The sequence below is a fragment of the Caulobacter sp. X genome, from assembly GCF_002742635.1.
In the GTDB taxonomy this organism is placed as follows: domain Bacteria; phylum Pseudomonadota; class Alphaproteobacteria; order Caulobacterales; family Caulobacteraceae; genus Caulobacter.
The window spans coordinates 115,344-230,686 of record NZ_PEGF01000001.1 but is presented as its reverse complement, the minus strand read 5'-3'; the positions used below and the strand labels follow the sequence as shown (position 1 = coordinate 230,686).

The window sequence follows — 115,343 nt, the reverse complement described above, 5'->3', positions numbered from 1 at the left end:
CCTTCAAAGCGCTAGCCCTGACCATCATCGACGAGCAGCACCGCTTCGGCGTCAACGAACGTCGCCGGCTGCAGGACAAAGGGCCGCCCAACGTCGACTGGGGTGTTCACCTGCTGGCGATGTCGGCCACCCCCATTCCGCGCACCTTGGAGCTGACCGTGTTCGGCGACCTCGATGTCTCGCGCATCGACGAGAAGCCGCCCGGGCGCACGCCGGTCGCCACTCGCGCCGCGCCGACGCCGCGCGTGCCCGAGATCGTCGAGCGCCTGCGCGCGGCGATCGCCGGCGGCGCCCAGGCCTACTGGATCTGCCCGCTGGTCTCGGAGTCGGACAAGGTTGACCTGCGCGCCGCCGAGGACCGCGCCGCCGACCTGGCCCGCCACCTGCCGGGTGTCGGCCTGGTCCACGGCCAGATGCCGCCCGCCGAAAAGGACGCGGTCATGCAACGCTTCGTTGATGGCGAGGTCAGCGTGCTGGTCGCCACCACGGTGGTCGAGGTCGGGGTCAATGTCCCCAACGCCAGCATCATGGTCATCGAGCACGCCGACCGCTTCGGCCTGGCCCAGCTGCATCAGCTGCGCGGCCGGGTCGGCCGGGGGACGCGCGAGAGCTCGTGCGTGCTGCTCTACGACCCGCCGCTGTCCGAGGTCGCCCAGAAGCGCCTCGACATCCTGCGCCGCAGCGACGACGGCTTCGAGATCGCCGAGAAGGACCTTGAGCTGCGCGGCGGCGGCGATCCTCTGGGCCTGAAGCAGAGCGGCTTCCCGGCCTATCGCCTGGCCGATCCGGTCGCGCACCGCGACTTGATCGCCGTGGCCGCCGACGACGCGCGTTTGATCCTGGCGCGTGACCCGGAGCTCACCTCGCCGCGCGGTCAGGCGCTGCGGATGCTCCAAGAGCTATTCGACTGGAAGCCCGTCTCGTCCTTGAACGAAGCGGGTTAGTGCGACGCCGCGCCCTTGCGGTGACGCCAAAGGTGCATCACACCCGCCAGGACGCCGCCGACCGCGAGACCCACCACGGCCGAGCCCAGCGCAAAGGCCAGCCAGCCGGTCACCGCGCCGACTCCCGGCGCCTGGCCCGCCCAGTGCGAGAAACCCTCGACCCAGTGCGGCACGGGTGTCAGGTGGAATCTCTCCAGCCCGTGGACGATGATGCCGCCGCCGACCCACAGCATGGCGGCGGTGCCGATCACGGTCAGGGCCTCCATGGTCCAGGGCATGGCCTTGACCAGCCCCCTCCCGAAGCCGCGCAGGCTCTGGACCTTGCCGCGAGACAAGTGCAGGCCGATGTCGTCCATCTTCACGATCAGGGCGACGGCGCCATAGACGCCGATGGTCAGCAGCACGCCGACCACGGTCAGCGCGGCGGCTTGGATCGCGAGCGGCTGCGCGGTCACATCGGCCAAGGCGATGGCCATGATCTCGGCCGACAGGATGAGGTCGGTGCGGATGGCGCCGGCCACCTTCTGCTTCTCCAGCTCCGGCGCGCTCATGGCGAGCGCCTCGGGAGCTTCGCCCTCGCTCTCGGGCGTGAAGGCCTCCACCACCTTCTCGGTCGCCTCGAAGGCCAGATAGGCGCCGCCGCACATCAGGATCGGCGTGACGGCCCAGGGCGCGAAGGCCGACAGCAGCATGGCGCCGGGCAGCAGGAACAAGAGCTTGTTGCGCAACGAGCCCAGCGCGATTTTCCACACGATCGGCAGCTCACGGTCGGGCGTGAAGCCCATGGCGTAGCCGGGCGTCACGGCGGTGTCGTCGACCACCACGCCCACGGCCTTGGACCCCGCCTTGCCGGCCGCGCCGGTCACGTCGTCCAGCGAGGCGGCGGCCAGCTTGGTGATGCCGGCGACGTCATCGAGCAGCGCGGCGAGACCGGAAGGCATCGGAAATCCTGTACAGCGAAACGGGTGGAGTCCTGCCTAAGGCGCGCCGGCCTCGCCGTAAAGATGAGGGCCTCTTGCCTGACGCCGGGTCAAGGCTGGAAGCTTCCCTTCCATGGATGTCGCCGCCGCCCTGGACCGCCTCGCCCCGCGCCTGTCGCCCGCCGCGACAGGCGCTCGCAACGCTCGCCGACTGTCAGGCGGGGCCAGCCTCGAAACCTGGGCCTTCGATCTCGACGATGGCGCGCCGCTGATCCTGCGCCGACGGCCAGACGGCGCCTTGCCGCGCGACACCGCCCTGCCTCTGGCCAGCGAAGCGGCTCTGATCCGCGCCGCCGACATAGCCGGCGCGCCCGCGCCCAGCGTGGTCCACGTCTGTGAACCCGACGATGGTCTCGGCGAGGCCTATGTCATGCGTCGCCTTGAGGGCGAGACCCTGGGGAGACGGATCGTCCGCGACGAGGCCTTCGCCGGCGTCCGTCCTGGCCTGGCCCGCCGCTGCGGCGAGGTCCTGGCTCGCATTCACGCCATCCCAATCGAAGGCCTGCCGCCGCTGACCACATCGGACGCTCGAGGCGAGCTGGCGCGCTACGAAGACCTCTATCGCCAGATGAAGGCCCCGCGGCCGATCCTGGAGGCCGCCTTCCGCTGGCTGGAGGCCATCGCGCCGCCGCCGCCCGACAAGCCGGTGCTGGTCCACGGCGACTTCCGGAATGGCAATCTGATGATCCATCCCGAGCAAGGCCTGGTCGGCGTGCTCGACTGGGAGCTGGCGCATCTGGGCGATCCGGCCGAGGACCTCGGCTGGATGTGCGTCAATTCCTGGCGCTTCGGCGAGTGGCGAAAGCCGGTCGGCGGCTTTGGGGACTATGCGGAGCTGCTAGCCGGCCACGGCGGCGACATCCCATTGGAGCGTGTGAAGTTCTGGCAGGCCCTGGGCTCGCTGAAATGGGGGGTTATGTGCCTGATGATGTACCAGAGCTTCGCCGCCGGCGCGGACCGCTCGATCGAGCGCGCCATGATCGGCCGCCGCACCAGCGAAACCGAGATCGACCTCGTCGCCCTGATGGAGGCCGCATGATCAGCCATCCAACCGCCGCCGAGCTGTCCGAGGCGATCGCCGCCTTCGACGCCCAGCCCGCCACGCCAGGCGACGCCCGCCACGCTTTTCTCTCGCGCGTGACCGACAACGCCCGCGCCACCGCGGCGCGCGAGGCCGAGCTTGGCGCGACGCTGGAGGCGGAGGCGGTCGGGCGCCTGAGGGCGCTGCTGGACCGAGACGGCGATTTCGCGACCTTGAACGCCGCGCTTTGCGAAGCCCTGCGCGAGGGCCGGATCGCACCGCGTGACCCGGCGCTGCTGTCCCACCTCCGCGCGACGGCGATCGGCCAGATCCGGATCGACCAGCCGAGCTACGGCGGACTGGAGGCTTTGCTCGCCGGCGGCTGAGCCGCCCGGCTGCGCTCCAGGGCGTCGGCTTCGAGGTCGGCGTAGAACAGGTTGAAGGCGTCGACCTTGCGCCGGTCGGCCCAGGAGCCGCTGTCGCGCAACGAGTTCGACTTCGGCTTGCTGGTGCGCAGGATCCCGTTCTCGCAGCGCGCCGACACCTGGCGCTGGAGGAACGGCGGACGGGCGCCCCAGTCCAGGCCGGTGGCGTTGGCCGCGCCCAGGTTCAGACGAGCGGGCGCGCGCTCCACCGAGGTTCCGCCGAGCAGCGGGTTGAAGCACAGCGGTGGGCGGCCTTCGAGGTTCACCAGTTGGTCCGACGGATCCCAAACCAGCGAGCGGCCAATCAGCTCCTGCACCCGCTGGAAGTCGCCTTCCGGCGCCGAGATCCAGGCGGCGACGCATCCCGCCTGAGCCTTGCGCTCGCAGGCCGGCAGCGGCGCGGCGAGCGTATATTCATCGGCCGGAACGGGGGTCTCGATCAGATAGGCCGCGACGAGGCGGCTCTTGAGATCGGGCTTGGCGGCGATCTCCTCGCTCAGCAGGCGCGCGGCAAGGGAGCCGCCCTGCTCCACCCCGACGATGATGAACGGCCGGTCCTGGCCGTAGCGGACGCGATAGGCCCGAAACGCCTGCAACACGTCGCCATAGGCGAAGCGCCGCGCCTCGCGGGCGTCGTCGCGCAGGGTCAGGTAGGTGTAGAGGCTGGCCTGACGATAGCGCGGCGCGAAGATGCGCCCCACACGATCGAAGGGTCCGGCATAGTTGGGCAGCACCACCCGCGACAGGAACCGCGCGGCCTTGGGCTGGTCGATGCCGCCGTTCCAGTCCCGCCCGCCGTCAAAGGTGGTCGGATGGACAAAGAAAATGTCCACGAGGCGGTCGGCCGGCGGTACGGCCTCGGGATTTCGCGGCAGCAGGGCCCACGACGCCCGCTTGCCGTAGTCCGGCGCGGGCGGCGGGTGATAGGTCAGGAACGGGACCTTGGGGTCCAGCGCGTTGCTGAGGATGTCGTAGCGCCAGATGAAGGCCGCCGACAGGATCAGCGCCAGGAACAGGACGACGCCCGCGAAAATCCAGCGCTTGAAGCCTTTGAGAGCCATGCCCCTCGGTACATCAAGCGCTGGACGGAATTAAGCCCCTTTCCTACGCGCCCTCTTGGCCGATGATCGCCACCGAGCAGACATTGCTGGCCGGCGCGCCGCCCAGGTTGTGGGTCATGCCGAAAACGGGATTGGCCAGCTGCCGCTCGCCGGCGCGGCCCTGGAGCTGCAGGTACATCTCGTATAGCATCCGCAGACCCGAGACGCCGATCGGGTGGCCAAAGCACTTCAGCCCGCCGTCGATCTGGCACGGCACCCCGCCGTCGGCGTCGTAGAAGCCGTCCAGCACGTCCTTCCAGCCCTGTCCCTCGGGCGAGATGAAGAGGTCCTCCATCGTCACCAGCTCGGTGACCGAGAAGCAGTCGTGCACCTCCATCATCGAGATTTGCTCGCGCGGACGCTCGATGCCAGCCTCCTTGTAGGCCTTGCCGGCGGCGATGCGGGCGGTGTGGAAGTGGCTGCCATCCCAGCCGTTGTACTGGCTCTCGTAGCCGTTCGAGACCGACAGCTGCAGCGCCTTGACCGTGACGAGGTCGTGCTTGCCCAGGGCGCGGGCGATCTCGGGCGTGGTGACGATCGCCGCCGCCGCGCCGTCCGAGACGCCGCAGCAGTCGAACAGGCCTAGCGGCTCGGCGATCATTGGGGCGTTCAGCGCCTGCTCCTCGGTGATCGGCTTCCTCAGGTGGGCCTTAGGGTTCTTGGCGCCGTTGGCGTGGCTCTTGACCGACACGTGGGCGATGGCGCGCTTCAGGTCGTCCTTGGAGACGCCGTGCTTGGCGCGGTAGGCGCTGGCGAGTTGGGCGAAGTTGCCGGGCGCCGAGCCGTTCGGCATCACCTGCGGGTTCAGCGTCCCAGGATTGGCGACCGGCAGGCCGCCATAGCCGGTGTCCTTCAGCTTCTCGACGCCGACCGCCAGGGCGATGTCGGCCGCCCCCGCCGCCACGGCGTAGACCGCGCCCCGGAACGCCTCGGAGCCCGAGGCGCAGAAGTTCTCGACCCGGGTGACGGCGATGTTGGGCAGGCGCAGGGCGATCGACAGCGGCGTGCCGCCCTTGCCCGAGCCGATCTCGTCGATGTGCGTCGAGAACCAGGCCGCATCCAGCTGCGTCGGCTCGATGCCGGCGTCCTGCATGGCCTCTAGATAGGCCTCGACCATCAGATCGTCGGGGCCGGCGTCCCAACGCTCACCGAACTTGCTGCAGCCCATCCCGAGGATGGCGACCTTGTCGCGGATACCCTGTGGCATCTTCGCCTCCTATTCCGCCGCCTGGGCGGTCGCGTTGGCCAGGGCGGCGCGATCGGGCGTCGCCTTCCAGAAATAGCGGACGAAGCCGCGCTTCTCGTCGACCTCCTTGACGCGGAAGACCATCCGCACCGGCAGGCCGGTCTCGACATCGCCCGGCGCGACATCCGTGATGTCCATCATGATCCGCCCGCCGCCCTCGAAGACGACCATGCCGTAGTGGTTCGGCGGGGCCATGGAAAAGGTCAGATAATCAGCCGAGTAGCTGAGAATGCTCGCGCGCCGGTCGGCGAACTTGTACGGCTCCTGGGTGTCGACCGCCGGGTTGTTCGGCGCGACCGAGATGCGGGTGCGCGGGAACTGAACGACTCCGGTCTCGCGGCAGCGGCCGCCGACCAGGCCCAGGATCATGTCCTCATTGCGGTATAGGGTCGTCAGCGCGGTCTTGTTGTCCTTCTCGGCCCGCATGCCCTTGTCCCATTCGACGAGGCCGTTGAAGGTCAGGAATTTCAGATAGTTGGTCTCTTCTTTTCGATCGGCGAGCGAACCCGTGACGCCGCGCGCGGGACGCTGTCCCTGGCCCGTAGCGCGGAACACCAGGGCCTCGGCGCCCTGACCGAACTGCGCCACGAGGATCACCTCGTTTTCACGAGCGTTTTCAAGCGCGTGCGCCAACATGATCGGCCCATGCGCGCAGCCCGCCTCGCCCATCACGGCGGCGAGGTTGTCGCGCACGGCCTCCGGCTTGATCCCGGCCGCCTTCGCCACCGTGGCGGCCATGCCGGCGAAGGTGGACGGGAAGCAGAAATGATCGACATCGGAAGTACTTAGGCCGGCAACCTCAAGCGCCTTTCGGATCGCCGGTGGGACCAGCTTGACGATGCCCTCGTCGCGGATCCAGCGCTCCTCCCAGTAGTAGTCGAAGCCGCCGTCGTCGCCGCGGAAGTGGTCCACGAAATCGTCGGTGACGCTGCCGCGGCCCAGCAGTTCGGCCGCCCCCGGTCCGTCGGTGACCACGAAGGCCGCCGCGCCGTCGCCGAAGTCCAGCTCCTGGGCGGAGGCGGCGCGCGCCTTGCGGTGCTCGCCCGCCGCGACCAGGGCGGCCTTGGCCCCGCAGCCGGCGACGGCGGACAGCGCCTGGGCCAGGGCCGTCAGGCCGCAGCGCTGGGATCCCGTCACGTCGGTCGCCGCGATCGACTTCTCCAGGGTGAGCGCCGCCGACACCACACCGGCGTTCAGCCGGTCGGCGAAGGGCGCCGTGGTCGAGGCGAAATAGAGGGCGTCGATGTGGGAGCGGTCGTCGTCAGGGCCCAACGCGTCGCGCGCGGCCTCGACGGCCATGGTCAGGGCGTCCTCGTCCCAATTGGCCATGGACCGTTCGCCCTTGCCCTTGGCCTTGAGGTTCGGCGCGACCCAGGCGTTGGCCTCGGTCACCGCCTTGCGGCTCAGACGAAGACGCGGCGCATAAGCGCCCCAGGCGGCGATGCCGACCATTTCTCACTCCCTGCCGGTCGAGTTGATCTCGACTTATCGACGTTCAGCTTACGCTCGCGTCAGGCAGGGACAAGTGTTCCCCGGCGGCAGGGAAACACGTCTCAGCGATAGGGGTCGTCGGTGTTCAGATAGCCCGCCACATAGTCGGCGACGCCGTCCTCCAGCGAGGTCATCGGCGCGTCGTAGCCGGCCGCGCGCAGGCGGCTCATGTCAGCCTGGGTGTAGTACTGGTACTTGCCGCGCAGCACCTCGGGCATGTCGATATAGGTGATGTCCGGCTGGCGGCCGACCGCCTCGAACGTCGCCACCGCCAGATCGCGGAACGAGCGCGCCTGGCCCGAGCCCAGATTGAACACGCCGTTCACCGCCGGGCTCTTGGCCAACCAGGCGACCACATCGACCACGTCGCGGACATAGACAAAGTCGCGCAGCTGGCCGCCGTCCTCGTAGTCCGGATTGTGCGACTTGAAGAGCTTGACCCCTTCGCCCGCGGCGATGCGCGGCCAGATCTGGGCCACGACCGACTTCATGCCGCCCTTGTGGTCCTCGTTGGGGCCATAGACGTTGAAGAACTTGAGGCCCACCCACTGGGTCGGCGCGCGGCCGCGGGCGGCCTCGCGGGCGGCGTGGATGTCGAACAGCGCCTTGGACCAGCCATAGGCGTTCAGCGGGCGCAGGGCCCTCAGGGAGGCCAGGTCATCCTTGCCGTCGAAGCCCAGCTTGCCGTCGCCATAGGTCGCCGCCGACGAGGCGTAGATCAAGCGCTTGCCGTGCTCTGCGCACCAGTCCCACAGGTCGCGCGACAGCACGAAGTTCGACTGCACGATCTTGTCGGCGTCGGTCTCGGTGGTCGACGAGACCGCGCCCATGTGGACGATCAGCTCAACCTCGGAACCGTGCTTGGCCAGCCAATCGAACAACTGCTCGGGGGCGACGAAGTCGGCGATCGGGTGCTTGGCGATGTTGCGCCACTTGCCGCTGGCCGCGTCGCGCAGGCGATCGCAGACCACGACGTCCAGCGCCGGATCCTCGCAGAGCTTGGCGACGATGTTGGAGCCGATGAAGCCGGCGCCGCCGGTGACGAGGACGATACGACGGCTCACGGCTTAGGCCGCGCGCTTGGTCAGGGCGTCGTATTCGAGCAGGTTGGCGACCAGCGCCTCGAACTGGCTCATCGGCACCATGTTGGGACCGTCCGACGGCGCCTTGTCCGGATCAGGGTGCGTCTCCATGAAGACGCAGGCGACGCCGACGGCCACGGCGGCGCGGGCCAGGACCGGCACGAACTCACGCTGGCCGCCGGAAGAGGTTCCCTGCCCGCCCGGCTGCTGGACGCTGTGGGTGGCGTCGAACACCACCGGGCAGCCGATCTCCTTCATGATCGGCAAGCTGCGCATGTCGCTGACCAGGGTGTTGTAGCCGAACGAGACGCCGCGCTCGCAGGCCATGACGTTGGGATTGCCCGCGCCGGTGACCTTGGCGATCACGTTCTTCATGTCCCAGGGGGCCAGGAACTGACCCTTCTTGATGTTGATCGCCCGGCCGGTCGCGGCGGCCGCCAGCAAGAGGTCGGTCTGGCGGCACAGGAAGGCCGGGATCTGGATCACGTCGACCGCCTCGGCCACGATCGGACAGTGGCTGGTCTCGTGCACGTCGGTCAGGGTCGGCAGGCCGGTGGCCTCGCGGATCTCCTGGAAGATCGGCAGGCTGTCCTTCAGGCCGATGCCGCGCTGGGCGTTGGCCGAGGTGCGGTTGGCCTTGTCGTACGAGGTCTTGTAGATCATCCCCACGCCAAGACGTTGCGCCATCTCCTTGAGCGCATGGGCGGTTTCCAGGGCGTGCTGACGGCTCTCCATCTGGCACGGTCCGGCGATGATCGAGAGCCGCTCGCCATTGCCGATACGAACGGGCGCGCCGGTCGGGGTCTTGATCTCGACGACGGCGTTGGGGGCGACGGCTTGCGGCTGATCCAAGGCGATACTTCCGACGTATTAGAGGCTTTGGGCGCCCAAGAGGTGACCCTTCGGGCGGGACGGTGCAAGTGCGGAAAGACTCTGGCGACAGCGAGGCGAACCCCGGCGCCATCATCGTTTGGTTCCGCAAGGACCTGCGCATAGCCGACAATCCGGCGCTGCGCCATGCCGGCGACAGTGGTCGCCCGGTGGTGTGCCTGTACACCCTGGACGAGACGCCCGGCGTGCGGCCGATGGGCGCCGCCTCGCTGTGGTGGCTGGACAAGTCGCTGAAGAGCCTGGCCCAAGAGCTTGAGAAGCTTGGCAATAGGCTCGTGCTCCGCAAGGGCGTCGCCGCCGAGGTTCTGGACGCCCTGATCGCCGAGACGGGCGCGACCTGCGTGTTGTGGAACCGGCTCTACGACAAGGCCAGCATCGATCGCGACGCGGCGATCAAGGCCCGCCTGAAGGACGCTGGCGTCGACGTCCAGAGCTTCAATGCTGGCCTGCTGAACGAGCCCTGGACGGTCCAGAACGGTTCGGGCCTGCCCTACAAGGTCTTCACGCCCTACTGGCGCGCGGCGCGGGAGCATCTGAACGATGTCGTCGTAGAAGCCGCGCCCAAGGTCTTGAGATGCCTGGACAAGGCGACGTCCAGCGACAGGCTTTCCGACTGGGCGCTTCACCCAACCAAGCCCGATTGGTCCAAGGGTTTCGACATTTGGACGCCGGGCGAGGCTGGCGCGCGGACGCGGCTGGATGCGTTCCTGTCCGGCCCGATCAAGGGCTATGGCGAGAAGCGCGATATCCCCTCGGCGCCCGCCACCTCGCGCCTGTCGCCGCACCTGCACTTTGGCGAAATCGGTCCGCGCCAAGTCTGGATCGCCGCCCGCAACGCCGCCGAGGCCGGCGACATCCCTGCCGCGGAAGCCGACAAGTTCCTGTCCGAGATCGGCTGGCGCGAGTTCAACCACTCGATCCTGTTTCACTGGCCCGAGCTGCCCAGCCGCAATTTCAAGCCGGAGTTCGACGGCTTTCCCTGGGCCAGGGACCGCGCCGCCTTCGAGGCCTGGACCAAGGGTGAGACCGGCTATCCGATCGTCGACGCCGGCATGCACGAGCTGTGGGTCACCGGCTTCATGCACAATCGCGTGCGGATGATCGTGGCCTCGTTCCTGATCAAGCACCTGATGATCGATTGGCGCGAGGGCGAGGCCTGGTTCTGGGACACGCTGGTCGACGCCGATCTCGCCAATAATGTCGGCAATTGGCAATGGACCGCCGGCAGCGGCGCCGACGCCGCGCCGTATTTCCGGATCTTCAATCCGATCAGTCAGGGCGAGAAGTTCGACCCACGCGGCGACTATGTTCGACGCTGGGTTCCAGAACTCAAGACTGTTCCTGACAATGTTATCCACAAGCCATGGGAGCAACCGCTCCATCTGTCTCCGGCGGCGCGGCGTATCTATGCCAAACCGATCGTTGACCACGCCAAGGCGCGCGAGCGCGCCCTGGAGGCCTATCACAGCCTCTAGATCAGCGAGGGCTTTACGAGACGGTGGTTAACGGCGTTTAATCAACGCGTCACCGGAAGCGAGGCCCTGCCTTGGAAAACGCGCTCTGGACTGATCCCGACCTTAGGGTCGCCCCAACCGCCTTTCGTTCCGCCGTGCGCATCGCGGCCGAGAATTGGGAGGCCGGGTCGCTGACCTTCATCCTGCCGACCGGCAAGGCGCTGACGGTAAAGGGCCGCAAGGACGGGCCCGACGCGACCATCCGCATCCGCGACTACAACTTTGTCCGCCGCGCCCTGCTGTCGGGCGACATCGGTTTCGCGGAAGGCTTCATGGCCGGCGAGTGGGACACGCCCGATTTGTCGGCCGTTCTCGAGGCCTTCTCGCTGAACTTCGACCGCCTGGCGGGGCTGCACGCGGGCAACCCGATCATGCGGGCGCTGAACGCGATCTACCATCTGTTCAACCGCAACAGCCGCTCAGGCTCGAAGCGGAACATCCACGCCCACTACGACCTCGGCAACGCCTTCTACTCCCGCTGGCTGGACCCGACGATGACCTATTCGTCGGCCCTATACGAGCACCCGAACCAGCCGCTGCCCGACGCCCAACGCGCCAAGTACGCCGCGCTCGCCAAGACCATCGGCCTGGCGCCCGGCAAGCATGTGCTGGAGATCGGCTGCGGCTGGGGCGGCTTCGCTGAGTTCGCCGCCAAGGAGGTCGGGGCCAAGGTCACCGGCATCACCATCTCCCAGGCGCAGTACGATTTCGCCCGCAAGCGCCTGTTCGATCAGGGTCTTTCCGAAAAGGCCGACATCCGCCTAGTCGACTACCGCGATGTCGAGGGCCGCTTCGACGCCGTGGCCTCGATCGAGATGTTCGAGGCGGTGGGCGAGGAATATTGGCCCGCCTATTTCGGTAAGATCCGCGAGGTGCTGGTCCCCGGCGGCCGCGCCGGCCTGCAGATCATCACCATCCGCGACGAGCTGTTCAGCGACTATCGCAGCCGCACCGACTTCATCCAGCGCTACATCTTCCCGGGCGGCATGCTGCCCAGCGAGGCGCGGCTTAAGGAAGAAACCGAACGCGCCGGGCTGGAATGGAGCGATCTCAAGCGCTTCGGCCAGAATTATGCGGACACGCTGGCCGAATGGGGCCGGCAGTTCGAAGCCGCCTGGCATGAGATCCGCAAGGATGGCTTCGACGAGCGCTTCCGTCGCCTGTGGCGGTTCTATCTCAGCTATTGCGAGGCGGGGTTCCGCACTGAGCGGACCAACGTCATCCAGCTGGGCCTCAGCCGCGGCTAGACGCCCATCTGAGTTCTGAGCGCCGCCGCCTTCTCGCGGAAGGCGCGGCGCTCGGTCTCATCCATGCCGTTCAGCGTCTTCAGCGGCATCAGCATGCGGCCGTTGCCGGCCAGGCGCTCAGCGTGGCGGTCGATGAAGTCCCAGTAGAGGGCGTTGAACGGACAGGCGTCGTCGCCCAGCCGCTGCTTGACGTCATAGCGACAGCCTTTGCAGTAGTCGCTCATCCGATCGATATAGGCGCCGCTGGCGGCGTAAGGCTTGGAGCCGACGATGCCGCCGTCGGCGAAGGTCGCCATGCCGCGCGTGTTCGGCATCTCAACCCACTCATAGGCGTCGGCGAACACTACCATGTACCAGTCGTCGACCGCGTCGGGATGCACGCCCAGCAGCATGGCGAGATTGCCGGTGACCATCAGTCTCTGGATGTGATGGGCGTAGGCGTGGTCGCGGGCTGAGCGCACCGCGTCGGCGACGCAGGCCATGTCGGTCTCGCCCGACCAGAAGAACCACGGCAGCTTGCCCTCGGCCTCAAGTGCATTGCGGCGGCCGTATTCCGGCATCTTCAGCCAATAGACGCCGCGCACGAACTCGCGCCAGCCGATGATCTGGCGGATGAAGCCCTCGACCGCGTTCAGCGGCGCCCGCCCCTCGCGCCAGACCGCCTCGGCCCGTCGGCAAATGTCCAGCGGGTCCAGCAGGCCGATGTTCAGGGCCGGCGAGATCAGGCCATGCCACAGGAACGGCTGCTCCCAGGCCATGGCGTCCTGCCAGTCGCCGAACTCCGGCAACATGTGGTCCAGGAAGTGCTGCAGCGCTGCTTCAGCCTCCTCGCGATTGGTCGGCCAACCGAACGCGTCGAGCGTTCCGAAGTGGTCCTCGAAGCCCTTCGAGACCATGTCGATGACGGCCTGGGTGGTTGCGTTCGACGGAGTCCGCAGGCGCTTGGGCGGCCGCACGCCCTTCGGCAGCTTCTTGCGGTTCTCCGGGTCGAAGTTCCAGCGCCCGCCGGCCGGCTTGTCGGCGTCCATCAGGAGGCCGGTGCGCCGGCGCATCTCGCGGTAGAAGAACTCCATCCGTAGCTCGCGTCGCCCCTCGGCCCAGCCCGCGAATTCGGCGCGAGAGCACAGAAACCGATCGTCCTCGCGCGTCTCGACCGGAACGCCGACCTCCAGCGACAGCAGCGCCTGTTCCAGACTCCACTTGCCGCAGACGGTGCGGACCAGGCGGTCGAAAGCGCCCTCGCCCAGCGCGCGGGTCACCTCTCCGGCGATGGTGCGGGTGTTGGCGGGATCGTCGAGCGTGACATACCGGACGCTCAGGCCCTTCGCGCGCAGCCGCTCGGCGAACTGGCGCATGGCCGACCAGACCAGGACCAGCTTCTGCTTGTGATGCTTCCAGGCGGTGGCCTCGGCGACGCTCTCGACCATCAGCACGACGTCGCGCGCGGGATCGATATCGTTCAGCGCCGACAGGCTTTCCGACAGCTGGTCGCCCAGGACCAGTCGCAGAGCGCCTTTCGAATTGCTCACCGCGAACCTCTCGCCTTCAGGAAAACTGGGCTTGCGTGACGCGGCCCGCGCACGATCTACCATGCCAGCCCGGCCACGCAGGTGAAATCATGCCCTTCCTCCCCAGCGTTCTCGACGCCATCGGAAACACGCCGCTGATCCGCCTGCGCCGCGCCAGCGAGGCGACCGGCTGCGAGATTCTGGGCAAGGCCGAGTTCATGAACCCAGGCCAGTCGGTCAAGGACCGCGCCGCCCTGGGGATCATCCGCGATGCGGAGGCCAAGGGTCTGCTGAAGCCCGGCGGCCGCATCGTCGAGGGCACCGCTGGCAACACCGGCATCGGCCTGGCCATGGTCGCCTCGGCCCTGGGCTACAAGACCACCATCGTCATTCCCCGCACCCAGAGCCAGGAGAAGAAGGACGCCATCCGCCTGCTGGGCGCCGAGTTGGTCGAGGTCGATGCGGTTCCATATTCGAACCCGGGCAATTATGTCCGCTATTCCGGACGCTTGGCCGAGGAACTTGCCAAGACCGAGCCCAATGGCGTGATCTGGGCCAACCAGTTCGACAATGTCGCCAACCGCGAAGCCCACTACCTTGGGACGGGCCCGGAAATCTTCGAGCAAACAGAGGGCAAGGTCGACGGCTTCATCTGCGCTGTCGGCTCGGGCGGCACCCTGGCCGGCGTCGCGGCGGCCCTTCGCGAACGCAAGCCCGACGTGAAGATCGGCCTCGCCGACCCGCACGGCGCGGCGCTCTACAGCTGGTACAAGGACGGCGAGCTGAAGTCCGAGGGCAGTTCGATCAGCGAGGGCATCGGCCAGGGCCGCGTGACCGCCAATCTGGAAGGCCTGACTATCGACCATCCCTTCCGCGTGTCCGACGAGGAAATGCTGAAGGTGCTCTACGACCTCGTCATGCACGAGGGTCTATGCCTGGGCGGCTCGGCGGGGATCAACATCGCCGGAGCCGTGAAGCTGGCCAAGGAACTCGGGCCCGGCCACACGATCGTGACCGTGCTGTGCGACCACGGCTCGCGCTACCAGTCCAAGCTGTTCAACCCCGACTTCCTTAAGGAAAAGGGCCTGCCGACGCCGCCCTGGATGTAGCTTGCGACGAAGCGCGTCGGCGGCGATGTTGCCGGCGTCTCGAAACGGGGGCGAGTCAGCCCCCAGAAAGGCGTCGACATGAGCACTCCGTCCGATCCGCTGGTCTCCACCGCCTGGCTGGCCGAACATCTCGACGCGCCGGACGTGCGGGTCGTCGACGCTTCGTGGCACATGCCGGCCGCCCAGCGCGAGCCGTACAAGGAGTTCCTGGCCGCCCACATTCCGGGCGCGGTGTTCTTCGACATCGACGACATCGCCGACGAGACCACCGACCTGCCGCACATGATCCCGACGCCGGTGAAGTTCGCCTCGCGGGTCAGGAAGCTGGGCCTGGGCGACGGCTCACGGATCGTCGTTTACGACAGCATCGGCATTCTGCCGGCCGCGCGCGCCTGGTGGCACTTCCGGGCCATGGGCCACGAGGACGTCGTGGTGCTGGACGGCGGCCTGCCCAAATGGATCGCCGAGGGCCGCCCGATCGAGGACGGTCCCGCCGCGCCGCAGGAGCGCCACTTCACGCCGCGCTACCAGGCCGACATCTACCGCTCGCTGGAGCAGATGCGCGAGATCGTCGCCAGCGGTCGCGAGCAGATCATCGACGCCCGCGCCGCCGGCCGCTTCGAGGGCCGCGATCCCGAACCCCGCGCGGGCCTGCGCGGCGGCCATATGCCGGGCGCGCGCAATATCCCGCTCGCGGCGATGATCGCGCCGGACGGCACGATGCTGCCGGCCGACAAGCTGAAGACCGTGTTCGAGACCGCCGGCGTCGACATCAACAAGCCCATCGTCTCGACCTGCGGCTCGGGCATCACCGCCGCGGTGGTCGCCCTGGCGCTTGCGCGGATGGGCAAGCCGCGGTCGGCGGTCTACGACGGCTCCTGGACCGAATGGGGCGGCCTCGCCGACACCCCCGTCGCCACGGGTCCGGCGGCCTAGCATTAAGAGTATCTCGATGGACGAAGAAACCCGCCTGATCCGCAAGGGCCTGGCCAATCACACGCTGGCCAAGACGGTCAATCCGCCGATCCAGCGGGGATCGACCGTACTGTTGCGCGACGCGGCGTCGCTGTACGACGACGACCAGCTGACCTACGGCATCACGGGCCTCGCGACCCCCAGCGCCCTGCAAGCCGCCCTGGCCGAGTTGGAAGGCGCCGAGGACGTCACGCTCTATCCGTCGGGCCTGGCGGCGATCACCGGCGCCCTGCTGGCGGTGCTGAAGGCCAGCGACGAGGTCCTGGTGGTCGACAGCGCCTACAAGCCCACGCGCCGGTTCTGCGACCGCCTGCTGTCCCGTTTCGGCGTGACCACGACCTACTACGACCCGGCTCTGGACGCCGAGGCCCTGATGGCGCTGGCGACGCCGCGCACGCGCCTGATCGTGCTGGAGGCGCCAGGCTCGCTGACCTTCGAGATGCAGGACATTCCCGCCATCGCCCAGGCGGCGAACGCGCGCGGGATCATGACCCTGATCGACAACACCTGGGCGGCCGGCTTCTACTTCAAGCCCCTGGCCCACGGCGTGACCCTCAGCGTCCAGGCCCTGACCAAATATGTCGGCGGCCACTCGGACTGCTTCATGGGTTCGGTGGCGACCTCGGACAAGGCTGTCGCCGCCCTGTTGGGCGAGGCCATGTGGGACATCGGCTGGTCCGTCTCGCCCGACGACGCCTACACCATGCTGCGGGGTCTGCGGACCCTGGCCACGCGTTTGCCGCGCCACCAGGACAATGGCCTCGCTGTCGCGCGCTGGCTGCAGGCGCGGCCCGAGGTGTCGCGGGTGCTGCACCCGGCCCTGCCCGACGATCCTGGCCACGCGATCTGGAAGCGCGACTTCACGGGCGCCTGCGGCCTGTTCGGCGTCGTGCTGAAGCCTTGCACGCAAAGCGCGGCCAAGGCCTTTCTTGATAGCCTGAAGCTGTTTGGGCTGGGCTTCTCCTGGGGCGGCTATGAGAGCCTGGCCCTGCACTGCGATCCGCAGCTGAAGTTTCGCTCCATCCCGGTGAACCTGGAGGGGCCGCTGCTGCGCTTCCATGTGGGGCTGGAAAGCGTCGAGGACCTGAAGGCTGATCTGACCCAAGGCTTCGAGGCCTTGAAGGCCTAACATCGCGCGCTCCGTCGCCACGATCAGAGCTTGCAATAATCGCCGTCTCGCCTGTGATGTCGTCGGCGCCGATGTCACGCGCGCAACAAGGGGACGGTCCATGGCGCTCTATGTCTTTGCCCTTCTGATCGGGGTTGTCGCCGGCCTGCGGGCGATGACGGCGCCGGCCGCCGCCGCTTGGGCGACGCGGCTGGGCTGGCTGCCTCTGGCGGGTTGGCCGCTGGCCTGGCTGGGCGGCCTGATCCCAGTCCTGATCCTCACCGCTCTTGCGGCGCTGGAGCTGGTCGGCGATCAGCTTCCGCAAACGCCCAGTCGCAAGGTTCCCGTCCAGTTCGGAACGCGTATCGCCACGGGCGCCTTCAGCGGCGCGGCGCTGATGATGCCCAGCGGCCACTGGCTGCGCGGCGCGGCCATCGGCGCCGTCGGCGCGGTGATCGGCACGCTCGGCGGCGCGGAGGTTCGCGGTCGGCTCGCCGCACGCTTCGGCCAGGATCGTCCGGCCGCGCTGATCGAGGACGCGGTCGCCATCGGCGGCGCTCTTGCGATCGTGGCGTTGGCCCGATGAGCGCGGCCGAGCGCTTCGACGCCATCATCATCGGCGCGGGCCAAGCCGGGCCATCCCTGGCCGGACGCCTAACCGTCGCTGGCCAAAGGGTGGCGATGATCGAGCGCAAGGATTTCGGCGGAACCTGCGTGAACACCGGCTGCATGCCGACCAAGACCCTGGTCGCCAGCGCCTACGCCGCACACGTGGCGCGTCGGGCCCAGGACTATGGCGTCGTGCTGGAAGGCCCCGTCGGCGTCGACATGAAAAAGGTCTGGGCGCGACAGCAGACCGTGGTGAAGAACGCCCGGGGCGGCGTGGAAAACTGGCTGCGCGGCATGGAGGGCTGCACGGTCATCGAGGGTCACGCCCGCTTCGAGAGCGCCGACACCGTGCGGGTCGGTGACCGATTGCTGACCGCGCCGAAAATCTTCCTGAACGTCGGCGGCCGCGCCAACGTGCCGGACATGCCGGGCGTCAATGATATTCCGCACCTGACCAATGTCGGCATGATGCAGCTCGACGTCCTGCCCGAACACCTGGTGATCATCGGCGGCAGCTATATCGGGCTGGAGTTCGCCCAGATGTTCCGGCGGTTCGGCAGCCAGGTGACCATCGTCGAGATGGGACCACGGCTCATCAGCCGCGAGGATCCGGAAATCTCCGACGCGATCCGCGAAATCCTGGAAGCGGAGGGGATCACCATCCGGCTCAACGCCGAATGCATCCGGTTCTCGCCGCGTGACGAGGGCGTCTGCGTGCATGTGACCTGCGAGGCGGGCGAGCCGCAGGTGACGGGATCCCATGTCCTGCTGGCGGTCGGACGGCGGCCGAACACCGACGACCTCAACCTGGCCGCCGCCGGCGTCGAGACCGACAAGCGCGGCTATGTCGTGGTCGACGACCAGCTGCAGACCAACGTCCCCGGGATCTGGGCGATGGGCGACTGCAACGGCAAGGGCGCTTTCACCCACACCGCCTACAACGACTTCGAGATCGTCGCCGCCAACCTGCTCGACAATGATCCGCGCAAGGTCAGCGACCGGATCCCCTGCTACGGCCTGTTCGTCGATCCGCCGCTAGGCCGGGTCGGCATGACCGAGGCCGAGGCCCGCGCCACGGGCCGTCCGCTGCTGATCGGCCAGCGCCCGATGACCCGCGTCGGCCGCGCGGTCGAGAAGGGCGAAACCCAGGGCTTCATGAAGGTGGTGGTCGACGCCGAGACGAAACAGATTCTCGGCGCGGCGATCCTGGGCCTGAACGGCGACGAAGCGATCCACGGCATGATCGACCTGATGTACGCCAAGGCGCCCTACACGACGATCCAGCGCGCGGTCCACATCCACCCAACGGTCTCGGAGCTGATCCCGACGATGCTGGGCGAACTGAAGCCCGTTTAGATTTTCAGATTTTAGCCCGCCCGCTTGCAGATAAATCTGAACCTGTTGCGGTTGCGAACGGCGAAAGCACGACCAGATAGCACGCAGACGCCGACGGAGGGTCGGCGCCCCTACCCCAAGGGACAGTCTCGCATGCCCAATCTGTTCGACCCGCTGCGCGTCGGCGACCTCAACCTGCCCAATCGCGTTGTCATGGCGCCGCTGACCCGGCTGCGCGCCGGTCCGACCCATATCCCCAACGCCCTGATGGCCGAGTATTACGGCCAGCGCGCCTCGGCCGGCCTGCTGATCAGCGAAGGCGTCCCAGTGTCGCCGCAAGGCGTCGGCTACGCCGGCGTTCCTGGCATCTGGTCCAAGGAGCAAACCGAAGCCTGGAAGCAGGTGACCAAGGCCGTGCATGACAAGGGCGGTCGTATCTTCATGCAGATCTGGCACGTCGGCCGCATCTCCGATCCCGAGCTGCTGAACGGCGAACTCCCCGTCGCCCCCAGCGCCATCGCCGCCAAGGGCCATGTCAGCCTGCTGCGTCCGCAACGCGACTACCCCACCCCGCGCGCGCTTTCGACCGAAGAGGTCGCCGGGGTCGTCGAGGCTTTCCGCCAGGGCGCGGAGAACGCCCAGGCCGCCGGCTTCGACGGCGTGCAGCTGCACGGCGCCAACGGCTATCTGCTCGACCAATTCCTGCAGGACGGCAGCAACCAGCGCACCGACCAGTACGGCGGCTCGATTGAGAACCGCGCGCGCCTGCTGCTGGAAGCCACGGACGCGGCGATCTCAGTGTGGGGCGCTGATCGCGTCGGCGTGCACCTGGCGCCGCGCGCCGACAGCCATTCGATGGGTGACAGCAACCTCGCCGCTGCGTTCGGCTACGTCGCCAAGGCCCTGGGCGAGCGCAAGATCGGCTTTGTCTCGGCCCGTGAATACGAGGCGGCCGACAGCCTGGGTCCGGACCTGAAGAAGGCCTTCGGCGGCGTCTACATCGCCAACGAGAAGTTCGACCTCGCCAGCGCCAACACCGCGATCGAGGCCGGCAAGGCCGACGCCATCGCCTTCGGCAAGGCCTATATCGCCAACCCGGACCTCGTGGAGCGCCTCAAGACCGGCGCGCCGCTGAACACGCCCGATCCCGCGACGTTCTACGGGTTCGAGAACGGGCCGCGCGGCTATACCGACTATCCGACCCTGCAGCAGGTCGGCGAGCCGGCGTAAACGGCAAACCGTCGTCCCGGAAGCTCGGCGAGCGATCCGGGACGACAGGCCTTAAGCAGCCTCGATCAGGCCCTCGGCCACGTACTGGGCGGCCACGGCCTCGGCGACCTTGATGCCGTCGACCGCCGCAGACAGGATGCCGCCGGCATAGCCCGCGCCCTCGCCGGCCGGATAGAGGCCGGCGGTGTTCAGGCTTTGGAAGTCCTTGCCGCGCGTGATCCGCACCGGCGAGGACGTCCGGGTCTCGACGCCGGTCAGCACCACGTCCGGATGGTCGTAGCCAGGGATCTGGCGGCCGAAAACCGGCAGCGCCTCGCGCATCGCCTCGATGGCGAACGGCGGCAGGCATTGCGCCAGATCAGTGAGGTGGACGCCCGGCTTGTAGGATGGCGTGACCGCGCCGAACTCGGTCGACGGGCGCCCCGCCAGGAAGTCCCCGACCAGTTGGCCCGGCGCCTTGTAGGTTCCGCCGCCGGCCTGGAACGCCAGGCTCTCCCACTTGCGCTGGAACTCGACCCCGGCCAGCGGGTGGCCCGGATAGTCCTGCTCGGGATTGATATCGACGACGAAGCCCGAGTTGGCGTTACGCTCGTTGCGCGAATACTGGCTCATGCCGTTGGTGACGACGCGGCCGGGCTCCGAGGTCGCGGCCACGACCGTGCCGCCCGGGCACATGCAGAAGCTATAGACCGTCCGCCCATTCTTGGCGTGGTGCGAGATGGCGTAGGCCGCGGCGCCGAGATCCTTGTGGCCGGCGCAGTCGCCGAAGCGCGCGCGATCGATCCACGACTGCGGATGCTCGATCCGGACGCCGATCGAGAACGGCTTGGCCTCGATATGGACGCCGCGGTCGTACAGCACCTGGAAGGTGTCGCGCGAGCTGTGGCCCAGGGCCATGACTACGTGACGCGCTGGCAGGTAGCCATGCCCGGCGATGTGCAGCCCCTTGATCCGCCGGACGCCATCCTCGCCAACCTCGATGTCGAAGTCCTCGACCCGATGCTGCCAGCGATATTCGCCGCCCAGGCTCTCGATCAGGGCGCGCATGTTCTCGACCATGTGCACCAGGCGGAAGGTGCCAATGTGCGGATGGGCCTCGGTCAGGATCTCTTCCGGCGCCCCGGCCTTGACGAACTCGGTCAGCACCTTGCGGCCCAGGAAGCGCGGATCCTTGATCTGGCTGTAGAGCTTGCCGTCCGAGAAGGTCCCCGCCCCGCCCTCGCCGAACTGGACGTTGGACTCCGGATTCAGCTCACCGCGCCGCCACAGGCCCCAGGTGTCCTTGGTGCGCTCGCGCACGACCTTGCCGCGGTCGACGATGATCGGCTTCAGCCCCATCTGGGCCAGGATCAGGCCCGCGAACAGGCCGCAGGGACCGGCGCCAATGACCACGGGGCGCGGGCCGTCGAAGTCCTCCGGCGCCTTGGCGGCGAACCTGTAGCTCGTGTCAGGCGTCACCCGCACATGGTGATCGCCCTCGAAGCGGCGCAGCACGGCCGCCTCGTCGCGCAGCACGACGTCGACCGAATAGACCATCAGGATCGCCGACTTCCGGCGCGCGTCGTTGGCGCGGCGGGCGACCTCGAAGCTCACCAGGTCATCGGCCTTGATCCCCAAGCGCTCGACGATGGCGGGCGCCATGGCCTCCGGCGGATGGCCCAGCGGCAGCTTCAGTTCCGAAATACGCAGCATGGCGCGGGTCTTAGCTAAAAGTGCGCCGCCGCGCCATCCATGCGAGCGCTAGGCGGCCCGCGTCAGGGCCCCATCGCGGAGAACAAGGCGCGCCGTCTGGCCCTTGCGAAGGTCCACGGTCAGGACGGAGCGGCCCAGCACCACGGCGTGGCGCCCGTCCGCTTTCGCCATCAGCACCGCCTCGGTCAGCTTGCCGCCGGTCCAGCGGACATCGACGCCGACCGCGCCTCGCGCCCTCAACCCCTTGATGTGGCCGGTAGGCCAGGCCGACGGCAAGGCGGGCAGCAGGTAGATGCGGTCGTTGCGGCTTTGCAGGATCATCTCGGTCATGCCCGAAACCCCACCGAAATTGCCGTCGATCTGGAACGGCGGATGGGCGTCGAACATGTTCGGATAGGTGCGCTCGGGGCCCAGCAGCAGCCGCAGGATACCGTAGGCGTGATCGCCCTCGCCCAGCCGCGCCCAGAGGTTCAGCCGCCAGGCGATCGCCCAGCCGGTCGACAGATCGCCGCGCGTCACCAGGGTCTGCTTCGCCGCCCCCGCAAGCTTCGGCGTCGTGTCGATCCCGATCTGGTCCGACGGGAACAGGCCGTAGAGATGCGAGACGTGCCGGTGATGGATATCGGGCGCGTCGGCGTCCCAGTCCTCCTGCCACTCCTGAAGTTGGCCGTCCTTGCCGACCTTGTAGGGCGCCAGCTTGTCGCGCGCCGCCGTGAGTTCGGCGACGAAGTCTGGGTCGGCGCCCAGGACGACCTCGGCCTTCAGGCAGTTGTCGAACAGGTCGCGGATGATCGCCTGGTCCATGGTCGGGCCGGCGACGATCGAGGCCCCGTGGCCGTGGTCATTCTCTGGCGACAACGAGGGGTTGGTGACCAGGACGCCGAACTTCGGATCGACCACCAGGGTGTCGAGGAAGAACCGCGCCGAGCCCTTCATCAGCGGATAGACCCGCGCGAGATAGGCGTGGTCGCGGCCGTAGTCGTAGTGGTCCCAGAGATGCTTACAGAGCCACGCGCCGCCCGTCGGCCACACGCCCCACGGCGCGCCGTCGACGGGCGCCGTCGCGCGCCAGAGGTCGGTGTTGTGGTGCGCCACCCAGCCTCGCGCGCCGTACATCGCCCGGGCGGTGCGCGCGCCGGTCTCCGACAGGTCCCTCACCAGCGCGACAAGCGGCTCGACCAACTCCGGCAGGCCGGTCGGCTCGGCGGGCCAATAGTTCATCTCCGTGTTGATGTTGATCGTGTACTTGCTGCCCCACGGCGCCGAGGGCTTGTCGTTCCAGACGCCTTGCAGATTCGCCGCCTGCCCGCCCGGACGCGAGCAGGCGATCAGCAGGTAGCGGCCGTATTGGTAGTAGAGCGCCGCCAGCGAGGGATCATCGGTCGTCGGCGAGGCCTTGATCCGCTCATCGGTCGGCAGCAGCTCGGCGCGCGTGCGGCCGAAGTCGACCTTGACCCGGCGGAACAGCGCCCGGTGGTCGGCCTGGTGATCGGCCAGGATAAATTTCCAGGACTTGCCGGCAAGCTTGGCCACCGTCGCCTTGTTCAGCGCGGTCGGATCACCGGACACATCGTCATAGCGACGATAGCTTGTCGCCGCCGCGATCAGCAGCACCACCTCGTCGGCGTCCCGGATCGACAGGGTCTCGCCCTGCCCGCTCACCCGACCGCCCTTGGCGCGGACATCAACGCGACATTCGAAACGTAGCTTGGCGGGGATATCTTGCTGGCTCTCGTTGACGCCAGCCAGCACCAGGCTGCGCCCCTCGACGGTCGCCACCGGTTTGGACGCCAGGGGCGAGGCGAAGCCGAGATCCAGGCTGATGGCGCCGCGACGGCTGGCCGAAAGGCGCACGGCGATGACGCCGTCCGGCGCGCTGGCGATCACTTCGCGCACATGGTCAACGCCGTCGGCGGTGAAGCGCGTCGTGGCGATCGCGCCGTCCAGGTCGAGGTCTCGGACATAGTCGGACGGCTCGGCCATTCCCGGAAAGCCGAGCTTCAGGTCGCCGATCGTCTGGTAGGACATCTGCTTGCGCGGAATGCCGACAAACTTGGCGTCGGCGAGCTGGGCGGCCTTGGCGTACTCACCCGCATCGATCAGGCGGCGGATTTCCGGCAGCGCCTCATGCGCCTCCGGATTGGTCGCCTCGTAAGGCCCGCCTGCCCAGAGCGTGTCCTCGTTCAGCTGCAGTCGTTCGGCGCCAACGCCGCCGAACACCATGGCGCCCAGCTTGCCCGAACCGACCGGCAGGGCCTCGACCCAGGTCTTGGCGGGCCGACGATACCAGAGGCGCAGCGGCGACGTCTTTTCGGCGCGCGCCGAGGCGGCCGCCATCGCGGGGGCGGCGCCCAAGGTCGCCAAGGCGGACCGACGGGTCAAGGTCATATCGCGAGCCTCCCAACACGCGAAAAAGCCGGACGCGCTGTCTTCAGATCGCGTCCGGCCTTCTTTGATTTAGATGGACGTCATGCCCTCTAGTCGAGCGCGACCACGACGACCGACTTGGCCGGGATGTCCAGCGTCAGCGTGTCGCCCGCGATCTTGCCGCCCTTGAACGGAGCCGGCGCGACGGTCGGCTTCACCCCGAAGGCGTTCATCGCGTCCATCTTGTCGGCGGTGAGCACCTGGCCCGACACCGACTTGGCCTTCAGCCCAGCCAGCGCCACCGACAGCTTGACGCCGTCGTCCGGCGACATGTTGGCGACCGCCACATAGGTCTTGCCATCCTTGCCCTTGGCCGCCGAGGCGTTGAAGGCCGGGATCTTGCTGCCGCCGACGTCGATCTCGGGCGCGTTGACGTCCAGCGGGATCGCCGTGGAGTCCTGGAACGGCACGTACATCTTGTAGGCGTAGTAGGTTGGGGTCAGGACGATCTTGTCGCCCTGGGTCAGGATCATCGCCTGCAGCACGTTGATGGTCTGGGCGATGTTCGTCATCCGCACGCGATCGGTATAGCGGTGGAAGATGTTGAAGTTCGCCGCCGCCAGCACCCCATCACGCAGGGTGTTCAGCTGGTAGAGATGGCCAGGATTGGTGCCCGGCTCGACGTCGTACCAGGTGCCCCATTCATCGACATAGAGACCGATCCGCTTCTTGGGATCGTTCTTGTCCATCACCGCGATGTGCTGCTTCAGCAGATCGTCCATCCGCAGGGTCTGGGCGAAGGTCTGGCCCCAGGCGGCCTTGTCGAAGCCCGTCGCCGCGCCCTTCTTCGACCATTTGCCGGTCGGGATCGTGTAGTAGTGCAGCGAGATGGCGTCCATCTGCTTGCCGGCGTTCTTGGTGACCACGTCGGTCCAGTTCACGTCGAACGAATTGGCGCCCGACGCGATACGCAGCGCCTTGTTGTCGTCGTTCTTGTGGAAGAAGGCCGAGAAGCGACGGTATTCGTTGGCGTAGTATTCGGCGGTCATTTCGCCGCCGCAACCCCAGCTCTCGTTGCCGATGCCCACGAACGGCAGGTTGAACGGCTTGTCGCGGCCGTTGGCGCGACGCTCCTGGGCCAAGGTGTCGTCGCCGGGCGAGATCATGTACTCGATCCACTCGCGCATCTCGGTCGGGTTGGACGAACCGACATTGATCGAGACGTAGGGGTCGGCGCCGACCTGCTCGACGAAGTCCATGAATTCGTGGGTGCCGAAGGCGTTGGTCTCGGGCGAGCCGCCCCACCAGTTGTTCTTGCGCGAGGGGCGCTTGTCGCGCGGACCGATGCCGTCGCGCCAGCGGTATTCATCGGCGAAGCAGCCGCCGGGCCAGCGGATGACCGGGACCTTGATGTCCTTCAGCGCCGCGACCACGTCGCTGCGGATGCCGCGCACATTGGGGATCTTGGAATCGGGACCGACCCAGACGCCGTCATAGATGCCCGCGCCCAAGTGCTCCGAGAATTGACCGTAGATGTAACGCGAGATCGGCGCGCCCGGCTTGTCGGCCTTCAGGGTCGCGGTCGCGGCGATTTCCCCCGCCCGCGCGCTCGCCGCCATCGCCAGCAGCGCCACGGCCGCGCCTAGAAACGTCTTGGCCATAGCCATCTATTGTCCCTCTCCATTTACGCGCGGATGCTTCAGGGCTCCGCCTTGTTCTGACCGCGTGCATAGCAGCGGCTATTTTGTCGTACAATATCTTCCCAGACACCCTTGGGCAGCCTGACAAGAAAAGGCCGCCGACGCTTTGCGGCGCCGGCGGCCATATGGATCAGTGGTTATCCCTGGGCAGGCCCTTGGTTTGGGCGATGCGCTGGTATTTGACGGCGGGTTCGAGGATGGCGCCGGTTTCGAGCTGACCGACGACGGCGCGCTGGATCTCCTGCCAGGGGGTCTGGCTTTCGGGATAGGCATAGCCGCCGGCGGCTTCGAGGGCCTTGCGCCGCTCGACGATCTCGCCGGGCGAGACCAGGACGTCGACCCGCGACTTGCGCAGATCGAAGCGGACCTTGTCGCCGGTCTTGAGCAAGGCCAGCCCCCCGCCCACGGCGGCTTCCGGCGAGGCGTTGAGGATCGAGGGCGAGCCGGAGGTGCCCGACTGGCGGCCGTCGCCGATGCACGGCAGCTGATGGACGCCCTGCTTGATCAGGTAGTTGGGGGCGCGCATGTTCACCACCTCGGCCGCGCCGGGATAGCCCACCGGGCCGGCCCCGCGCATGAACAGGATCGAGTTGGCGGTGATGCCCACCGACGGATCGTCGATCCGGTGGTGATAGTCCTCGGGGCCATCGAACACGACCGCCACGCCCTCGAAGGCGTCCGGATCGTCGGGGTTGGACAGATAGCGCTCGCGGAACTCTTTGGAGATCACGCTGGTCTTCATGATCGCCGAGTTGAAGAGGTTGCCGCGCATGACCACAAAGCCCGCCCGCTCGACCAGCGGCCGCGAGAACGGCCGGATGACGTCCTCGTCCTCGATCTGGACCCCGCGATACTGCTCGCCGATCGTCTGGCCCGAGACGCATTTGACGTCCTCATGGATCAGCCCCTGCTCGATCAACTGGCCAAACACCGCCGGCACGCCGCCGGCCCGGTAGTAGTCCTCGCCCAGATATTCCCCGGCCGGCTGCAGGTTGACCAGCAGCGGCACCTCCTCGCCCTTCTCCTGCCAGTCGTCGATGGTCAGCTCCACGCCCATGTGACGGGCGAGAGCGTTCAGGTGGATCGGGGCGTTGGTCGAGCCGCCGATCGCCGAGTTGACGACAATGGCGTTGAGGAACGCCTCGCGGGTCAGGACGTCGGAGGGCTTGAGGTCCTCCTTGACCATCTCCACGATCCGCAGACCCGTGCGATAGGCGTTTTCCTGGCGATCTCTATAGGGGGCTGGAATCGCCGCCGAGCCGGGCAGCGACATGCCCAGCGCCTCGGTCAGCGAGTTCATGGTCGTGGCCGTGCCCATGGTGTTGCAATAGCCCGTCGAGGGCGCGGAGCTGGCCACCAGCTTGATGAAGCCGGCGTTGTCGATCTCGCCGGCCGCCAGCATCTCGCGGGCCTTCCAGACGATGGTGCCAGACCCCGTCCGCTGGCCCTTGTGCCAGCCGTTCAGCATCGGCCCCACCGAAAGCGCGATGGCCGGGATGTTCACCGTCGCCGCCGCCATCAAGCAGGCCGGCGTGGTCTTGTCGCAGCCGATGGTCAGCACCACCCCGTCCAGCGGATAGCCGTAGAGCAGCTCCACCAGACCCAGGTACGACAGATTGCGGTCCAGCCCCGCCGTCGGCCGCTTGCCCGTCTCCTGGATCGGATGGACCGGGAACTCCAGCACGATGCCGCCGGCGCTGCGGATGCCCTCGCGCACCCGCTCGGCCAGCACCAGGTGATGGCGATTGCATGGCGACAGGTCCGACCCCGTCTGGGCGATGCCGATGATCGGACGACCCGACTGCAGCTCCTCCAGCGTCAGCCCAAAGTTCAGATAGCGCTCCAGATAAAGCGCCGTCATGTCGATGTTGTCCGGATTGTCAAACCACGCACGCGAACGAAGGGTGCGGGAGGAGACGGGATCGGCGCTCATGACATTCCTTGACGACGCTGCGCTTCAGGCTGGCCGCAAGAGCGTGTCCAAGCCGGAGCGGATTTGTATTGTAATATTTGTCTGACTATCGCTGCTTCCCAAGCCCGTCAATGATCGCGAGCGCTGTTCGGCCAGGAGATCGTCACGAATGACGGGATGCTGCAAACGAGGTTTGACAGGACCGACGGCGACGGTATTTGTCAGACTATTATAGGCTAGGAGCGTTCGCCATGGTGTTCAGGTTCGTGCAGTTGAAGACCGGCGACGGCGAACGGCGGCTGGCGGCGGTCGACGACGCGGGCCGCGCCCGGCGGGTTATGGTCGCCGACACGCTCTACGCCCTGGCCCAGGCCGCCATCGGCGTGAACGCGACCCTGGCCGAGGCGGCCCAGGCGCGCGAGCTTGGCGAAGACATCGATATCCCCGCCGCCTTGGCCGAAGGCCGCGTCCTGGCGCCGATCGATCACCCCGACACCGCCCACCTGCTGCTAACCGGCACGGGCCTGACCCATCTCGGCTCGGCCGAGGGTCGCGACAAGATGCACAAAGCCGCTCAGTCCGGAGAACAGCTCACCGACTCGATGCGGATGTTCCTGATGGGCGTCGAGGGTGGCAAGCCCGCCCCGGGTCAGGAAGGCGTCCAGCCGGAGTGGTTCTACAAGGGCGACGGCCAGCAACTGGTCGGGCCGGGCCAGCCCCTCACCTCCCCCGCCTTCGCCAAGGACGGCGGCGAGGAGCCGGAGATCGCCGGCGTCTATCTGATCGGTCCCGACGGGACGCCGCACCGCCTGGGCTTCTGCCTGGCCAATGAGTTCTCCGACCACGTGATCGAGCGCGGCAACTACCTGTGGCTGGCTCACTCGAAGCTGCGCCAGGCGGCGCTGGGTCCGGAACTGCTGACCGGCCCGCTGCCCGAGGACGTGCGCGGCGCCAGCCGCATCCTGCGCGACGGGGCTGTGGCCTGGGAGAAGCCGTTCTTGTCGGGCGAGGCGAACATGTCGCACACGATCGCCAATCTCGAGCATCACCACTTCAAGTACGATCTCTTCCGCCGTCCGGGCGACGTGCACGTGCACTTCTTCGGCACGGCGACCCTGTCGTTCTCGGAGGGCTTCCAGACGAAGGTCGGCGACGTGTTCGAGATCGAGGCCGCGCCGTTCCTCTATCCGGTGCGCAATTCGCTGGGCCAGGCGACCGAGCGGTCCGTCACGGTGCGCGCACTGTGACGCCGATCCGCCTGGCGCTCGTCGGCCTGGGCAAGATCGCTCGGGATCAGCACCTGCCCTCCATCGCCGCCGATCCGCGCTTCGAGCTGGTCGCCATCGTCAGCCGCAACGCCGAACTGGACGGCGTCGCCCACTTCACCGGTCTGGCCGACCTGCTGGCCAGCGACGTGGCGATCGACGCCGTGGCGCTGTGCACGCCGCCGCAGCCGCGTCACGCCCTTGCCCACATGGCGCTGGCGGCCGGCAAGCACGTGATGCTGGAAAAGCCGCCCGGCGCGACGCTGAGCGAAGTCGAGGATCTGCGCCAAGCCGCCATCGCCCGCAGCCTGACGCTTCAGGCCACCTGGCACTCGCGTTACGCCGCAGGGGTCGAACCCGCGCGCGCATGGCTGGCGGACCGCACGGTCAGGGCCGTGCGGATCAACTGGAAGGAAGATGTCCGCGTCTGGCACCCGGGCCAGGATTGGATCTGGGAAGCCGGCGGCCTTGGCGTCTTCGACCCGGCCATCAACGCCCTGTCGATCGTCACCCGTGTCCTGCCCCTGCCCTTCTTCCTGTCTCGCGGGGTTCTGCATGTGCCGGAGAACCGGCAGTCGCCGATCCAGGCCGAGCTGGACTTCCGTGACGCTCTCGGCGCGCCGATCCGAGCCGAGCTGGATTTCCTGCAGACCGGTCCGCAAAGCTGGGACATCGAGATCGACACGGATGACGGCGCGCTGAAGCTGACCAACGGCGGCGCCAGGCTCTGGATCGACGGCCAGCTGATGCACGAGGGCCCCGACCGGGAGTACCCGGGCCTCTATGACGAATTCGCCAGGCTGATCGCGGATGGGGCCAGCGACGTCGATGTCGCGCCGCTGCGCCATGTGGCCGACGCCTTCCTGCTCAGCGAGCGGGTCGTCGCGCCGCCCTTCATCGAATAGCCGCCCGCGCCAACAGAACAAGACGGAGAGGAAACATGAAGTTCAAGACCATCGCCCTGTGCGGCGCGCTCGCCCTTGCCGCGACATCGACGGCGACGGCCGCCGAACTGTCCCGCCGCCCCTTTGGCCAGACTCCCTCGGGCGAGGCGGTCGAGGCCTTCACCCTGACCAACGCCAAGGGCGTCAGCGCCACGGTGATCACTTACGGCGCGACCCTGCAGTCGCTGATCGCCCCCGACAAGGCCGGCAAGAAGGCCGACATCGTGCTGGGCTTCAACGACGCGGCCGCCTACGTGAAGAACGCCAGCTACTTCGGCGCCTCGGTGGGCCGTTTCGCCAATCGGATCGGCAAGGGCCGCTTCGAACTCGACGGCAAGACCTATCAGCTGGCCTTGAACAACAACGGCGTCGCGGCGCTGCACGGCGGCGTGAAGGGCTTCGACAAGGTCGTCTGGAAGGTGCTGGCGACGAAGTCCGGCCCGACGGCTTCCGTCACGCTCGGCTATGTCAGCCCCGACGGCGATCAGGGCTATCCGGGGACCGTGAACGCCACCGCGACCTACGCGCTCGACGAACAGAACCGGCTGACGGTCACCTACGGCGCCACGACCGACAAGCCGACAATCGTCAACATCACCAATCACGCCCTGTTCAATGTCGCCGGCGAAGGCGCGCCGGAAGGCGCGATGGGCAACGTGCTGACCCTTCCGGCCAACGGCTACACGCCGGTCGACAACGAGTTGATCCCGACCGGCGCGATCACGCCGGTCGCCGGCACCGCCTTCGACTTCCGCACGCCCACGGCGGTGGGCAAGCGCATCCGCGACGCCAGCGACCCGCAAATCGTTGTCGGCAAGGGCTACGACCACAACTTCGTGCTGAACGGCAAGTCCGGCGGCGCCCCGCGGCTGGCGGCGCGGCTGGTCGATCCCAAGAGCGGCCGCGTGCTCGAGATCCTGTCGGACCAACCCGGCATCCAGTTCTACGCCGGCAACTTCCTGGACGCGTCCTGGGTCGGCAAGAGCGGCAAGCTCTACCGCCAGGGCGACGGCATCGCGCTGGAACCGCAGCACTTCCCCGACGCGCCGAACAAGTCGCAGTTCGCGTCGGTGCGCCTGGATCCCGGCCAGACCTATCGCAACGTGATGATCTTCAAGGTCGGCGTCGCGAAGTGACGTCTATCGGGCCGGCTCTCGAAGGAGGCCGGCCCTCTTTCCCGAAGACGACAGCTAAGCGCTCCACGCCTCGGCGATCCGCGCCGTGTCGGTCAGTATGGCGCTGTTGAGCGCCATGATCTTCAGGGTCGCGATGTGCAAATCCGCCTCGTAGGCGGCGCAGGCGTCGGCGGCGACAAAGACGTGATAGTCCAGATCGAAGGCGTCGCGCACGGTGCTGTCGACGCAGCATTCGGTGGTCAATCCGGCCACCACCAGGGTGTCGACGCCCAGCGCCCTCAGCCGAGCATCGAGGTCCGTGCCCTGGAAGCCGCTATAGCGGACCTTCTGGACCACCAGCTCTCCGGGCGCTGGCTTGGGCCCATAGAAATCGGAGCCGACCTCCGCGACACGGCAGATCGCCGCCTCGCTGTCCGGGTCGCCGCCTTGCCGCCGGATACGCTCTAGCCAGGCGGCGGAGTCCGTCTCGGGCGTCGTGAACAGCCCCACGAAGACGACAGGCACGCCCGCCGCGCGAGCGGTCTCCACCAAGCGCTCGGCCGCCGAGACCGCGGGCTGGACGATGCTCATGTCGAAATAGGTCGCGAGCGCGCCCGCGGGCGAGGCGAAATCGACCTGCATGTCGATCACCAGCGCCGCCGTGCGCGATGGCGCGATCCAGGCCTTCAGGTCGTCGTTCACGGGAAGACCGCCCTCAGGCCGGGCAGGATTTCGGAGCCGAACATGGTCAGGCCTTCGACATAGTCGGGGAAGATCAGCATCAGGCCGTCCAGCTCGCAGTAGCGCAGGAACTCCTCGATCTGGGCGCCGCAGGTCTTGGGCGAACCGACCACGGTCTGGGTCATGAACGCCCCTTGCGCGGCCGCCACGCTCGACAGCTTCTCGGCCGGAACGCCCCAGCTTTCCAGCATGGCCAGGATCGCCCCCATGTCCGCGCCGTCCTTGTAGCGCTCGACCTTGGCCTCGGCGTCCGCGTCCGTGTCGCCGTGGACCACCGTGCACATGGCGAAGGTCTTGATGGTCTTGCCCATGCCCTCGGCGGCCGCCTTGGCCCGCAGCGACGCGTCGCGGCGCTCGTCGGGCGTGCGACCGCCGATGAAGCAGATGTCGGCCTCGCGCACCGAGAACTGGAAGCCCCGGTCGCTCATCCCCGCGCAGACCAGGTCCGGGCGCGGCCGCGACAGCGGCTTGGGCTTGGACTGGCAGTCCTTCATCGTGAAGTACTGGCCCTGGACGTCGACGCTGTCCTCGGACCACAGCCGCTTGACGATGGCGGTCCATTCCTCGGTCAAGGCGTAGCGGTCGTCGTGGGACAAGGAGTCGTCCCACGCCCCCATCTGGTCGAACTCGCCCTTATAGGCGCCCGCCACGATGTTGAGGCCCGCCCGACCGCCGCTGATGTGGTCCAGCGTGGCGATCATCTTGGCCGCCACCGCCGGGTTCTGCAGCAGCGGATGGATCGTGGCCCAGATCTTCACATTGCGGGTCGCCTCGGCGATGCCCGCCATCATGGTCACCGACTCCAGCGCCGTGCCCCAGTGGTCGGTCTCGCCGCCAAAGCCGCGGAACTTGGCCATCGACATCACGAAATCCAGGCCGATCTCGTCGGCCTTCACCGCCGCCGCCCGGTTCTGGGCGTAGAGCCCGTCCAGAGGCGGCGTGGTCTTGGAGATGATCCAGCCGCCATTGGCGACCGGCAGAAACACCCCGAATTGCTTGCTCTGCGAAGGACGGTGGAACATGGCGCGCGTCTTTCGGGTCCTTCAGGTTCAGGCGTCGTCGCCGAGAACGCGGCCCGCGTCGCCATCATGCCTCGGACGTCGGCCCACAGCCAGCGCGATCCATTCACTTGGCCGCAAGACACCAAGCCGAACGCAAACAAGGCCCGGCCCTTGCGGGCCGAGCCTTGCATCGCGCGCGCCGCCGGTGGACCGACGGCGCGAGCTGTCATTCTTAGAACTTGCGGCTGAAGCCGACCGACGAGACCAGCGGATCCAGGTCGACCTTCGACTTCAGGGCGCCGCCGTTGATCTTGGCGTCGGTGCTGAAATAGACCTTCTTGATGTCGGCGTTCAGCATCCAGTTGTTCTTCATCTTGACGTTGACGCCAGCCTGCAGAGCATAGCCGAAGCCGTCGTCGAGCTTCACGGTGAAGCCGTTCTTGTTCTTGCCGCTGTAGAACAGCATGTAGTTGATGCCGGCGCCGACATAGGGGCTGACGCGAGCGGCGGGCAGCGGGTGATACTGCAGGGTGACGACCGGCGGCAGAACCCAGCTCTTGTGGACCAGAACGTCCGTCGTACCGCCTTGAGCGCGGATGTCGTGCTCGGTGGTGCCCAGGATGGCTTCGACGGCGACCTTGTCGGTCAGGAAGTAGGTGAAGCCCAGGGTCGGCTTGATGTCATCCTTGACGTGAGCCTTCAGGCCCGTGGCCGCGCCCGCGGCGGTCAGGATGGCCGCATCCTTGTCCGGCGCGACTTGCGTGATGCGCGCGTGAACGATGAAGTCGCCCTTGGCGTTCGGCGAGAAGTCATCAGCGTGCGCCACGCCACCGACCAGAGCCGTCGCCGCGATGGCCGAAAGAATAACCGTTTTCATCATCTATCCCCAGAATTGGGCGACTCTCTATTTTTCGTCGCGATGTCTGTTTGGAGGATTACGAAGCACTCGACCTTGACCTCGATCAGTTTCTGACAACTAGATTGCTCGCGAAAAGCCCTCGCGCGTGTCAGAGCGATGATCGAAGGCCTGGGCGGCCAGACGCACGAAGGGACGGCCAGCCTCGGTCACGCGAACGACGTCCCCGCCGACCTGCACCAATCCGTCGCCATGCAGGTCCGCCAGCTTGGCGATGTCGCCGCTGAAGACCAATGGCGACACCCCGTGGCGCGCGGCCACCGCGGCCAGGTCCACCTGGAAGTCGCACATCAGCCGCTCGATCACGTCGGCGCGCAGGCGGTCGTCGTCCGTCAGCTTGACGCCGCGCGCGACCGGCAGCCGTCCCTGAAGGATGGCGTCGCGCCAGGCGACCTCGGCGGGCAGGTTCTGGACATAGCCGCCCGGCATGCGGCCGATCGACGAGGCGCCCAGGCCAATCAGCGTCGGGTGCTGGTCGGTGGTGTAGCCTTGGAAATTCCGGCGCAGCGTGCCGGTGGCGACGCCGAGCGCCAAATCGTCGTTCGGCAGGGCGAAGTGATCGAGGCCGATCGCCACATAGCCCGCCTTCACGAGTCGCTCGGCGGCGGCCTGGCTCTGCTCGAAGCGACCGTTGGCGTCGGCCAGGTCCTCTTCGCGGATCAGCTTCTGGTGCGAGCGCGCCCACGGCACGTGGGCGTAGCCGAACAGGGCGATCCGCTCGGGGCGCAGGGTCAGGACCTTGTCCAACGTGGCGACCACGTCGGCGGTCGTCTGCTTGGGCAGGCCGTACATCAGGTCGAGATTGATCGAAGCCACGCCCGCCTGGCGCAGCCAGTGGGCGGCGCGCGCCACGACCTCGAACGGCTCGACACGGTTGACCGCTTCCTGGACGTGCGGGGCCAGGTCCTGAACGCCCAGGCTGGCGCGGGTCAGGCCGTGGAAAGCCGCGGCCTTGACCCAGCTCTCGGTCAGGACGGCCGGATCGAGTTCAGCCGAGATCTCAACGCCCGGCGCGAACGGGAAGACGTGGCGCAGGGCGCCGAACAGACGGACCATGTCGTCGCGCGACAGCATGTTGGGCGTGCCGCCGCCCAGGTGCACCGCGCCGGCCTTGATGCGGCCGGGCAGTCGCGCCTCGACTAGGGCCAGCTCGTCCACCAGACGCTCGACATACTCGCTGATCAGCGCCTGTTTCTTCACCACCCGAGTGTTGCAGCCGCAGTACCAGCACAGCCGATCGCAGAACGGGATGTGGGCGTAGAGCGAGACTGGCTCGCGCGGGTCGAGGCTCGCCAACCAGTCGCCATAGACCTCGGCGTCGACCTCTTTGGAGAACTGCAGCGCGGTGGGATAGCTGGTGTAACGCGGCGCGCGGCTGTCATAACGCGCCAGAAGCGCGTGGTGGTCGTTGGCGGGAATCGTGGCGGCGGTTGCGGTCATGCGTCTCTCCTGACGCGCGCAACCTGATCCGCCCTTCCCGCCTCCGCCGTGATTTGGATCAATCCACCTGGATCAATCCGCTGGGCTCAGTCTTGGGGCGGTTTGTCCTCGAGGTGGTCATAGAGGATCCGGGCGGCGTCGCCCTTGGGATCCTCGTACTGGCCCGACCGCATGGTCCAGAAGAAGGCGAACAGGCCCATGGCGCCGAGGCCGATCGAGAACGGGGCCAGGAACAGGACGATATTCATCGACGCCTCCAGGCGATGCGCGGGCGCGCGGCGTTCAGCAGCACGACCATCGAGGAGCCCGACATCGCCAGGGCGGCGATGAAGGGATTGATCAGGCCGGCCATCGCCGCCGGCATGGCCACGACGTTATAGAGCGCCGAGAATCCGAAGTTCTCAAGCGCCCGACGACGCGCCTCGCGGGCCGTGTCGATCGCCTCGACGACCGCGCCCAACCCTTCGCCCGTGAAGACCAGGTCGGCCGCGTTCTGGGCCGCGTCCACGGCGGCGCCCGGCGCCATCGAAGCGTGGGCCTTGGACAGGGCGGCGGCGTCGTTGAGCCCGTCGCCGACCATCAGGACCTTGCGGCCTTCGGTCTTGAACTGGTCGACGATGGCGGCCTTGTCGAACGGCGTCAGGCCGGCGCGCCAATCGGCGACGCCCACTTCGCGCGCGATGTCGCCCACGGGACCGGCCAGGTCTCCGGACAGGATCTCGACCGACAGGCCCATGCGACGCAGGCGCGCGATGGTGTCGGCCGCGTCGGCGCGCGGCTGGTCCTCGAACACGAAGCGGATCTTGATGTCGTTCTCGAAGCCGAACCACAGCTCGGTCTCGCGGGCGTCGCCGCCAGCGACGCCGACAAAGGCGGCGCGGCCCAGGCGGGCGCGACGGCCATCGATGAGGCCCTCGACGCCCTGCCCCGCCGTCTCCACGCAATCCACGGCGACGGGACCGAGGCCGGCCTCGGCGGCCAAGGCCTTGGCCAGGGGGTGGCGCGAGGCGCGCGCCAGCGGCGCGGCCATGGCGACCAGGTGGTCCGGCGCGTCGATCAAGCGGGGACGGCCTTCGGTGAGGACGCCGGTCTTGTCGAACACCACATGCTCGACCTCGGCCAGACGCTCCAGCGCGGCGCCGGACTTGACCAGCACGCCCTTCCGGAAAAGGCGGCTGCTGGCGGCGATCTGCACGGCGGGCACGGCCAGGCCCAGGGCGCACGGACAGGTGACGATCAGCACCGCGGCGGCGCGCAGCAGCGCCTCGCGCGGGCCAAGGCCCAGCGCCCAGCCGCCGACGAAGGTCAGGGCCGCGGCGGTGTGGACGACCGGCACGTAGAGCGCCGCGGCCTTGTCGGCCAGACGTACATAGGCCGAGCGCGTCTGCGCGCCGGCCTCCATCAGGCGGGCGATGGCGGCGACGGTGGAATCCTCGCTGCGCGCCGTGGCGGTCATCACCAGGCGGCCCGACAGGTTCAGGGCGCCGGCGTGCAGGCGCGCGCCCGCGCCGACCGGCGCCAGGGCGGTTTCGCCAGTGATCAGGGCGTTGTCGAGCTCGGACTGGCCGCTCTCGACCAGGCCGTCGACCGGCACGCGGTCGCCCGGCGCGACGACGAGACGGTCGCCGATCTTGACCTCGGCGACGGGAATCCCCTGCTCGACGCCGTCGATCAGGCGCATGGCCACCGGCGTCTGGAGCGCCAGCAGGTCGCGGGCGGCAGAGCGGGCGTTGGCGCGCAGGCGATGGTCCAGATAGCGGCCGATTAGCAGCAGGAACAGCAGCGTCACCGCCGCGTCGAAATAGGCATGCTTGCCGCGCAGGATCGTCTCGGAAAAGCTGACGATCAGGGTCAGGATCACGCCGATCGAGATCGGCACGTCCATATTGGCCTTGCCCCGCTTCAGCGAGGCCCAGGCGGAGCGGAAGAACGGACGGCCAGCGAACAGAGCGCATGGCGTCGCGACGATCGCGGCCATCCAGTACATCAGCGTCAGAGTGGAGCTGTTCAGCTCCTGCCCGAACAGACCGGCCCAGGCGGGCACGGTGAACATCATGACGTTGCCGGCCCCGAAGCCGGCGACGCCGAGGGCGACAGCCAGCTCGCGCCCTTCCCGATCCTGGGCCGCGGCGGCCTCGCCGGGATCGAACAGGCAAGCGCGATAACCGAGCGCCTCGACGGTCTCGACGACGCGTTCCGGGTCGGCCTGCTTGCCCTCCAGCTGAACCGCGAGCTTGCCCGTGGTCAGGTTCAAGCGAGCGGCGTCAACGCCCGGCAGTTCGCGAACCGCCTTCTCGATCTTGTTGATGCAGCCGGCGCAGCGGGCGCCGCTGACCAGCAGCTCGAGACGGCCCTTCCCCTCCTCGTCCCGCCGAACGAACGCCTCGAGGTCACGATGCAGGGTCAGGCTCTGGCTCATCGCGCGGGCTCCACCAGGCGCGTTTCGATCTCGAACATGTCCTTGGCGTTACGGGCGGTCGCCCGCAGGTCCCAAGCCCCATCCAACTGAGCGGCTGCTTCATAGCGGCCGCCGCCCAGCGAACGGAAGTTCAGGGTCTGACGACCGGCTTCCGTCGCCGGACGCTCCAGAACGCCGGTCAGCGACAAGCCGTCGAGCGGCTTGTCCGCGCGATCGACGACCGTGACCACGACGGTCTTGCCGGCCGGCGTCTCGACGCTGGCGGACCAGCCCAGAGCCGCTTCCTTCTGGCGCTGGGCCAGGGTGCGGTTGAACGTCAGGCCCGCCTCGTAGGGGTTGGACGCCACCTCGCCCGAGAAGGTCCGATAGGCCTGCACCATGAAGATGGTGTCGACCGCGATGACCGTCGCGAAGAACAGCACCACGCCGATCAGCACATGCCAACCTGTGATGCGGCCCTTCTCGGACGGAGACTTGGCGACCGATTGCGTTGCGCTGGTCATTGCGGGTTCGCGGCTCCAGAGAGGAAGACGGTCTTGGCCTCGGCCTGGACGTCACCCGAGCGGATGACGAAGCGGGCCGGGACGCTGGCGTCCAGTTCGGCGTTCGGCGGGGCGGTGACGAAGACGCGCAGCGGCACGACCTGGTCGGCGGGCACCACGATGCTCACATGCTGGCCCTCGCCGCCGGGGTGGCTGAGCCGGGCGCCGGGGACGCCCTCGAACGAAACGTCGAAGCGTTGCGGCACGAAGGTGCGATTGCCGATCTTCAGCGTGTAGCCATCGCGGACCGCGCCGTCGTGCATTCGCACGAACACCGGATTGCGGTCCCGGATCACGTGAAGATCCGCGTCGGGCCGGGCGAGCAGCGACCATAGGGTCAGCCCGCTGACGATCGTGAGCGCCAGGGCGTAGTAGATCGTGCGGCTACGGACGGGGAAGTAGCGCGCCTTCTGTCCGGACCCGCGATGCGAGACGGCGGCTTCGGAGTCATAGGCGATCAGGCCGGTAGGGCGGCCCATCTTGGTCATGATGTCGTCGCAGGCGTCGACGCAGAGGCCGCAGTTGATGCACTCCAGCTGCGCGCCGTCGCGGATGTCGATGCCCATCGGGCAGACCACGACGCACTGGCGGCAGTCGACGCAGTCGCCGCGCCCTTCCCAGCTCAGCCCCTTCTTGTGCGGAGCGCGCGGCTCGCCGCGATAGCCCAGATAGGTCACCTGCAGAGAGTGATGGTCCAGCATGGCGCCTTGGATGCGGGGCCACGGGCACATGTAGGTGCAGACCTGCTCGCGCATCCAGCCGGCGAAGATGTAGGTCGTGCAGGTCAGCAGAAAGCACGAGACATAGGCCGTCACGGGGGCGTCGCCGGTCCAGAATGTCCGGATCAGGGTCGGCGCGTCGTGGAAATAGAAGATCCAGGCGCCGCCGGTGCCGAAGGCGATGGCCAGCCAGGTCAGGTGCTTGCCGGTCTTGCGCCAGATCTTGTCGAACGACAGCGGCGCGGCGTCGAGACGCATGCGGGCGTTACGGTCGCCCTCGAACAGGCGCTCCACGACGATGTAGAGGTCGGTCCAGACGGTCTGCGGGCAGGCATAGCCACACCACAGACGCCCGAAAAGCGCCGTCACCAGGAACAGCGCCAGGGCGGACATCACCAGCAGGCCCGTGAAGATATAGACTTCCTGGGGCCACAGCTGGATGTCGAAGAAATAGAACCGCCGGCCAGTGAAATCGACCAGCGCCGCCTGTTGCGGGAAACCGTCCGGCCGATGCCAGCGGATCCACGGCGTGATGTAGTAGATCCCGAGCGTGATGATGAGCAGCGCCCACTTCACGTTCCGCCACTTGCCGTGGACCAGCTTGGGATAGATCGGCTCGCGAGGCTTGTAGAGCCCGCCCTTGGCGTCACCCTTGCCCTTGGCCCGGGCGGCGGCCGAGACCGCCGTCCGGGTTTCAGGTTCAGGAGGCCTGTTGTCGATAAGCGTGGGCATAGCCCTTACTGACCACCGGCGTTGGAGTGAATGTAGACGGCCAGCGCCTTGATCGTTTCCGGGCTCAGGCGACCGCCCCAGGTGGGCATGACGCCGCCGTTGCCAGCATAGATCTGGCCGCGGATCGAAGCCCGATCGGAGCCGTACAGCCAGTCGGCGTCGGTCAGGTTCGGCGCGCCGAGCTCCTGGTTCCCCTTGCCGTCCACGCCATGGCAGGCCACGCACTGGGTCTCGTAGATCGGCGCGGCGCGGGCCACGGCGCCGGCGTCGGCCGGACGGTTCGACAGCTTGACCACGTATTCGGTCAGGTCGTCGATCTGCTCGGGCTTGAGCAGCTCGTCACGGCCGAAGGCGGGCATCTGCGACATGCGGGCCCCTTCGGCGCCGGTGCGGATGCCGTGGGTGATGGTGTACTGGATGTCCTCCAGCTTGCCGCCCCACAGCCACACGTCGTCGCGGAGGTTGGCGTAGCCCTTGCCGCCCGTGCCGCCGATGCCGTGGCAGGTGGCGCAGTTGTCGCCGAAGACCGACTGGCCGACCTGCTGGGCGTAGGCCTGCAGCTTCGGATCCTTTTCAATCTGCTCCAGGCTGGCGGTGCGAAGCATCGCCGCGCCTTGGCCGCGCTGGAGCTCAAGGGCCGACAACTCCTTGCCGACATTCGCCCGGTCCGACTGATGCAGCATGCCCTTGGTGTAGCTATGCAGGCCCGGCCAGGCCGGCATGGCCACCCAGTAGCCAATCGAGAAGGCGATGCAGGCGTACCAGACCCACAGCCACCAGCGAGGTAGCGGGTTGTCCAGTTCCTTGATGCCGTCCCACTCGTGCCCGGTCGTCTCGACGCCCGTGGCGTGGTCGGTCTCGCGTTCGTGAGCCATCAGGAGAGCTCCTCGTCATCCAGCGGCATATGCGCGGCGTGTTGGAATTCGGCCTTCCGGGAAGGCCACAGGGCGTAGGCGACGCCGGCGAGGAAGATCAGGCCAAAGTAGATCAGCCCACCCTGCTGCGCGAAGCGCGCGACGGTTTCGTAGGAGAGACCGCTCATCGTTGGTTCTCCGGCGCGTGGGCCTTGTAGGACTTGAAGTCCACCAGGGTGCCCAGCATCTGCAGGTAGGCGACCAGCGCATCCATCTCGGAGATCTTGTTGGGATCGCCGTCGAAGTCGCGGTTGACAACCTTGGCGCCATAGCGGGCGCGCAGGCCCACCGCGTCGGTCGAGAACGGATCGGCCTGGGCCTCGAGGTCCTTCTTGGCGTTGGCGATCTCATCCGCGGTGTAGGGCACGCCGACCGTGTGTTGGGTCTTCATGCGATCGACGATGTCGCTGTAGTCCAGGTCCTTTTCGGCCAGGAACTTGTAGGGCGGCATCACCGATTCCGGCACGACCGAGCGCGGATCCATCAGGTGGTCGCGGTGCCAGGTGTCCGAGTACTTGCCGCCCACGCGCGCCAGGTCGGGACCGGTCCGCTTGGACCCCCACTGGAACGGGTGATCGTACATGCTCTCGGCGGCCAGGCTGTAGTGACCATAGCGCTCGACCTCGTCACGCAGCGGGCGAACCATCTGCGAGTGGCAGAGGTAGCAGCCTTCGCGGACATAGATGTCGCGGCCGGCCAGCTCGAGCGGGGTGTAGGGACGCATGCCCTGCACCTTCTCGATCGTGCTCTGCAGCCAGAACAGCGGGGCGATCTCGACCAGGCCGCCGATGGAGACGACCAGAAGGATGCCGACGATGAGCAGCAGCGAATGCCGCTCAAGCTTGGAGTGTTGCTTCCAGAGAGACATCGGAACCTCAGGCGATCGCGTTGGCGGGGGCGGCCGGAGCGTCGGCCAGCTCGGCGGAGGGCGTGCTGATCGTCTTCCAGAGGTTGACGATCATGATCAGCGCGCCGGTCAGGTACATCAGACCGCCAACGGTGCGGATGATGTTCTCGATATGCTTGGCCGAGACGGTCTCGATGAAGCTGTAGGCCAGGAAGCCTTGCGGGGTGTATTCCCGCCACATCAGGCCTTCCATGATGCCCGACACCCACATCGCGGCGATGTAGAGCAGGATCCCGGTGGTCGCGATCCAGAAGTGCCACTCGACCATCTTGTTCGAGTACAGGCCCGGCTTCTTCCACAGCCACGGAACGAGGCAGTAGACCGCCCCGAAGCTGATGAAGCCGACCCAGCCCAGAGCGCCGGAGTGCACGTGGCCGATGGTCCAGTCGGTGTAGTGGCTCAGCGCGTTGACGGCGCGGATCGACATCACCGGACCTTCGAAGGTCGACATGCCGTAGAAGGCGATCGAGACGACCATCATGCGGACGACGGGGTCGGTGCGCAGCTTGTCCCACGCGCCCGACAGGGTCATCAGGCCGTTGATCATGCCGCCCCAGGAGGGCATCCACAGCATGATCGAGAAGGTCATGCCCAGGGTCTGCGCCCACTGCGGCAGGGCTGTGTAGTGCAGGTGGTGCGGGCCGGCCCAGATGTAGATGAAGATCAGGGCCCAGAAGTGCACGATCGACAGACGGTAGCTGTAGACCGGACGCTCAACGCGCTTGGGCACGAAGTAGTACATCATGGCCAGGAAGCCGGCGGTCAGGAAGAAGCCGACCGCGTTGTGGCCGTACCACCACTGGGTCAGAGCGTCCTGGACGCCGGACATCACGCCGTAGGACTTGTGGTTCAGCAGGCCGACCGGAACTGCGGCGTTGTTCACTAGGTGCAGCAGCGCGATGGTGACGATGAAGGCCAAGTAGAACCAGTTCGCCACATAGATATGCGGCTCCTTGCGCTTCCAGATCGTGCCCAGGAAGACCAGCAGATAGGCCACCCAGACGATCGTCAGCCACAGGTCGGTGTACCATTCGGGTTCGGCGTATTCCTTGCCCTGGGTCGCGCCCATCAGGTAGCCGGTCGCGGCCATCACGATGAACAGCTGGTAGCCCCAGAACACGAACCACGGCGCGATGCCGCCCGCCAGACGCGCCTTGCAGGTGCGCTGGACGACCCAGAAGGACGTCGCGATCAGGGCGTTGCCGCCGAACGCGAAGATCACCGCCGAGGTGTGCAGAGGCCGCAGCCGCCCGAAGTTCAGGAAACCGAACTCGGGGAAGTAGAAGATCCTCGGCCAGGCCAGCTGGGCGGCGATGATCACCCCCACCAGCAAGCCCGCCGCCGCCCAGAACATGGTGGCGATGACGCCGGCCTTGATGACGTTGTCGGAGTACTGGTCGGGATGGTCGCGCAGCGTCCCCCCGGCGAGACCGCCGTTCAGGACGAAGGCGGCGATGACGCCGGCCAGCGCGACGGTTCCGGCTTGCAGGCGGAAAATGGGGTCATGGGTTAGACCCGCCCCCAAAATCGCCAAAAAGGCGCCGATAACCGAGATTATTAGGAGGAGGCTGGAGCCCGCGGGCGGACCAGCACTGGTGTTTGAGGGGGCGGACATACGGACTCCATGAGTCGAACCTGGACCCCAGGGGTGTCACACGGGCCGTATACGTGCGTTGATCTACCTCAAAGCCAAGTCAGCAGACCTGTTAGACCCTGTGGGCCAATTCGGAGTCCGCCATGCTCAACGCGTTTTCTCGACATCTCCCTTCGGCCACCGGCGTGGCGGCCCTGGTCGCCTGGGCGATCGCCTTGCAGCAATCGCTTCCACGTATGCTCGCGGGCCCGATCTGTAGCGCGCGCGGCGACGCTTTCGTGTTCGCGGGCCACTGCCCCGCCTGCTACGTAGCGGCCGCCCTCTCGATCGTATTCGTGGCGTCGCTGTTCTTTGCTGGCCGACAGGCTCGGGATGAAGCGCGGGCGATTCTGTCGATCGACGCCGCGCACTAAGCCTGACTGCGACGTTCCGCCGCGCCCGATGGGCGCGGCGAGTCTTCAGCGGTTCGCGGCCGCCGCTTCTTCCAGACTGTCGCCGATCAGGGCCAGGTTCTGGATCGCCGCCAGTCCCCATTGGGCGACCCCGTTCGTGGACAGGACCGGATCCTCTTCGATCGGACGCAGCACCGCTGTTCCCCCAACGCGACGGCTCTGGCTCGACAACAGGTCGCCCCCTTCCCGTCCCGCCTTGCCAAAGAATTCCGACCAGGCGCGTAGCGCCAGGGCGTGATCGTTCTCGTGCTTAGCTGCATAGGCGGTCAGGCGCGAATGGGCGTCGTTCAGGCTGCGACCGCCAGGGACCTGGCCTAGCAGCGCCTTCAGCTCGGCGGGCGGCGCATTGTAGTAACGGCAGTATTCCAGCCAGGCCTTGCGGTAGGCGGGGACGTCCAGCAGGTCGAGCAGCTCGGACGTCATCTCGACCACCCCAAACACCGCGTTCAAGTGCGAGACGCTGACATAGTCGCCGTCGCCCAGGAACTTGCCGGTCTTGAGGTCGTAGGGCGCCTCGCCGGCGAACCAGCGCCGCTTCATGGCGGCTATCGTGTTCATGCCATTGAGGATCCGGTCCCGCCAGCGCGGATCGCGCGTGCGTTCCCATTCCGTCAGCCAGGCCCCCAGGAACGCGCCCCACGAGGTGCCGAAGCCCGAGGCCACAACGCCCTTGGGCCGCTCACGTCCCGGCGACGGCGGCAGCTTGCGGGAGATGTCGACGGCCTCCAACGCCGAGTCGGAGGTAACCAGCTCGCGCATCAGGTCGCCCACCCGCTCGTCCGCGGTCAGGTAATAGTAGATGCGGCGGTAGGCGACGTTCGAGACCCGCGGCTGCTTGGACGAGTCGGACCAGTGCTGGACGCCGTGCCGCGTGCCGAAGCCCTTGAAGCGACCCAGGTGATAGACATCGACCTCGCCCGTGTGGCGGGTCATCGCCTCGGCGAACTTGAAGACATCCGCGCGACCGGTGCGCAGGTAGCTGTACCAGACCCACAGGTCGGTCGAGAGTTCGGAATTGTCCCAGGCGAAGCCGCCGACGTCGTAGCGCCACATGTGGCGATCCGGGTCGTAGGTGTGCATCACGTCGCCGTACGACCAGAAGCCGTACCACCGTCGCTGGTCCGTTTCCTTCATGTAGTAGTCGATCAGGTAGGCGAGCCGATCCTCGATCCGCTTTCGGGTCGGCGTCGAGGCGTCGACGACGCTCCAGTCGCCGAACACACCGGCCGCCTTCAGGCGCTCGGGCGACACGGTAAGCCGGGGCGGATCGGCCACCCTGCCGGCCATGTCCGAGAAGACGTCGTGCGACGGCGTCGCGCCCAGGATCCATAGGGTCAGCTCGGAAGTCCGCGCGATCCCGTGCGCGTCGTCCCAGCCGGCCTCGTAATCCTCATAAGTGATGTCCAGGCCTTCGAGCTCCTTGGCGTGGGTGTCCATGCCGTTGGGACTGCGATAGGGCCGCACGTCCATGGCCGGCGCCTCGGGCGACCACATCCAGGCGGTCAGCTCGGCGAGGTCGGTGTGGGCGTTGCGGATATCGAGCCCTGTCGGCGCGCGCTGCCAGAAGTCCTTAAGGCCCAAGGCGACGCCGCCGGAGACGCCGCCGACATAGGCCAGCCCCTTCGTCCGCCGTCCCGCGTTGGAATCGATCCAGGCGTGGCCGGCGCTGGTCCGCTTGCGCAGGGTGAAGCCGTCAGGCGTCAGCTGCGACAGCGAGAAATCGCCCCACTCCGGGATCCATTGCAAGCCGGCGCGGAGCTTGGGCGGCAGGATGTCGGTGCGGACGGCGCGACCGGCGATCTGCGCCTCGCGGGCGGCGGGTCCGGGGTCGCCGCGCGAGCGCAGACCCGTCAGGGTCCGCACCGCCTCGCCAAACACGCCAACCTCCTCGCCCGAGAGCCGGACGTGGCGGTTATGGCTCTCGTCGCTCATCGGCACCCGAGCGGTGACGCCCAGTCCCCGGATGAAGTCCTTGGCCGGGTCGGCGTCTAGGATGAAGCTGTGGACGATGCGCACGGCTTCGGAACCGGCGTGGAAATAGAGACGCACGCTTACCGGCAGCCAGTCGCGTCCGCCACCGCGGTGGACCCCGTCAAAGCGCACCACGGCCCGAACAGGTCCCGACTGCTCGACGGTGACCGTCGAGAACCGCGACTCGTACCGCGCCGAATGGACAACGCCGTCAGGCTCCAGAGCGGGCTGATCCTGGGCGATGGCGACCAGGCGCAGGCCCTTCAGCGTGACCCGTCCGCCGCGCAGAGCCTCCGACACCAGGTCGGGGCCCGACCTGGGGAGACGCCAGATCAGATCGCCGGAGGTCACCGTGATCAGCGCGTCGGTCTGGGTGACGATCACGGGCGAAGCGGGCGCCTTGGGCTTTCCGGGGACGATCGAAAGGTCCTGACGCCCCTCCCCGCCCGCGACGGCGTGAGCAGACCATTTCAGCGAACCATCCGGCCAATAGGCGATCGGCCACGACTGGACCGGAACGTCCTCACCTGTCTTGCTGGCGATCCTGAACGCTTGCGAGGGTTTGAGCGCGCCTCGAGGCCAGGGAACGCCGAAGGTGGCGCCGTCCAGAACCTTTGGCGGCTCTCCATCTAGCCAGCGAAGGTCCGTGACCGGCGTCGAGGGCGCGGCGCTCGCTGCATCGGTCGCCCCTAAGCCCAAAGCGGCGGCCGCCGCTGATAGAATAAGAAGATCGCGGCGTGACAGAGCCGTGGCGTGGGCTTGCTGCAAAATGTCCTCCCAGACCTTCGCCGCCCGCACGATTACGCCGCACGGATCGCTGGCCCTAGAGCGCAAGCGTTAGTTCCATATTATGGATGGTCAAGTCACATTTTGAGAGGCCGAGCGCGTCAGCGCTCGTCACACCGCTCAAGCCGCCCCTAAAGACCCTTGAGCGCTAAACTCAGCGCCTCGGCGCTGACCTGTTTCAAGACGCCCTGCGGGTTCTCGTACACGGCGGCATTGGCGCCGTGCTCCCTGCACTCGACCGAGGCCACCCAGCAACGTCCCTTGGTCGCTGAGTCGACCAGACCTTGGGCATGCTCGAACACGTGAGCGGCCAGAGCTTCGGCGCTGACGCCCGGAACGATCCTGACCTGCGCCAAGCCCAGGCGTTGGAGCCGCTCGAACTCCAGCCGCGAGGGGTCATCGGCGGCCACCAGCAAAGTGTGGTCGAACATGTGGTGGAGCCACTCGCGGATAGGACCAAAGCCGGCCTTCCCGAAGTCCACCACCCAGCCGCGCGCGTCCAGCTGTTCGGCCGCGAAGTCGAAGACGAAGCCTAGCGAATAGCCGTGCAGGAGCTGGCAATGGCTCTCGGCCGCCCACTGGCGGTAGGCGCACGACAGGCCCCGCTCAGCGCCATAGGTCTTCACCGACCTGTAGGCCATCAGGCGTGGCCCTCGACGTGGGCGGCGCGCTCGCGTCCGGCTTGGCCCATCGTGGCGCCGGCCACGGGCAGCGGATTGTCGATCAGGGGATCAGGCTTGGCCAAGCGGGTCAGGACCGCCGGACGGGTGATCGTCACCAGCGGCCCATCGACCCTGACCCCATGTTCAGCCAAGGCGGCGAACGATCGCGAGAGGTTCTCGGGCGTCATGCCCAGCAGCGACGCCAGCATCCTTTTCTGCAGCGGCAGACGCAGCACGCTGCCGCCGCCCTGGCGACTCTGCTGCACGAGCAGGTAGTTGGCCAGACGGACGAGCGGCGCGCGCAGCTTGTGGCTCTTGATGGTGCGGACCAGACCGCTGTAGCAGCCTGACAGCTCCTCAATGACCGCCATGGAGACGCCTTGGTCCTGCCGGATCACGCGTCGGAAAAGCTCGCCCGGGATCATCAGCAACTGGCTGCGGGCGAGCGTGCGGGCCGTCATCAGCGCCGGCGCCTCAAGGACCACCGAGGCCAGAACGAAGCTGGACAGCGGCCGCAGCACGGCGAGGGTCGAGTCGCGGTCACCCCAGGTGCCTTCCAGCTCCACGGAGCCCTCGAGCAGGATGTAGAGGAAGTCGTTGACCTCCCCCTCGGCGACCAGCTCGGCGCCCTTTGGCGTCCATTGCAGGAAGCCGCCCTGCCCGATCAGGGAGAGAGACTCATCGCTGGCGGAAGCCAGCAGCGGCAGGTCACGCACACGGCTTAGGTCAATGGGCTTGATCGACATGAGTCATCTCGAACGTCAGGGTGGCGCCTCGGCTTTACGGCCGGTGAACGCGTCCGACGTTGCGGTTAGTCAATCTTGGCCATGATTTGAGTCGTCCGGATGCGAGCCCCGGCGATGAAGCTAGGCCGACGCCAGGATCTGCTCGGCGGACGCCAGGCTGGCGGGCACGCCGATGTCGACGAACGCGCCATCGAACACCTGCCCTCCAAGGTCGCGCGCCTTGCAAAGCGCTGGCAGCAATTCCGCCTCGAGGGAGAAGGCGCGATCGGTCTTGGGCACAGCCGTCTTGGCGAGGCGGCAGACGCCGCCATTGATCAGGCCCTTGCGCAGGCCGGCGTCGCGGGGCCGGATCTCGTTGACACGGTCGCCGTCCAAGACTACGGTCTCGTAGCGGTCCGCCGGTTCAACCGTGCGCAGCGCCATGAGGCCGGCGTAGTCGCCACGGTCGGCGAAGGCGCGCCAGTCGAAGTCGAACCAGGTGTCGCCGTTCAGCAGCAGGAAGGCGTCGTCAAGCCGGTCGTGGGCGTAGCTCAGCGCGCCGCCCGTTCCCAGAGGCTCTGACTCGATCGACACCGCGATCTCCATGCCGAGACGATCGACGAGCGTCTCGGCCTCGATATGCCGCGAGATCACCTCCGCGCGATGCCCAGCCAGCAGCAGCGCGCGGTCGAAGCCGCTGCGCGCCGCCTTGGCGAGCAAGTGCTCGAGGAAGGGCCGACCGGCCACCGGCAGCATGGGCTTGGGCGTGTCGCGGGCGATGTCGCCGAGACGCGTGCCCAGCCCGCCGACGAGGATCACGCACTGACGAACCCTCACCGGGGCACGCTCCAGGCTTCCGCGCCCTCGAACGTGACCTTGACCGAGCTCGCCTGGCCGCCCGCCGCGTTCAGCGTGGCGATCAGGTGGTGGCGGTTCTCGGGGTCCGTGAAGAACATCAGGAAGCCGCCGCCGCCCGCGCCGGAGACCTTGCCGCCCCAAGCGCCCGCGGCCATGGCGAGGTCGAACAGGCGATCGACGGTCTCCGTCGCCACGCCGCTGGCGGTGCGCTTCTTGGCGGTCCAGGACTGCATCAGGATGGCGGCCATGTCACGCATGTCGCCCCGTAGCAGGGCCTCGCGCATGAGGGCCGCGTCGGCCTTGAGCTGGTGCATGCTCTCGACCGTCTCGGCGTTCATGCCGACGAGGCCGTCGATCTGCTCCTTGATGATCGTCTCTGAATGTCGCGATTGACCGGTGAAGCAGATCACCAGTGAAGACTCGAACTCATTGAGGTAGGCGCGCGGCACCCGCAGAGGACTGACCAGCACCTTGTCCTCGGGCAGGAACTCGATGAAGTTCACCCCGCCGAAGGCCGCCGCGTACTGATCCTGACGCCCGCCGGCCAAGCCGAGCTTGCGGCGCTCGATCAGGAACGCTAGCCGGGCGACGTCGGCGGGCCCCAGCGGCAGGTCCAGCGCCAGCCGAAACGCCTCCACCAGCGCAACAACCAGGGCTGAGGACGAACCCAGACCGGACCCGGCCGGCGCGTCGATATTCGTCGAGACGCTCAGCGCTGGCGCATCGCCATCCAGATACGTCTCGACCATATGTTCGTAAACCGCGCGATGCAGGCGCAGGCCTTCATCTATCCGAGGGCAAGCGCCCAGTTCATGCCGTTCCTGAACGCCAAGGTCGTTGGCGCGGAACGAGACCGCCCCGTCCCGGCTGGGCGCGACATGCGCGAAGGCGAAGCGGTCGATCGTGACATTCAGAACCGCGCCGCCGAACTGGTCGCAGTAGGGCGAGAGGTCGGTGCCGCCGCCCGCCAGGCCCAAGCGCAGAGGCGCGCGGGCTCGGACGTCGAATCCGCTGGTGGTGCGGACCCGCCGAACGCCGCCGAGGACCTCCGCGCGCCAGGCGTTCATGCGATCTGGCTCAGCAGGACCTGCGTCCCGCCGCGATCAATGCCGTAGCGCAGGCGCGGCATGTTCTGAGACGCCATGTAGTCTTCCAGCGCCTGGCCGTCGTTCGGCGTGAACAGCATCAGGAAGCCGCCGCCGCCAGCGCCGATCACCTTGCCGCCCGTGACGCCCAGATTGGCGCGGACGTGGTCATATAGCTGGTCGATATGCGGCCAGCTAATCTTCGACGAGAGTTGCTTCTTGCTGACCCAATGCTCATGCAGCATGCGGCCCCAGCCGTCGAGGTCGCCGGCGATCCAGGCGTCGCGGATGCGGTAGCCAAGGTCCTTGATGGCGCCCAGGCTCTGGGCGGCCTGACGCTGGCGCTCGCCGTCGCTGAGCATGGCGCTGTTCTGGTCGTCCAGGATCACCGCCGCGTCGCGTCGCAAGCCCGTGTAATAGATGTGGGTATGGGCGATGAAGGCCGCCTCGACCTCTGGGTCCAGCGCGACCGAGCCGACCTTGACCTCGCCGTTCGGCGCGATGTCGAGCGTCGTCAGGCCGCCGAACGCGGCCATGTACTGATCCTGCTTGCCGATGCCCTTGGCCAGGACGTTGATCTCCAGGTCGCAAGCCTCCTCGGCCAGCGCCTGGCGATCGGGCTCGGAGCCCTTCAGAGCGTGCAGGGCGCGCAGGAAGCCGACCAGGAAGCAACTGGAAGAGCCCAGGCCCGTACCGCCGACGATGTCGCCGATCGAAGCCGCCTCGAAACCGGTCTCGATCCCGTGGCGCAGAAGCGCGGCCCGGACCAGTTCGTGCTTGAGGTCTTCGGTGCGGGCGACGTTCTCGGGATCAGGCCCCATCAGGGCCACATGATCATGGAAGGCCGGGCGGTGCGCGCTGATATGGATGTACTTGTCCAGCGCCATGGCGAAGATGAACCCGCCATCGCGTCGGTAATAGCTCTCCAGATCGGTGCCCCCGCCTCCGAGGGTCACGCGCAGCGGCGTGCGGGTGGAGATCATGGATTATTCGGCGGCGACCGCGACAGCGGGTGCCGGGGCGATTTGCTCCCAGTGGCCCTTCGAGCGCGAGAGCGCCGGGTGCGACACCAGCAGGTGCCAGACGACCGCGGCCAGGCCTTCGACGATCGGCGTGATCAACTGCGGATCGACGGTCGGCACGACGACGCAGGCGTCGGCGATCTTGGCGGTGAAGCCGCCGTCGCGACCGACGATGCCGGTGACGACAGCGCCCTTTTCCTTGGCGTACTGCATGGCGCGCACGAGATTGGCGCTGACCGGAGGCTCAAGACTGCCGCCGCCGACCGAGAAGATCAGCAGGCCGTCCTTGGCGGTCAGGCGGCTGCTCTTGAGCCAGGTCGAGAAGACGCCTTCCCAGCCCTCGTCGTTGATGCGGGCGGTCAGTTCGGAGACGTTGTCGGTCGGACAATAGGCCTCAAAGCCGCAGATTTTCCGGAAGTCATTGGTGGCGTGGCTGGCGTGGCCGGCGCTGCCGCCGACGCCAAGCAGGAACAGGCGGCCGCCGCCATCACGAACCTTGGCCAGCGTCTTCGCGACAGTTTCAACGGCTGTGCGATCGATCGCGGCGACAGCGCGCGTCGTCGCTTCCAGAAAGTGATCAGAAAACATAGTAAACCCCAAGCAAACGCTCTCTACGGCCCGTGCAAAATATGCGCAAGCGATTGCGAGAGTGTTTCCACGACTTGGTCAGGATTAGCCCCCATACCCGAATTGTAGTCTCGCTCAAGTAGTACTGTTTTACAACCTGCGGCTTTACCACAAGCGATATCGCGGTCTTGATCGCCAATCAGCCATGACTGACGAAGATCAACGCGATGACGCTCAGCCAAATCCAGAACCAAGCCGGGCTTGGGCTTGCGGCAGGCGCACCCGTCGGCGTTGTCGTGGAGGCAGGCGGCGATCTCATCCACTGGCAGGAGTTCAGCCAAACGCGCGTGCAACGCGTCCAGCGCCTCGGCGCTCATCAGCCCCCGGCGAACGTCCGGCTGGTTGGTGACGACGAACAGCAGATATCCCGCAGCCTTCAGCGACCTGAGCGTCGCCGGCGCCTCGGGCTCGATCTGCAGTTCGTCCACGGCGCGCGGAGACGCCGCCTTGCCATCGCGCATGACGACGCGGTTCAGCACGCCGTCGCGATCCAGGAAGACCGCGCGGCGCAGCTCTGGAGCGCTCAAAGCTTGAAGCCGGCCGCGCTGGCGTCGTCGTAGAACATGGCGACTGTCTCTTGCGACAGGTCCGCCAGATCCTTGCCAGCCATGGAGAGCTTCTTCAGCACGTCCGGCGTCGAGGTGACGATGTGGCAGCCGCAGTCGCGGGCCTGGTAGACGTTGAGCACCTCGCGCACGCTGGCCCACAGCACCTCGGCCTTGAGCTTGCGGGCGGCGATGGCGACCGCGGCGCGCATGACCGGCATGGGATCCACGCCCGTATCGGCGATGCGGCCAGCGAACACCGAAACCACCGCCGGGACATCGGCGTTGAGCGCATCGACCGTCTCGGCCACCTGCTCCAGGGTCAGGATCGCGGTGACGTTCACCTTCACGCCTTCGTCGGCCAGGGCGCGAACCATCGGCAGGCTGCTTTCGCGCTTGGCGTTGGTGATCGGAACCTTGACGTAGACGTTGGGACCCCAGGCGGCGATCTTGCGCGCTTGGCGGGTCATGTCGCCGAATTCGTCGGAGAAGACCTCGAAGGAGATCGGCGCGTCGGGAATGCGCTCCAGCAGAGCCTTGGCGAAGCCCTCGTAGTCCGTCACGCCGGCCTTACGCATCAGCGTCGGATTGGTGGTGAAGCCCGCCACCTGACCGCTCTGGTGCAGGCGCGTGAAATCCTCGAGGCTGGCGCCATCGGCGAAAAGCTTGATCTGCGTCGTGAGATCCGCGGACACGGCGTCATGGGAGGAAAGACGATGCAGCATGCTTTTGTGACGCCCCAGAATTCAGAATAGGACGGCGAGCGCCTTGCGCCGCCGTTTGCGGGTGGACTTGTGGTCAAGTTGGTTGAGATCAGGTTGCCCTGTTGAACGAAGGCTCGGCGATGTAGCCGACGGCTCGCTTCCAGAGCAGCTTGCCCAGACCGTGCTCCATCAGCGCGCGCCCGCGCAGGCGCCGCTGAGAGCCGAACTCGAACGTAATCACCGATAGAACAAAGCCGACAATGACTTGCGCGAAACCCTTGGCCATCAGGATGGCCCAGGTCAGCCGAGGGCGCGGTGTGACGTCAAGGTAGATGGAGACGTAGTGCTGAGCCTCGCGGCGCGCGCGGATGAGGCGATATGTCACGGCCGTTCGATGCGGCGCGACCGTCTCGGTAACGACCGCGCGAGCCGCCCAGACAATTCTGCGTCCCTCTCGGTAGAGACGAATGAAGAGCTCAGCGTCCTCGCCTCCGGCGTCTCCGAACGCCTCGCGCATGGCCGGCTCGCCATCGGGGAAGCAGCGCGACAGATCGAAAAGCGAATTGCCCGTGCCCATGCCATAACGCGGCTTGCCGGACGGCTCCGTCAGCGGAATGATCGCGCCGTCGGGGAGATCGAAGATCCTGACGAACTGAGCGCCCTTGGGATCATAGGGCGGCGGTTCGCCGGCGAAGACGGCTTGCCGGGGTCCCACCGCCATGTCGGCGTCGGCCTCGCGCAAAGCCCCCACGAGCTGATCCAGCCAATCAGGCGCTGCGATCTCATCGTCGTCGATCAGCGCCGCCAGACGTCCCCTCGCCTCGGCGAAGCCGCGATTGCGCAGGGTCGACATGTTGCGCGTCAGCTCGGTCACGTAGCGCAGCGGCCAGCGGGCGTCCGCCGCCAGCCCCTCGACGACCGCCTGCGCGCTGCCGCTCGGATGGTTGTCGACGACCACGATCTCGATCGAAAGCCCGAGCGCGTTGGTCTGGGCCAGGCACGACTTCAGCGTCGCCTCGAGCGACGCCGGCCGGTCGTAGGTGCAAATGACGATCGACAGGTCCGTCATGCGGCCTTCTCGTCGATGAAGCCGATCGGCGCGCGATAGGTGAGCTTGCCCAGGCCCTTGGCCATGCCGATGCGGTTGTCGTAGCGCGCGCCGCCCAGCCACTCGCCGGACACCAGATAGAGACCGGCGTGCACGGCGATCTGAGCAAGTCCCAGGAGCGTCACCTTGACCCGTGTCAGACCTGGACGATCGCTGGTGGCGATCCGCGAGGCCGCATAGTGCTGCGACCCTCGCTTCATCCGCGTGATCATGTAGCTGGGCTTGGTCCGATCGGTTTCGATGAACTCGCGCACCACCGCGGTCGGACACCAGACGAAGCGCTTGCCAGCCAACGACAGACGGAACAGCAGATGCGTGTCCTCGCCGTTGGCGTCGCCGAAGGCCACCGCGAAAGGCTCGGGCGTGTCGAAACAGGTCGCGACCCGGAAAGCGGCGTTGCCGCTGCCCAGTCCCTTGCCCTTCTTGCGCAGGCGACCGAACAGATGGATCGGCGTGTCGGCGGGCTCCCGATAGTCAAGCGTATAGCGCCAGCCTTCGGGATCCCAGGCCGGCGGTTCTCCCGCCTCGAACACGGGATACTTGGGCCCGAACGCCGCGTCCGCGCCGGTGCGCTCAAGGCAGGCATGGAGTTCGGAAAGCCACCCCGCGTCCGGCGCCTCGTCGTCGTCGATGAAGGCGACATAGCGCCCGACAGCCGCCTTGATGCCGACGTTGCGAACGATCGAGACGTTGCGACGGGCGTCCGCGAAATAGCGGATGGGCGCGCCATCAGCGGCCAGACGCGACACCCGCGTTTCGGCCAACCGATCAGGATGGTTGTCGACGACGATGATCTCGAACGGAACGCCGTTCGACACCTCGGGTCTGAGGCAATTGACGAGCGTGCGCTCAAGCAGGTGGACACGGTCGTAGCTCAGCACCACGACACTGATCGCGATTGGAACGCGGTTCATCAGACGCCCGTCCCCCGGAAAACGACCACGGCCGTCCGCGCCAGGATCTGGATGTCCAGCCATAGCGACCAGCGGCGAATATAGTCGAGATCGCGCTCCACCCAGTCGTCATAGTCGTTGATCCGATGGCGCCCCTCGACCTGCCAGAGGCAAGTGATCCCGGGCTTCACCGCCAGCTTCTGCTTCTGGAACTCGGTGAACTGCGCGTACTCATGGGCGCGCGGCGGACGCGGCCCCACGAGGCTGAGATCCCCGATGAGCACGCTCCAAAGCTGGGGCAGTTCGTCCAGGCTGTACTTGCGCAACACCTTGCCCACGCGCGTGACGCGCGGATCGTTGGTGAGCTTGAAGGCCGGACCGCGCATCTCGTTGCGATCCTGAAGCTCGGCTTCCATGGCCTCAGCGTTGGAGACCATGGTGCGGAACTTGTAGCCCGTGAAAGGGCGCTCTCCCTGCCCTACCCAGTGGCAGGCGTAGAAGACAGGTCCTTTCGACGTCAGCTTGACCAGGAGTGCGATCAACAGCAGCAGCGGGGCGAGCAGCGCTAGCAGCGCGGCGGAGACGCCGATGTCCATCAGTCGCTTTATGGCGTGCGCGGAATTCAAGACTGCCTCGAAACGGGAACCGAACGTAAAGGTGGGGCCCGTACTCTCAAGTATGGCGCCAATGGGCGTCGTTCTCTAACGCCCCTCTGCGGCAGGCTCTCTTAATGTCTGGTTCCCAAAGCGTCACAGCGGCCCCCAACGCGCCAGAACGTTGGCCCGACGTTCGCTTCGCCGGACTTCGCTTCACGCCGATGACGGTTGAGCAGACGGTCAAAGCCTTGGCGGATCGCTCTCCCCAGGCGCCATTCGCGACCTTCGTGACGCCCAACGCCGAACATGCCTATCTGCGCCAGCGCGATCCGACGTTCCGCGCAATCAGCGACGCCGCCTGGATCAGCACCAATGACAGCCGCGTCGTGGGGCGGACGGCTCTGCTCGGCGGTCTGCGCCTGCGCTTCGCGCCTGGCGCCTATGTGGTCCGCGATCTATTCGAACGAGTCATTGAGCGCGACACGCCGCTCTCCATCATTGGCGGCACGCCCGCCCTGGCCGAAAAGCTTCGCCAGCAATATGGCCTTCGAAGCCTCGTCCAGCACGTGCCCCCGATGGGCATGATCCACGATCCGGCCGCCGTCGCCGAAGCAGTCGCTTTCGTCGCTGCGCACCCGGCTCGCTTCGTCTTCGTCGCCATGGGACCGCCGCAGTCGGAGCTGCTTTGCGGGCACATCATCGAGGACGGACGAAGCACCGGCCTGGGCCTTTGCATCGGCAGCTCGCTGCAGGTGCTGACCGGAGATTCCGACCCCGCGCCGGCGGTTCTGGAGCATTCGGGCTTCGTCTGGCTGTACCGCCTGGTCAAGGAGCCTCGCAGACTCTGGCGGCGCTACATGCGCGGCTTCTACGGCCTCGGCCTTGGCGTGCGGGACGTGCTTTCACGCTGGATAGGCTCGCGAGGAGCGTACTCCCGTGAGTGACGAACCGCGCCCGGTCTCCGCGATTGAAGCTTGGCGCGCCGCACGTCGCGAAGAACGCGCCGCCGCTTCGGCGCGCCTGGACGATCGGCTGGCGCTCTGGTCGGGCTTCGTCCTCGTCGCGATGCTGCTGTACATGATGATTGGCGCGGCGCCGTATACCCACGAGGTGACGGTGGACGCCCTGTCGGGGGCCTCGCCCATGTCGCCGCTCAATCGCGCGATCTGGCTCGCCATACTGGGGTTGACCCTGCCGATCATGTGGTTCCGACGCGCGGAGGTGCTGAGCCTGGCCATGCGGGTCTGGCCGCTGCTGCTGCTGTTCGTGTGGTTTGGAGCGACCACGCGCTGGGCCATCGACCCCGTCGTCTCGAGCCGTCGCTTCATCCTCTATCTGATCAATGTGCTGGTGAGCATCGCTCTGGTCGCGGGGCTACGCGATCCCCGGCGGATGCACGCCGCCCTCGCGACCGCCTGCGCCATCATGATCATGATCGATATCGGGTCATGGATCGCTCTCCCCGGCCTCTCGATGACGGACATCGGCCTGGCCGCGATCCATAATCATAAGAACACCCTGGGTTCGGTGATGATGCTGAGCTCGCTGGTCATCACGCCGTATCTTCTGTTCAGCAAGACGCTGAAGGCGCGCCTGTTCTGGGGCGCGATGTTCGCGGGATGCGTGGCGCTGCTGGTCGCCAGCAAGTCAAAGACCAGCCTGGCGATCGCGCTCGCCGCCCTGGCCGCCACGCCCTTGATGCTTGCATGCCTTCGCCTGCGCGCCGGCGCCCTATGGGCGGCCGCGGCGCTTGGCGTGGCGGGACTCTTGGCGTCTGGCTTCGGATGGCTCGCCTGGAACTACGCCGTCGGCCAAGACCCTCTGGCCCCGTTGCGCGGGGTGAACTTCACGCGCCGCACCGAGATCTGGATGTTCGCCCTGAACCAGTTCTCGCAACATCCCTTGAGGGGCTTGGGCTTCAGCTCCTTCTGGGACGTGAACCCCGCGGTCCAGCCCAGCCTGCAGACGGACCTTTGGTTCGCGGCCGAGACCCACACCAACCAGTCTCATAACGGCTACATCGACCTTCTGGTCACGGTGGGGGCGCCGGGACTGGCAGGCGCGCTACTTCTGCTTCTGCGCTGGATAACTCGAGGCCTCGGCCTGGTTCGCGACAGCTTGAGGACTCCGACAATCGAGGGCCGCGAAGCCTTGCCTCACGCGGTGTTTCTGGGCGTTTTCCCGCTGATCTTCTTCGCGCACAACTTCATGGAGAGCAGCTACTTCTCGGCCAACGCCATGCTGGGGATATTGATCCTGCTCTTCGGCGTCGACATCGACATGCGCCATGCGCCTTCACAGGAAGGCAGAGTCGCTAGCCCCCGGTTGCGCCTGGGGCAGATCGCCGCCGCGCCGCGGTAATCGACAGAAGGATGGCGGCCATGGCCGCAAGCTCCAGCAATTGCCCCGCCGCCGTGCCGATGATGGCGCCAGCGGGGCCCAGTCCGCGCATGGTCAACAGGATGCAACCCGCCGCGACCAGCGAGGCCGCGCCGTTCGCCAACGCCAAGGGCTTGAAGGCGCGCAGCACCTGAAGGCCGGTGCTGACCACAGTCTGCCCCAAGGTGATCGCGGCGCTGACTCCCCAGAGAACGACCATCCAGCCATCAGCCAGATATTTGCCGCCAAAGAGATGCGTCGCGATCGTCGGCCAGGCCGCATAGAGGATCACGGTCCAAGCCGCCGCGACCAACATCCCAGCGCCTGCCGCAAGCGCCAGAAGCCGTCGAAAGCCGCTCCAAGCGCCCCGATCGCGCCGACGCGCGAGATCGTTTCGGGCCACCATGCTCCAAGACATCGCGAGCAAGGGGACAGGCCGCAAAAGCTGTTGGGTCGCCGAGAGGGACGCCAGCGTCGCGGCGCCAAACCAGCCGGCGACCACGAATACATAGAACCGGGTCAGCAACTCGGTGCTCGATACGCCCAGGAAAACCCAGCCCGATTGCCGGACGTAGTCGCCATAGGCCTTCATCTCGTGGCGGCGAAGCCAGCCCCCCTGCCCTCGCAGAGCCCAGACTGCGGCGACAGCGCCCGTCGCGGCATAGGCGACCCCCAACCGCCAGAGGATGCCGTTCGCGTCCAGCCGCCCGCCCTCGAGCAGAGCTTGGCCCAGCAGCAACGTCACCAGACAAAAGACCCCCGCGGTTTGCAAGGTCGCGAGGCCTGGACGTCCGCGCGAGAAGGCAAGCGCTCGCAGGTACTGTTGCGCCAGGAACGCCGGTACGAACAAGGCGGCGGCCGGAGCGCCGTAGGGGCTGCCGACGCCGCGCCACGCCAGGGCCGCGCCCAGGCACGCGAGAGCCGCCGCCGCCAAGAACACGGCGTTGACGCCATGCATCAGACGCTCGACCGGCAGGCGCTTGGGATCACTCCCAGCGCCGGGCGCCAACGCCTGCAGATGGCAGACGGTCAAGGCGTTCTGCAAACTCGACAGCACAAAGCCGCAGGACGCCCAGAGCATGAAGGCCCCGTACTGATCCGGCGCGACGAAGCGGATCAGCAGGAGGTTGACGCCGAAATTGAGCAGAGACCACAGGGCCTGCTCGAAGGCGGAGATCAGATAGCGGGACATCCGTCTCCTCGGGGAGCCGTCAGGCTAGTAGCGCGTGCCGCGGTTGATGCTGTAGTTGAAATTGAACGGCAAGACCCCGGTCACGTACTGTCGTACGAAGCGGTTGACCTCTGTGATGGCGCTGCGCGGCACGAAGATCAGGTCTCCCGGCAGGACGGCGAAGTCGTCGCCGCTCTTGCCGTTCAGATTGTCCCGCACGTCGATCGTTCGCATCAGCAGCCGAGGATCGCCCGGTCGCTGGCGGATGACCACCACATGCCCCGTTCGGGCCGTGTCTTGAAACCCGCCCGCCGACATGACGGCCTGGGCCACGGTCAGGCGCCCCTTGATCGTCTTCACCCCCGGATCGCGCACCTCGCCGCCGATATAGATCTGCGAAGCGCCATAGCCCGCCACCAGCGTCTCGACCTGGGGCGCGCGCAGCACGGTCGCATAGGCCCGGCTCAGCAGCGCGTTGGCCTCCTCGGCCGTCAGCCCGGCGACATCCTGCGCGCTGATCAGCGGAAAGACCCCTCGGCCGTCAGGGCCGACAACCACCGTTGCGTTCAAGTCGGGATTGACCACGAACCGAACCGACAGCTCGTCGCCAGGCCCGATGCGATAGCGATAGTCCTCGCTGGTCCAGGGCGCGAACGTCGCGCCCCCGCTCCGGGCCGCGTCTTGGCGCGCTGGCGCGGGCGTCGCGGCGCAGCCTGCGACCGCAACGACGACGAAGAGCGAGAGAACACGAAGCCAGGCGGACAAACCAACCTCCTTCGCCACGCGACGGCGCGGCATTGGTAAACGTAAGTGGCCTAAGGGCGTTAGGATTTGGTTGCCGCTCCCATTGCGGCATGCGGCAAATGGCAGCGCTACATGTATTGAAAGCCATTGGATAACAATGATCTTGCCCAAAACGGGTCATTTCAAGCGATATGGCCTGGGCCGCTCGCGAGGACGTCAGTGTTTGTTAAGTCCTCAACCGCTATCGACCAGAGTTCCGTCGCGCTTACGCGGTCGCAGAGTTGAAGTCCTCCGCAACAATGAACACCGCGGCAATAGAGCAAAGCGCTTACGTCCGAGGAGGGCATGGTCGCACGCGCTCGCCTCTGACAGTGCGCGAGCTGCTCACGCCGGTGTTCTATTACCGCGTCGAAGCTCTGCTGGGCTTTCTGATCCCCGTCGCGTTGGCGGTGATCGCCATCTTGCTGGCGCATCCCATCTACACGGCTCAGTCGCGCCTCCTGATCCTGCTTGGCGACGACTACGTTTTCCATAGCGACCTGACCGGCGGCGCTCAGGGTCTGAGCTTTGACCGCGCCCAGATCGTGCAGGCTGAAATCCAGATTTTGTCGGCCAAGGAACTGCGCATCCAGGCGATCCGCAAGGTCGGCCTGGCCCGAGCCTATCCCGACCTCGTCAACCAACCGAAGGGACTGGAGAAGGCGGCGGAGCAGCTTTCCAAGGACCTCGACATCGTCAACATCCCGCAGTCGAACGTCATCGAGCTCAACCTGCAGGGCGACGATCCAAAGGTCGCGGCCGACCTGCTGAACACCTTGGTGAAGCTCTATATCGAACGTCGACGGCTGATCTTCGAGCAAGCCGACCCGTCCCTGGTCAACGCCCAACGCGACCAGCTCAACAAACGCCTGACCGAGGTTGAGGACAAGCTTCTTCGGTTCTCGGTCGATCATGGCTTCGGGGACTATCCGACGGAGCTGACGACGGTTCAGAACCAGCAATCCTCCCTCGCCAGCCAGATTCAGGTGCTGGATCAGCAGCTGGCCGCGCGGAGCGGCCGCGTGTCGGTCCTGTCCGGCTGGCTGAAGGCCGCGCCGTCGGAAGTGGAGATCTCCAACGACAAGGGTCGCTCCCAGCAGTTGGAGGACCTGACCCGCACGCTGTTGGATCTGCAGAACCAGCGGCGCCAGGCCGCGGCGCGTTATGTCGAGGGCTATCCGCTGATCGTCGATCTCGACCGCAAGATCGCCGAGGTGCAGGCGCAGATTCACGCCGCGCCGCAACAGCAGGTCATCGCGGTTCGGCGCGGCGTCAATCCGGTTCGCCAGCAACTCGACACCGAACTCGCCGACAGCGTCGGCGATCTCACGGGCTTGCGCCTAGCCCGCGTTCAGGCGGCTCGCGATCTCAAAGCCGTCACCGCGCGTCTCGCGGAGCTGGTCCAGATTGGTCCGGAGTATCGCGAGCTGATACGCCAGCGCGGCGCCCTGGAAGAAGGCTTCGCCGAATTGGCCAAGCGCGCTCAGGACACGGGGCTAGCCAGCACGCTCTCCAAGGCCAAGGCCAACGTCCGTATTGTCCAAGCCGCCGACCCGCCCGTGAAGGGTTCCAGCGGACGCTTGGTCCTGCTGGTGGCCGGCCTGGCGCTGGGCTTGGCCACGGCGGTGGCGGTGATCGTGGTTTCGTCCGCCTTCTCGGACGTGATGATCACGCCGCGAGACGTGGAACAGAAGCTGGACGTGCCTGTCGTCCTCACCGTTTCGGCAGACGACAAGATCGCCGCGCGACGACGCGGCCAGCCTGGCTCGGTCAGCCGCGCCTCGTTTCTGGGCTATGACGACGCCAAACTCATCTTGCGATTGCTCACCAGCGTCGCGCCGGGACCTGGCCGCGTCATGCAGCTTGTGGCCGCCAATGGCGGCGAAGGCGTTTCAAGCCTGCTGATGGACTTGGCCATGATGGCGGCCACGGCGAACGCCAAGCGCGTGCTGATCGTCGATATCGAACCGGCCGTCGAGGGGTCCGCCATCCAGGCTTTCGCGGAAAGCGGCGCCAAGCTGACGCGCGTCTCCCCCGACCGGATCGCCGTGAAGGGCACGTCCCTCCACATCACGCTGCCAATGGGCGCCGGCTCGCACGCATTGAGCGAGACCGAATGGGAGACCTTCTTCCGCGAGGCCCGCAGGAACTACGACGTCGTGCTGGTCGATTGCCCCGCGCTGGAACGCTCCTCGGCGAGCTTGATCTTCGCGCCGCTGGTCGACATGAACCTCGTCGTCATCGAGGCCGAGGCCACCCGGGCGGCTGTGGCTCGAAACATGATCGAACGCATCGAGGGCGCGGCGGGAGACGTCACCGGCGCGATCTTGAACAAGCGCGGCTTCTACATTCCTCGGGCGATCTATTCCTGGCTCTAGGAAGCGGACGCGCGACGGGGCGGGCGCTCCTTGGCGACGCTTCCTAGGCGCGCGCGAAAGGCCAGAAGAACGCGATCAGCGCCGGCGCCGCCAGCAGGATGAGCAGGGTTAGCGGAGCGCCGAGACGGGCATAGTCGCCAAACCGGTAGCCGCCCGGCGCGAGCACTAGCGTATTGCACTGGTGACCGATGGGGGTCAGGAAATCGCAGCCCGCGCCGACCGCAACCGCCATCAGGAACGGATCGGGACTGAGGCCCAGGCGCTCGGCCAACCCCATGCCGATCGGGGCGACAATCAGCACCGTGGCGGCGTTGTTCAGGAACGGCGTGGCGACCATCGCCACGGCCATCATGGCGGTCAGGGTCACGAGCGGCGGCAGGCCGTGAAACGCGCCCGATAGCCAGCTGGCGATCAGGTCGGCGCCGCCGGAAGATTGCACGGTGTCGCTCACGGGGATCATCGCCGCGACCAGGACCAGCACCGGCCCTTCCAGCGAGGCATAGGCCTCGCGCATTCGCAGGGCGCCCGTCGCGACCACCAGGATCGCGGCCCCAAAAAAGCCCGTCGCCGCCGGCACCACCCCGAACGCGACCAGCAACATCGCCCCGATCAGGATCGCAGCGGGCAACAGCGCGTGCCGGGCTCCGCCGAGCCGCACTTCCCGCTCGGCGAGCGGCAAACACCCCAGGGCCGACAGCGCCAAGGGCAGTTGCCGCTCCGCGCCCTGCAGGACCAGGATGTCGCCGGCCCGCAGCCTGACCGTGGCCAGACGACCCGCCATGCGATAGCCGCTGCGGCTGACGCCGAGCAGGTTGACGCCATGGGCCTCATTCAGCTTGAGCCCTCGCGCGGTTTGACCGATCAGATCGGATTCAGCGCCGATCACCGCCTCTACCACCCTCACCTCTTCGGTCGGCTCGTTCATGACCACGGGCCGGTCCGCATCCGTCAGCTTCAAGCCCGTCTTCACGATCAGTTCGTTGAGCGTCTGCTGCTCGCCTTCCAGCAGCAGTTGATCGCCGGGCAGGACGCGGCGATTGGCGTGTGGAGAGGCCATGCGTTTGCGGCCGCGCAGGATCGCCACCACGCTCACGGCCCCGTCCGCGGCGGCGCGGAGGTCCGCGACGCGGCCGTCCGCGAAGCGCCATCCCTCCGGCGCCTCGACCTCCGTGACGTACGCGTTGGCGGCCAAGGCCGCGTCCACGTCGATGGCCGCGATTCGATGCTTGGGCAGCAGGTGATAGGCGACGGCCAGATAGGCGATGGTGATTAGAGCGAGCGTTCCACCCACGGGCATGAAGTCGAACATGCGGAAGGGCTCCCCAAGCGCCTTTCCGCGCACCTCCGAGACGATGATGTTCGGCGATGTGCCCACAAGCACCGCAAGCCCGCCGGCCAGCGACCCAAACGACATCGGCATCAAAAGACGGCCTGGCGAGACGCCCGTCCGCTTAGCGATCTGCAGGGCCGACGGCATCATCAGCGCCAAGGCCCCGACGTTCTTGGTCATCATCGACAGTAGCGTGGTCACGGCGACCAGCACCGGGACTTGGCTGCGCTCGCTTCCCAAGCGAGGCAGCAGCGGCGCCATGAGGCGATCGACCAATCCCGATCGGGACACGGCCGCGCTGAGCACAAGCGCGCTGGCGATGATCACCACGATGTCGTTCGAAAAGCCGTCAAACGCCGACTTCGCCGGGATCAGGCCCGTCAAGACGCCCACCGCCAAGGCGCCAAGGGCGATGAGATCGTATCGCCAACGCCCCCAGAGGAAGCAGAGAACCGTCGCGCCAATCAACCCAAACGAAAGACCTTGTTGCAGCGTCACGCGACCGTCCCTTTTTCGGGCGACAGGCCCGAGCGGCTCCTACAACGAAGCGGCGCCTTGAACGGTTCATCCTGCCTGGCTTGTTGGTCGCAACTACCGCCGAGCCGAGCCAGGACGTCCCGCCATGCGCGGACAAAGAAAACGCCCGGGTCTTGCCGAAACAAGACCCGGGCGGCGCCGCCCAGGGGGGGAGGTAAAAAGCGGGCGCGAAAGGCCTAGAAGCTGTACCGCAGACCCACGTGATAGAAGCGGCCCAGCAGATCGTAGAGCGCCGGGTTGGCATCGAGACCGGTGTTGGTCTGGGGCGACGGGGTCGGATCGCGGTTCAGCAGGTTGTCGACCTTGCCGTAGAGCTGCAGGCCATTGCCGAACTTGTACGAAGCGCTGACGTCGACATAGGTCGCGCCCTTCATGTGGTTGTAGTCGATGGTCGGGCGGCTGCCGGTCGAGACCGGGCAGCTGCCGGGCTTGCATTCGATGTATTCGGTGGTCGTGCCGCCAAAGCGGCCGTCGCTGAACCAGCGCTCCTGAACGCTGACGGCGAAGCGGTCATTGTCCCAGGACTGGACGGCCAGGACCTTCCAGTCCGGCGTGGCGCCGGAGTTCTGGCCGGCGGAGTCGACGGCGACCGCCCCCGGGATGCCGGGGTTGGTGACGAACTTGTGGACGTTGGTGGCCAGGCCGCGGACCGTGAAGCGGCCCGGAACGCTGGGCAGCTCGAAGCGATAGCTGCTCTCGATGTCGAAGCCGCTGGTCTTGATCGAGGCCAGGTTGAACGTCTGCGAGTTCACGAAGGCCGACGGCGGGTTGAGATTGAAGGCGCCGCAGAACTGCGTGAGGCCCGCATAGCAGAAGTTGACGATCTGCTGAGCGCCAAGGCTGGAGATGCCGCCGTTCAGCACGATGTTGTACCAGTCGACCGAAATGCTGAAGCCCGGCAGCCATTGCGGGTTCGAGAGCACCGCGCCGATGGTCACGTTCTTGGCGATTTCCGGCTTCAGGTCCGGGTTCCCCACGACATTCTGCAGAACCGTCAGGGCGCCGCCGGCGGGCTGGCCGGCTGGAGGCTTGCCATTCGAGGGCACGGTGAAGTTCGGCAGCGTGGTCGTGACCGGCGCGGCGAACAGTTCCGACAGGTTCGGCGCGCGAACATCACGCGAGGTGACGGCCCGCAGCCGCACGCCATCGATCGGCGTGTCCCAGGTCGCGCCGACCTTCCAGGTGTAGACGGTGCCCGAGGTGCTGTAGTCGGTCCAGCGGCCCGCCAGGTTGAGGTTGGCCTTGCCGGCCGCGTCGGAATTGACCAGCGGAACGTTCACTTCCGCATAGGCTTCCTTCACCGAGTACTTGCCGGCGCCGGAGTGGTAGTTGCCCGCGAACCAGTTGGCGCCCGAGGCGTTCAGGATCGGGTCGGCCGGGTAGTCGGCGGTGTTCGGCGAGTCCGTATTGCCATCGCCGTAGGGGTCGCCCTTGACGTGATACTGTTCCTTGCGCCACTCGCCGCCGACCGCCAGCGAGATCGGCCCGGCCCATCCGTTGATCGGCTCGCCGCTGAAGTTGATGCTGGCGACGTCCTGCTTCTGGACGGAGTGCTGGTACGGTCCGTTCTTCGGCGTGATGTAGGCCAGGGCGGCGTCGCTCGGGCGCTGGCCGCCGAAGATGTTGATCGGCACGCAGCCGTTGGCGCGCGCGACGGGATCGGCGCAGACGATCTGGCCGCCCACCAAGGTGGCCTGGATGGCCTGGCGGTAGCGCGGCGTCAGCAAGATGTCGCGAACGTGGATGTTCGTCGTGTTCTGGCCGTGCTCGTAATAGGCGTCGTAGCGCCATTCCGTGCCCAGGGCGTTGAACTTGCCGTCGGCGCCGATCACGCCGCGATACTGGGTCCGCGTCGGATGGACCGTAATGTTGCGCGGCAGCAGCGCGTTGCTCGTGCCAAAGGTGAAGGTCGTGATGCCGTTCGCGGCGCAAGCCGCGACGACTGAAGCCGGCAGATACGGATTCGAGCACGACATCGTCAGGCCCGTCGTGGCCGCGCCCGGGTTAGGCTGGTTGCTGCTCTCCACGCGGGCGGCGTTGAAGGTCGCGTAGATCTCGTTGTTGGCGTCGAGATCGAAGCCCACGCGGCTGTAGGAGTTCATGCGCTTGATGCGCGATTGCAGCGAGGTGCCGACGCCGACATTGCCCGATAGGTCGCCGCCAATGCAGAAGCCGCCATTGGTGTAGCAGCCACTGACCGCGCCATTGGCGGCCTTCGAAGGCACGCCGCCGCCGCCATACTGGAACTGGAACGGATTGCCGGCGGCGTCGAACGCCGTGCCTTGCAGCGGGCCTGCGCTGATCAAGCCATACTTAGTGTACTGATAGGCCTGGGCGTGCTCGCGATAGAGATACTGCGGCGAGCCGTCGTTGGTGACGCCGCGGTTGACCAGGGTGGCGGTCGTGTACCAGTCGCGGCTGCCCGGCGCGTCCTCGCCGAAGCCGCCCGCCGGGACGCCCTCCTCCCAGTCATATTCGCCGCTGACCTGCACGTGCAGGCGGTTGTCCATGAAGTTCTTGCCTGCGGCGACCTGAGCCAGCCACTGGTGGTTGTCGCCATAGGTGGTGACGCCGCCCATGACGTTGGCCTTGAAGCCCTCGAACTTCTTGTTGGTGATGAAGTTGACGACGCCGCCGACAGCGTCCGAGCCGTAGGACGCCGAGGCGCCGCCGGTGACAACGTCCACGCGCTCGACGAGAAGCTGCGGGAACAGGCTGATGTCAGGCACGCCGGTGACGTTGGCCGGCACGACGCGCTGGCCGTCCAGCAGCGTCAGGGTGCGGATGGTGCCGAGACCTCGCAGCGAGAACGAGGACAGACCCTGCTGGCCGCTCGAGGTGCTGAAGGTGCCGGTGGTGGCGCCGCTGGACCCCTGCAGCGACGGCAGCTGGGTGATGGCGGTGAAGATGTTCGGCTGCGCGGCGCGCTCCAGCTCCGCGGTGCCCAGCACCTGGGTCGGGGTCGGGGCGGTGAAGCCCGTCGAGCGGATGCGCGATCCGGTGACGACGATCTCGGTGACGACCGAGTCATCGGCGGCCGGCGCCGGCGTCGGCGTCGCCTGCGCGTGGGCGGCGCCGCCCGCCAACACCGTTGCGAACGCGCTCGTCGCGAGCAAGGCGCTCAAGAACGACGATCCCCCTCGCGTGCTACCGACAGCACCCATCCTACATCCCTCCCAATTTTCTTTTGGCCATCGTCGATAGCCTGGGAGGACTGTGTCAGACCGGCGTGCGGCGAACTATTAGACCATGGTCGTAGGCGACCGGAGAGCGAGCCGGACCCTCGCTTCTAGTCCGCCCGCACGGCGTAAAGACCATGGTGCGAAAGCACATAAAGGGTCCGCTTGTCGGCCCCGCCGAACACCAGTTGCAGAGGTCTCTCCGGCACGTCGATCCGGCCCAGCTCTCGGCCATCCGGCGCGTAGACGAACACCTGGCCGTTGGCGGCGTAGACGCGCCCTTCGGCGTCCGTCGCAACGCTCTCGCCGCCGCGGTCGGCGAAGACCTTGAGGTCGGTGATCGCGCCGCGCGCGTCGACCCGGCCGCTATAGGTCTTGTTCTCCGAACTGTTGGCGACGAAGACGCGCTGACCGGGCTTGGCCGTGGTGAAGCCATAGGTGTCCAGCGCGTTCGAGAACCGCAAGCCCCGATGGTCGGGCGGTCCTTGCTGGAACACGCGATAGGCCGGCAGCGCCAGGCTGCCGTCCAGCGAGACATATTCCCAAGCCGGCGGCGCGGCCGTCTCCCGCGCGAACAGCTCAGCCAGCGTCGTGAACTGATAGGTATCCGGATCGATCTGATCCTTGAACTCACCGTTGACCCACCAGTTGACCGGCAAGACCTTGGCGGCGTCCGGCCGTGCGCCGGCCGGCGTCGCGCGGATGACCGTCACCTCGGTGTCGGGGCTGCCCGGCTTGAAGCTGTAGACCGAGCCGTTGCGGCCGTCCCACGAGAGCACCAGCAGGTTTCCCGAGCCGTCGACCGCGAGGTTGATGGGATCGAGCGTGTTGTCCCGCACGATCGAAAGCTTGTGCTCCGGCGACCAGCTGTAGATGCGCTGGTTGCGCCGGTCAGTGAAGTAGAGGACGCCGGCCGCGTCGACCGCGGCGCCGCCCGCCGAGAAGAAGCCATCCGCGAGGCGCTCGACCCGGGCATTGGCCGGAAACACCGACGGCATCGGCGCCTTCGCATCCTTGCCGATGTCCAGCACCGCGAACTGCCGTTCGCGCACCTGCAGGCCGCTGGTGACGTCCTCGATCGCGTTCTCGTACGGATACTTGGTCAGCCGCAGGAACGTCGCGCAGCCGCCCTCGTCGCAGGTGGAGAAGCCGCTCTCGCCGTTCACCGCCACGTTGCGGAAGCGAATGTCCTGCGAGTTGTAGATCTGCACCGCCGCCGAGACCGGACGGCGCGTCCGCGTCACGCGGTAACCGTGATAGTTCGCCAGCAGGATATTGCGGGAGTCGCGGATCTCCAGCGAGACCGTGTCCTCGCCCTCGCCCGCCTCCTCCTCGGTCTGCGGCGCCAGGAACTCCCAGTTGGCGACGCGGTTCAGGCTGATCTCGGAGCGCACATGATGCTCGACCGAGGCCTGGTAGATGTGGCCCGGCGTCGTGGTGTCCGACACATAGATGCCGGAATAGGCGTAGGTATTCGGGCTCCAGACATTGGCGAAGGTCCCGCCGCCGCCATTGGTCACCCACAGGCTAGGATACTGGCCGCCCCAGCGCTTGGCGGTGTCGGCGTCGGCCGAGGCGTTGGCGTTGTAGGGATTGAAGCGCGAGCCGTCGTAGAGGTTCGTGCCGTGGCCGCCCTGGAACTTGACGTCATTGACCATCGAGTGCTCGCCCGCGGTCCACAGCAGCGCGGTGGCGCGCGGATTCTGGCCCTCGGTGTAAAGCCCAAGTCCGGAGACGATATTGTCGCCGCCCTTGCCGGACTCGACCAACGCCTTGGGCGCGCCGACGCCTTGGAACGCCGGCGCGCCATGGGGCAGGATGATCTGGGTCAGACTGGGATGCAGGCCGATCAGAGCCGTGTCGGGCCGCAGCTTCAGCGTGTCGGTGACACGGTAGAAGCCGGTCGGGAAATAGACGACGCGGTGACTGTCGATCGCCTTCTGGATCGCGACTGTGTCGTCGGCGGCGTTGTCCCCCTTGGCGCCGAGGTCGCGGACGCTGGTCCACTCCGACATCGGCGGCAGGTCGCGGATCGCGGGCGTCGGCGGCGTCGGATAGGCCTTGAGGGGCTCGGCGCTGAACGTGGTCTTGTACTCGCCCATCTGGCCCAGCCCCGGCACGGTCAGACCGTAGTTGAAGGCGCCGACGCGGTAGGCGCTCCCCTTTCCCGCCACGGTCTTGCCGCTGTCGCGGAAGCGGGCGAACACCGGCGTGCCTTTGGCGACGGCGTTTTCGAAGCCGACCTGGGTGTAGACGTTGCCCTCGTTGGAGATCACCACACCCGCCTTCGACACGTTCTCGAAACGGACGTTCTTGCCCCACAGCCAATCGCCATAGCCGCGATCGATCTCGATCCCGACCGGCGTGTCGCGCATCGTCACATTGACCAGGGTCAGGCCCGCCTCGTGCTCGCGGATCGCCGCGTCACGCTGGCCTTCGAAAGTGGAGTCGAGCAGCACGAAGCCCCAGGCCGGCGACGGCTTCTCGGTCAGGATGCCATAACGCCCGCCCTTGAAGTGCAGGTCCTCGGCTTCGTTGCCGATCTGGTACAGCGCCGCCAAACCCGAGCCGATATCGAAGCGCATATGGCTGAGGAAGGCGTGCTGGGCGGCGTGGAAGCGGATCGCGGTCGCGGCTGGATTGCCCTTGCCGATCTCGAAATCGACATTGCTCATCGCTGTATAGAAGGTGCCGGAGTTGGCGTCGGGCACGTCCTTGTTGAACGGCACGCTGCCCGGCGGCGGGAACGGAACCTGGCGGGCCGGATCCGGCTTGGCGCCGGCGACGATCACCATGTTGGCGACGCCCTTCTGGAAGCCCGGCGTCGCGTCTCCCAGCACGATCACCGGACGCGTCGCCCCGACGCCGAACACGCGGACGCCGGGCCACAGGAACAGAGTCTTGGTGATGCGATAGCGGCCGGACGGAAGAAAAACGACGCCACCGCCGGGTTTGGCGGCGGCGTCGATGGCGGCCTGCAGCGCCCCGCTGTCGTCGGCGCGGCCGTCGCCGCGCCCCTTCGCAACGATCGCCGCCGGATCGGCTGGCGTCGCGACGAAAACCGAGCGGCCTTCAGCCGCCGCCACGGAGCCGACGGCGGTCGAGGCCAGAAGCGTGGCCAGCGCGATGGTCATGGTCTTCATGGGCGCCCTCCCCGGGCTGTCTCAGGGCGTCACAGCGTAGAGCGAGTGGTGGGTCAGGACGAACAGGGTCCGACCGCCCTCGCCGCCGAAGATCAGCTGCAACGGACGCTCCGGCACGTCGATGCGGCCTACCAGCTTGCCGTCCGGCGCGTACTGGAAGATCTGGCCGTTGGCGACGAACACGCGTCCCTCTCCGTCCACGGCCACGCTCTCGCCGCCGCGACCAGCGAAGACCTTCAAGTCGGTGAGCGTCCCGCCGGGACCGACCTGGCCGCTGTAGGTCTTGTTCTCCGAGCCGTTAGTGACAAACACCCGCTGCCCCGCCGCGCCGCTGATCAGGCCATTGGCCTGAAGCGTATCGGTCCAGCGCCAGCCGACGTGATCCGGCGGTCCCTGCTGCCAGACGCGGAACGCGGGGAGCACGACGCTGCCGTCCGGCGAGACATATTCCTCAGTCTTGGGCGTCCCTACATCCCGAGCGAACATCTCCGCCAGGGTGGTGAAGTGGTCGGTCGCCGGGTCGTACTGGTCGCGGAATTCGCCGTTCACCCACCAGTTCACGGGCAGCAAGGTCCTTGCGCCCGGGCGCGGCGAGGCCGCCGTCGGCGCGATCATGGTCAGCTGATCCTTCGGCCCTTGCGGATCGATCGAATAGACCGCGGCCTGCGGGCCGTACGACGAGACCACCAGCAGCTTGCCCGAGCCATCGACGGCGAGGTTTGTCGGGTCCAGCGAGTGGTCCCGCACCACCTGAAGGCCGCGGCCCTCCGTCCAGCGGTAGATGCGCTGGAAGCGCTTGTCGATGAAGTAGAGTGTCCCATCCGCCCCCGTCGCGGCGCCCGAGATCGACCAGAAGCCCGTCTCCAGCTTGCGCACGCGCGGATCGGCCGCCGGCGCCGCGCCAGGTGTTGCGGGACCGGTGACGTCTAGCACGGCGAACTCGCGCTCGCGGACCTCCAGTTTGCGGGTCTTGTCCTGAATGGCGTTCTCGAACGGATACTTGCTGGCCCGCAGATAGGTCCCGCAGCCGATCGTGTCGCACAGGGCGACACCGCTCTCGGCGTTGATGTGGACGTTGCGGAAGCGGATGTCGGTCGAGTTGAACAGCTTCACCGCCGTCTCGGCCGGGTGGTACGAGCGAGTCACCCGATAGCCGTGATAGTTGGCGAAAAGGATGTTGCGCGAGTTGCGCACCTCCAGCGACACCGCGTCGGGGCCGTCGCCGACCTCCTGCTCGGTCTGCGGCGCCAGGAATTCCCAGTTCTCGACATTGTCGAGCACGAACTCGTTGCGGACGTGGTGCTCGACCGAGACCTCGTAGATATGGCCGGGGGTCTTGGTGTCGCTGATATAGAAGCCGGCCGACGCGAAGGTGTTCGGGCTCCAGACGTCGGCGAACGTCCCGCCGCCGCCATCAGTCACCCAGATGCTCGGATACTGCGCGTCCCAGCGGCCGTCGGCGACAGGGTCGCCGCTGCGCGCCTGGGCCGCGCCGAGCGACTTGCCGTCGGCTGTCGGCGTGCCGCCGCCGCCCATGATCTTGACGTCATTGACCATCGAATTAGCGCCGGAGCGCCACAGCAAGGCCGAGGCGCGCAGGTTCACGCGGCCGGTGAACAGGCCGATCCCTGACAAGATGTTGTCGCCGCCACGCGGCGTCTCCAGGATCGGCCGCACGGCGCCGACGCCCGCATGCTTGGGATTGTTGTCGGGAATGACCAATTGGGTGATGGCCGGATGCAAGCCGATCAGCACGGTGTCCGGCCGCAGCTTCAGCGTGTCGGACACCATGTAGAAGCCGACCGGCAGATAGAGCACGCGGTGCGTGTCGATCGCCTTCTGCAGCGCGGCGGTGTCATCCGTCGAGCCGTCGCCCTTCACGCCCAGCGTCTTAATGTTGGTCCACTCGCCCATCGGCGGCAGGGCGCGGAGCGCTGGCGCCGTTATCGCCTTGGCCTTCAGCGGCTGGATGTCCGCCACCGTCTTGTACTCGCCCATCTGTCCGAGAGCCGGCAGGGTCAGGCCGTAGGTGAACGCGGCCACCCGATAGTCCTTGCCCTTGCCATCCACCGTCTTGCCGCTGTCGCGAAAGCGGGCGAACACCGGCGTGTTCGAGGCGGTCGCGTTGTCGAAGCCCACCTGGGTGAAGACGCTGTTCTCGGCCGAGATGACGACGCCCGCCTTGGAGACATTCTCGAAGCGGACGTTCTTGCCCCACAGGCTGTCGCTATAGCCTCGGTCGATCTCGATCCCGACCGGGGTGTTCTTTATCGCCACATTGACCAGGGTCAGATCGACCTCGTGCTCACGGATCGCCGCGTCGCGCTGGCCGTCGAAGGTGGAGTCGACCAGGGTGAACTGCCAGGCCGGCGAGGTCTTCTCGGTGACGATGCCGTATCGGCCGCCATGGAAGTGCACGTCCTCCATGATGTTGCCGGCCTGGTAGACGCCGGCGAAGGCTGAACCCAGCCGGAAATCCATGTGCCGCAGGAAGGCGTGCTGGGCCATGCGGAATCGCACCGCCGCGGCGGCCGGATTGCCATCGGCGATCTCGATGTCGATGTTGCTCATCGACGAATAGAAGGTGCCGGAATTGGCGTCGCGGACCTTGGCCGTCGTCGGACGGACAGTCGGGACGGGCACAGGGATGTCGCCGACTTGATACTGGTCGCCGCCCGTGAAGGCGATCATCGTCGCGACGCCGGTCTGGAAGCCGGGCGTGTTGGCCCCGAGCACGAACACCGGACGCTTCGCCCCGACGCCGAACACCCGCACGCCCGGCGGCACCAAGAGCGTGCGGCTCAGGCGATATCGGCCCGACGGCAGAAAGACCAGGCCATGGCCAGTCTTGTCCCGAGCGGCGTCGATAGCCTTCTGAACCGCATCGGTGTCGTCCGCGCGACCGTCGCCAACGGCCTTGACCACAACCGCGTGCGGATCGTCGGGGATGGAGGTCAGGACGGAGCGGGTTTCCGCCAGGGCTGGAGTCGAAACCGCCAGGATGGCCGCGAAAACAACCGCTCTCATGTCACTCTCCCAGTCACTGTCCCCAGCGATATGAGATCGTCAGGGCGCACGCATCCGAGACCATGGTCGTAGTTACGCCTGAACGGGCGCCCGGTAGAAAACAAGCTCCGATCGAGCGCATGCCAAGCCTGTCCAGGCGCTCGCCAGCCACGGGGAGCCCGTTTGCAGACGCCATCCAGCCGCGTGCGCCCTGACAAGGGGCTTGCCATCGTGACCATGGGCGTCAGCGGGTGCGGGAAGTCGACGCTGGGCGCCCTTCTAGCGCGTCGCCTCGGCTGCGTGTTTCTCGAAGGCGACACGTTCCATGACGATGCGGCGGTCGCGAAGATGCGCGCGGGACGTCCCTTGACGGACGAAGACCGGTGGCCATGGCTGGATCGGCTGGGTTTGGCGATCAAGGACGCCCTGGCGTCCGAAGGCCAGGCCGTCGCCGCCTGCTCGGCGTTGAGACTGCGTTATCGGGAACGGCTACGCGCCGCGATCGGGGCGCCGGTTCGCTTCGTGCTGCTCGACGCCGATCGCGAGGAACTGCTGAGGCGCATGACGCAACGCCCCGATCACTACATGCCCGCCAGCTTGCTCGACAGCCAGTTGGCGACGCTTGAACGGCCCGCCGACGAAGAGCAAATCTTTGCGCTCGACGCGCTTCTTTCCCCGGATCAGCTTTGCGACAGCGTCCAAGCCTGGCTGGCCGACAAGCCGCCGGCGCGGAGCATCGTCGCCTCAGGGCATTAGCCGCTTTCTTCCGCGCGACAGGTGCCAGCGCATCGCCAAGGCCGCGCCGTCGCCGTCTTGAGCGCGGATCGCCTCCACGATCATCTCATGCTCGCGCATCATCTCGTCGATGGCCTCGGGCGGCCGCGAGCGCGAGATATCGACGCCGGCCCGCATGATCTTGTCGACGTCGGGCTGCAGCGCCTCGAACGTCACCAGGAAAGCCGGATTGGCGGTGGCCAGCACGATCCGACGGTGCAGCTCCATGTCCTCGTCGTGCGCGGGCGCATTCGACAACAGCGCGGCGCGAAGACTGGACAGAGCCTCCTCGATCCCCGCCATCTCCTCGCTTGATCGCCGGGCGGCCGCCAGACGCGCGGCCTCGGCTTCCAACACGAACCGCACCTCGTAGCTACCCAGCGTGGAAGGCAGTTCCGACAGCGGCACGTAGGCGCCCAGCTTGTCCGACGGCAGATTCTTGACGAATGACCCGGCGCCGCGACGCGCCTCGGTGATGCTGTCAGCGGCCAGTCTGACCAGGGCCTCGCGGACGATGGTGCGCGACATGCCGAAGATCTCGGCCAGCCGCGCTTCGGACGGCAAGCGGTCGCCAGGGGTCAGGCCCTCGACCTTGATCATCTCGACGATGCCTAGATAGGCCTGATCGGCTAGACGCCCCTGGCTCATCCGCCCCTCCCCTTTTTGGCGTCATTCACCGGAAACCTGTCCAACAGATTCACGCCAATGGCAACGCCTGTGGAAATTGTTTGCGTTAACATTGACCATTCCGTTTGAATCTGTCCAACTAATATAACTACGTTCGTAGACACCAACCGCCCGCTGGCGAAGACCGGCGCACAGACCAAGGCGGGGGGCCGTTCGTCGGAAGACGCACGGTGTGGGACAGGAAAAGCAGGGGTGAACATGACCGGGAAAAAGCAGGACAATATCGAGGCCACCACGCGGGTCGGCCTTTGCGATCTGACGCCGTCGCAGCTGAAGGTTCTGGAGGGCGTCAATTCCGGACTGCTGAACAAGCAGATCGCCTTCGACCTCGGCATCGCCGAGGCGACGGTGAAGGCGCACATGACGGCGGTTATGCGTAAGCTGAACGTCCACAACAGGACCCAGGCCGCCATCGCCGCGCGCGCGCTCAGCCTGGAGCCGAGAGCGGCTCAATAGCGGTTCGCGATGGTCGCGGTCCCGCCGCCTGGCTGGCCGCGACGCCGTCTATTGCACGAGACGATATCCCACGCCGGGCTCCGTCAGGATCAGCGCTGGCTTGCTGGGATCATCCTCGAGCTTCTGCCGCAGTTGGCCCACGAAAACCCGGAGATACTGGGTGTCCTCGGCGTGGGCCGCCCCCCACACGCTGACCAAGAGCTCCTTGTGGGTCAGCACCTTGCCTAGGGAAATCGCCAGGCGGCTCAAAAGGTCGAACTCCTTGGGCGACAGCTTCACCGGCTCGGCCGCCTTGGTCACGAGACGCCGATCAAGATCGATCACGACATCGCCCAGCGACAGCGGCTCGGTAGGACGCTTGACCGTGGTCGACTGCCTGAGCGCCACGCGCAGTCGCGCCAGCAGCTCACCCACGCCGAAGGGCTTTTCGACATAGTCGTTGGCGCCGCGATCCAGCGCGTCGATCTTCTCGACCTCTCGGTCGCGCGCCGACAGGATCAGGATCGGCCCCTCGTAGAAGGCTCGCGCCTTCTCCAGCACCTCCTTGCCGTCCATGTCGGGCAGACCAAGGTCGAGCACCACGGCGTCCGGCGACCACAAGGCGATGCCGCGTAGACCCTCCTGGCCGCTGTCGGCGCGCAGCGCCTCATAGCCGGCCGCGTCGAGCGCGGGCCCCAGGAAGCGATGGATCTGCGGCTCGTCGTCAATGACGAGAATTCGATGGCGAAGCGCGCTCATGCCGACGTCATAGCAGATGGTGCGGCGTGTCGACGCCCTTCGGCAGGCTGATCAGGATTCGCGTCCCCTTGCCGTCATGAATGGGGCTGGCGGCGGCGATGCGCCCGCCCAGCGCATCGATGAAACCCTTGGCGATCGAAAGGCCCAGGCCGGCGCCCTGACTGCGGTCGCTGGGCTCCTCCATGCGGCGGAACTTGTCGAAGACGCGCTCCAGCTCCGAGGGGGGGATGCCCTTCCCCTCGTCCTCGATGCTGATCACCACGTTTGAACGGTCCTCATAGGCCGCCATCTCGATGCGGGCCTCTGGCGGACTATAAGCGATGGCGTTCTCCAGCACATTGACCACCACCTGCTCCAGCAGGCTGGCGTCGGCCTGGACCAGCGAAAGTTCGCGCGGATAGTCGCGAGTCAGCGGACGTCCGCCCAGGCGGCGAGAGACACGCTCGGCGGCGGCGTTGAGCACGTCGCGCACATCGATCCAGTCGGTGCGAAGCCGCAGGGCGCCGCCCTCGATGCGGGTCATGTCCAGCAGATTGGCGACATAGCGGTTCAGCCGCTCGGCCTCCTCGCGGATGCTGACCACCAAGTCCTCGCGCACGGGCTTGGTCAGCTTGTTGCCGTAGTCGATCAGCGTGGTCGAGGCGCCCAGCACGGTCGAGAGCGGCGTGCGCAGATCGTGACTGACGGAGTTCATCAGGGCCGAACGAAAGTGGTCGGCGCGGCGCAGGGTCTCGGCCTCGACCGCCGCGGACGCCAGCTGTGAGCGCTCCAAGGCAACCGCACCTTGTTCCAAGAGGGCCAGGACTAGACGCTCATGATCCGATCCCGGCGGCGCGGCGCCGGCCTCGACGCCCGCCACGCCGTTTCGCCCTCGCACGCCCTCCATGGGCCAGAAGGTCCAGCGCGTCTGCGGGAGGGTTCCGGTGCCAAAGCCGGCGGGCTCCCCCTTCTCCCAAGCCCAGCGCGCGGCCGCCATCTGCGCCGCGTCGAGCGGCTCTAGACTCGGTGAGCCGAAAGCGGGCGCGATCTCGTCGCCCTGCGGCAACAACACCAGCGCCCGCCCTCCGGCCGCCGCCGAGACCTGCTCGGCCAAAGCGCGGGCCACGGCGTCGCGGCCGGTCGCGGCCGAAAGCGTTCGGCTGGCGGCCAGCAGGGTTGTCACCGCGGCGGCGCGGCGCTGTGAGCCCAGGGCCTGGTCTCGGACACGTCCGGCGAGGCCGCCCGAGGCCAAGGCCACGGCCCAGAAGACAATCAGGGTGATGAAGTCGGTGGGCGAGCCGACCACGAAGCTGTAGCGGGGCTCCAGGAAAAGATAGTTGTAGATCAGAAAGGCGACCGTCGCCGCCGCCAGGGCGGGTCGCAGGCCGTGCAACACCCCGGCCGCGAGCACCGCGGCCAGGAAGATCATGCCCAGATCGACGCGGTCGAAGGTTACGTCCAGACCCCAGGCGGCCAAGGTGGCGGCGGCGACAAACAGCGCGCCGACCGCATAGCCCCGCCAACGCGCCAGACCAAGCGGCCTCGCCGGCTTCCGCTCGCGCTCGTGCGCCGCCTCGGTGACGACGTGGACGGCGACGCCCCGGGCCTCGCGCAGCAGGGCCGTCGCCAGCGAGCGGCCGAGCAGCTCTCGCCAGCGGCTTTCGACCGACTTGCCGATGACGATCTGGGTGACGTTGTGACGGCGCGCGTAGGCCATCACCGTGTCGACGATATCGCCGCCGGTAAGGGCCACCGTGGCGCCGCCCAGCTGTTCGGCCAAGCGGTAGGCCTCGCGCAGCCGCGCGGTGTCGCCGTCCTTCGCCAGCGGTCGGTCGGTCCGCTCGACGTGGGCGACGATCCACGGAGCGTCCATCATCATGTCCGACAGGCGCCGGCCCGCCCGGACCAAGGTTGCGGCCATGGCGTCGCCGCTGACCAGCACCAGGATCCGCTCGCCCGCCGCCCAGGGCCCCTCGACGCCCTTCTCGCGCATGGTGGCGACGAGTTGATCGTCCACCGTCTGGGCGGCCCGGCGCAAGGCCAACTCGCGCAGGGCGGTGAGGTTCTCGACCTTGAAGAAGTTGTCCGCCGCCAGACGCGCCGTCTCGGGAACATAGACCTTGCCGGCCGCCATCCGCTCGCGCAACTCGCCGGGCGTGATGTCGACCAGCTCGATGTCGTCGGCGCGCGAGAGGGCGCTGTCGGGCACGGTTTCGCGCTGGCGCACGCCGGTAATGCGCTGGACCACATCGACCAGGCTCTCCAGGTGCTGAACGTTCAGGGTGGTCCAGACATCGACGCCGGCCGCCAGCAGTTCCTCGACGTCCTGCCAGCGCTTGGGATGACGCGAGCCGATGGCGTTCGAATGGGCGTACTCGTCGACCAGCAGGATCTTGGGCTTGCGCGCCAAGGCCGCGTCGATGTCGAACTCCATCTGGACCCGGCCGCGATGCTCGATCGGCCGACGTGGCAGGACGTCCAGGCCGCGCAACAGGCTTTCGGTCTCGCGCCGGCCGTGGGTCTCGACGACGCCAATTAGGACGTCCGCCCCTTCGGCCTTGCGACGGCGAGCGGCGCGAAGCATCTCGTAGGTCTTGCCCACGCCGGGCGCCATGCCCAGAAACACCTTGAGGCGCCCCCGGCGCGCCTTGTTGGCGGCGGCCAGGAGCGCCTCGGGGTCGGGTCTTTTCGGTTCGTCCGCCGGCACTAGCCGCCTTTCGGATAGCGAGCGTCGAGCGCCCGGTTCAGCGCCAGGACGTTGACGCGCGGCTGGCCGATGAAGCCCAGCAGAGGTTGCTGGATCTGGGCGTCGATCAGCGCCGTCACCTGGCCGAGGGGCACGCCGCGCTCACGCGATACGCGCGGCGCCTGGAAGCGGGCGTTGGCCGGCGAGATGTCCGGGTCCAGGCCCGAGGCCGAGGTCGTCACCGCGTCGGCCGGGATGACCGCGCCCGGATTTTCGGCGCGCAGCGCGGCCGCGTCAGTCTTCTCGCGGTCGATCAGCTTCTCATTCAGCGGCCCCATGTTGGAGCCGCTGGAGGCGCTGGCGTCATAGCCGTTCCCCGCAGCCGAGGGGCGACCGTGGAAGTATTCCGGCTTGGCGAAGGCCTGGCCTATCAGGGCCGCGCCCACGACCTTGCCGTCGGCGTCGCGGACGAGGCTGCCGTTGGCCTGGGCCGGGAACGCCGCCTGGGCGACGCCGGTGACGGCCAGCGGATAGGCCAGCCCCAGCAGCACGGTGAAGAGGCCCATAGAGACCAGGGCGGGGCGAAGATGCGAAAGCATGAATGTCTCCGTGCTCTTCTTAGAACATGGCCTTCAGCGACGCCACGGCGCGCGAGCCATACGTCTTGCCGAAGCCGTGTTCGTCGGTGTCGTGATAGCGAAGGTCCAGCGAAAGCTTGTCTGTCAGGGCGTAGGCCACGCCGACATTCCACGTCGTGTAGTCGCCCGAACCCTCGTAGGCTTGCCGGCCGACGGCGCCCGAGACCGTCCATTTGGCGGCGATCGGATAGCTGCCGTTCAGCTCGTAGTAGACCGCCTCCTTAGCCGCGCCGAAGCTGTCCGGGCTATAGAATACCGCGGCGCCCAGCCCCCCCTTGCCGGCGGGGATCGAGGCGGCGGCCTTGACCTCGACATTGCCATAGTCGGCGCCCTTGGGCGCGCCGACATAGCCGTAGTAGATCACGCCCAGATCCAGCGTGGCCGCGCCCACGGTGGGCTTGTAGCCGGCGTAGAGGTCGACCTCGGCGTCGGTCTTGTCGCCGAAGTCGACATTGGAGGCCCAGGTCCCGGCGTAGAGCTTGCCGGCGCTCAGGTCGGCGCCAGCGAAGACCTGCGGGTCTTCCTGGGTCTGGGAAACGCCGCGGAACACATAGTCCGAAGCGACGCCGAGATTGTAGCTCAGCTTGGGCCCATCTTGCGCCTGCGCGACGCCGGCGGCCAGCGCGAAGGTCGAGGCGGCGGCGAGAACGCGGAAAGCGAACTGCGAAGTCATTGGATCGTTTCTTTCAAAGGAAGAGTTTGGCGGACCAGGCCGTCAGAAAGATGATCCCAATCGCCAGGGCGCCGAACACGAAGTCCCTGGCGATTGGGCCGAGCATCAGGCCAGACCCAGGGCCGAGACCACGAGGTCGATCAGCTTGATGCCGACGAAGGGCGCGATCAGGCCGCCCAGCCCGTAGAGGGTCAGGTTGCGCGACAGCAGCTTGCCGGCGCTGACGGCGCGGTACTTCACGCCCTTCAGGGCCAGCGGGATCAGGGCGACGATCACCAGGGCGTTGAAGATCACCGCCGACAGGATGGCGCTCTGCGGGCTGTGCAGCTTCATCACGTTCAGCGCGCCGAGCGCCGGCAGCGAGACCACGAACATCGCCGGTATGATGGCGAAGTACTTGGCGACGTCGTTGGCGATCGAGAAGGTCGTCAGGGCGCCGCGGGTGATCAGCATCTGCTTGCCGACCTCGACGATCTCGATGACCTTGGTCGGGTCGCTGTCGAGATCGACCATGTTGCCCGCCTCGCGCGCCGCCTGAGCCCCAGTCTGCATGGCGACGCCGACGTCGGCCTGGGCCAGGGCGGGGGCGTCGTTAGCGCCGTCGCCGCACATGGCGACCAAGCGCCCCTTGCCCTGCTCTTCCCGGATCAGCCGCAGCTTGTCCTCGGGCGTGGCCTCGGCGAGGAAGTCGTCGACGCCGGCTTCCGAGGCGATGGCGGCCGCGGTCACCGGGTTGTCGCCGGTGATCATCACCGTGCGCAGGCCCATGCGGCGCAGGTCGGCGAAGCGCTCCTTCACGCCCGGCTTCACGACGTCCTTCAGGTGGATGACGCCGACCAGGACGCCATCCTCGCTGACCGCCAGGGGCGTGCCGCCCGAGCGGGCGATACGGTCGATGGCTGCGGTCAGCTCGGGCGGGATGCTTTTCGGCTCCAGCGCCAGCGAGCGGTAGACGGCGTCGACCGCGCCCTTGCGCCAGCTACGGCCTCCGTGATCCAGGCCCGACTGGCGGGTCTGGGCGGTGAAGGGGATCGAGGTCGCGCCTTCGGGCGGCTCGACGGTCAGGCCCGCGTTGCGGGCCAGCTCGACGATCGAGCGACCTTCCGGCGTCTCGTCGGCCAGGGAGGCCATCAGGGCCGCCTTCATCGCCGCGTCCGGACGCACGCCCGGCGCGGGGATCACCTCGGTGGCCATGCGGTTGCCGAAGGTGATGGTGCCGGTCTTGTCCAGCAGCAGAGTGTCGACGTCGCCGGCCGCCTCGACGGCGCGACCCGAGGTCGCCAGCACATTGACCTTCAGCAGGCGGTCCATGCCGGCGATGCCGACGGCGCTCAGCAGGCCGCCGATGGTGGTCGGGATCAGGGTGATGAACAGCGCGCCCAGAACCAGCGGATCCAGGGCCACGCCCGAGAACTTGCCCAGGCCCAGCAGGGTCACGACCGCGATCAGGAAGATCAGGGTCAGGCCCGCCAGCAGAACGGCCAGGGCGATCTCGTTCGGCGTCTTGCGGCGGTCGGCGCCCTCGACCATGGCGATCATGCGGTCCAGGAAGGTCGAGCCCGCCTCGGCCGTGACCCGCACCTTGATCCAGTCGGAGACGACCGTGGTGCCGCCGGTGACGGCCGAGCGGTCGCCGCCGCTTTCGCGGATCACGGGCGCGCTCTCGCCGGTGATGGCGGCCTCGTTGACGCTGGCCATGCCTTCGATGATCTCGCCGTCGGTCGGGATCACGTCGCCCGCCTCGACCAGGATCACCTCGCCCATGCCCAGCTTGTGCGCCGGGGTCGGAATCCAGGTCCCGGCCTTGGGGTCGATGATCAGCTTAGCCTTAGTCGTGACGCGGGTGGCGCGCAGGCTGTCGGCGGCCGCCTTGCCGCGGCCCTCGGCGACACTTTCGGCGAGGTTGGCGAACAGCACCGTGGCCCACAGCCAGATCGCGATCTGGATGGCGAAGCCCGCCGCCTGGTGGGTCGCCACCGCCGCGACCGCCGAGACGGTCGACAGCAGAGCCACCAGCCAGGTCGCGAAGATCACCGGATTGCCGGTCAGCTTGCGCGGATCGAGCTTGAGGAAGGCGTCCTTGGCCGCGCGGGCCAGGACCGGCCCGGAGAGGCCGCCCCCCAGGGCGCGTCGGCCCTGGTCGGCATGGATATCTACGGATGTCATGGGATCACCACTCAGCGGAGAGCCGCGACCGCGCCAAGCGCTTGGAAGTGCTCGACGATCGGTCCCAGCGCCATCGCGGGGAAGAATTGCAGGCCGCCCAGGATCAGGATCACCCCGATCAGGAGGCCGATGAAGAGACCGCCATCGGTCGGCAGGGTGCCAGCGGTGGGGGCGAGCTTGGGCTTGGTCACCAGGCTGCCGGCGATAGCCAGGACGGCGACGATCGGCAGGAAGCGGCCCAGGGCCATGGCGATCCCCAGCGTCACGTTCCACCAGGGCGCGTTGGCGGTCAGGCCCGCGAAGGCCGAGCCGTTATTGGCCGTGCCCGAGACATAGGCGTAGAGGATCTCCGACAGGCCGTGCGGTCCGCTGTGCATCAGACCCTTCAGCGCCTCGGGCAGGACGGCGGCGACACCGGAGAAGCCCAGCATCGACAGCGGAATGATCACCACCGCCAGGATCGAGAACTGGATCTCGCGCGCCTCGACCTTCTTGCCGAGGTACTCGGGCGTGCGGCCGACCATCAGGCCGGCCACGAAGACCGACAACAGGGCCATGACGACCATGATGGCGAGGCCCGAGCCGATGCCGCCGGGCAGGATCTCGCCCAGTTGCATCAGGAACATCGCGATCCCGCCGCCCAGAGGCATCAGGCTGGAGTGCATGCCGTTGACCGAGCCGTTGGAGGCGCCGGTGGTCATGGCGGCCCAGGCGGCCGTGGCCGGCGCGCCAAAGCGGACCTCCTTGCCCTCCATGTTCACCGACGTGTCGACCTTGGCGGCGACCTGGGCCGGCGGGTTTTGGGTCTCGGTGGCGTAAATGCCCGCCGCCCCGGCGAACAGCAGCACGAAGGCGGCGATCACGAGCGCGCGCACATCCTTCTTGGCCAGCACCATCCGGCCAAAGGCGAAGAAGGCCGCCCAGCCCAGGGTGTCGATCGAGACTGCCGTGATCAGGTTGGTCAGCGGCGTCGGGTTCTCGAACGGATGGGCCGAGTTGACGTTGAAGATCCCGCCGCCGTTGATGCCTAGCATCTTGATCGCCTCCTGCGAGGCGACGGCGTAGAGCGAGATTTTCTGGTCAGCGCCCTCCAGCGTATGGGCGGTGACGCCGGCGGCCAGGGTCTGGGGCAGGCCCAGCGCCACGAGAACCACCGCGACCACGAAGGACAGCGGCAGCAGCAGGTAGAGCGTCGTGCGGATCAGGTCGGCCCAGAAGTTGCCGACGCCCTCGCCGCGATTGGCGATGAACGCCCGCGCCAGCGCCGCGGCGACGGTCGCGCCGGTGGCGGCCGACACGAAGTTCTGCACGGTCAGCACCAGCATCTGGCTGAGCGTCGACATCGTGCTTTCGCCCGCATAGCTCTGCCAGTTGGTGTTGGTGACGAAACTCATCGCCGTGTTGAACGACAGGTGCCCCGAAAGCCCGGGGAAGCCTTGCGGGTTCAGCGGCAGAACGCCCTGCAGGCGCAGCACCGCGTAGACGAAGACGAAGCCCACCAGGTTGAAGGCCAGCAGGGCCAAGGCGTAGGCGTGCCAGCTTTGGCTCTTGGTCGGATCGACGCCGCAAGCCTTATAGAAGAGCGTCTCGACCGGTCGCATCACGGGATCGAGGAAGGTTCGCTCACCCTTCCAGACGCGCGACAGAAAAACGCCTAGCGGCCAGCCGATCGCGACCGCCAGGCTGAGGGTCAGGGCGATCTCCGCCCATCCTTGCCATGTCATGGAATAGGTCCGTCAGAACTTGTCGGGCCGCAGCATCGCCGCGACCATGTAGCCGGCGACGACGATCGCGCCGGCGCCCCAGAGGATGTTCACGAGCATCGTCAGACGCGCCTCAACGCGGCGACGAACGCGCCGAACAGGACGAACAGGCCAACGGCCAGCGCCCCATAGAAAAGATCAGCCATCAAGGCCTCCTTTGGTGTCGGAGGCCAGGGACCACGAAGCCGCGTAAAGGCGCGATGCGGAAGGCGATGCCGCGCATAAGGATTGTATAAAGGCGGCCCAGACACACGGGTCTTCCGCCTAAACGAGATCCTCCGCCAGGAGGCTGGCCCTCGTCCGACGACCTCAGGAAGCGCCTGCCGTAGAAATCCCGGCCGCGCTTTGAAGCCTTCTGGTTTGCGCCTCTCGAAAAAACCCATCAGATAAATAGGATTTCGGGACTCAGATGAGGCGCAAGCCCGCGTGTCCCACGGGGGCACGATGACCAAGAGCAAAACCACCCATTCAAAGGCCCGGCTCCTTGCTGGAGCCAGCGTTCTGGCCTGCGCCGTGATCGCCGGCGTCGCCCAAGCCCGCGAGGTCGACCTTCCGGGCGCCGCGGAAGCCGAGTCCGGTCAAGCGGTGGATCAGATCACCATCACGGCGCGACGCCGGGAAGAAAAGCTGCAGGACGTTCCGATCACGGTCTCAGCCGTTTCCGGCCAAGTGCTCAAGACCGAACGCCTGGACCGGGTGGCCGACTACGCCGCCAAGATCGCCAATTTCGGGGCCCTTCAGCAGAACGCGCGCGTCTCCACGCTGACCGTTCGGGGCCTAGGCGGGAACGCCAACAGCGACGGCTCGGAAGCTGGCGTCGGCTTGATCGTCGATGGCGTCTTCTTCACCCACCCGGGATTTTCTTGGCTCGACTTCGTCGACCTCGACCACATCGAGCTGGCCCGCGGCCCGCAAGGCACCCTGCTGGGCAAGAACACGACCCTCGGCGCGTTGATCGTGACGACCAAGGCCCCGTCCTATCGCCCCGACGCCACGCTCAGCACGACGTTTTCAAGCCGCGACCACTACCAGGTCCGCATGAACATCTCGGGACCGATCGTCGCCGACAAGGTGGCGGGACGACTGACGCTCTATGGCGACACGGGCGGGGGCTGGATCAGCAACAAGATCGACGGCAAGGACTATCTGGATAACCGGCGCTGGGCGGTTCGCGGACAGCTGCAGTTCGATCCCAATCCGTCCTTCACCGACCGGCTGATCGTCGAACACTACGACACCGACGAGTACAACAACTACTACCCGCCGGTGGGCGATCCCCTCACCTACGTCAACGGGACCGTCCGGAACGGCTGGGCGCGGAAGCTGAAGACCGGGTTCGGCTACGCCGCGTCCTATGACGTCAATGACGCCAATCTGGACACCCAGGCGCGCCTGATCTCCAAGACCGACGGTGTGTCGAACATCGCCGACTTCAAGCTTGGGGCCAATACGCTGACCTCAATCAGCGCCTGGCGCAGGCTCTACTATCGCCCCAGCAACGACAGTGATTACACGCCCTACCCGATCTTCCGGGCGGGCTATGATGTCGATGTCGACCAGTTCTCACAGGAGTTGAGGCTGGCCTCGCCGACCGGCGACAGGATCGATTGGCAGACAGGGATCTATCTGCTGCGGCAGCAGGTGCGCAGCAACTACCGCGTCGAGCTGTTGTCCAAAGCCTCGGCCTTCTTCCTGGCCCCGACGCTACCGGCCGCCATCCTGGACGGCGTCGAGGGCGACCAGATCGGCGCGGCCGACACCACCAGCGCGGCGGTGTTCGGCCAGGCCGCCTGGCATGTGAGCGAGCGGGCCACGGTGACCGCCGGCCTGAGATACACTCACGAATCCCGCGAGGCCTCGAACCGGGTCTTTTCGTTTGGCGGCGCGGCCCTGCCGGCCGCTCTCGCCCCGTATCGCGCGGCGGTGACGGGCTCGGCCTATACGGTGAGCGGCAAGAAGAATGACGGCTCGATCTCCTGGTTGATCAATCCGTCGTACAGGATCAGCGACAACGTCCTGGCCTATGCCAGCGCCAGCTATGGCGAAAAGTCCGGCGCGGCCAATCTGGGCGCCAAGGTCGGCGACACCATTATCATCGGGCCTGAAAAATCGACCGACTACGAGCTGGGGATCAAGACTACCCTGGCCGGCGGCCGGGCCACGCTGAACGCCAATCTCTACAACAACACGATCGACGGCTATCAGGCCACGCTGAGCGATCCGACCAGCACCCGCACCTACTTGGCGAACGTCGGCAAGGTCCGTCTGAGAGGCGTCGAGATGGAAGGCGCCGCCCAAGTCTCCGACCACCTGAACCTGTCGTTCAGCACCGCCTGGGGCGAGGCGATCTATCTCTCCTACAGAAACGCGCCGCCGCCGGTCGAATATGGCTATGTCGGCGCGCCCCTCTCCGTGGACCTTTCGGGCAAGTCGGCGCCGTTCGCCCCCAATTGGACCGGCAACCTCAGCGCACGCTGGGAACAGCCTCTGGGCGGCGGTCTATCTTTCTTCGCCTATGCCAACGAAATGTGGCGAAGCCGCGCCAACCTGAATCCGCTCTCGTCCTATGGCCGGCAAGACGGCTACGTTCTGACCAACGCCGGGATTGGGCTGCGCGGGCGGGGCGAGCGCTGGTCGGTGACGCTGTGGTCCAAAAACCTCTTCGACAAGCGGTACGCCGTCGCCTTCGCCGCCGCCACGACCATCACGCCCTACACCGCCATCCTCGGAGATCCCCGCACGGTGGGCATAACCCTCACGGCCAAGCCCTTCTAGGCAAGGGTCGCTAGGCCTTCGCGAGGTGCGGACAAGAAACAGGCGCGCCCAGGGAACCTTTGCCATTCGATGGCGTTTGGGACCCTACGCGCCGCAGTGCGCACGGGGGCGTGGTGTTCGTTTTGGCGACAGTGTTTGACGTCGGGAGTCGCGGGCGGAGCGCGCGCTCATTGGCGCGCGAAACACTGTCTCCACGCCAAAACGCCCCAACCATTCATCGCCTAGCGTTCTAGCGTTTCGCCTTCGGGACTGACATGTCGACCACAAGCTCATCGCGTTCGTCCTTGCCCTGGTCCCGCATGGAGGTCTGGGCGACCTTGGGCCTGACCCTGGTGCTGCTCTTTTTCGTGGGCAGCGGTCTCGTCGCCTATCGCAACGTCGAGATGCTGCGGAGCAATAGCCAAAAGATTTGGCACTCCCACGACGTGCTGATGGCGATCGATGATCTGCTCTCCACCGTGCAAGACACCGAGACGGGACAGCGGGGCTATCTGCTGACCGGCAACGACCGCTATCTCGAGCCCTATCAAGCCGCTGTCTCAGCGGTCGCCTCACGATCCGAAGCGGTCGAAAGCCTCACGCGGGACAATCCCACCCAGCAGGCCAATCTGAAGGTCCTGAAGCGCCAGATCGCGGCCAAGCTCGGCGAGTTGGACGAGACAATCACTCTGCGCCGAACCGTCAACGCTCAAGCCGCTCTGGCCGTGGTCAACACCGATCGCGGCAAGGCCGAGATGGACGCGATCCGCCGCCAGGTCGGCGTCATGCGGCAGGAGGAGAGCCGACTGCGCGCCTTGCGCCTGACGACCATGGGCGCGGCGTACAACACAGCGCTGCTCAGCGGGGTGCTAGCGAGCGTGCTTGGCGGAGCGCTGACCCTGGCGGTGTTCTACCTGATCCGCCGCGCCGCCCGCGCTCAGGCGCGCGAGGAATGGCTGCAAGCCGGCCAGGTGGGTCTTGGGTCAGCCATGATGGGCGACCTCTCTGTCGAGATGCTGGCCGACAACATCCTGGCCTTCCTGTCGCAATATCTGGGCTTCCAGGCCGGCGCGCTGTTCAAGGGCCACGGTGGTCACTTCTATCGCGCCGCCAGCCTGGGCATTCCCGCCGACGCCCAGACTCCGGAGCGCTTCAACCTCAAGGAAGGCCTGCTGGGCAAGGTCGCCGCGGAAGGCCAGGCGACGATCGTTCGCGACGTGCCGGACGGCTACATCACCATCGGCTCCGCCCTGGGCCAGGACAAGCCCCGGCACCTGGTCATCGTGCCGGTGAAGGCCGACGGCGTGGTCAACGCCGTGATCGAGCTGGGTTTCCTGCATCCGGTCGACGATCGGGTCGTTGAGCTGCTGAACCAGGCCTCGGGCGCGATCGGCGTCGGACTGCGCTCGGCCCGCTACCGCGCCGAGCTGCAGGACACGCTGGAAGAGACACAACGCCAGTCGGAAGAACTGCAGGTTCAGAGCGAGGAACTGCGCGTCTCCAACGAGGAGCTTGAGGAACAGGGCCGCGCCCTGAAGGAATCCCAGACTCGTCTGGAGCAGCAGCAGGCCGAGCTGGAGCAGACCAACAGCCAGCTGGAGGAACAGGCCCAGATGCTGGAGACCCAGCGCGACGAGCTGGAGCGAACCAGCGCGGCCGTGGCGCTGAAGGCGCGCGAGCTGGAGCAGGCCAGCCAGTACAAGTCCGACTTCCTGGCTAACATGTCCCACGAGCTGCGCACGCCGCTCAACTCGCTGCTGATCCTGTCCAAGCTGCTCAGCGACAATCCGAACGGCAACCTGTCGGCTGAACAGGTCAAGTTCGCCCAAACCATCGAGTCTTCGGGCGCCGACCTGCTCAACCTGATCAACGACATCCTCGATCTGTCGAAGATCGAGGCCGGCCACGTCGAGGTGCGTCCAGAGACCGTCTCGCTGCAACGGCTGACGGGGGACTTGCGCCAGCTATTCAATCCCGTCGCCGACAACCGAGGCCTCGACTTCGCCATCGAGGTGGCCGACGACGCGCCCAAGGTGATCGAGACCGATCGCCAGCGGTTGGAGCAGGTGCTGAAGAACCTCCTCTCCAACGCCTTCAAGTTCACCGAGAAGGGCGGCGTGCGTCTGAAGATCGCTCCGGCGGGCGACGAGCACATCGCCTTCTCGGTCAAGGACACCGGCATCGGCGTTTCCCGAGAGCAGCAAGAAGCCATCTTCGAAGCGTTCCGCCAGGCGGACGGCACCATCAGCCGCAAGTACGGCGGCACCGGCCTTGGCCTCTCGATCAGTCGCCAGCTTTCGCGCCTTCTGGGCGGATCCATCAGCCTGGAAAGCAAGCCCGGCGAAGGCAGCACCTTCACCGTCACCATCCCCCTCGCCTACGATCCGACCCGGGTTGCGCCGCGCGAACCGCCGCGACTGCCGGCGGAGGCGTCGCTCGCGGGCCCCGCGCCTCGGATCCGCGCGAAGAAAAGCGCGCCGCCCAAAGCCGTCGAGGACGACCGCGACAACGCTCACGGCGCGCGTCGCGTGCTGCTGGTCGTCGAGGACGACGACACCTTCGCCGGCATCGTCCGCGACCTGTCGCGCGAGCAGGGCTTCCAGTGCCTGGTGGCGGGCACGGCCGAGGAGGCCGTCAAGCTCGCCCGCGAATTCAAGCCCAGCGCGGTCGTGCTGGACGTGGGCCTGCCCGATGAATCCGGCCTGCTCGTCCTGGACCGCCTGAAGCGCGACGACGCCACGCGGCACATCCCGATCCACGTGATCTCGGCCGAGGACCACAGCCAGACGGCGCTGTCGCTGGGCGCGATCGGCTATCTGGTCAAACCGGTCAAACGGGACGATCTGGCCGAGGTGCTGAAGACCCTCGAGGCCAAGCTGGCCAGCACGGTGCGTCGCGTGCTGATCGTGGAGGACGACCGCGTCCAGCGCGAGGCGGTCGGCAAGCTCCTGACCTCCGCCGATGTCGAGACGGTCGGCGTCGGCACGGCGGCCGAATGCCTGGAGGCGCTCAAGCGCGAGACCTTCGACTGCATGGTGCTGGATCTCTCGCTGCCGGACGCTTCGGGCTATTCGCTGCTGGAGACGCTCAGCCAGGACGGCGACCACGCCTTCCCGCCGGTCATCGTCTATACGGGCCACGACCTGTCGCCCGACGACGAGCAGCGCCTGCGCCGCTATTCCAGCTCGATCATCATCAAGGGAGCCAAGTCGCCCGAGCGCCTGCTGGACGAGGTCTCGCTGTTCCTGCACCAGGTGGTCGCGGCGCTGCCGCCCGAGCAGCAGAAGATGATCCAGAAGGCGCGCAACCGCGACGCGGTGCTGGAAGGCCGCCGGATCCTGGTGGTCGAGGACGACATCCGCAATGTCTACTCCCTGACCAACGTGCTGGAGCCCCGCGGGGCGGTCGTCGAGATCGCGCGCAACGGCCAGGAGGCGATCGACGCGCTTGGCCGCGCGGCCCAGGATCCGAGCAAGGAGATCGATCTCGTCCTCATGGACGTCATGATGCCGGTCATGGACGGCCTGACCGCGACCCGGACGATCCGCGACGATCCTCGTTGGTCGAAACTGCCGATCCTGATGCTGACGGCCAAGGCCATGCCCGACGACCAAGCTCGCTGCATCGAGGCCGGCGCGAACGACTACATGGCCAAGCCGATCGACGTCGACAAGCTGCTGTCGCTGGTCCGCGTCTGGATGCCGAGGTAGGCGTGTCGGATATCGAAGACCTTGAAATCCAGCTGCTGCTGGAGGCGCTGTACCAGCGCTATCACTACGACTTCCGCCATTACGCGCGCGCCTCGATCAAGCGCCGCCTGACCCAGGCGCGCAGCCAACTGGGCTTCTCGTCAGTGTCGGCGATGCAGGATCGCGTGCTGCACGATCCGTCCATGCTTCCGCGCCTGCTCGGCTTTCTCACCGTCCAGGTGAGCGAGATGTTCCGCGACCCGTCCTACTTCCGCGCCCTGCGCGAAAAGGTCGTGCCACACCTGCGCACCTATCCCTCCCTCAAGGTCTGGATCGCCGGCTGCAGCAGCGGCGAGGAGGTCTATTCGCTGGCCATCCTGTTCCGCGAGGAAGGTCTCTACGACCGGACGATCTTCTACGCGACAGACATCAATCCCGAGGCGCTGGCCGCCGCCGAGGCCGGGGTCTACGACCTGGACCGCATCCGCAAGTTCACCGAGAACCACCAGAAGTCCGGCGGCAAGTCCTCGCTGTCCGACTACTATACCGCCGCCTACGGCCGCGCGGCGTTCGACAAGTCGCTGCGCAACCGGGTGGTCTTCTCCGACCACAGCCTGGTGACCGACGCGGTGTTCGCCGAAATGCACCTGATCTCCTGCCGCAACGTGATGATCTATTTCGATCGTCCGCTGCAGGATCGCGCGATCGGCCTCTTCCGCGAGTCCCTGACGCGCAAGGGCTTTCTAGGTCTGGGCTCCAAGGAGAGCCTCCGGTTCTCGGCGCACGCCGCGGCGTTCTCGGAGTTCGCCGCCGCCGAGAAGATCTACCAGAGGCGCGAGTCATGAGCGGCGTCCGCCTTATCGTGATTGGCGCGTCCGCCGGCGCCGTGCAGGCGCTTTTGGCCTTGCTTCCCGCCCTGCCCCCAGGCTTCGCGCTGCCGGTGCTGGTGGTGGTCCATGTGCCGCCGGACCGCGACAACGTCCTGGTGCCCCTGCTGCAAGCCAAGTGCCGCCTGACCGTCAAGGAGGCCGAAGACAAGGAACCGCTGGCCGGCGGCGTGATCTATTTCGCGCCTTCCGACTACCACCTGCTGGTGGAAAACGATGGGACCCTGGCGCTCTCGACCGACGAACCGGTCAACTACTCCCGCCCCTCGATCGACGTATTGTTCGAGAGCGCGGCCGACGCCTATGGCGAGCGCCTTGTCGGCGTCATCCTGACCGGCGCGAACCATGATGGCGCGGCCGGTCTCCGGGCGGTTTTGGAGGCCGGGGGCAGAGCCATTGTGCAAGACCGCGCCGAGGCCTACGCCACGGCCATGCCCGACGCCGCCCTGGAGGCCTGCCCGACCGCCTCCACCATGACCCTCGACGCGATCGCGTCCTACCTGTCGAGTTTGGGGACCGCATGACCACAGCGGACAAGCCGATCAACTTCCTCCTGGTCGACGACCTGGAAGAGAACCTCCTGGCTCTCGAGGCGCTGCTGCAGCGCGATGGCCTGACGTGCCTCAAGGCCCGGTCCGGCGAAGAGGCCCTGGAGCTTCTTCTGGAGCATGAGGTCGCCCTGGCGCTGCTGGACGTGCAGATGCCCGGCATGGACGGCTTCGAGCTGGCCGAATTCATGCGCGGCAGCGAGCGCGCCAAGCATATCCCGATCATCTTCGTCACCGCCGGCGCGGCCAGCAATCAGCGACGCTTCCGAGGCTACGAAGCGGGCGCGGTCGACTTCATCCAGAAGCCGATCGAGGCGCACATCCTGCGCAGCAAGGCCAATGTCTTCTTCGACCTCTACGAGCAGCGGCGGCAGCTAGAAGCTCAGCGCGACGAGCTCGAAGCCGCGGCCCAGGCCCTGCGCCGCGCCGACCGCCACAAGGACAACTTCCTGGCCGTCCTGGCTCACGAGTTGCGCAACCCCGTCGCGGCCCTCGGCGGCGGCCTGCACCTGCTGAACAAGGACATCCCGCCCGAACGCGCGGCGGATATCCGCATGCGCATGGAGCGCTTGCTGGAACACCTGACCCATCTGGTCGACGATCTGCTGGACGTCTCACGCGTCAGCCAGGGCAAGATCGTGTTGAAGACCGCGCGAGTGGAACTGGGCGAGGTCCTGCAGTCAGCGATCGACGCCAGCCAGCACACCATCGAGGCTGGCGGCCACAGCTTCGTCACGGATCTTCCGGACACGCCGATCTGGCTGGACGGCGATCATACCCGGCTGGCCCAGATCGTCTCGAACCTGCTGAACAACGCGGCCAAATATACGCCGAGCGGCGGCACTGTTTCCCTGACCGCAAGGGCCGCCGATGGATGGGCCTCCATCACGGTGTCCGACACGGGGGTCGGGATCCCGACCGAGATGCAGTCGAAGATTTTCGAGATCTTCGCCCAGGTGGAGGATCACCTGGGCAAGGCGCAGGGCGGTCTCGGGATCGGCCTCGCCCTGGTCAAGCAGCTCGTCAACCTGCACGGCGGCGTCATCACCGTGGACAGCGCCGGAGAGAACCGCGGCAGCGCCTTCACCGTGCGGCTACCGGTGACGGAACCCGCGGCCTAGAGCTAGCGCAGCTTCGCCAGCAGCAGGCTGAGCTGTTCACGCTCCTTGTCGGTGAGCACCGCGAAGGCCTCCTGGTCGTGGATAGCCGTTTCCTGTTCGATACGGGCCCGCAACGCCTCGCCCGCAGAGGTCAGATGTAGGGCGTTGGTGCGTCGATCGCGTCCGGGGCGGCGCTCGATGGCGCCCAACGCTTCCATCTCATCCACGGCCTTGACGGTGCTGGCGCGATTGACGCCCAACGCTCGCCCAAGCGTGGTCTGATCACACCCCGGGTGGAGACCGATATAGACGATCGCTGTGGCTCGAGCCGGCGTAACACCCAACGGAGCCAGGCGAGCGCTCAGGCCGGTCATCGCACGCACATCGGCATAATGCAGCTGCAGCCCCAGGCGGTTTCCCAGGACGCCGAAGGCGGCGATCTCTTCCATATCAGCAAATCCCAAAAAATTCGTACGCCGAGGAAACTGTATTCGAATGCCTCTAAAGCGGTTCCGAGGAGAGTTCTAGCCCTCGTTCGCCCAGATTCAGTCCGCGCGGATGGTGGGCGCGGCACCAACTGGGGATCCGGCCGCCATGGCCGCCTCGAAGACTTTCGCGTTACGGACGGCGGCCAGGGCGTGATCACGCATGATCTGCTCAGCCGCCAGGAAATCGCCGCGCGTGACCGCGTCCAGCACGGCCTTGTGTTGGCGGTGGGCGGCCAGGAGATGGTCGTACTCGCCCGCGAGATCCGTCAGGTCCAACGCCAGCGCTCCGGCCCCGGCGAAAGGCTCGAAGTTGTTGCGGGCCAGCGCGATCTCCACGGCGGCGTTGCCCGCGGCGGCCACTAAGGTGTCGTGAAAAGCCAGATTGTAGCTGGCGTATCGATCGAGGTCCTCGGACTTCAGCCGTCCCTTGGCGAACAGGTCGTCGCCCTCCTTGATCAAGGTGCTCAGACGTTCATGGATCTCCGGCGCAAGACCCTTTTCGGCCAGGCGCCGGACGGCGAAGCCTTCCAGGACGCCGCGCACCTCAATGGCGTCGCGGATCTGGCCGATCGAGACGCCCCGGGCCGCGTAGCCGCGGGCGCCGAGCCTGACGACGAGACCTTCCTGCTCCAAGCTGCGCAAGGCGGTCCGCACGGGCATCCGCGACACGCCCAGCGCCGCGGCCGTGGGGATCTCGGCGATACGTTCGCCGCTCTTGATCTCGCCCGAGGCGATCATCTTGCGAAGGGCCATCAGCACCCGCTGGCCCGGCTTCATCCTCGGCGTCTCCATGGCCGAATCCTAGCCGACGGGCCGAGCGCCTAACAAGCTCAAGATTGGATCCAATCTTGACGCAGGCCGCCTTAGCCGTGACAATTGGATCCAATTGGCGAAGACCAAAGACCGCGTGAGGAAACGAAGATGGGCACTGAACTGGCGACTTCCCTCCCCCCCTGGCCGCTCGACGCCTGGTATGTCGCGTGCACGCCGAACGAGATCGCCGATAAACCGCTGGGTCGGCGCATCTGCGGCCAGTCCATCGTTTTCCATCGCGGCAAGGACGGTCAGGCGGTCGCCTTGGAGGACTTCTGCCCGCACCGCGGCGCGCCGCTGTCGCTAGGCTTCGTTCGGGATGGCGAGCTAGTCTGCGGCTATCATGGCCTGGCCATGGGCTGCGACGGTCGCGCGTCCTCCATGCCGGGCCAGAGGGTCGGCGGCTTCCCCGCCATCCGCGCCTATCCGGTGCTAGAACGCTACGGCTTCATCTGGGTGTGGCCAGGCGATCCGGCCCAGGCCGATCCCGCCAAGCTGCATCCGCTGTTCTGGGCGGAGAGCCCGGACTGGGCCTATGGCGGCGGGCTCTATCACATCGCCTGCGACTATCGGCTGATGGTCGACAACCTGATGGACCTGACTCACGAGACCTATGTCCACGCCACCAGCATCGGCCAGAAGGAGATCGACGAGGCGCCGGTGACGACCAAGCTCGAGGGGGACGAGGTTGTGACCAGCCGGTTCATGGACGGGATCCATGCCCCGCCCTTCTGGCGCATGGCGCTGAAGGGCGCCGGCTTGCCGGAGGACGCCCTGGTCGACCGTTGGCAGATCTGCCGCTTCTCGCTGCCCAGCCACGTGATGATCGAGGTCGGCGTCGCCCTGGCCGGAAACGGCGGCTACCACGCGCCAGCGGACAAGAAGGTCTCCAGCGTCGTCGTCGACTTCATCACGCCCGAGACCGAGACCTCGCACCACTACTTCTGGGGCATGGCCCGCAGCTTCGCGGTTCAGGACGCGGCCCTCACCGACACGATCCGCGAGGGCCAAGGCAAGATCTTTGGCGAAGACCTAGAGATGCTGGAACGTCAACAGAAGAACCTGCTGGCCTGGCCCGACCGCAAGCTTCTGAAGCTGAACATCGACGCCGGCGGGGTGCGCTCGCGCATGGCGATCGACAAGGCCATCGCGCAAGAAGCCGCGGCGCGCGTCGGATGATCAAGGTTCGCGTCGCGTCTCGCGCCACCGTGGCGGACGATATTGTCGGCCTGGATCTCGTCCACGCCGACGGCGGCGACCTGCCGCCGTTCAGCGCTGGAGCCCACGTCGATCTCTTCCTCGGCAATGGCCTGACCCGCCAGTACTCCCTGTGCAACGACCCGGCTGACCTGGGCCGCTATCGGATCGCCGTCTTGCGCGAGCCGACGTCGCGGGGCGGCTCGGCCTTCGTGCACGACGCCCTGCTCAAGGGCGCGACGCTCACGATCAGTCCGCCGCGCAACCTCTTCGCCTTGGATGAGGCCGGGCGCGAGCATTTGCTGTTCGCCGGCGGCGTCGGGGTGACGCCGATCCTCGCCATGGCGCATCGGCTTCATGCGCTGGGAGCGCCGTTTACGCTCTACTATTGCGCCCGCTCGCGGTCTCGCGCGGCGTTCCTCGAGGAGCTGGCGAACGCGCCGTTCGCGTCGTCGGTTCGCCTGGCCTTCGACGACGAGCCGGACACCCGCCTCGACCTCGACCAGATCCTCGCTGCGCCGACGCCGGGGCGTCGGATCTATGTCTGTGGCCCCACGGGCTTCATGAGCTTCGTGACCGAAGGCGCGGCGGCGCGCGGATGGACGCCGGCTCAGGTTCGCAAGGAGCATTTCGCAGCCCAGGTCTCTTCGAGCGAAAACCGTCCCTTCGAACTGGTCCTCGCCAGCAGCGGCCAGGTCGTGCCGGTGGCCGCCAACCAGACCGCGGCGGAGGCTCTGGAAGCCGCCGGCGTGTTCGTGCCGCTGTCCTGCGAACAGGGCGTTTGCGGGACCTGCCTAACGCGGGTCGTCGAGGGCGAGATCGACCATCGCGACGCCTTCCAGACCGATGACGAGAAGGCCGCGGGCGATCACTTCACGCCCTGCTGCTCGCGCGCCCTCGGCCCCCGCCTCGTGATCGACCTCTAGGCCGACGGCGTCAGGCCTGTTCGGCGATCAGGCGCTCTCGCAGAACGGTCTTTAGGATCTTGCCCGAGGCGGTGCGGGGCAAGGCGGCGACCAGGGTCAGTCCCTTGGGAAGCTTGTAGCGCGCCAGCCGGCTTTCGAGATGGGCCAGCACCTCGGCCAGCTCCAACGCCGCCCCCTCACGACAAGTCGCCACCAGATGGCCGACCTCGCCCCATTGCGCGTCGGGCACGCCGACGACCGCACATTCGACGATCGTTGGATGGTCGGCCAGCGCCGCCTCGATCTCGGCGGGATAGACGTTCTCACCGCCCGAGATGAACATGTCCTTCTTGCGATCGACCAGCCAGTGATAGCCCTCTGCGTCGGCCTGGGCGATGTCGCCAGTGCGGAACCAGCCGTCCTCGGTAAAGGCGCGGGCGGTTTCATCGGGCCGCCGCCAGTAGCCGAGGAAGACGTTGTCGCCCTTCAGCAGCAGCTCGCCCGGAACACCCGGCGGGCAATCGTTGTCCTGATCGTCGACGATGCGGGTGAACACCGCGGGCATGGGCAGGCCAGCCGACCCGGCTCGCGCGTCGATCAAGGCCGCATCGGCCGGCATGCCGAACACGGTCCCCGCCTCGCTCATGCCATAGCCATCGACCACCGGAACGCCCTGCGCCAGCCAGGCGCGGATATCGGAGGCCGGGTGCGGCGCGCCGCCGGTGAAGATTGCGGTCAGCCGCTTCAGCGCCGAGGCGTCGAAGGCCGGCTGCGCCCGCAGCATGGCGGCCATCTGCGGCACGCAGAAATAGTGGGTCACGCCCAAGGCGGGATCGCCAAGCCGCGCCAGCGTCCGGCCCGGCTCGAAACCGTCCGACACCAGGATTGTCCCGCCGTGCATCAGCACCGGCCGGATCGAGGTGATCAAGCCGATGATGTGGAACATCGGCGCATCGACCAGGAAGACGCTCTCGTGCGTCACCTTGCCAAGGCGGCCGAAGTTGACGGCCGTCTGGTCAAGGTTGCGCTCGGAGAGCATCGCGCCCTTGGGACGGCCCGAGGTGCCGGACGTGTAGAGGATTAGCGAAGGGCGCTCGCGGTCAGGTCGCACCGCCGTCTCAGGTTCGGCCGCGTCGATCTCGGCCTGCAAGACGTCGAGATCAAGCCCCTGGAGACCCGCGGCCGCCAAAAGGCCGTCACCAACCGTCAGGGCCGGCGCCGCGTCCTCCACGAGGGCCGCGACCTCGGCCGGCGAAAGGCGCCAGTTGAGTGGAACGAACATCACGCCCAGCCGTGCGCACGCCAGGTGAAGGACCGCGAGCAGCACCCGGTTGCGCGCGAGGGTGGCGAGGCGGTCGCCCTCCCCTAAGCCACGTTGACGCAACACGCGGACGGCGCGCGCGATGGCCCCGTCCAGTTCGGCATAGGTCCAGGAACGTCCGCTCGCCAGATCAACGGCCGCTGGCCGGTCGGGCTGCAGGCGCGCCTGGAGAGCGACGTGGTCCGTCGGCGTCATCGGCTCTCGCCTTCCTTGTTGTTTCCCCCCCGAAGCCCGCTCGCTCTATTTGGCGAGATTGTAGGCCCCGAGCCCTGGCTTGTAGGTCTTGTCGTCGATGAACTGCTTGATGCCTTCCTTGCGCCCCTCGTTGTCGAACGAGTTGGCCGCCTCCTGGGCGCGCACCAGATAGTCCTCGGCGTTGTCGTAGGTCATCTCCTTGACCCGCCGGATCGCGTCCTTCGTGGCCTTGAGCGCCACAGGGTTTTTCTTCAGCAGAACCTCGGCCAGTTCGCGAACGCGGGCCTCCAGACGCTCCAGCGGCACGCTCTCGTTGACCAGGCGCCAAGCGGCGGCCTTCTGACCGTCGATCAGCTCGCCGGTCATGGCGTGGTACATGGCGTCGCGCAGCGGCATCAGGTCGACCACGATCTTGGTGGCGCCGCCGCCGGGCAGGATGCCCCAGTTGATCTCCGAGAGGGCGAACTGCGCCTCGTCGGCGGCGATCGCCAGGTCGCAGGAATAGAGCGGGCCGTAGCCGCCGCCGAAGCACCAGCCGTTGACCATGGCGATCGTCGGCTTCTGGTACCAACGCAGGCGCCGCCACCAGCCGTAGGACTCGCGCTGGGCCTGACGGGTCGCGCCCAAGCCCAGGGCCTCGGTCTCGCGGAAGTATTCCTTGAGGTCCATGCCGGCGGACCAGGCCGAGCCCTCGCCGGTCAGCACCAGAACGCCGACGTCGTCGCGGAATTCCAGCTCGTCCAGCACCTGCATCATCCGCCGGTTGAGGGTCGGGCTCATGCAGTTGCGCTTGTCCGGACGGTTGAACTTCACCCAGGCGATGCGGTTCTCGACCCGGAAGGTGACGGTGTCGTCGGCTTTGGTCATGTCTAGTCCTTGAACAGAAAGAAGGGCGACGCGCGGCGCGTCAGATCGGGAAGTGGCCGGCTTGCGTCTCGACCGTGATCCAGCGCAGCTCGGTGAAGGCGTCGATGCCGGCCTTGCCGCCGAAGCGGCCGTAGCCGGAAGCCTTGACCCCGCCGAACGGCATCTGAGCCTCGTCATGAACGGTCGGGCCGTTGACGTGACAGATGCCCGACTGGATGCGCCGGGCGACCTTCAAGCCGCGCGCGATGTCGCGGGTGAAGACCGAAGCCGACAGGCCGTATTCGGTGTCATTGGCCAGGGCGATGGCGTGTTCTTCGTCGCGGGCGCGGATGACGCCGACGACGGGACCAAAGCTTTCTTCGCGGAACAGGCGCATGTCGGGCGTGACCTTGTCGACCACGGTGGCCGGCATCAGCACGCCCTTGGCCTCGCCGCCCGCCACCTGCACCGCGCCCGCCGCCACGGCGTCGGCGACCAGGCCTTGGACGTGAGTAACGGTCTTCAGATCCACCACCGCGCCCAACGGGGTCTTGCCCTCGCGCGGATCGCCGACGGCCAGGCTGGCGGCCTTGGCGGCGAACTTTTGGACGAAGGCGTCGGCGACGGCGTCGACCACGATGATCCGCTCGGTCGACATGCAGATCTGGCCCTGGTTCATGAAGGCCCCGAAGGCGGCCGCCTTGACCGCCTCGTCGAGGTCGGCGTCCTCCAGGACGATCAGGGGCGCCTTGCCGCCCAGCTCCAGCAGCACCGGCTTCAGATGCTCGGCCGCGCGCTTGGCGATGATCTTGCCGACGGCCGTCGAGCCCGTGAAGTTGATGCGGCGCACCGCCGGGTGGTCGATCAGGGCGCCGACGATCTCGCCCGCGTCCTTGGGCGCATTGGTGACGATCGACAGGGCACCCTTGGGAAGACCCGCCGCCTCAAAGGCTTCGGCGATCAGACCGTGGGTTCGCGGGCAGCTCTCCGAGGCCTTCAGGACAACCGTGTTGCCGCAGGCCAGCGGCGTGGCGACCGCGCGCACGCCCAGGATGATCGGGGCGTTCCAGGGCGCGATGCCCAGGATCACGCCCACCGGCTCGCGCACCGCCATGGCTAGGCAGCCGGGCTTGTCGGACGGAATGACCTCGCCGTTGATCTGGGTGGTTAGTGAGGCGGCCTCGCGCACCATCGAGGCGGCCAGCATAAGGTTGAAGCGCGCCCAGCCTTCGGTCGCGCCAATCTCGCCCATCATCGCCTGGACGAAGGCCTCAGCGCGGGCCTCAAGCTGCTCGGCGGCCTTGTACAGCAGGGCGCGGCGGGCGTTCGGCCCCAAGGCGCTCCAAGCCGGCAGGGCCGCTTGGGCGGCGTCGGCGGCGGCGCGGGCTTGATCGGAGGTCATGGCGACAGAGGTCGTGGCGACCGCGCCGGTGATCGGGTCGAGGCGCTCAAAGACGGCTTGGGTCGAGCTCATGATCGTTCCTTCCCTTGGACGGCGCAGCGCGTTGTTCCGCGCGAATTATTCGTATGCCGCTCACTTTGTATGCCAGGCAAACAATGCTGACAAGTCACAATACCGGTGTGCTTCAAACGATTGTCAGGCCGCCAGCGGTGAAGCTCGCGCCGCCCGATCCAGCCGGTAACGCTTGGGCGATCGCCCTTCGGCCTTGGTGAAGAACCGCGAGAAATAGGCCGGGTCCTCGAAGCCGAGGTGATAGCCAACCTCCGCGATCGTCATGTTCGAGTAGAGCAGCGCCCGCTTGGCCTCCAGCATGAGGCGGTCCTGCACCAAGCGTAGCGGCGAGGCGCCGGCGGCGCGCATGCAGGCGGCCCTGAGCCGCGGCAAGGCCACCCCCAGCTTGCGGGCGTAGGTCTCCATCGGGAGGCCTTCCCGATAATGCGCCTCGACCAGTTCGCGGAAGCGGGCCACCAGCGCGATGTGGCCGCCCCGCAGAGCCGGACCGACGGCCTCGTCCTGCACCTGACGGCGCAGCGCCTCGACCAGGATGGTCAGCAGATGGGCCTCGGCCGCGGCCCCGCCGCCCGGCGCGGTCCAGACCAGCTCGCGCGACAATTCGGACAGGGAAGCGGCGACGCGCGAGCGGGCGTCCAGCGGCGTCTGCCGAGGCGCGCGGAACAGGCTGGCGAAGGCCGGCTCTCGCGCGGTCAGGTCGCGCAGATAGCTGTCGGCGATGGTCAGCACCGAGCCCGCCGTCTCAACCTCGTAGGCGAAGCCGTGCACCCGGCCAGAGGGGACCAGCAGCAGGCAGGGCGCGGCGAAGGCGATGGTCTCGTCATCGACATGCATCACCCCGCCGCCGGCTGAGATGTGGAAGACGTGGTTGAGGTCCGTATGCGCGTGCGCGCGTATGTTCCAATTATTGGGCCTTGTTCGATCGTCCAACTCCTCGAGATGGATGAACTTGCCCTGCACCGTCTTCAGCGGCTCGCCGAACAGGAAGAAGCTAGGAATTGCTGAACTGTCGGGCACCTGGAGCGCTCCTGATTAGTGTTCGCGCGCTGGCGTCACTGGCCGAAAAGTCCAACTTTTCGGCAACTCTGTCCATCCCCAGCACGCCGTTCAACCCGCACTCTGCCGCCAAGTCGCCCCAGAGCGGCGCCAGGGCGGAGACGAGGACCACATGCGCACACAGGTCGCCATCATCGGCGCGGGACCGGCGGGGTTGCTTCTAGCCCATCTGCTGCGGCGGGCGGGCCTCGACGCGGTCGTCCTGGAGCGCCGCGACCGCGAATATGTGGAAGGCCGCGTCCGCGCCGGCGTTCTGGAGCAGGTCACGGTCGACCTGATGAACGAACTGGGCCTGGGCGAGCGCATGCGCGCCGAGGGGCTGGTCCACACCGGCACGAACATCGCTTCCGACGGCGACCTCTTCCGCATCGACATGTCCGAGCTGACCGGCGGTTCGACGGTGATGGTCTATGGCCAGCAGGAGGTCATGAAGGACCTTTTCGATGCGGCCGAGCCGCGCGGCGTGCGGATCATCTTCGACGCCGAAGACGTCGCCCTGCACGAGATCGACGGCGCCAAACCCTACATCACCTGGCGCAAGGACGGCGCGGAGCAGCGACTGGATTGCGACTTCATCGCCGGCTGCGACGGCTATCATGGCGTCAGCCGCGCCACGATCCCCGCGGATGTGCTGAAGACCTTCGAGCGCGTCTACCCGTTCGGCTGGCTGGGCGTGCTCGCCGACGTGCCGCCCTGTGACCACGAGCTGATCTACTCCAACCACGAACGCGGCTTCGCCTTGGCCTCGATGCGCTCGCCCACCCGCAGCCGCTACTACATCCAGTGCGGCCTCGACGAGCGGATCGAGGACTGGAGCGACGAGCGGTTCTGGGACGAGCTCTGCCTGCGACTAGGTCCGGAGGCTGGATCGCGGGTGACGCGCGGGGCCTCATTCGAGAAGTCGATCGCGCCGCTGCGCAGCTTCGTCAGCGAGCCCATGCGCCATGGCCGCCTCTTCCTGGCCGGCGACGCCGCCCACATCGTGCCGCCGACCGGGGCCAAGGGCCTGAACCTGGCCGCCTCGGACGTGATCATGTTGGGCGAGGCCCTGACCGAGCACTACCTGGAGGGCTCAAGCGCCGGCCTCGACGGCTATTCAGCCCGGGCGCTCGCCCGCGTCTGGAAGGCCGAACGTTTCTCCTGGTGGTTCACCAGCCTGACCCACCGCTTCCCCGACCGCGACGGCTTCGACCGCAAGATGCAGGTCGCCGAGCTCGCGTACATGCGCGGTTCGCGCGCCGCCCAGGTCACCCTCGCCGAAAATTACGTCGGCCTCCCGCTGGTCTAGGAGGCTTCGGAGCAAGCATGAAGAGCAAGATCTACGAGAGCGCCGCCGCGGCCCTGGAGGGCGTCGTCTTCGACGGCATGACCCTGATGTCCGGAGGCTTTGGCCTGTCGGGCAATCCCGAGACCCTGATCCCTGCGCTGAAGGAGACGGGCGTCAAAGGCCTGACCGTGATCAGCAACAACTGCGGCGCCGACGGCTTCGGCCTGTGGATGCTGCTGAACAACGGCCAGATCCGGAAGATGATCTCGTCGTACGTGGGCGAGAACAAGCTGTTCGAGCAGCTCTATCTGTCGGGCGAGCTGGAGCTGGAGCTGAACCCGCAGGGCACCCTGGCCGAGCGTATCCGGGCCGGCGGCGCCGGCATCCCGGCCTTCTACACCAAGACCGGCGTCGGCACGGTCGTGGCCGAGGGCAAGCCGGTCGAGACCTTCGAGGGCGAACAGTACGTGCGCGAGACCTGGCTGCGCGCGGATCTCGCCATCGTCAAGGCGTGGAAGGCCGATCCGGAAGGCAACCTGATGTTCCGGATGACGGCCCGCAACTTCAACCCGGTCATGGCCACGGCGGGCAAGGTGACGATCGTCGAGGTCGAGGAGATCGTCGAGGCGGGCGAGTTGGACGCCAACGCGATCCACACCCCCGGCATCTATGTCGACCGCATCATCAAGTCGACCATCAACGAAAAGCGCATCGAGAAACTGACCACCCGTCCTCGGGAGACTGTGTAATGGCCTGGACCCGTGACGAGATGGCGGCCCGCGCCGCCCGCGAGCTGAAGGACGGCTTCTACGTCAACCTGGGCATCGGCATTCCGACCCTGGTGGCCAACCACATTCCCGAGGGCGTCCATGTCACCCTGCAGAGCGAGAACGGCATGCTGGGCATGGGTCCCTTCCCCTATGAGGGCGAGGCCGATCCCGACCTGATCAACGCCGGCAAGCAGACGATCACCAAGCTGCCGACCTCCAGCTTCTTCGACAGCGCCCAGAGCTTCGCCATGATCCGCGGCGGGCACATCGACCTGACGGTGCTGGGCGCGATGGAGGTGGCCCAGAACGGCGACATCGCCAACTGGACGATCCCCGGCAAGATGGTGAAGGGCATGGGCGGGGCCATGGACCTGGTGGCCGGCGTCAAGCGCGTCATCGTGGTCATGGACCACGCCAACAAGGCCGGCCAGAGCAAGGTCCTCAAGCGCTGCGCCCTCCCCCTGACCGGCGCCGCCTGCGTCGACATGGTCATCACCGATCTCTGCGTCTTCGACCTGGATCGGAAAGGCGGCGGCCTGACGTTGATCGAGCTCGCTCCGGGCGTCACCCTCGACGAGATCAAGGCCAAGACCGAGGCCGATTTCGACGCGGGAGCTTTCGCATGACCACCGCCTATATCTGTGACGGGATCCGCACGCCGATCGGCCGCTACGGCGGCGCGCTGGCCAAGGTGCGGGCCGACGACTTGGCGGCGATCCCGCTGAAGGCGCTAGCCGCGCGCAATCCCGGCCTCGACCTCTCGGCCGTCGACGAGGTGGTGATGGGCTGCGCCAACCAGGCGGGCGAGGACAACCGCAATGTCGCCCGCATGGCCCTGTTGCTGGCCGGCTATCCGGTCGAGGTCCCGGGCGTCACCGTCAACCGGCTTTGCGCCTCGGGTCTGGAGGCCGTCGGCTACGCCGCGCGCGCTGTCCTATCCGGCCAGAACGACCTCGTCATCGCCGGCGGCGTCGAGAGCATGAGCCGCGCGCCGTTCGTGATGGGCAAGGCCGACAGCGCCTTCTCGCGCAACGCCGAGATCTACGACACCACGATTGGCTGGCGTTTCGTGAACCCGGCCATGCGCAAGGCCTATGGCGTCGACTCCATGCCCGAGACGGCCGAGAACGTCGCCACCGACTATGGGGTCAGCCGCGAGGACCAGGACGCCTTCGCCCTGCGCAGCCAGCAGCGGGCGGCCACCGCACAGGCCAACGGTTTCCTGGCGGGCGAGATCACCCCTGTCGAGATCCCTGGCAAGGCCGGCCCGACGATCGTGGATCGCGACGAACATCCCCGCGAGACCACCTTGGAAGCCCTCGCCAAGCTGAAGCCCGTCGTCCGCGAAGGCGGCACGGTCACGGCCGGCAACGCCTCGGGCGTCAACGACGGCGCGGTGGCCCTGATCGTGGCCTCCGAAGAGGCCGTGAAACGTCATGGACTAACACCCCGCGCGCGCGTCACAGGCTACGCCACGGCCGGCGTACCGCCGCGCGTGATGGGCGTCGGCCCGGTCCCGGCGGTCCGCAAGCTGCTGGCCAAGACGGGTCTCTCGATCGGCGACTTCGACGCCGTCGAACTGAACGAGGCCTTCGCCGCCCAGGGCCTGGCGGTTCTGCGCCAGCTGGGACTGCCGGATGACGGCGCGCACGTGAACGCCAACGGCGGCGCCATCGCTCTGGGCCATCCGCTCGGTGCCTCGGGCGCGCGTCTGGTCCTCACCGGCCTGCGCCAGTTGGAAGCGACCGGGGGCAAGCGCGGCCTCGCCACCCTCTGCATCGGCGTCGGCCAGGGCGCCGCCCTCGCGTTCGAGCGCCTCTAGGAGATCTCCATGAGCCTGATCCTGCCTGGTTCCTATCGGCGAGAAGACGCGGGCCAGCCGCCCTCGCTCTATCCGGACTACGCCTCAACCGTCGCGCGCTCGCCGCGCGAGCCGCTGATCAGGATTCCCCACACGCTGACCGAGACCACCGGGCCGGCGAACGCCTGGTCCCGACTGATGGGCGAGTCGATGGCGGACCTGACGACCCAGCACAAGGGCGCGCCCCTGGGTCAGCGGATCGTGGTCTCGGGCCGCGTGGTGGATGAGGACGGCCGCCCCGTCCCCCACACGGTGGTCGAGGTCTGGCAGGCCAACGCCGCCGGCCGCTACATCCATAAGAAGGACCAGTGGGACGCGCCGCTGGACCCGAACTTCACCGGCGCCGGGCGGGTGATCACCGACGCCGAGGGCCGCTATCGGTTCATCTCGGTTCGCCCTGGCGCCTATCCCTGGCGAAACCACAAGAACGCCTGGCGCCCGTCGCATATCCACCTGTCGCTGCTGGGCCCGGCCTTCGCCACCCGGCTGGTCACCCAGATGTACTTCCCGGACGACCCGCTGATCGAGATCGACCCGATCGCCAACGCCGTCCCCATGCCCTACCGCCAGCGGATGGTCTCGCGTTTCGACCTCGAGACGACCGAGCCCAACTGGGCCCTGGGCTACGTCTTCGACATCGTCCTGCGCGGCCGCGACGCCACGCCTTTCGAGAACGGCCAATGACCCCCGAACAAGCCCGCCCCGCCCCGCGCCAGGACAACCAGGATCCGGCGATCTTCGGCCAGACGCCTTGGCAGACGGTCGGCCCCTTCTTCCACTACGGCCTGCCGTGGAAGGGCGGCGCCGACCTGGTGGGGACCAGCGAGATCGGAGCGCGCCCCGAGCTGATGCCGCCCGAACACTACGTGCTGGCCTCCCCCAGCCCAAAGGGCGAGATCGCGGGCGAGACGATCGTGCTGGAAGGCGCGGTGATCGACGCTGACGGCCAGGTCATTCCCGACGCCATGGTCGAGATCTGGCAGGCCGATGCGACCGGCCGCTATGCGCAGGGCAATACGGATTTCATCGGCTTTGGCCGCTCCTCGACAAGCGAAGACGGCGTCTACCGCTTCCGGACCGTCCGGCCAGGCTCGATCGGCGACGGCCATGCGCCGCACATCGCCGTGGGCGTCTTTGGTCGCGGCCTGCTGAAACGCCTGGTCACGCGGGCCTATTTCGAGGGCGACGCCGCCAACGCCGGCGATGAGATCCTCGCCCTCGTGCCGGCTGAGCGCCGCGACACGCTGGTCGCCCGGCGGATCGGCGAAGAAGACGGCGCCGCCGTCTGGCGCTTCGACATCATCTTGCAAGGCGAAGGCGAAACGGTCTTCTTCGACATCTGACGCTGAACGGAGTCGCCCGCCCTTGCCTTCCCTGCTGCGCGACCGACCGGCCTCGACGCCGGAAATGCTGGCCGTGTTCGGCGACGAGGCACTTTTGAAGGCCGCTCTGGCGTTCGAGGCGCAACTCGCCTTGGCCCAGGGCGAGCTTGGCATGATCCCGCAAGGCGACGCCAAGGCGATCGCCGAGGCCTGCGCGGAGCCGTTCGACATCCAGGAGCTGGCGGACGCCGCAGCTCATGCTGGGACGCTGGCCATTCCGCTGGTTGAGCGCCTGCGAGCGCGGGTGACGCCCAAGGCGGCGGCGCATGTCCACAAGGGCGCGACCAGTCAGGATCTTGCCGACACAGCCCTGATGCTACAGGCCCGCGATGGGGCGGCGCTGATCCAGCGCGACGCCCGACGGCTCGCCGACGCTCTCGCGACCCTGGCTCGCACACACAGATCGACGCCGATGCTGGGCCGGACGCTGCTGCAGGCCGCCCTGCCCATCACCTTTGGCCTGAAGGTCTCGACCTGGTTGTCGGGCGTGGCCGGAGCGCTCGACCGGTTCGAGCGCGAGACCGCCGCCATCCGCCTGCAGTTCGGCGGCGCCGCCGGATCGCGCGCGGGGCTCGATGGACAGGGGGCGGCTCTTGCCGAGCGCCTGGCGCAGCGCTTGGGCCTCCAGGCCGCCCTCCCCTGGCACGCCGAGCGGCAAAGTCTGGCCGGTCTCGGCTCGGCCCTGGCGATCCTGACGGGCGCGGTCGGCAAGATCGCCAGCGACATCGCCCTGCTAGCGCAAGTCGAGGTCGCCGAAGCGTTCGAGCCGCGCCAACCCGGACGGGGCGGCTCCTCGGCCATGGCCCACAAGCGCAATCCAACCGGTTGCCAAGTGGCCCTGTCGGCGGCCATCCGCGCGCCCCACTTGGCCGCGACCATAGTCTCGGCCTTGCCCCAGCAGCACGAGCGCGGCCTCGGCGGGTGGCAGGCCGAAGCGCCGGTGCTGGCCGAGCTCTTCCAACTGACACATGGCGCGCTGGCGGCGATGCTCGCCGTCATCGAGGGCCTTGAGGTCGACACGGCCCGCATGGCCGCCAACCTCGTCGCGGCCCAGGTCGGAGCCGACGTAGGCGAGAGCCTGGCGCTCGTCGATCAGGCCCTGGCCGACTACGAAAAGGATCGCTGATGCCCTTCGCAATTTCGCACGGCGCGCGGCTTTACTGGCGTCAGGACGGCTCGGCCGACAAGCCGGCGCTTGTGCTGCTGACCTCGATCGGCACGGACCTGTCCCTGTACGACCCGGTCGTTCCGCTGCTGACCCCGGACTTCCGCGTCATCCGCATGGACACGCGCGGCCACGGCGCCTCGGACGCGCCGGCCGGCGACTACAGCCTCGACCTTCTCGCGGACGATGTGCTGGCGGTGATGGGCGCCGCCGGCGCCGACAAGGCCAGCGTCTGCGGCACCTCGCTCGGCGGCATGATCGCCATGGCTCTGGCGGCCAAGGCGCCGCGACGCGTCGAGGCGCTGGTGCTAGCCTGCACCTCGCCGGCCATGGACCCCACCGTGTGGGACCAACGGCTGGCGCTGATCCGCAAGGAAGGCATGACGCCGTTGGTCGAGCCGGTGATGGGCCGGTTCTTCTCGGAAAGCTTCCGCGCCCAGCACCCCGAAGTCGTCGAGACGGTGAGCGCTGGCATGCTGGCCCAGAACCCCGACGGTTATTGCGGCTGCGGGGCGGCCATCCGCGACATGGCCCTGCTGGAGCGCCTGCCGACCATCGCCGCCCCGACCCTGGTAGTCACCGGCGCCAAGGACCTCGCCACGCCCTATGAAGGCCATGGCGAGCGCATCGTCGCCGCGGTCGCGAACGCGCGTCACGTCGAGATCGGCGGCGCGCATCTGCCCAGCCTGGAAGCCCCCACGGCGCTCGCCGGCGCGGTGCGAGACTTCTTGCGCGAAGTCCGACGCGGCGGCGCCGTGCGCGAGGCCAAGGACACGCTGTTCGAGGCGGGGCTGGAAACCCGCCGCAAGGTTTTGGGCGACGCCTGGGTCGACAAGTCCCTCGCCAAGCGCACGGCTTTCACCGCCGACTATCAGGCGATGATCACCCGCTATGCCTGGAACGAGATCTGGGGCCGGCCAGGCCTGGATCACCGGACACGCCGTCTCTTGGTGCTGGCCATCTGCGCCAGCCTGGCGCGCTGGGAGGAGTTCCGCCTCCACGTCCGCGCCGGGCTGGAGCAAGGCGGCTTCACCCAGGAGGAGCTGAAGGAGGTGCTGATGCAGACGGCGATCTACGCCGGCGTTCCCGCCGCCAACACCGCCTTCACCGAGGCCGCCGAGGTGATAGCCGAGCTGGGCTGAGGCCTACTTGGCCCAGCTCGACGGGTCCTACTTCAGGCCCTTGGCTTCGACGTGCCAGCCCGGTCGTGTGCAGAGCCCGCAGTCCGGCCCCACGAACATGGCCCGCCCGGCCGCGTCGCCCTTCAGCTGCCAGTCCAGCCAGGCCACGGCCACCTCGCCGAAGGCTCCGCCGCGCGGCTGACCATAGGTGCCGCCGTGGCCGACGCCGTCCTCGTAGGCCCGAACGACGGGAATGTGGTCGATGCGAGCATAGTCATCATTGGCGTTGCCGAAGGCGATATCGCTCGCATCGCCACTGACATAGATCGCCGGACCATGAAGGGCCTTTAGGCTCGCCTTGGTCACGTCAGCGCCAGGCAAGCCGCCGGTCCCCGTCCCGAGAACGCCGCTGTTCCACACCCCCGTGGTGGTGATGCGGGGATCGGCCGACGCCTCGATCGCCTGCAGGCCGCCGCACGACATGCCCATCACCGCGATCTTCTTGACGTCGAGACGCCCCTTGTAACGGCTGTCCGACCGCGCGTTCTCGGCGACCGCCCAGTCGATGGCGTCGATCAGCTGCGAGGAGGTGGTCTTGGGCGGCGCGTTCATGTCGGGTCGCGGGGGCGGCCCGGAGGTCGGCCGCTTGGATCCCACGATCGGACCGATGGCCACGACCAGATACCCGTGCCCGGCGATCTCGGTCAGGAACTTGGCGAAGGCGTCGCCCTCGTTGGCGCAGGCGCCGTTGGCCCAGGCCAAGATCGGCAGCTTCGTCTTCCCCAAGGCGGCCAGGTCCGCAGGTCGGTAGACCGTATGGGTCGGCAAGCCCGGGTCGCTCTCCATCACGGCCTGATAAGGCGGGCCTGCCGGCTCTCCGGCAACGGCGGCGCTGGCGTAAAGCAGGGAGAGCGTCGCGGCGAATATCGGAAGCTTCATCGGAACTCTCCTGGCGAGCTGGAATGCCACTGGTCGCGATAGCTGGCCACCGGCCCTTCGATGAAGGCGGTGACGGCCGCCTCCAAGGCGTCGCCGTCGAGGCTCATATTGCCCATCGGCAGGCGCAGCACCGGAACGCCCGCGCGTTCCAGGGCGGCCAGGACGAACGGATCTGCGTCATCGATCGCCACGGCGCCGTGAACGCCATGAGTCTGAGCCTCCTTGACGTGCCAGGCGCCCGCCCAGGTCGGCATGCGAAGTTCGTCGCCCATGGTCACGAACCGCGCGGCTAGCGCGCGCATCGCGTCCTTCTCGCCGTCGAAGAAGCGGAGATAGCCATCGGCGGCCAGGCCCAGATACATCGACCAGACAAAGACCGCGCCGTGGCTCTTCTCCCAGCGTTGGTAGAAGCCCATGTCGCTCCAGAGGCCCCGACCAACCCACATCAGCCGGATCCGCTCGCCCGGACACGCGGCCTCGCCGGCGGCCACGCGCGCGGCGACCTCTTCATAGAACCGCTTGGCGGCGTCGCGCCCCCAGGTCGAGCCCCGATGCCATTGCGGCACCATGGTCGCGGGCATGGTGTCGACGATCCCCGCCGGCGCCGGGCGCGTCGCCGCGATCAAATCGCGCGTGCGGCGGTAGTAATCCTCCTGCTCGTTGACGAGATTCATCACCTCGACGAAGCGGGCCGGATCGAACTTGCGGCCGGTGATCGCCTCCAGGCGCGGAATACTGGCTTCGAGCTGGGCGGTCAGCAGGTCCAGTCGCTCGGCTTCCAGGGTTTCATCCCAGCGCTCGGGCAGGTCCGACCACCAGGCGATGGGCAGATCCCAGCGCGCCTCGATCGAACGGGCGAAGACGAGGAGCTCCGCGCCGGTCTCGCGCGACCAAGCCTCGAACAGCTTGGCTCCGGCGTCCGACCCGGCCGTCAGGGCCAGGATGTCGGGCTTCGGAAGGCCGCCCCACGGCGCGTCCTCCACATCCGCGTCCAAGGCCGCCGCCAGACCCTGCGCGCTGTAGGACTCGACATCCGACGGATAATCCGTCGCCCGAAGCAGAGCGGCGTAGTCGCGACCGCGCTGCTTGGCCGCGACGATCGAGGCCCACCACTGGTTCACGACGTAGGGAATATCCATGGCCCGCAGGATTTCCTGCGGCGCATCGGCGTTGACCACCGCGAACGGCCCCTCGGCGGCTTTCAGCCGGACATCGGCGAACCAATCCCGTTGCCATGCCGCGAAATCGGCGGTCGAGGTCAGGGCCTTGTGGCTGCGGCGGCCAATGCTGGCGCCTGCAGGTCGCTTCTCCGCCGCAGCGTTCGGTTTCGCCGCTGAAGGCGGCGGCGCGCGCGAGCCCGAAGGATCGGCGAAAAAGGCGGAGAGCTTGTCGGCGATATCAGCGGCCGCCGCCGGGTTGGGCGCGGGGTCAAGCCGCAAGGTCGCCAGCGGCTTGCCGACAATCTCGAGAGCCTTCCGAGCTTCCGCCACGTCCCACGGCGACGCCTCGTCGCCTGTCAGGCGGACATGGATTACCGCGTCCACATCCAGCTCCCTGGCGCGGGCGGCTAGAGCGAGGGCGCGCACCCGGCTCGAACCCGTCGGGGCCGACAACGACGGCTTTCGCCACCGCGCGATCAGAGCCTCTAGCGGATCCAGGGCCTCGTCGAGCATGGCGCTCGCCCAGGCCTCGCCCCAGTCGTGATCCTCGCCAACGATCACGCATCCCGCCGCCTCGATGGCCCCGTACAGGGCCGAGGTTTCGTGCGGCGAACCGGTGATCAGGACCCGTCGCCCGGCGATCGGCCGCGCTTCGGCCAACGCCTTGTCGATCAGGCGGTCTCCGTCCTGCGGCGAGACCTGAGATAGGGCGCGGATCAGATCCAGCGCCTGGACCCCGCCTAGCCTAGGAGCCGGCTCAGCGCGCAGCGCTAGGGCCCGCGCCAGCTTGAGACGCTGGGCGTTCGCGCGGGCGATCTCGTCGCGCAGGGCTTCCGAGGTGACAGCCTTTCCGGTCAGGCTCTCCAGCCAGCTCCTGAAAGCGACAAGCCGCGCCCGGTTGTAAGCGTCGATCGCCGGATCGGCGCCGTAAAGGACGTCGAGATGCGCGACCGGGGGCCTATCCAGAGATCCAACCCGTGACAGCTCGCGCAGCACCGAAAAGAGCTGGGCGTCTTCCGCGCAGCCATGCGCGATGGCGACCCCGGCGAAAGCGCCAGTCTGGATTTGGGACAGCAAGGCGCGGGTGCGGGGCGACTGGCCGGCGAGCCCTTCCGCCGTCGTGGCGGTCGTATCAGCCGCCAGCCGGAACGGCGTGAAGCCGGTCGCCGCGACGAGTTCACGCGGGATGTCCGCCCCGACGCAGGCCAGGATCGGGCCCGCCATCAGATCGCGCCCGCCTGGGCCAGGGCTTCGACCTGCTCTTCCGAATAGCCCAGCAGCTCGCGGTAGACCGTCGCATTGTGCTGCCCGACCGTCACCGGCAGCACCGGATCGAAGCCGGTCCGGCTTTCGGAGAACTGGATCGGCACGCCACTGGTTATCAGGCCATCGTCCCGCTCATAGCCCGGATGATGGATCGGAACCGTCTCACCCCGCGCCAACACGCGAGGATCATGCAGACCTTCGGCGGGATGGCGGACGGGCGCGGCTGGAACGCCTTCCGCCTCTAGTCGGCGGGCGACCTCCGCGGTGGGCAGTTGGCTGGACCAGGCCTCGATCAGCGCTTCCAGAACCTTGGCGTTGGCGACCCTGCGGTCGCGAGTCTCGAAGCGCGGATCCTGCCCCAACGCCTCGTTCCCCATGGCGCGGAAAAGGCCCCGCGCCAGGCCCTCGTGCACCGCGACGATGGAGACGTAGCCGTCCGCGCAGCGGAAGACGCCGAACGGCGACAGGCGCTGAACGGTGAGGCCGGTGCGCGCCTCCATGCCCGCCAGCGCCATGGCCTGCCAGTTCTCGATGGCGACAAACGAGGTCAGGGCGCCCAGCATCGACACATCGACATGCTGCCCCTGTCCCGTGCGCCGCCGTTGCTCCAGCGCAGCCAGGACGCCGATGACCCCGAACACAGGCGCGAGCATGTCGGCCATGGGAATGCCGATCCGCACCGGCGGATCGTTCGCCGCGCCGCTGGCGTACATCGCCCCGCTCAGCGCCTGGATCAGCACGTCCATCGCCTTGCTGCCCTCGGACACGCCCGCGCCGAAGCCGCTCAGCGAGCAATAGATGACGCCCGGATTGACCGCCTTGGCCGCTTCATAGCCCACGCCCAGACGATCGGCGGTGCCGCTGGTGAAGTTCTCGACGACGATGTCCGCGTCGCGCACCAGGTCGGCAAACACCTCGCGCGCCTTGGGGTGCTTGAGATTCAGGCTGACGCCGTACTTGCCGCGCGCTCTGGTCAGGTGGGAGATCGAAAGGTCGTCGTCGTGATGGCGCTCGACGCTCACCCCATCCCGCCCGACATAAGGGCTATTCTCGCGCGCCAGGTCGCCGCCGCGGGGGTCTTCCACCTTGATCACCGTCGCCCCCATCCCTGCGAGCAGCAGCGTGGCGTATGGTCCCGCCAGCGCCCGCGTAAGGTCGATGACCTTGAGGCCCTCCAGGGGACGAGGACGGATGTCGGCGGCGGCGTCGGTCACGGAATTTTTCCTGGTGCGAATCTGGCTTTGGAACGCGGGAGAGTGAACCGAACCGTCCGACGCCTCCCCTTATCGCCATTCAGGAATGCGGGATGCTTCCTGTCAATAAATAGTTTGTGTTACAAACTATATTGGGGACGGACAAATATCATCCCATGCGTACGGGACGCCATCGCGCCCCTTCCATAACGCCGTTCTCGATTTTTCGCAGGCCCACTTGCAATTAAAATTGTTTGTGCAACATACTATTTGAAGTCGAACGATTTTTCGCTCGACCGAAAAGAGAACAGCCGACGGCGGGGCGCCGTACGGCGCACGGGAGGGCCGCCATGAAGACCACCAGCTCACGCCACGCCTGCGTCTCGCATCTAGCCATGATCATCGCGGCCTGGTCGGCCGCTTCGGTCGTGCAAGCGCAGACCGCGCATCAAAACGCCGCTCAGGACGACACGGCTGTATCCGAGATCGTCGTGACCGGCACCAGCATTCGCGGGGTCGCGGCCGCCGGGTCGCCAACCGTAGGGGTAGGCCTGGAGGAGCTGAAAGCCTCCGGCGCCGGCACGCCCAGCGATGCGCTTCGCATGCTGCCGCAGGTGCTCAATCTCGGCGCCGATGAAAGCCGCAGCACCTTCACGGGCGGCGCTCAGGACGCGGCGGCCAACGCCACCGCCGTTCGCACGGCCAATCTTCGCGGCGTGGGCCCCGAAGCCACCCTGTTGCTGCTGAATGGCCGCCGCCTGGCGCCGAACGGCATCATCAAGGCCCTGGGCGACCTCGACCAGATCCCGACCTCCGCCGTCGCGCGCATCGAGGTCGTGACGGACGGCGCTTCGGCCATCTACGGCTCGGACGCCGTCGCCGGCGTCGTCAACCTGATCACCCGACGCTCATTGGACGGCGGCGAGACCACCGTCCGCTACGGCTTCGCGGACAACGTCTCGCAGAAGCAGTACAGCCAGACCTTCGGCAAGACCTGGGACACCGGCGAGCTGTTCTTCTCGTTCGAACATAACGAGCGGGGCCACCTGTCGGGTTCGGACCGCGACTTCGCCAGCCAGAACCGCACCGCGCGCGGCGGCACCGACGCCCGCCCCTTCACCGCGGCGCCGGGCAACATCGTCATCGGCGGCGTGCGCTACGCCCTGCCCGCGGGCAATGGCGTCGGCGTCAATCCTTCGTCGCTAGTGGCCGGCACGGCCAATCGCTACGACGAGGCGACGGTCGCCGACTTGCTGCCCAAGCAGAACCGCAACACCGTGCTGTTCAACGTCCACCAGCACATCGGCGACAAGGCCGAGGTCTGGTACGAGGGCTTCTATACGCGGCGCAAGTATAACCTGGCCGCGCCGCCCGCCCTGTTCAGCCTGACCGTACGCAACACCAATCCCTGGTTCGTCTCACCGGCCGGCCAGACCTCGGAGACAGTCGAATATCGCCTGACCGAGGATGCCGATCCGAACTCGACGGGCTTCGAGAACGCCCAGCAAAACGCCATCGGGCTCAACTACGACCTGGGCAAGCAGTGGCGGATCGCAGCCTATGCCGACCATAGCGTCAGCCGAGGCTTCCAGGACCGCAAGAGCGTGCTGAACAATGCCGCCCTGACGGCGGCGCTGGCCAGCAGCGATCCCACCACGGCTTTCAATCCGTTCGGCGACGGGACCTTCAACCGCACGAACAACGCGCGACTGCTGGACATCATCGACGCCAACCGCGCGACCTGGGGCACCAACATCGCCAAGGACTACTCGATCAAGGCCGATGGCCCGCTGTTCGATCTGCCGGCGGGCTCGGTGCGGGTCGCGGTGGGCGCGGAGTACCACGACAACCGCTTCAAGCAGACGCTAGAGGCGACCAACGTCCTGGCCAGCGGCGCGGCGACCTACAAGATCGTGCGCAACAGCCGCGATATCAAAACCGTCTACGGCGAACTGTTCGTGCCGATCGTCGGCGCGTCCAACGCCATGCCGGGCGTGCAACGCCTCGAGCTGTCGCTGGCCGGTCGTCGCGAGGACTATTCCGACTTCGGCACGACCTCGAACCCGAAGATCGGCGTGATCTACGCGCCGGTGTCAGACCTGACGCTGCGCGCCACCTACGGCACCTCGTTCCGCGCGCCGTCGCTGGTCGACAGCGCCGACCAGATCAAGAACATCTTCATCCAGAACCTGACCGACCCGACCTCGTCCACCGGCGTCACGCGCGGCATCTTCACCAACGGCGGCAATGGCCAGCTGGGTCCGGAGACGGCCAAGACCTGGTCCGCGGGCCTGGACTGGAAGCCGAAGGCCATCAGCGGCCTCAGCGTCTCGGCCACCTGGTACAAGATCCTGTACAACAATCGGATCGACGTGACGCCGAACACGGCCATGGCCAACGGCTCGGTCTACGCCGCCTACATCATCCGCCGTCCCGCGGCGTCGGACGCGGCGGCCACGGCCGCCTTCAACGCGCTGGTCGCGACGGCCATGACCAGCCCCGACCTGCAAAATCCGGTCGAGCCGGTCGCCAACATCAACGTGTTGATCGACGGCCGTCGCCAGAACCTGGGCCAGCTGGACCAGCGCGGCCTCGACGTCTCCGTTCGCTACGCCTTCACGACGCCCATCGGCGACTGGACGGTGTCGACCGAGGTCGCCAAGGTCCTGAAACTGGAACGCAAGACCGCAGCGAGCGCGCCTTGGCAGGAT

General features: G+C 67.2%; 92 protein-coding genes and 1 pseudogene (2 of these 93 cut by a window edge). 36 read left to right on the top strand and 57 right to left on the bottom strand.

Annotation, left to right across the window (positions count from 1 at the left end):
- A protein-coding gene (recG, locus tag CSW60_RS00960; protein ID WP_099535348.1) for an ATP-dependent DNA helicase RecG crosses the window boundary here: on the top strand, positions 1 to 944 show its 3' portion. It extends 1,153 nt beyond the left edge of the window; 944 of the gene's 2,097 nt are visible here — the last part of the coding sequence; its start codon lies off the left edge, out of view; it ends in the stop codon at positions 942 to 944.
- Here recG and CSW60_RS00955 read toward each other — a convergent pair.
- A complete protein-coding gene (locus tag CSW60_RS00955) occupies positions 941 to 1,885 on the bottom strand; it encodes a DUF808 domain-containing protein (protein ID WP_099535346.1) in 945 nt (314 codons plus the stop codon). The two genes, recG and CSW60_RS00955, sit on opposite strands and share 4 nt — an antisense overlap.
- 112 nt (positions 1,886 to 1,997) lie before the next feature.
- Here CSW60_RS00955 and CSW60_RS00950 point away from each other — a divergent pair, with 112 nt between their 5' ends.
- On the top strand, positions 1,998 to 2,963 hold the full coding sequence (locus CSW60_RS00950; RefSeq protein ID WP_099535344.1) for a phosphotransferase family protein: 966 nt from the start codon (positions 1,998 to 2,000) through the stop codon (positions 2,961 to 2,963).
- Positions 2,960 to 3,331, top strand: a complete 372-nt coding sequence (locus CSW60_RS00945) for a DUF6285 domain-containing protein (protein ID WP_099535342.1) — start codon at positions 2,960 to 2,962, stop codon at positions 3,329 to 3,331. The genes CSW60_RS00950 and CSW60_RS00945 overlap by 4 nt, the downstream gene beginning before the upstream one ends.
- On the opposite strand, the gene CSW60_RS00940 is transcribed toward CSW60_RS00945, so the two are convergent.
- From CSW60_RS00940 to kdsA, 5 genes are all read right to left on the bottom strand, one after another.
- Positions 3,295 to 4,431, bottom strand: a complete 1,137-nt coding sequence (locus tag CSW60_RS00940; RefSeq protein ID WP_099535340.1) for a DUF3089 domain-containing protein — start codon at positions 4,429 to 4,431, stop codon at positions 3,295 to 3,297. The genes CSW60_RS00945 and CSW60_RS00940 overlap by 37 nt on opposite strands.
- A 43-nt stretch (positions 4,432 to 4,474) precedes the next feature.
- Positions 4,475 to 5,677: an acetyl-CoA acetyltransferase gene (locus tag CSW60_RS00935; protein WP_099535338.1), complete on the bottom strand. Its 1,203-nt coding sequence runs from the start codon at positions 5,675 to 5,677 to the stop codon at positions 4,475 to 4,477.
- 9 nt (positions 5,678 to 5,686) lie between these two features.
- Entirely contained in the window at positions 5,687 to 7,168 is a 1,482-nt protein-coding gene (locus CSW60_RS00930) for a hydroxymethylglutaryl-CoA synthase family protein (protein WP_099535336.1), read from the bottom strand.
- Positions 7,169 to 7,269: 101 nt separating this feature from the next.
- Entirely contained in the window at positions 7,270 to 8,271 is a 1,002-nt protein-coding gene (rfaD, locus tag CSW60_RS00925) for an ADP-glyceromanno-heptose 6-epimerase (RefSeq protein WP_099535334.1), read from the bottom strand.
- 3 nt (positions 8,272 to 8,274) lie between these two features.
- Positions 8,275 to 9,141: a 3-deoxy-8-phosphooctulonate synthase gene (kdsA, locus tag CSW60_RS00920; protein WP_099535332.1), complete on the bottom strand. Its 867-nt coding sequence runs from the start codon at positions 9,139 to 9,141 to the stop codon at positions 8,275 to 8,277.
- Between the two features lie 62 nt (positions 9,142 to 9,203).
- On the opposite strand from kdsA, the gene CSW60_RS00915 reads away from it, so the two are divergent.
- Both CSW60_RS00915 and CSW60_RS00910 read left to right on the top strand, forming a co-directional pair.
- Complete coding sequence (locus CSW60_RS00915; protein ID WP_099535330.1) at positions 9,204 to 10,655, top strand: deoxyribodipyrimidine photo-lyase; 1,452 nt, start codon at positions 9,204 to 9,206, stop codon at positions 10,653 to 10,655.
- 71 nt (positions 10,656 to 10,726) lie between these two features.
- Positions 10,727 to 11,941, top strand: a complete 1,215-nt coding sequence (locus CSW60_RS00910) for a cyclopropane-fatty-acyl-phospholipid synthase family protein (protein ID WP_099535328.1) — start codon at positions 10,727 to 10,729, stop codon at positions 11,939 to 11,941.
- On the opposite strand, the gene CSW60_RS00905 is transcribed toward CSW60_RS00910, so the two are convergent.
- Positions 11,938 to 13,470, bottom strand: coding sequence for a cryptochrome/photolyase family protein (locus tag CSW60_RS00905; RefSeq protein ID WP_099535326.1), 1,533 nt, complete (start codon positions 13,468 to 13,470; stop codon positions 11,938 to 11,940). The two genes, CSW60_RS00910 and CSW60_RS00905, sit on opposite strands and share 4 nt — an antisense overlap.
- Before the next feature lie 89 nt (positions 13,471 to 13,559).
- Between CSW60_RS00905 and CSW60_RS00900 the strand changes: the two genes are divergently transcribed.
- The 6 genes from CSW60_RS00900 to CSW60_RS00875 all read left to right on the top strand — a co-directional run bounded on the left by CSW60_RS00900 (position 13,560) and on the right by CSW60_RS00875 (position 19,815).
- Complete coding sequence (locus tag CSW60_RS00900; RefSeq protein ID WP_099535324.1) at positions 13,560 to 14,558, top strand: cysteine synthase A; 999 nt, start codon at positions 13,560 to 13,562, stop codon at positions 14,556 to 14,558.
- A 78-nt stretch (positions 14,559 to 14,636) separates the two neighbouring features.
- Positions 14,637 to 15,494 carry a 3-mercaptopyruvate sulfurtransferase gene (sseA, locus tag CSW60_RS00895; RefSeq protein ID WP_099535322.1) on the top strand — a complete coding sequence of 286 codons (858 nt, stop codon included), beginning with the start codon at positions 14,637 to 14,639 and terminating at the stop codon, positions 15,492 to 15,494.
- A gap of 16 nt (positions 15,495 to 15,510) precedes the next feature.
- The gene (gene metC / locus CSW60_RS00890; protein WP_099535320.1) at positions 15,511 to 16,662 is read left to right on the top strand and encodes a cystathionine beta-lyase; all 1,152 of its coding nucleotides are present in this window, start codon (positions 15,511 to 15,513) and stop codon (positions 16,660 to 16,662) included.
- A 100-nt stretch (positions 16,663 to 16,762) separates the two neighbouring features.
- Entirely contained in the window at positions 16,763 to 17,227 is a 465-nt protein-coding gene (locus CSW60_RS00885) for a DUF4126 family protein (protein WP_099535318.1), read from the top strand.
- Positions 17,224 to 18,606, top strand: coding sequence for an FAD-containing oxidoreductase (locus CSW60_RS00880; protein ID WP_099535316.1), 1,383 nt, complete (start codon positions 17,224 to 17,226; stop codon positions 18,604 to 18,606). The genes CSW60_RS00885 and CSW60_RS00880 overlap by 4 nt, the downstream gene beginning before the upstream one ends.
- Before the next feature lie 132 nt (positions 18,607 to 18,738).
- The gene (locus CSW60_RS00875; protein WP_099535314.1) at positions 18,739 to 19,815 is read left to right on the top strand and encodes an alkene reductase; all 1,077 of its coding nucleotides are present in this window, start codon (positions 18,739 to 18,741) and stop codon (positions 19,813 to 19,815) included.
- A gap of 51 nt (positions 19,816 to 19,866) precedes the next feature.
- Here CSW60_RS00875 and CSW60_RS00870 read toward each other — a convergent pair whose 3' ends face one another.
- From CSW60_RS00870 to CSW60_RS00855, 4 genes are all read right to left on the bottom strand, one after another.
- Entirely contained in the window at positions 19,867 to 21,507 is a 1,641-nt protein-coding gene (locus CSW60_RS00870; RefSeq protein WP_099535312.1) for an NAD(P)/FAD-dependent oxidoreductase, read from the bottom strand.
- 48 nt (positions 21,508 to 21,555) lie between these two features.
- The gene (locus tag CSW60_RS00865; RefSeq protein WP_099535310.1) at positions 21,556 to 23,895 is read right to left on the bottom strand and encodes a glycoside hydrolase N-terminal domain-containing protein; all 2,340 of its coding nucleotides are present in this window, start codon (positions 23,893 to 23,895) and stop codon (positions 21,556 to 21,558) included.
- A gap of 89 nt (positions 23,896 to 23,984) precedes the next feature.
- A complete protein-coding gene (locus CSW60_RS00860) occupies positions 23,985 to 25,535 on the bottom strand; it encodes an alpha-N-arabinofuranosidase (protein WP_099535308.1) in 1,551 nt (516 codons plus the stop codon).
- A 169-nt stretch (positions 25,536 to 25,704) separates the two neighbouring features.
- A complete protein-coding gene (locus CSW60_RS00855) occupies positions 25,705 to 27,507 on the bottom strand; it encodes an IlvD/Edd family dehydratase (protein ID WP_099535306.1) in 1,803 nt (600 codons plus the stop codon).
- Between the two features lie 230 nt (positions 27,508 to 27,737).
- On the opposite strand from CSW60_RS00855, the gene araD1 reads away from it, so the two are divergent.
- The 3 genes from araD1 to CSW60_RS00840 are packed head-to-tail and all read left to right on the top strand — an operon-like array spanning position 27,738 to position 30,831.
- Positions 27,738 to 28,733, top strand: coding sequence for an AraD1 family protein (gene araD1, locus CSW60_RS00850; protein WP_099535304.1), 996 nt, complete (start codon positions 27,738 to 27,740; stop codon positions 28,731 to 28,733).
- On the top strand, positions 28,730 to 29,656 hold the full coding sequence (locus CSW60_RS00845; protein WP_099535302.1) for a Gfo/Idh/MocA family protein: 927 nt from the start codon (positions 28,730 to 28,732) through the stop codon (positions 29,654 to 29,656). Before araD1 ends, CSW60_RS00845 begins: the two co-directional genes overlap by 4 nt.
- A 35-nt stretch (positions 29,657 to 29,691) precedes the next feature.
- Positions 29,692 to 30,831 (top strand): aldose epimerase family protein, encoded by a 1,140-nt coding sequence (locus CSW60_RS00840; protein WP_099535300.1) that lies wholly within the window; start codon positions 29,692 to 29,694, stop codon positions 30,829 to 30,831.
- A gap of 54 nt (positions 30,832 to 30,885) precedes the next feature.
- Here CSW60_RS00840 and CSW60_RS00835 read toward each other — a convergent pair whose 3' ends face one another.
- From CSW60_RS00835 to ccoN, 12 genes are all read right to left on the bottom strand, one after another.
- A complete protein-coding gene (locus CSW60_RS00835) occupies positions 30,886 to 31,512 on the bottom strand; it encodes a cysteine hydrolase family protein (RefSeq protein ID WP_099535298.1) in 627 nt (208 codons plus the stop codon).
- Complete coding sequence (locus tag CSW60_RS00830) at positions 31,509 to 32,573, bottom strand: LLM class flavin-dependent oxidoreductase (RefSeq protein ID WP_099535295.1); 1,065 nt, start codon at positions 32,571 to 32,573, stop codon at positions 31,509 to 31,511. The genes CSW60_RS00835 and CSW60_RS00830 overlap by 4 nt, the downstream gene beginning before the upstream one ends.
- A 211-nt stretch (positions 32,574 to 32,784) precedes the next feature.
- Entirely contained in the window at positions 32,785 to 33,429 is a 645-nt protein-coding gene (locus tag CSW60_RS00825) for an OmpW family outer membrane protein (RefSeq protein ID WP_099537508.1), read from the bottom strand.
- Between the two features lie 99 nt (positions 33,430 to 33,528).
- On the bottom strand, positions 33,529 to 34,908 hold the full coding sequence (gene hemN, locus CSW60_RS00820) for an oxygen-independent coproporphyrinogen III oxidase (protein ID WP_099535293.1): 1,380 nt from the start codon (positions 34,906 to 34,908) through the stop codon (positions 33,529 to 33,531).
- Between the two features lie 86 nt (positions 34,909 to 34,994).
- Complete coding sequence (gene ccoS, locus CSW60_RS00815; RefSeq protein ID WP_099443577.1) at positions 34,995 to 35,156, bottom strand: cbb3-type cytochrome oxidase assembly protein CcoS; 162 nt, start codon at positions 35,154 to 35,156, stop codon at positions 34,995 to 34,997.
- On the bottom strand, positions 35,153 to 37,327 hold the full coding sequence (locus CSW60_RS00810) for a heavy metal translocating P-type ATPase (RefSeq protein WP_099535291.1): 2,175 nt from the start codon (positions 37,325 to 37,327) through the stop codon (positions 35,153 to 35,155). The genes ccoS and CSW60_RS00810 overlap by 4 nt, the downstream gene beginning before the upstream one ends.
- Positions 37,324 to 37,830, bottom strand: a complete 507-nt coding sequence (locus CSW60_RS00805; protein ID WP_099535289.1) for a FixH family protein — start codon at positions 37,828 to 37,830, stop codon at positions 37,324 to 37,326. The genes CSW60_RS00810 and CSW60_RS00805 overlap by 4 nt, the downstream gene beginning before the upstream one ends.
- Entirely contained in the window at positions 37,827 to 39,320 is a 1,494-nt protein-coding gene (ccoG, locus tag CSW60_RS00800) for a cytochrome c oxidase accessory protein CcoG (RefSeq protein ID WP_099535287.1), read from the bottom strand. Before ccoG ends, CSW60_RS00805 begins: the two co-directional genes overlap by 4 nt.
- Before the next feature lie 5 nt (positions 39,321 to 39,325).
- Positions 39,326 to 40,195 carry a cytochrome-c oxidase, cbb3-type subunit III gene (ccoP, locus tag CSW60_RS00795; RefSeq protein WP_099535286.1) on the bottom strand — a complete coding sequence of 290 codons (870 nt, stop codon included), beginning with the start codon at positions 40,193 to 40,195 and terminating at the stop codon, positions 39,326 to 39,328.
- Positions 40,195 to 40,362 (bottom strand): cbb3-type cytochrome c oxidase subunit 3, encoded by a 168-nt coding sequence (locus CSW60_RS00790; protein WP_099535284.1) that lies wholly within the window; start codon positions 40,360 to 40,362, stop codon positions 40,195 to 40,197. The genes ccoP and CSW60_RS00790 overlap by 1 nt, the downstream gene beginning before the upstream one ends.
- Positions 40,359 to 41,102 carry a cytochrome-c oxidase, cbb3-type subunit II gene (ccoO, locus tag CSW60_RS00785; protein ID WP_099535282.1) on the bottom strand — a complete coding sequence of 248 codons (744 nt, stop codon included), beginning with the start codon at positions 41,100 to 41,102 and terminating at the stop codon, positions 40,359 to 40,361. Before ccoO ends, CSW60_RS00790 begins: the two co-directional genes overlap by 4 nt.
- 7 nt (positions 41,103 to 41,109) lie before the next feature.
- A complete protein-coding gene (gene ccoN / locus CSW60_RS00780) occupies positions 41,110 to 42,756 on the bottom strand; it encodes a cytochrome-c oxidase, cbb3-type subunit I (protein WP_099535280.1) in 1,647 nt (548 codons plus the stop codon).
- Between the two features lie 122 nt (positions 42,757 to 42,878).
- Here ccoN and CSW60_RS00775 point away from each other — a divergent pair, with 122 nt between their 5' ends.
- Positions 42,879 to 43,148, top strand: a complete 270-nt coding sequence (locus tag CSW60_RS00775; protein WP_099535278.1) for a hypothetical protein — start codon at positions 42,879 to 42,881, stop codon at positions 43,146 to 43,148.
- 45 nt (positions 43,149 to 43,193) lie between these two features.
- Here the strand turns inward: CSW60_RS00775 and CSW60_RS00770 are convergent, their stop codons facing one another.
- The 12 genes from CSW60_RS00770 to CSW60_RS00715 form a co-directional block, all read right to left on the bottom strand.
- Positions 43,194 to 45,926, bottom strand: coding sequence for a Tat pathway signal sequence domain protein (locus tag CSW60_RS00770; protein ID WP_099535276.1), 2,733 nt, complete (start codon positions 45,924 to 45,926; stop codon positions 43,194 to 43,196).
- A 149-nt stretch (positions 45,927 to 46,075) separates the two neighbouring features.
- Positions 46,076 to 46,585, bottom strand: coding sequence for a 6-carboxytetrahydropterin synthase (locus CSW60_RS00765; RefSeq protein ID WP_099535274.1), 510 nt, complete (start codon positions 46,583 to 46,585; stop codon positions 46,076 to 46,078).
- Positions 46,585 to 47,352: a cyclic nucleotide-binding domain-containing protein gene (locus tag CSW60_RS00760; protein WP_099535272.1), complete on the bottom strand. Its 768-nt coding sequence runs from the start codon at positions 47,350 to 47,352 to the stop codon at positions 46,585 to 46,587. Before CSW60_RS00760 ends, CSW60_RS00765 begins: the two co-directional genes overlap by 1 nt.
- Before the next feature lie 120 nt (positions 47,353 to 47,472).
- Positions 47,473 to 48,168, bottom strand: coding sequence for a sugar phosphate nucleotidyltransferase (locus CSW60_RS00755; protein ID WP_161495616.1), 696 nt, complete (start codon positions 48,166 to 48,168; stop codon positions 47,473 to 47,475).
- Complete coding sequence (locus CSW60_RS00750) at positions 48,165 to 49,256, bottom strand: dehydrogenase (protein WP_099535268.1); 1,092 nt, start codon at positions 49,254 to 49,256, stop codon at positions 48,165 to 48,167. Before CSW60_RS00750 ends, CSW60_RS00755 begins: the two co-directional genes overlap by 4 nt.
- Complete coding sequence (locus CSW60_RS00745) at positions 49,253 to 50,257, bottom strand: galactokinase (RefSeq protein ID WP_099535266.1); 1,005 nt, start codon at positions 50,255 to 50,257, stop codon at positions 49,253 to 49,255. Before CSW60_RS00745 ends, CSW60_RS00750 begins: the two co-directional genes overlap by 4 nt.
- 3 nt (positions 50,258 to 50,260) lie before the next feature.
- Positions 50,261 to 50,884, bottom strand: coding sequence for an SIS domain-containing protein (locus CSW60_RS00740; protein WP_099535264.1), 624 nt, complete (start codon positions 50,882 to 50,884; stop codon positions 50,261 to 50,263).
- A gap of 23 nt (positions 50,885 to 50,907) precedes the next feature.
- On the bottom strand, positions 50,908 to 51,450 hold the full coding sequence (locus tag CSW60_RS00735; RefSeq protein WP_099535262.1) for an HAD-IIIA family hydrolase: 543 nt from the start codon (positions 51,448 to 51,450) through the stop codon (positions 50,908 to 50,910).
- On the bottom strand, positions 51,447 to 52,193 hold the full coding sequence (locus CSW60_RS00730) for a transaldolase (protein WP_099535260.1): 747 nt from the start codon (positions 52,191 to 52,193) through the stop codon (positions 51,447 to 51,449). Before CSW60_RS00730 ends, CSW60_RS00735 begins: the two co-directional genes overlap by 4 nt.
- An 88-nt stretch (positions 52,194 to 52,281) precedes the next feature.
- Positions 52,282 to 53,241: a glycosyltransferase family 2 protein gene (locus tag CSW60_RS00725; protein WP_099535258.1), complete on the bottom strand. Its 960-nt coding sequence runs from the start codon at positions 53,239 to 53,241 to the stop codon at positions 52,282 to 52,284.
- A complete protein-coding gene (locus CSW60_RS00720) occupies positions 53,238 to 54,194 on the bottom strand; it encodes a glycosyltransferase family 2 protein (RefSeq protein WP_161495615.1) in 957 nt (318 codons plus the stop codon). The genes CSW60_RS00725 and CSW60_RS00720 overlap by 4 nt, the downstream gene beginning before the upstream one ends.
- Positions 54,194 to 54,769, bottom strand: a complete 576-nt coding sequence (locus tag CSW60_RS00715; protein WP_236634192.1) for a sugar transferase — start codon at positions 54,767 to 54,769, stop codon at positions 54,194 to 54,196. Before CSW60_RS00715 ends, CSW60_RS00720 begins: the two co-directional genes overlap by 1 nt.
- Before the next feature lie 134 nt (positions 54,770 to 54,903).
- Between CSW60_RS00715 and CSW60_RS00710 the strand changes: the two genes are divergently transcribed.
- Together CSW60_RS00710 and CSW60_RS00705 are read left to right on the top strand one after the other, a co-directional pair.
- Positions 54,904 to 55,713 carry a WecB/TagA/CpsF family glycosyltransferase gene (locus tag CSW60_RS00710; protein WP_099535252.1) on the top strand — a complete coding sequence of 270 codons (810 nt, stop codon included), beginning with the start codon at positions 54,904 to 54,906 and terminating at the stop codon, positions 55,711 to 55,713.
- Positions 55,706 to 57,130 (top strand): O-antigen ligase, encoded by a 1,425-nt coding sequence (locus CSW60_RS00705; protein ID WP_099535250.1) that lies wholly within the window; start codon positions 55,706 to 55,708, stop codon positions 57,128 to 57,130. The genes CSW60_RS00710 and CSW60_RS00705 overlap by 8 nt, the downstream gene beginning before the upstream one ends.
- Here CSW60_RS00705 and CSW60_RS00700 read toward each other — a convergent pair.
- Both CSW60_RS00700 and CSW60_RS00695 read right to left on the bottom strand, forming a co-directional pair.
- Entirely contained in the window at positions 57,084 to 58,340 is a 1,257-nt protein-coding gene (locus CSW60_RS00700) for a hypothetical protein (RefSeq protein WP_099535248.1), read from the bottom strand. The genes CSW60_RS00705 and CSW60_RS00700 overlap by 47 nt on opposite strands.
- A 24-nt stretch (positions 58,341 to 58,364) precedes the next feature.
- The gene (locus CSW60_RS00695) at positions 58,365 to 59,084 is read right to left on the bottom strand and encodes a polysaccharide biosynthesis/export family protein (protein WP_161495614.1); all 720 of its coding nucleotides are present in this window, start codon (positions 59,082 to 59,084) and stop codon (positions 58,365 to 58,367) included.
- A 350-nt stretch (positions 59,085 to 59,434) separates the two neighbouring features.
- Here CSW60_RS00695 and CSW60_RS00690 point away from each other — a divergent pair, with 350 nt between their 5' ends.
- Positions 59,435 to 61,480, top strand: coding sequence for a hypothetical protein (locus CSW60_RS00690; RefSeq protein WP_161495613.1), 2,046 nt, complete (start codon positions 59,435 to 59,437; stop codon positions 61,478 to 61,480).
- A 43-nt stretch (positions 61,481 to 61,523) separates the two neighbouring features.
- On the opposite strand, the gene CSW60_RS00685 is transcribed toward CSW60_RS00690, so the two are convergent.
- From CSW60_RS00685 to CSW60_RS00670, 4 genes are all read right to left on the bottom strand, one after another.
- Entirely contained in the window at positions 61,524 to 63,308 is a 1,785-nt protein-coding gene (locus tag CSW60_RS00685; RefSeq protein WP_099535243.1) for an SLC13 family permease, read from the bottom strand.
- A 215-nt stretch (positions 63,309 to 63,523) separates the two neighbouring features.
- Positions 63,524 to 66,511, bottom strand: a complete 2,988-nt coding sequence (locus CSW60_RS00680) for a TonB-dependent siderophore receptor (RefSeq protein WP_099535240.1) — start codon at positions 66,509 to 66,511, stop codon at positions 63,524 to 63,526.
- A gap of 125 nt (positions 66,512 to 66,636) precedes the next feature.
- Positions 66,637 to 69,669 (bottom strand): glycosyl hydrolase family 28-related protein, encoded by a 3,033-nt coding sequence (locus CSW60_RS00675; protein ID WP_099535238.1) that lies wholly within the window; start codon positions 69,667 to 69,669, stop codon positions 66,637 to 66,639.
- Between the two features lie 21 nt (positions 69,670 to 69,690).
- Positions 69,691 to 72,696, bottom strand: a complete 3,006-nt coding sequence (locus CSW60_RS00670) for a glycosyl hydrolase family 28-related protein (protein WP_099535236.1) — start codon at positions 72,694 to 72,696, stop codon at positions 69,691 to 69,693.
- 162 nt (positions 72,697 to 72,858) lie between these two features.
- Here CSW60_RS00670 and CSW60_RS00665 point away from each other — a divergent pair, with 162 nt between their 5' ends.
- Positions 72,859 to 73,431 carry a gluconokinase gene (locus CSW60_RS00665; protein WP_236634191.1) on the top strand — a complete coding sequence of 191 codons (573 nt, stop codon included), beginning with the start codon at positions 72,859 to 72,861 and terminating at the stop codon, positions 73,429 to 73,431.
- On the opposite strand, the gene CSW60_RS00660 is transcribed toward CSW60_RS00665, so the two are convergent.
- Positions 73,420 to 74,097 (bottom strand): FadR/GntR family transcriptional regulator, encoded by a 678-nt coding sequence (locus CSW60_RS00660; protein WP_099535232.1) that lies wholly within the window; start codon positions 74,095 to 74,097, stop codon positions 73,420 to 73,422. The two genes, CSW60_RS00665 and CSW60_RS00660, sit on opposite strands and share 12 nt — an antisense overlap.
- A 294-nt stretch (positions 74,098 to 74,391) precedes the next feature.
- Here CSW60_RS00660 and CSW60_RS00655 point away from each other — a divergent pair.
- Positions 74,392 to 74,592 (top strand): annotated as a pseudogene (locus tag CSW60_RS00655) (response regulator transcription factor); the annotation flags it as partial.
- Positions 74,593 to 74,640: 48 nt separating this feature from the next.
- On the opposite strand, the gene CSW60_RS00650 reads toward CSW60_RS00655, so the two are convergent.
- From CSW60_RS00650 to kdpA, 6 genes are all read right to left on the bottom strand, one after another.
- Positions 74,641 to 75,330, bottom strand: a complete 690-nt coding sequence (locus CSW60_RS00650; RefSeq protein ID WP_099535228.1) for a winged helix-turn-helix domain-containing protein — start codon at positions 75,328 to 75,330, stop codon at positions 74,641 to 74,643.
- A gap of 7 nt (positions 75,331 to 75,337) precedes the next feature.
- Complete coding sequence (locus CSW60_RS00645; protein WP_099535226.1) at positions 75,338 to 78,016, bottom strand: sensor histidine kinase KdpD; 2,679 nt, start codon at positions 78,014 to 78,016, stop codon at positions 75,338 to 75,340.
- Positions 78,016 to 78,594, bottom strand: a complete 579-nt coding sequence (kdpC, locus tag CSW60_RS00640; protein WP_099535224.1) for a potassium-transporting ATPase subunit KdpC — start codon at positions 78,592 to 78,594, stop codon at positions 78,016 to 78,018. Before kdpC ends, CSW60_RS00645 begins: the two co-directional genes overlap by 1 nt.
- A 19-nt stretch (positions 78,595 to 78,613) precedes the next feature.
- The gene (locus CSW60_RS00635) at positions 78,614 to 79,306 is read right to left on the bottom strand and encodes a TorF family putative porin (protein ID WP_099535222.1); all 693 of its coding nucleotides are present in this window, start codon (positions 79,304 to 79,306) and stop codon (positions 78,614 to 78,616) included.
- Positions 79,307 to 79,411: 105 nt separating this feature from the next.
- Complete coding sequence (kdpB, locus tag CSW60_RS00630) at positions 79,412 to 81,472, bottom strand: potassium-transporting ATPase subunit KdpB (protein ID WP_099535220.1); 2,061 nt, start codon at positions 81,470 to 81,472, stop codon at positions 79,412 to 79,414.
- 11 nt (positions 81,473 to 81,483) lie between these two features.
- A complete protein-coding gene (gene kdpA / locus CSW60_RS00625) occupies positions 81,484 to 83,196 on the bottom strand; it encodes a potassium-transporting ATPase subunit KdpA (protein ID WP_099535219.1) in 1,713 nt (570 codons plus the stop codon).
- Between the two features lie 483 nt (positions 83,197 to 83,679).
- Between kdpA and CSW60_RS00615 the strand changes: the two genes are divergently transcribed.
- From CSW60_RS00615 to CSW60_RS00595, 5 genes are all read left to right on the top strand, one after another.
- Positions 83,680 to 86,010 carry a TonB-dependent receptor gene (locus CSW60_RS00615; protein WP_099535217.1) on the top strand — a complete coding sequence of 777 codons (2,331 nt, stop codon included), beginning with the start codon at positions 83,680 to 83,682 and terminating at the stop codon, positions 86,008 to 86,010.
- 299 nt (positions 86,011 to 86,309) lie between these two features.
- Positions 86,310 to 89,699 (top strand): response regulator, encoded by a 3,390-nt coding sequence (locus CSW60_RS00610; RefSeq protein ID WP_099535215.1) that lies wholly within the window; start codon positions 86,310 to 86,312, stop codon positions 89,697 to 89,699.
- Between the two features lie 2 nt (positions 89,700 to 89,701).
- Positions 89,702 to 90,523, top strand: coding sequence for a protein-glutamate O-methyltransferase CheR (locus tag CSW60_RS00605; RefSeq protein WP_099535213.1), 822 nt, complete (start codon positions 89,702 to 89,704; stop codon positions 90,521 to 90,523).
- Complete coding sequence (locus CSW60_RS00600) at positions 90,520 to 91,089, top strand: chemotaxis protein CheB (protein ID WP_099535211.1); 570 nt, start codon at positions 90,520 to 90,522, stop codon at positions 91,087 to 91,089. The genes CSW60_RS00605 and CSW60_RS00600 overlap by 4 nt, the downstream gene beginning before the upstream one ends.
- Entirely contained in the window at positions 91,086 to 92,234 is a 1,149-nt protein-coding gene (locus CSW60_RS00595; protein WP_099535209.1) for a hybrid sensor histidine kinase/response regulator, read from the top strand. The genes CSW60_RS00600 and CSW60_RS00595 overlap by 4 nt, the downstream gene beginning before the upstream one ends.
- A 2-nt stretch (positions 92,235 to 92,236) precedes the next feature.
- Here CSW60_RS00595 and CSW60_RS00590 read toward each other — a convergent pair whose 3' ends face one another.
- Complete coding sequence (locus CSW60_RS00590; RefSeq protein ID WP_099535207.1) at positions 92,237 to 92,662, bottom strand: MarR family winged helix-turn-helix transcriptional regulator; 426 nt, start codon at positions 92,660 to 92,662, stop codon at positions 92,237 to 92,239.
- 96 nt (positions 92,663 to 92,758) lie between these two features.
- The gene (locus tag CSW60_RS00585; RefSeq protein WP_099535205.1) at positions 92,759 to 93,493 is read right to left on the bottom strand and encodes a GntR family transcriptional regulator; all 735 of its coding nucleotides are present in this window, start codon (positions 93,491 to 93,493) and stop codon (positions 92,759 to 92,761) included.
- Between the two features lie 129 nt (positions 93,494 to 93,622).
- On the opposite strand from CSW60_RS00585, the gene CSW60_RS00580 reads away from it, so the two are divergent.
- Entirely contained in the window at positions 93,623 to 94,693 is a 1,071-nt protein-coding gene (locus CSW60_RS00580; protein ID WP_099535203.1) for an aromatic ring-hydroxylating dioxygenase subunit alpha, read from the top strand.
- A complete protein-coding gene (locus tag CSW60_RS00575; protein ID WP_099535201.1) occupies positions 94,690 to 95,637 on the top strand; it encodes a PDR/VanB family oxidoreductase in 948 nt (315 codons plus the stop codon). Before CSW60_RS00580 ends, CSW60_RS00575 begins: the two co-directional genes overlap by 4 nt.
- Positions 95,638 to 95,647: 10 nt before the next feature.
- Here the strand turns inward: CSW60_RS00575 and CSW60_RS00570 are convergent, their stop codons facing one another.
- The 4 genes from CSW60_RS00570 to CSW60_RS00555 all read right to left on the bottom strand — a co-directional run bounded on the left by CSW60_RS00570 (position 95,648) and on the right by CSW60_RS00555 (position 100,469).
- Positions 95,648 to 97,132 (bottom strand): AMP-binding protein, encoded by a 1,485-nt coding sequence (locus CSW60_RS00570; protein ID WP_099535199.1) that lies wholly within the window; start codon positions 97,130 to 97,132, stop codon positions 95,648 to 95,650.
- A 45-nt stretch (positions 97,133 to 97,177) separates the two neighbouring features.
- Positions 97,178 to 97,999: a p-hydroxycinnamoyl CoA hydratase/lyase gene (locus CSW60_RS00565; RefSeq protein ID WP_099535197.1), complete on the bottom strand. Its 822-nt coding sequence runs from the start codon at positions 97,997 to 97,999 to the stop codon at positions 97,178 to 97,180.
- Positions 98,000 to 98,039: 40 nt separating this feature from the next.
- Entirely contained in the window at positions 98,040 to 99,452 is a 1,413-nt protein-coding gene (locus tag CSW60_RS00560) for an aldehyde dehydrogenase (protein WP_099535195.1), read from the bottom strand.
- Between the two features lie 123 nt (positions 99,453 to 99,575).
- Positions 99,576 to 100,469, bottom strand: coding sequence for a helix-turn-helix domain-containing protein (locus CSW60_RS00555; protein WP_099535193.1), 894 nt, complete (start codon positions 100,467 to 100,469; stop codon positions 99,576 to 99,578).
- Between the two features lie 151 nt (positions 100,470 to 100,620).
- Between CSW60_RS00555 and pobA the strand changes: the two genes are divergently transcribed.
- From pobA to pcaD, 8 genes are read left to right on the top strand one after another with little or no spacing between them, the layout of a single operon-like run.
- Positions 100,621 to 101,796: a 4-hydroxybenzoate 3-monooxygenase gene (pobA, locus tag CSW60_RS00550; RefSeq protein ID WP_099535191.1), complete on the top strand. Its 1,176-nt coding sequence runs from the start codon at positions 100,621 to 100,623 to the stop codon at positions 101,794 to 101,796.
- Positions 101,797 to 101,813: 17 nt separating this feature from the next.
- On the top strand, positions 101,814 to 102,524 hold the full coding sequence (locus CSW60_RS00545; protein ID WP_099535189.1) for a CoA transferase subunit A: 711 nt from the start codon (positions 101,814 to 101,816) through the stop codon (positions 102,522 to 102,524).
- Complete coding sequence (locus CSW60_RS00540) at positions 102,524 to 103,171, top strand: CoA transferase subunit B (RefSeq protein ID WP_013079462.1); 648 nt, start codon at positions 102,524 to 102,526, stop codon at positions 103,169 to 103,171. Before CSW60_RS00545 ends, CSW60_RS00540 begins: the two co-directional genes overlap by 1 nt.
- Positions 103,168 to 104,367, top strand: coding sequence for a 3-oxoadipyl-CoA thiolase (gene pcaF, locus CSW60_RS00535; protein ID WP_099535187.1), 1,200 nt, complete (start codon positions 103,168 to 103,170; stop codon positions 104,365 to 104,367). Before CSW60_RS00540 ends, pcaF begins: the two co-directional genes overlap by 4 nt.
- A gap of 9 nt (positions 104,368 to 104,376) precedes the next feature.
- Positions 104,377 to 105,090, top strand: a complete 714-nt coding sequence (pcaH, locus tag CSW60_RS00530; protein ID WP_369800996.1) for a protocatechuate 3,4-dioxygenase subunit beta — start codon at positions 104,377 to 104,379, stop codon at positions 105,088 to 105,090.
- Complete coding sequence (gene pcaG / locus CSW60_RS00525; RefSeq protein WP_099535185.1) at positions 105,087 to 105,749, top strand: protocatechuate 3,4-dioxygenase subunit alpha; 663 nt, start codon at positions 105,087 to 105,089, stop codon at positions 105,747 to 105,749. The genes pcaH and pcaG overlap by 4 nt, the downstream gene beginning before the upstream one ends.
- Positions 105,750 to 105,771: 22 nt before the next feature.
- The gene (gene pcaB / locus CSW60_RS00520) at positions 105,772 to 106,914 is read left to right on the top strand and encodes a 3-carboxy-cis,cis-muconate cycloisomerase (protein ID WP_099535183.1); all 1,143 of its coding nucleotides are present in this window, start codon (positions 105,772 to 105,774) and stop codon (positions 106,912 to 106,914) included.
- Positions 106,914 to 108,095 (top strand): 3-oxoadipate enol-lactonase, encoded by a 1,182-nt coding sequence (pcaD, locus tag CSW60_RS00515; RefSeq protein WP_099535181.1) that lies wholly within the window; start codon positions 106,914 to 106,916, stop codon positions 108,093 to 108,095. The genes pcaB and pcaD overlap by 1 nt, the downstream gene beginning before the upstream one ends.
- 27 nt (positions 108,096 to 108,122) lie before the next feature.
- Here the strand turns inward: pcaD and CSW60_RS00510 are convergent, their stop codons facing one another.
- From CSW60_RS00510 to CSW60_RS00500, 3 genes are read right to left on the bottom strand one after another with little or no spacing between them, the layout of a single operon-like run.
- Entirely contained in the window at positions 108,123 to 109,013 is an 891-nt protein-coding gene (locus CSW60_RS00510; protein ID WP_099535179.1) for an alpha/beta hydrolase, read from the bottom strand.
- Positions 109,010 to 111,397 (bottom strand): 2-hydroxyacyl-CoA dehydratase family protein, encoded by a 2,388-nt coding sequence (locus tag CSW60_RS00505; protein ID WP_099535177.1) that lies wholly within the window; start codon positions 111,395 to 111,397, stop codon positions 109,010 to 109,012. The genes CSW60_RS00510 and CSW60_RS00505 overlap by 4 nt, the downstream gene beginning before the upstream one ends.
- Positions 111,397 to 112,653 carry a CaiB/BaiF CoA-transferase family protein gene (locus CSW60_RS00500; protein WP_236634190.1) on the bottom strand — a complete coding sequence of 419 codons (1,257 nt, stop codon included), beginning with the start codon at positions 112,651 to 112,653 and terminating at the stop codon, positions 111,397 to 111,399. Before CSW60_RS00500 ends, CSW60_RS00505 begins: the two co-directional genes overlap by 1 nt.
- A gap of 329 nt (positions 112,654 to 112,982) precedes the next feature.
- Between CSW60_RS00500 and CSW60_RS00495 the strand changes: the two genes are divergently transcribed.
- Positions 112,983 to 115,343 carry the 5' portion of a TonB-dependent siderophore receptor gene (locus CSW60_RS00495; RefSeq protein WP_099535175.1) on the top strand. Its footprint extends 348 nt past the window's final position, so the window shows 2,361 of its 2,709 coding nt (coding positions 1-2,361); the start codon lies at positions 112,983 to 112,985; its stop codon lies beyond the right edge, outside the window.

Coding starts and splice junctions, on each gene's coding strand:
- kdpC (WP_099535224.1), bottom strand. CDS start 78,594: ATGCTTTCGCATCTTCGCCCCGCCCTGGTCTCTATGGGCCTCTTCACC.
- CSW60_RS00940 (WP_099535340.1), bottom strand. CDS start 4,431: ATGGCTCTCAAAGGCTTCAAGCGCTGGATTTTCGCGGGCGTCGTCCTG.
- CSW60_RS00830 (WP_099535295.1), bottom strand. CDS start 32,573: ATGTTCCACCGTCCTTCGCAGAGCAAGCAATTCGGGGTGTTTCTGCCG.
- CSW60_RS00590 (WP_099535207.1), bottom strand. CDS start 92,662: ATGGAAGAGATCGCCGCCTTCGGCGTCCTGGGAAACCGCCTGGGGCTG.
- CSW60_RS00710 (WP_099535252.1), top strand. CDS start 54,904: ATGTCTGGTTCCCAAAGCGTCACAGCGGCCCCCAACGCGCCAGAACGT.
- CSW60_RS00610 (WP_099535215.1), top strand. CDS start 86,310: ATGGAGGTCTGGGCGACCTTGGGCCTGACCCTGGTGCTGCTCTTTTTC.
- CSW60_RS00715 (WP_236634192.1), bottom strand. CDS start 54,769: ATGGACATCGGCGTCTCCGCCGCGCTGCTAGCGCTGCTCGCCCCGCTG.
- ccoO (WP_099535282.1), bottom strand. CDS start 41,102: ATGTCTCTCTGGAAGCAACACTCCAAGCTTGAGCGGCATTCGCTGCTG.
- CSW60_RS00720 (WP_161495615.1), bottom strand. CDS start 54,194: ATGAACCGCGTTCCAATCGCGATCAGTGTCGTGGTGCTGAGCTACGAC.
- CSW60_RS00875 (WP_099535314.1), top strand. CDS start 18,739: ATGCCCAATCTGTTCGACCCGCTGCGCGTCGGCGACCTCAACCTGCCC.
- CSW60_RS00570 (WP_099535199.1), bottom strand. CDS start 97,132: ATGACGCCGACGGACCACGTCGCTCTCCAGGCGCGCCTGCAGCCCGAC.
- ccoN (WP_099535280.1), bottom strand. CDS start 42,756: ATGTCCGCCCCCTCAAACACCAGTGCTGGTCCGCCCGCGGGCTCCAGC.
- CSW60_RS00565 (WP_099535197.1), bottom strand. CDS start 97,999: ATGACCAAAGCCGACGACACCGTCACCTTCCGGGTCGAGAACCGCATC.
- CSW60_RS00855 (WP_099535306.1), bottom strand. CDS start 27,507: ATGAGCGCCGATCCCGTCTCCTCCCGCACCCTTCGTTCGCGTGCGTGG.
- pcaH (WP_369800996.1), top strand. CDS start 104,377: ATGAGCCTGATCCTGCCTGGTTCCTATCGGCGAGAAGACGCGGGCCAG.
- CSW60_RS00775 (WP_099535278.1), top strand. CDS start 42,879: ATGCTCAACGCGTTTTCTCGACATCTCCCTTCGGCCACCGGCGTGGCG.
- CSW60_RS00825 (WP_099537508.1), bottom strand. CDS start 33,429: ATGAAAACGGTTATTCTTTCGGCCATCGCGGCGACGGCTCTGGTCGGT.
- CSW60_RS00545 (WP_099535189.1), top strand. CDS start 101,814: ATGAAGAGCAAGATCTACGAGAGCGCCGCCGCGGCCCTGGAGGGCGTC.
- CSW60_RS00935 (WP_099535338.1), bottom strand. CDS start 5,677: ATGCCACAGGGTATCCGCGACAAGGTCGCCATCCTCGGGATGGGCTGC.
- CSW60_RS00635 (WP_099535222.1), bottom strand. CDS start 79,306: ATGACTTCGCAGTTCGCTTTCCGCGTTCTCGCCGCCGCCTCGACCTTC.
- pcaF (WP_099535187.1), top strand. CDS start 103,168: ATGACCACCGCCTATATCTGTGACGGGATCCGCACGCCGATCGGCCGC.
- CSW60_RS00810 (WP_099535291.1), bottom strand. CDS start 37,327: ATGAGCCAGAGCCTGACCCTGCATCGTGACCTCGAGGCGTTCGTTCGG.
- CSW60_RS00880 (WP_099535316.1), top strand. CDS start 17,224: ATGAGCGCGGCCGAGCGCTTCGACGCCATCATCATCGGCGCGGGCCAA.
- CSW60_RS00510 (WP_099535179.1), bottom strand. CDS start 109,013: ATGAAGCTTCCGATATTCGCCGCGACGCTCTCCCTGCTTTACGCCAGC.
- CSW60_RS00600 (WP_099535211.1), top strand. CDS start 90,520: ATGAGCGGCGTCCGCCTTATCGTGATTGGCGCGTCCGCCGGCGCCGTG.
- CSW60_RS00540 (WP_013079462.1), top strand. CDS start 102,524: ATGGCCTGGACCCGTGACGAGATGGCGGCCCGCGCCGCCCGCGAGCTG.
- CSW60_RS00900 (WP_099535324.1), top strand. CDS start 13,560: ATGCCCTTCCTCCCCAGCGTTCTCGACGCCATCGGAAACACGCCGCTG.
- CSW60_RS00650 (WP_099535228.1), bottom strand. CDS start 75,330: ATGAGCGCGCTTCGCCATCGAATTCTCGTCATTGACGACGAGCCGCAG.
- ccoS (WP_099443577.1), bottom strand. CDS start 35,156: ATGAATATCGTCCTGTTCCTGGCCCCGTTCTCGATCGGCCTCGGCGCC.
- CSW60_RS00840 (WP_099535300.1), top strand. CDS start 29,692: ATGAAGTTCAAGACCATCGCCCTGTGCGGCGCGCTCGCCCTTGCCGCG.
- kdpB (WP_099535220.1), bottom strand. CDS start 81,472: ATGACATCCGTAGATATCCATGCCGACCAGGGCCGACGCGCCCTGGGG.
- metC (WP_099535320.1), top strand. CDS start 15,511: ATGGACGAAGAAACCCGCCTGATCCGCAAGGGCCTGGCCAATCACACG.
- CSW60_RS00505 (WP_099535177.1), bottom strand. CDS start 111,397: ATGGCGGGCCCGATCCTGGCCTGCGTCGGGGCGGACATCCCGCGTGAA.
- CSW60_RS00955 (WP_099535346.1), bottom strand. CDS start 1,885: ATGCCTTCCGGTCTCGCCGCGCTGCTCGATGACGTCGCCGGCATCACC.
- CSW60_RS00760 (WP_099535272.1), bottom strand. CDS start 47,352: ATGTCGATCAAGCCCATTGACCTAAGCCGTGTGCGTGACCTGCCGCTG.
- CSW60_RS00745 (WP_099535266.1), bottom strand. CDS start 50,257: ATGATCTCCACCCGCACGCCGCTGCGCGTGACCCTCGGAGGCGGGGGC.
- kdpA (WP_099535219.1), bottom strand. CDS start 83,196: ATGACATGGCAAGGATGGGCGGAGATCGCCCTGACCCTCAGCCTGGCG.
- CSW60_RS00700 (WP_099535248.1), bottom strand. CDS start 58,340: ATGTCCCGCTATCTGATCTCCGCCTTCGAGCAGGCCCTGTGGTCTCTG.
- CSW60_RS00740 (WP_099535264.1), bottom strand. CDS start 50,884: ATGTTTTCTGATCACTTTCTGGAAGCGACGACGCGCGCTGTCGCCGCG.
- CSW60_RS00560 (WP_099535195.1), bottom strand. CDS start 99,452: ATGAGCTCGACCCAAGCCGTCTTTGAGCGCCTCGACCCGATCACCGGC.
- sseA (WP_099535322.1), top strand. CDS start 14,637: ATGAGCACTCCGTCCGATCCGCTGGTCTCCACCGCCTGGCTGGCCGAA.
- CSW60_RS00675 (WP_099535238.1), bottom strand. CDS start 69,669: ATGAAGACCATGACCATCGCGCTGGCCACGCTTCTGGCCTCGACCGCC.
- hemN (WP_099535293.1), bottom strand. CDS start 34,908: ATGACCGCAACCGCCGCCACGATTCCCGCCAACGACCACCACGCGCTT.
- CSW60_RS00660 (WP_099535232.1), bottom strand. CDS start 74,097: ATGAGCCAGGGGCGTCTAGCCGATCAGGCCTATCTAGGCATCGTCGAG.
- CSW60_RS00680 (WP_099535240.1), bottom strand. CDS start 66,511: ATGGGTGCTGTCGGTAGCACGCGAGGGGGATCGTCGTTCTTGAGCGCC.
- CSW60_RS00860 (WP_099535308.1), bottom strand. CDS start 25,535: ATGGCCAAGACGTTTCTAGGCGCGGCCGTGGCGCTGCTGGCGATGGCG.
- CSW60_RS00580 (WP_099535203.1), top strand. CDS start 93,623: ATGGGCACTGAACTGGCGACTTCCCTCCCCCCCTGGCCGCTCGACGCC.
- CSW60_RS00805 (WP_099535289.1), bottom strand. CDS start 37,830: ATGACCAGCGCAACGCAATCGGTCGCCAAGTCTCCGTCCGAGAAGGGC.
- CSW60_RS00725 (WP_099535258.1), bottom strand. CDS start 53,241: ATGACGGACCTGTCGATCGTCATTTGCACCTACGACCGGCCGGCGTCG.
- CSW60_RS00765 (WP_099535274.1), bottom strand. CDS start 46,585: ATGGCCTACAGGTCGGTGAAGACCTATGGCGCTGAGCGGGGCCTGTCG.
- pcaG (WP_099535185.1), top strand. CDS start 105,087: ATGACCCCCGAACAAGCCCGCCCCGCCCCGCGCCAGGACAACCAGGAT.
- CSW60_RS00750 (WP_099535268.1), bottom strand. CDS start 49,256: ATGAACGCCTGGCGCGCGGAGGTCCTCGGCGGCGTTCGGCGGGTCCGC.
- CSW60_RS00585 (WP_099535205.1), bottom strand. CDS start 93,493: ATGGAGACGCCGAGGATGAAGCCGGGCCAGCGGGTGCTGATGGCCCTT.
- araD1 (WP_099535304.1), top strand. CDS start 27,738: ATGGTGTTCAGGTTCGTGCAGTTGAAGACCGGCGACGGCGAACGGCGG.
- ccoP (WP_099535286.1), bottom strand. CDS start 40,195: ATGGCTCACGAACGCGAGACCGACCACGCCACGGGCGTCGAGACGACC.
- CSW60_RS00950 (WP_099535344.1), top strand. CDS start 1,998: ATGGATGTCGCCGCCGCCCTGGACCGCCTCGCCCCGCGCCTGTCGCCC.
- ccoG (WP_099535287.1), bottom strand. CDS start 39,320: ATGCCCACGCTTATCGACAACAGGCCTCCTGAACCTGAAACCCGGACG.
- CSW60_RS00730 (WP_099535260.1), bottom strand. CDS start 52,193: ATGCTGCATCGTCTTTCCTCCCATGACGCCGTGTCCGCGGATCTCACG.
- CSW60_RS00615 (WP_099535217.1), top strand. CDS start 83,680: ATGACCAAGAGCAAAACCACCCATTCAAAGGCCCGGCTCCTTGCTGGA.
- CSW60_RS00790 (WP_099535284.1), bottom strand. CDS start 40,362: ATGAGCGGTCTCTCCTACGAAACCGTCGCGCGCTTCGCGCAGCAGGGT.
- CSW60_RS00595 (WP_099535209.1), top strand. CDS start 91,086: ATGACCACAGCGGACAAGCCGATCAACTTCCTCCTGGTCGACGACCTG.
- CSW60_RS00885 (WP_099535318.1), top strand. CDS start 16,763: ATGGCGCTCTATGTCTTTGCCCTTCTGATCGGGGTTGTCGCCGGCCTG.
- CSW60_RS00945 (WP_099535342.1), top strand. CDS start 2,960: ATGATCAGCCATCCAACCGCCGCCGAGCTGTCCGAGGCGATCGCCGCC.
- CSW60_RS00930 (WP_099535336.1), bottom strand. CDS start 7,168: ATGGTCGGCATCGCCGCCTGGGGCGCTTATGCGCCGCGTCTTCGTCTG.
- pobA (WP_099535191.1), top strand. CDS start 100,621: ATGCGCACACAGGTCGCCATCATCGGCGCGGGACCGGCGGGGTTGCTT.
- pcaD (WP_099535181.1), top strand. CDS start 106,914: ATGCCCTTCGCAATTTCGCACGGCGCGCGGCTTTACTGGCGTCAGGAC.
- CSW60_RS00575 (WP_099535201.1), top strand. CDS start 94,690: ATGATCAAGGTTCGCGTCGCGTCTCGCGCCACCGTGGCGGACGATATT.
- CSW60_RS00865 (WP_099535310.1), bottom strand. CDS start 23,895: ATGACCTTGACCCGTCGGTCCGCCTTGGCGACCTTGGGCGCCGCCCCC.
- CSW60_RS00670 (WP_099535236.1), bottom strand. CDS start 72,696: ATGAGAGCGGTTGTTTTCGCGGCCATCCTGGCGGTTTCGACTCCAGCC.
- CSW60_RS00870 (WP_099535312.1), bottom strand. CDS start 21,507: ATGCTGCGTATTTCGGAACTGAAGCTGCCGCTGGGCCATCCGCCGGAG.